The following is a 110,809-nucleotide window of genomic DNA, read 5'->3' on the forward strand; positions in this document are numbered from 1 at the left end:
CGAGGCCCGCCGAATCGCCCGTGAGCGCCGGATCGTAGCCGACCCACACCTCGCGATGACCGAACGGCCGCAGCAGCAGCGGCGAGAAGTCGTCCGCCCATTCTTCCCACGAGTCGACCATGCAGCGTTGCAGGTCCGACAGCTTGAACACCGACAGCGAATCGTCGATGAACTGGCACATCAGCAGATTCGCGAATTCCTCGGCGCTGTACTCGCGGCGCAGCTCGTCAATGTCGAACAGGTCGCAGCCGCCCGCCATCGCGTCGAGCACGGTCACGATCTGCCGCCACTGCGCGTCCTCGCACAACATGCCGCGCACGAGCGCCTCGTGGCTCGTGTCGATCTGGATGCGGTCGCCCGCAGCGCGGCCGCGGTTCGCATGCGCGCCGCTCCAAAATGCGTACGCTTCGTGCGTGACGCTCGACGGCGTGCTGAAGTAGGTCTTGCGCCAGCGCTTGTGCATCGCCATGCCGGACGCGACCTTGTTCAGCTCGCGGAACTTCGGAACCCAAAAGTATTCGTCGAAATAGAAGTTGCCGTGGTACGACTGCGCGGTGCGTGCGTTCGTCCCCAGGAAATACAGCGTCGCGCCGCTCGGCAAGATGATCGGATCGCCCGTGAGCTCCACATCGGCGGCGTCGCGTGCGAACTGCGTGATGTACTGCTTGAAGACATGCGCCTGAGCCTTGCTCGCCGATAGGAAGATCTGATTGCGGTCGGTGTCGAGCGCGTCGACGAGTGCCTCGCGCGCGAAGTACCACGTCGCACCGATCTGCCGCGACTTCAGAATGTTGCGCGTGCGCTGATCGCCGTTCCGATACCAGACCTTCTGATAATCGAACAGCGAATCGCGGAACGCTTCGATGATGCGCTTGTGCTGTTCCTCGCTGATTTCGTTGCGCGGCGCGCGGCGCTTCGGGCCGGCGTTGCGCGTCGCAATCTTCGGGTTCAGGTCCGATTCCTTGCCCGTCTCGTCGTACTTGCGCACGCGCGCGAGCCGCTCGACCTGTCGGCCGAGTAGATCGATTTCCTTGTAGTCGCCGCCGTCCTTCTTGTCCTTCGCAATCAGCACCATCATGCGCACTTCGAGCGACGCCTCGATGCGTTCGACGGGCGTTGCATCCTTCCACTTTTCGCGGCGGCACCACGACGCGACAGTCGCGGGTTTCACGTCGAGATGACGGGCGATCGACGAGAGGCGCCAGCCTTGCCAATAGAGCGTGCGCGCGACCTTGCGCACGTCGTTTTCGAGCTGATGAGGGTCCGTAGTTTCGAGCATGCGGCCAAGCGTAGGCCGCCGCGCACGCGCGAGCACGCGCAGCGCGCTGTACCCGCGTGACCCACAAACGCCGCTCGTTGAGCCGTGGCGCGTGAACGCCGAACATGAGAACCACGCTCACTCAACCCACGTTCGACCCTCTCTATGGCAAGCAAATCGAAATTCTTCCGCGTCGCAGTGGAAGGCGCGACCGTCGACGGTCGCGAGATCAAGCGTGAATGGCTCACGCAGATGGCGAAGCACTACGACCCGAAGCTGTACGGCGCGCGCGTCAACCTCGAACACCTGAAGGGCTGGGCGCCGCTGTCGCCCACCAACCCGTTCGGTTCATACGGCGACGTGATCGCGCTGAACACGGCCGAAATCGAAGACGGTCCGCTGAAGGGAAAGATGGCGCTGCATGCACAGATCGACCCGACCGACGAACTCGTCGCGCTGTCGAAGAAGCGCCAGAAGATTTTCACGTCGATCGAAATCAACCCCGACTTCGCCGATATCGGCGAGGCGTATCTCGTCGGGCTCGCCGCGACCGACGACCCGGCGAGCCTCGGCACCGAAGCACTGCAATTCGCCGCGAAGCGCACGAACAACGTGTACTCGGCCGCGTGCGAAACGTCGATCGAATTCGAAGGCGCGACCGAGACGGCCGGCATCAAGGAATGGGTGAAGGGCCTGTTCGCCCGCAACCGCGAGAACGACGACGAGCGCTTCGCCGACGTGCGCGAGGCGGTCGAACAGGTCGCGACCCACGCACACAACACGGGCCGCGAAGTCGCGACGCTGAGCGCGGCCGTTGCGAGCGCCACGAGCGCGGCGGCCGACGCGAAGAAGCGCGCAGACGAAGCCGTCGCCGCCGTCGAAGCGCTCACCGAGAAGCTATCGAACACCGACAACGGCGCGCCGCAGCGCCCGCCCTCGACCGGCTCGACGGGCGAGCTCGTCACCGACTGCTGACCCATCCCGCACACCACACAGGAGCATTCCCCGATGAGGAAGGAAACGCGCAAGGCGTACGAAAAGTACGCCGCGCAAATCGCCAAGCTGAACGACACGGGCGACGTGTCGACGAAGTTCGCGGTCGAGCCGACCGTGCAACAGAAGCTCGAAACGAAGATGCAGGAATCGAGCGAATTTCTCAACCGCATCAACATCCTCCCCGTGACCGAGCTCGAAGGCGAAAAGCTCGGCCTGTCGGTATCCGGCCCGATCGCTAGCCGCACCGACACGACGAAGGCGGACCGCCAGCCGGTCGACCCGACAAGCCTCGACAGCAACCGCTATCGCTGCGAGAAGACCGACTATGACACGGCGATTCCGTATCGCAAGCTCGACGCATGGGCGAAGTTCCCCGACTTCCAGCAGCGCATCCGCAACGTGATTCTTAATCAGTCCGCAATCGATCGCATCATGGCGGGCTGGCACGGCGTTAGAGCGGCCGCGACGACCGACAGGCAGGCAAACCCGCTGTTGCAGGACGTCAATATCGGCTGGCTGCAACAGTACCGCGAGCGCGCCGCGCAGCGCGTGCTCCACGAGGGCAAACAGGCCGGCAAGGTGCTGGTCGGCAAGGCGGGCGACTACGAGAACCTCGACGCGCTCGTGATGGATATCGTCTCGTCGATGATCGATCCGTGGTTCCAGGAAGACACAGGCCTCGTCGTGATCTGCGGCCGCGAGCTGCTGCACGACAAGTATTTCCCGATCGTCAACGCGAAGCAGGCGCCGACCGAGCAGCTCGCATCCGATCTGATCGTGAGCCAGAAACGCATCGGCAACCTGCCGGCCGTGCGCGTGCCGCACTTCCCGAAACGCGCGCTGATGGTGACGAAGCTCGACAACCTGTCGATCTACTACCAGGAAGGCGCGCGCCGGCGCGCACTGATCGACAACCCGAAGCGCGACCGCATCGAGAACTACGAATCGTCGAACGACGCCTACGTCGTCGAAGACTTCGGCTGCGGCTGCGTGGCCGAAAACATCGAACTGGCGGCGGCATGACGATCAACACGCCCGCCCGCGCGCACTTCGAACGCGTCTCGGCCGCGCGCGCGGCGGCCGCCGTGTCGTCCGGCGAGACGATGAAAGGCGCGACGCCGTATGAGCTGATGCTCGCGAAGCTCGCGGCCGACCGCCGCGCGCTCAAAGGCATTCAGTCGATCGAGCGGAAGATCGAGCTGAAACGCAAGCTGCTGCCGGAGTACGCCGACTACGTGGCGGGCGTGTTGAGCGGCGGCCGCGGCGCGCAGGACGACGTGCTCGTGACGGTGATGGTCTGGCGCATCGACGCCGGCGACTTCGACGGCGCGCTCGCGATCGCGGCCTACGCGCTCGCGCACGGCCTGACGCTGCCCGACCAGTTCGAGCGCTCGCTCGCGTCGCTCGTCGCCGAGCAGTTCGCCGACGCCGCGCTGTCGTCGTTCATGGACGGCGGGACGTTCGACGCGGCGAGTCTCGAGCTCGTCGACGACCTGACGCGCGACGCCGACATGCACGACCAGGTACGCGCGAAGCTATACAAGGCGCTCGGCTACGCGACGCAGGCCGCCGCGCCGGCGCGCGCGCTCGACTATCTGCGCCGCGCGGTCGCGCTGAACGATCGCGTTGGCGTGAAAAAGGACATCGACCGGCTGACGAAGCAGGTCGAAGCCGCGGGCCGTCGGGGCGACGGCGCCGACGGCACGTAAAGAGCCCACCTCGGCATGGCGGCACCGGCGCACAGGCCCCACGCCTGACGGTTACGGACCTGGTGCGCCGGTCCACCGCCACCTCATTTCGAATCGACCATGAACAGTTTTGTCGCTACTGCCGCGCCCACCGTCGCGGCGACGCCGATCGAAGGCACGTTGACGAACGACGGCTTCTTCCCGGCCATCGATCTGTCCGCGCTGCGCGATGCGATGCGCCTGGACGGCACCGTGACGGCCGAGCGGCTGCGGCACGCCGCGCGCGATGCGATGCTGACCGTGAACGACGAGCTCGCCACGTGGCGCACGCGGCAGCGCGCCGCGGGCGCGACGACGCTTGCCGACGTGCCGGCCGCGCGCATCGACGGCGAATCGGCGCACGTTTTGCGCTACCGGCGCGCGGTGTACCACCTGACGCACGCCGACGTGACCGAGAAGTACCGCGGCTACGACACGACGAAGAGCGGCGGCCAGGCGGCGGCCGAGCTCGCGGAAACCGTCGACGAGTCGCGGCGCAATGCGCGGTGGGCGATCAGCGACATCCTCGGCATCGCGCGCTCGACCGTGGAGCTGATCTGATGGCCCGCCCCATGTACCGCATCCGGCAGTTCGCCCGGTCACGCGTCTACCTCGGCCAGCTGTATCAACCGGGCGCGTACCAGGTCCAGCGACGCGTCGCGGTCCTGTTCTGGTGCGAGATCGCCTATTGCTCGCGTCGCTCCGAAGCTGAGGCGGCCATACGGGGGGATGTTCTCGCCCGCCGGGTGGCTCGGATCAAGCCGCGCGTGCGCGGCGTGTTTGGGCGCGACGGGCAGGAGCTGACGAAGTGAAGGTCGCCGCGCTCCAAGGCGAGACGCTCGACGCGCTGTGCTGGCGGCACTACGGCAGCACGGCGGGCACGGTCGAAGCCGTGCTGGAAGCGAATCCCGGCCTCGCCGAGCTCGGCGTCGTGCTCCCCATGGGAACCGTCGTGGAGATGCCGGAGCGCAACGCGATCGAGCCGACCACGCCGCTATTGCAACTGTTTGACTGACCGGAGCCGATTGAATGGCTGAACCGAACACCACCTCGGCCGCGGCGCTGTTCGCCGCGGTCGGCCTCGCCGGCATCGCGCCGGGTGTCGACGGCGACGCGCTGATCGGCGCATTCGCAGGCGCTGCGCTCGTGGTCGTCACGTCGAAAGACCTCGGCCTCGCGAAGCGCGCCGTGTACATGCTCATCTCGCTCGTGATGGGCTACCTGGCCGCGCCCGAGATCGTCCACGCGGTGCCGATCCGCTCGACGGGCGTCGCCGCGTTCTTCGCGGCCGCGCTCGTGATCGCGGTCACGCTGACGCTGATCGAGCGCGTGAAGGGCATGGACCTGTTCGCGCTGTTCCGCAAGGGAGACTGACGTGCATGTCTCGTCTGCACTTGTCGCGCTCGCCGCGCACTTCGCCGTCATCGTGCGCGTGCTGACCTACCGCAAGAACGGCGCGCGGCATCGCTTCCACGTCGCCTGGGCGGCCTGGGTGATCGTCGCGATTTCGGGCGGCTCGGCGATCGAGCTGCTGTTTCATCCGAAGCCGACCGGCTTTTTTCACGCGGCGCTCGCGGTTCTGCTCGCCGTGCTGGTGTACCTCGCGCGCGGCAACGTCGCGCGCCTTCTACGGAGTGACGAAGCGTGAACATCCTTCGATTCAACGATCACGGCGCGGAAGTCGGTTTGCTGCAGCAGCGCCTCGTGCGCGCCGGCTATCCGGTCGACGTGTCGCACCTCTACGACGAGCAGACCGAGCGCGCCGTCCAGACGTTACAGGCAGCCGCGGGCCTTGTCGTCGATGGCATCGCCGGCCCGAAGACGTACCGGGTGCTCGCCAGCGGGCAGCGCGACCCGAAGCACCTGACGGACGCCGACCTCGTGCGCGCGGCCGACACGCTCGGCGTATCCGTCGCGTGCGTGCGCGCCGTCAACGAAGTCGAGTCGCGCGGCGTGGGCTTTCTGGACGACGGCCGACCCAAAATCCTGTTCGAGCGCCACGTCATGTATCAGCGGCTCGGCGTGAATCTCGGCATGAACGCGGCCGTCGCCGGCGCGAAACAGAACCCGAGCGTCGTCAATCCGAAACGCGGCGGCTACCAGGGCGGCGCCGCCGAATACGTGCGGCTCGACACCGCGGCGCGGATCGACGCGGCGTCCGCGTACGAGTCGGCGAGCTGGGGCGCGTTCCAGATCATGGCGTATCACTGGAAGCGCCTCGGCTACGCGAATGTCGATGATTTCGTGTCCCGCATGGAGCTGGGTGAAGCCGAGCACCTCGACGCATTCGTGCGGTACGTCGCGGCCGACAAGAAGCTGCTGGCCGCGCTCCGGGGCCGGAAGTGGGCGGCGTTCGCGGAAGGCTACAACGGCTCGGAATTCGCGATCAACCTGTATGACGTGAAGCTCGACCGCGCCTATACGAAATACGCCGGCGCCGGCAAGGCGGCCGCATGAACCTCGCGCGCCTAACGCCGTGGCTGGCGCTGCTCGCGTTGATTGCGCTGGTCGCGAGCTGCCAACACAGCCGCGCGCTGCGCGAGCAGCTCGACCGGGCGACCGACGATGCGCGCCGTGCGAATCACGACGCGCAAGCGAGCGCCGCCGTCATCGAGCGTCTGCTGGCCGACGCCAAGGCAAAGGATGCGCAACGCGAGCAGCTCGACCGCGCGCGCGCCGGCGTCGACGCGACGCTCGCGACCTATCGTAACGAACTGCGGAGACTGATCGATGAAAACGCCGCCGTGCGCACCTGGGCTGCTGGCGCTCTGCCTGACGACGTTGTGCGCCTGCACGCAAGCCCCGCCCTCACAGGCGCCGACGATTACGCTCAACGAATGCGCGAGCGTGACACGCTGCACGATGCCGGCGATGGCGCCGCGAACCAACGGTGAACTGAGCGACGCGCTGCACGTCGCGCGCGCGGCGTGGGCGCGCTGCGCGTCCGAAGTCGACATGATCGCGACGTGCCAGGCGCGCGCGTGGCGGGCGGGCAGCGATGAATAAGCCGAACAGCCTACGTGCGGCGCTCGTCGCCGCGTTGCCGCAGCTCAGCGCTTCGCCGGATCAACTGCTCGTGTTCGTCAACGACGGCCGGATCGAAGCGACGGGCACGCGCACGGCGTCGTTCGACTATGAATACGAGTGCGAGATCATCATTCGCGATTTCGTCGGCAGTGCGGACGACGTGATGGTCGCCGTCGTTGAGTGGGCGCGCGCGAATCAGCCGGACCTTGTGACGAACCGCGACGAGCGCCGCGACGGCATCACGTTCGTCGCGGACATCCTGTCGAACAACGCCGTCGACCTCGGGCTAAAAGTGAAGCTATCGGAAAGCGTCGTGGTCGGAACCGACGAAGCCGGCAACCGGACGGTCGAGCACATCGACGACGCGGCCGACGAGTGGCTCGCATGACGGACGATCTTCAAGCGCTCGAAAAATGGGCCGGCGCGCTGCTGGCGAAATTGTCGCCGGCGGCCCGCCGTCAACTGCTGCGCGAGCTCGGCCGCGATCTGCGCCGCGCGCAGCAGTCGCGCGTCGCCGCGCAGCGGAATCCGGACGGGTCCGCGTACGCGCCGCGGAAGGTGAAACGCGGCGGCAAGCACTTGCGCGACAAGGCCGGCCGCATCAAGCGCGAAGCGATGTTTCGGAAGCTGCGCGCCGCGCGCTATCTGCGAATCGACGTAGACGACGCCGGGCTCGCGATCGGCTTCGACGAACGGCTCTCGCGCATCGCGCGCGTCCACCAGGAAGGGCAGAAAGCGCCCGTCGAGCCGGGCGGCCCGCTCGCGCAGTATCCGGTTCGCGTCGTGCTTGGTTTCGCTGACGCTGATCGCGAGCTCGTGCGCGATCGGCTGCTACGCTATCTAAACCGCTGAATCGGTTCCGTGACCCCGCGCTGCGCAATCGACACTAGGCGCGCGTGCTCATATTGATGTACGACATCGATATACACGTTGCTTCCATTCAGCGAACGCGCTTGCGATTTCATTTCGACTAACCTACGAAAATCGCTCGACATTCCGTCCCGTATCTGATGCGAGGATTTGTTGAGATTGACCTATAGTAGAACTCTGAGGTACGTTTCCGATAGATGAATGACGTATCCATCGAATCGGTTTTAAAAAAAGTAATTTGGAGGGGGCCATGGCGGATCGTATTTTGAGGATTGTCGTCACTCTGGTCGCTCTCCTCGCATCGTCGCCGACGTACGCCTCTTCCTGCGAAGATGATGATCTGCAAAGCAAGAGTAACGATGGCTCATATCTGTTTATGTTGTCGGGTGCCGTCTACGAGGTGCTTGCGGGGGACGTAATCGATAGCTCGCTGTGGCTTCCTCCATCGGAGGTCGTAATATGCTCAAGGGTCGTTTCGTACCGGGGTGACAAGTACACGATCTACGACATTGTCAACAAAGACGAAAATGAAAAAGTCAGCGCCATCAAGCGCCGATGATTTGATTTTGTGCCCGCTATCCAACAGCCCTCCAAATCATTATCAAAAATAATCTGGGGATTCATGAAATCTCGTGCGTTGATCTCAAGTGCGATTGCATTCGCGACCACGCTTTTCACAGGTTGCATCACGAATCAGGCATTTTCGGAACGCTTGAACACATTGCTTGGGGAACCCATTGACGAAGCCATCTCAAAGCTTGGCTATCCATCAGGTGAGCGACAAGTGGCTGGGCACCACATATACGTTTGGAGTGTTGATCGGAACGGGACAAATTTTGTTCCGCAGCAGTCTTATGCAAATGGATATTCGACAGGACCATTCGGAATGACGACATATCACGCTACGGCTACCACAATGCGGGCAGTGCCCGTGAACTATGCGTGTGAGATCGATTTAGAAGTGGACATGGAGAACAAGGTTAAATCGTTCCAGTTCAGCGGCAACCAAGGCGGATGCCGCCCCTTTTACTATCGCCTAGGTGCAGAGCGGCGAACGTGCGTCACTTACGCTGGCCAGACGTCTTGTCGGTGAGTGAACTAGTACGCAAAATGCAAGACTAGTCAGCGCGTTGCGCTATCTGAACCGCTAATTCACCTACCGCGGCATCGAGCCGGGCTGATGCGATTGCGTGGTAGGCCGCGTTCGTTTCGCACCCAATCCAGTGCAAGCCGGCCTCGCGCGCCGCGGCGAGAAACGTGCCCGAGCCGGCAAACAGGTCGCACACCACGCCCCCGGCCGGCACGAGCCGCATGACCTCACGCGCCACGTCGAGCGGCTTCTCGGTGACGTGGCGCTTCGGCAACGGCAGGCGAGACGGGAACACGCCCGGCAGATACACATCGCTGTCGCGCATCGCGCCGCGGCTCGCCCACACGACGAATTCGGCCTGCTGCGCGAAGCCGCCGCGCCGCGGCCGCGCGCGGCCGGGCGTCTTGTCCCATACCGCGACGCCGCGCAGGATCAAGCCGGCCGCCTGCACGACATCGGTAAGCGTCGGAAGCTGCCGCCAGTCGATGAAGCACACGAGCAGGCCGCCCGACTTCAACGCGCGGCGGCATTCCGTCAGCCACGCGTGGCACCAGAACGCCCACGCGCGCTGGTCCATGTTGTCGCTGTCGAAGTCCTCGTACTCGGCCTTCACGCCGCTGTTGATGTACTTCTCGCTCGGCGGCCGCGTGCGCGCCGACGTGTGCAGTCCGCCGGACGAATACGGCGGATCGGTGAACACCATGTCGATTGAAGCGTCGGGCAGCATGCGCGCCAGCGTGAGCGCGTCCGTCGCGTGAAGTCGGTCGAGTAGCGGGGCAAGATCGGCCGCGGGCGCGGCGTCGGTAGGTTGAATCGTCATCGTGTTGCGAGAGTAAAAAATGCGCGCGCGGCGCACGCTGCGCGCGTCGTTGCGTGTATCGAGCGGCCATTGTCGACGCACGTTTCACTGCGCGGATCACGAGCACGCTGTACCCGGCGGCACGACAAAGGCGAGTGCTCGCGCCCCGCGCGAGCGGCCGGCACCATTGCCGGTATGGATGCGAACGAAATTCAACGGCAAGCACGCAACGTCGTGCGCAAAGGCTCGATTCTCGATGTCGACCACACGGCGGGCCTCTGCCGCGTGTCGGTCGGCGAGTCGGACGACGACGGCCTGCAAACGAACTGGATTCCCTGGCTCGCGCCGGCGGCCGGTAACACGCGCGAGTGGTCGCCGCCGACGAAGGGCGAGCAAGTCGTCGTGCTCGGCGCGATGGGCGACCTTGCGCAAGGCGTCGTGCTGCGCGGCGTCTTCTCCGACGCGTTCCCCGCCCCCGACAACCGGCCGAACACCCACACCCGAATCTATGCGGACGGCGCACGCGTGACCTACGACCACGACGCCCATGCGCTCACTGCCGAGCTGCCCGCCGGCGCGACCGTGCGCGTTGTCGCGCCCGTGTCGATCACGGTCGAGACGGAATCGGCGACCGTGAAGGCCGCATCGGTCACGCTCGACGCCGAGCAGACGACCTGCACGGGCGCATTGCTCGTAAAAGGGCCGCTTGCGTTCGAGTCTGGCATGACGGGCACGGGCAGCGCCGGCGACGGCAACGTGATGCGCATCGACGGTGCGGCCGATTTCACAGGCGAAGTGCGCTCGATGGGCAAGAGCGTGCCGCACCACACGCACCAGGCGCGTGGCGAATCGGCCGAAGTGAGCCAGCCGCTATGAGGGGCATGAACGCCGTCACCGGCCGCGCGATTTCCGGGCTCGACCATCTCGCGCAGTCGATCGGCAAGATCATCACGACGCCGCTCGCGTCGTGCATCCAGCGCCGCGCGTTCGGCTCGGAGCTGCCCGACCTGATCGACGCGCCCGCCAACGGCGCGACGCGCATTCGCCTCTTCGCGGCGATCGCGACCGCACTGATGCGATGGGAACCTCGCCTGACGGTCACGCGCATTCAGATTTCGGCGGCCGCCACCGACGCGTTCGCGGGCCGGCAGTTCGTCGACATCGAAGGATGGACGGACGAGCGCGACGAGCTCGCCTCGCTGCGCGTGCCGCTGTCGAACGGGGGCGCATCGTGAGAAGCACGCCCATCGATCTTTCGCAGCTTCCGGCCCCGGATATCGTCGAGCCGGTCGACTTCGAGACGCTGTTCGCCGAGCGCAAAGCGCGGCTCGTGTCGCTGTATCCGGTCGAGCACCAGGCGGAAATCGCCGCGACGCTCGCGCTCGAATCGGAGCCCGTGACCCGCGTGCTACAGGAGAACGCGTATCGCGAAGTGCTGCTGCGGCAGCTCATCAACGACACGTCGCGCGGCGTGCTGCTCGCGTACGCCCGCGGCACGACGCTCGACCACATCGCGGCGCTGTTCGATGTCGAGCGGCTGGTGATCACGGCGGCCGATCCGGAGCACGACGTCGAGCAGGTCGACGAAGACGACGACAGTCTGCGCGAGCGCGTGCAGCTCGCGCCGCGCGGCTTCTCCGTCGCCGGCCCCGAAGAGGCGTACGTGTTCCACGCGCGCGCGGCGGACGGCCGCGTGCTGTCCGCGTCTGCGCGCAGTCCCGAACCGTGCGTGATGGTTGTCACGGTCCTGTCGCGCGAAGGCGACGGCACGGCGAGCGACGAACTGATCGGCATCGTGCGTGCGGCGCTGGAAGGCGTGCGCCCGCAAACCGACCAGGTGATCGTGCAGAGCGCGAAGGTCGTGCCGTACGCGATCCGCGCGACGCTGCGCTTCTTCTCCGGCCCCGATCGCGCTGTTGCGCTCGCCGAAGCGAACAGGCGCACCGCGAAGTTCGCCGCCGACATGCGCCGCATCGGCATGGAAATCACGGTCGACGGCCTGCATGCGGCGATGCGCGTCGCCGGCGTGCAAAAGGTGCTGCTCGACTCGCCCGCCGGCGGCGTCTCCGTGACGGCCGAGCAGGCGCCGTACTGCACCGGAATCGAACTGATCGACGGCGGGGTCGCGGATGACTAAGTTGGCAACCTCGCTGCTGCCCCCGAACGCGACCGCGCTCGAACGCCGGCTCGCGGAGACGAACGCGCGCATCAGCACGATTCCGGTCGACATCGGCACGCTGATGAATCCCGACACAATCCCGCTGCGGTTCCTGCCGTGGCTCGCGTGGCACCTCGGCGTCGAGACGTGGAAGGACTACTGGCCCGAGCAGGTGAAGCGCGCGCGCGTGAAAGCGGCGATTCGGATCGCACGCAAGAAAGGCACGGCCGCGGCCGTGCGCGACGTGTGCGCGTCGTTCGGCGCGAACGTCGTAATGCGCGAATGGTTCGAGAAGACGCCGAAGGGCCGGCCGGGCACCTTCGAAATCCTGATGACGGTCGGCGCGCGCGACGGCATCCCCGCGACCGTCGAATACGTCGCCGACATCATCGCCGAAGTCGATCGGGCGAAACGCGGCACCGCGCACTACACGTTCACGCAGTGCTTCAACGCGACCGGCACGCAGCGCATCGGCGCCGGCGCGCGCGCGGCGATCTATCGCCGTCTGTCCCTCACGGATATCTGACATGGCTGGAACCCTCATCAACCTCACCGACGCCGGCCGGGCGGCACTCGTCGCCCCCGGCAACACCGGCACCACTGCGCGTCGCGTCGTCGAGATCGGGCTCGGCACCGCGCCGTTCGCGTTCGACCGCGGCATGAAGGCGATGCCGAACGAGCGCAAGCGCGTGACGACGTTCGGCGGCGACAACGTCGCGCCGGACACGGTGCATGTCGTGATCCAGGACGACACGAGCGACCAGTATTCGCTGTATGCGTTCGGCCTGTACCTCGACAGCGGCGTGCTGTTCGCCGTCTACGTGCAGGACACGCCGATTCTCGAAAAATCGCCCGCGGCGATGATGCTGCTCGCGACCGACGTCGTTTTCGCGACGATCGACGCGGCGAAGCTCGAGTTCGGGCCGGCGACGTTCCTGAACCCGCCGGCGACGACCGAGCGCAAGGGCGTCGTCGAGCTCGCCACGCAGGCCGAAGTCGACGCCGGCGACGACGACACGCGCGCCGTCACGCCGAAGACGGCGAAGCGACGCTACGCGGCGCTGTCGGGCGCGACGTTCGACGGCCGCGTGCGCGTCGTCGCCGATGTCGACGACCGCACGGCGCAAGTCGAGGTGTCGCCGAAGACAGCCGGGGCCGGCAAGGAAAGCAAGGGCCGCCTGTTCGCCACGTTCAGCGACGCCTCGCTGCCTGACCTGAGCCCGCGCCTCGTCGCGTCGTATCGCGCCGGCTTCGGTGCGGGCGCATGGGGCAGCGAGTACTTCGACATCTGGTTGAACGACGGCACGAACAACGACGCGCGCAGCGACGCGAAACAGATGCGCGCGGTGCGCCTCACATCCGGCGGCCGCGTGCTGATCGGCGACCGGGAGGACGACGGCAAGACTGCGCTGCAGGTGCGCGGCGGCATTGACGCGTCGGAGGGCGTCACGTCGCGCGCGATCGACGCCGGGGGCGCCGGCGGCCACTTCCGCGCGGTCTGCGACGGCTACGGCGCGCTCGTGCGCAACGATGGTCAGCGCGTCTATCTGCTGTCGACGAAAAAGGGCGATGCGAACGGCACGTACAACGACTATCGGCCGTTTTCGTGGTCACTGTTGACGGGCAAGGTGATCATCGACGGCAACGGATCGGGTGCCGCATTCGGCGGAGCCGTCGATGTCGCTCGCGACCTGAGTGTCGGCCAAGGCGCCTCGGAAGCCCACATTCGGCTCGGCCCGCTCGACGGCTATCACTACGCGAGCAAGAGCGGGGTCGGTTGGTGGTCGCCGACGCTCGGCTCGTTTCATTACGAATTCGCAAGCCGCACGTTCCGCATCGACGGAAGAGTTGCGTGGCACGAAGGCAACCTCGACCCGCTCGACAAGAGCAAGGGCGGCACGGTGGGCGGCGACGTGGCGTTCGCGCCGGGCAAGCGGCTCGTGCTCGCCGAAGGCAGCCCGTCCGCGCCGTCGCTCACGTTCGCCAACGACGGCGCGCCGGATACCGGCCTCTATCACGCGGCGGACGGCGAGTTTGGCGTGACGTGCAACACGCGCGTCGTCGTGCGCTTCTCGCCGACGCTTGCCGTGTTCGAGCAGCCCGTCACAGGGCCGACGCCGCCGGCGACCGATCGCTCGACGCGTCTCGCGACGACCGAATGGGTTCGGTCCGTCCTGTCGACCACGACGATTGGACAGATCGTTTTCGAGCCGCGCACGACGGTACGGCCGGGCTTCCTCAAGGCGAACGGCGTGCTCGTGAACCGCGCCGACTACCCGGAATTGTGGGCGTATGCGCAGGCGAGCGGCGCGCTCGTGTCCGACGACGAGTGGATGAAGGATCGCTGGGGCTGCTTCTCGACCGGCGACGGCGCGGCGACGTTCCGTTTGCCCGAGCTGCGCGGCGAATTCATTCGATGCTGGTCCGATGCACGCGGCGGCGTCGACGCGAGCCGCCAGATTGGCGCGTTCCAGGGCGACCAGAACCACTCGCACGCGCACGGCGCGGGCGCGAGCGAAGTGCCTGACCATGCCCACAGCGCATGGACCGACGTTCAGGGCTGGCACGGCCACCACGGCTGGACGAACGGCGTGGGCGATCACCAGCACGTCGTCCCGTTCGGGCAAAACGATCGGTCATTTACGCCACCGTGGGGAACCAACGGTGAGAACGACCGCTTCGGCGCGCAAACGGAAGACTGGGACAACAAGTGGTTCCTCACCAGCCCCGCGGGCAACCACAACCACGAGTTCAACACGGAAGGAAACGGCAATCACGGCCACACCGTCGGCATCGGCGCCGCGGGCCGGCACGCGCACGTCATCACGGTTCAGCCCGACGGCGGCGACGAGTCCCGCCCCCGCAACGTCGCGCTGCTCGCATTGATTCGCGCCTACTAACCACGAGAGACACGACATGTTGATTCATCACTACAGCCCGTCGACGGGAGAATATATGAGCAGCGGCCAGCCGGACGCCGATCCGCGCAACGACGGCCGCTGGCTGATTCCGGCGTCCGCGACGCTCGACGCACCGCCGGCGCGCACGCCGACCACGTGGCCGTTCCATCGCGACGGCGCGTGGTTCCTGCTGCCCGACTATCGCGGCCGCGTCTGCTATCGGACGGACACGGGCGAGCCGGTCGAGATCGCGATCGCGGGCAAGACGCCGGCCGACCTCGGCCTCACGACCGAGCCGCGGCCGTCCGATCGGCACGCGTGGATCGACGGCGCGTGGGCCGTGCCGCCCGAGCTGATCGCGCGCGAGAAGCGCGACGCCGCGATGGCCGAGTTCGAACGGCGGTTGTCGATCGCGCGCCGGGAGAACCTCGGCAAAGCGGACGCCTACGCGGCGGGCCAGCTCGACGACGAGCAGTCGTACTACTTCAAAGCCTGGTCGGCCTACCAGATGGCGCTCGTCGCGGCGATCCAGAAAGACACGTTCCCGGACGCGATCGCGTGGCCCGACACGCCCACGCCATACGTACCGCCCGCGCCCGAGCCGGTCGCGCCCGAAGGCATGGCGCCCGCCGATGCGGCGGCCGCCGGCGACAGCGCGCAGGCGGACACCGAACACGCCCCGGCCTGACGCCGGCCCGATCACTGGGAACCCTCCCGATTTTCCATGTAACAGGAGTTGCACACCATGCCGCAGGACTACCACCACGGCGTACGCGTCATCGAAATCAACGAAGGCGGCCGACCGATTCGCTCGGTGTCGACGGCCGTGCTCGGCGTCGTCTGCACCGCGGCCGACGCCGACGCGACCGCCTTTCCGCTGAACACGCCCGTGCTGCTGACGAACGTTGTCGCCGCGCTCGGCAAGGCCGGCAAGAAAGGCACGCTGCGCCGCACACTCGATGCGATCGGCAAGCAGACGAAGCCGCTCACGGTCGTCGTGCGCGTCGCCGAAGGCAAGGACGAAGCCGAAACGACCTCGAACGTCATCGGCACCGTGACGCCGGAAGGCAAGTACACGGGCATCAAGGCGCTGCTCGCCGCGCAGGCCGCGCTCGGCGTGAAGCCGCGCATCCTCGCCGCGCCTGGCCTCGATACGCAGCCGGTCGCCGCCGCGCTCGCGTCGACCGCGCAGTCGCTGCGCGCGATGGCGTACGTCGCGGCGTCCGGCTGCAAGACGAAGGAGGAAGCCGCCGCGTACCGCAAGCAGTTCGGCCAGCGCGAAATCATGGTGATCTGGCCGGACTGGCTCGGCTGGGACGACACGACGAATTCGACCGCAGTCATCCCGGCGCCGGCGATCGCCGCCGGCTTGCGCGCGAAGATCGACAACGACACGGGCTGGCACAAAACGCTCTCGAACGTCGTCGTGAACGGCGTCACCGGCATCAGCGCCGACGTGTCGTGGGACTTGCAGGACCCGGCGACCGACGCGGGCTATCTGAACGAGCACGAAGTGACGACGCTCGTGAACCGCAACGGCTTCCGATTCTGGGGCTCGCGCACGTGCTCGGACGATCCGAAGTTCGCGTTCGAGAACTACACGCGCACCGCGCAGGTTGCTGCGGATTCGATCGCCGAAGCGCAGATGCCCGTCGTCGACGGTCCGCTGAACCCGTCGCTCGCGCGGGATGTCGTGGAGAGCATCAACGGCTGGTTCCGGCAGCAGACCTCGAACGGCTATCTGATGGGCGGCGGCGCCTGGATCGATCCCGAGCCGAACACGGCCGACGTGCTTGCGTCCGGCAAGGCGTACATCGATTACGACTTAACGCCTACTCCACCTTTCGAAAACATGGTGCTGCGCCAGCGCATCACCGATCGCTACCTCGCCGATTTCCCGGCGCGCGTGGCGGGCTAACAGGAGTCAAACGCAATGGGTATGCCTCGAAAACTCAAGGGCTTCAACGTCTTTCACAACGGCACGAATTTCGCCGGCGAAGTCGACGAGCTCGTTCTTCCGAAGCTCAAGCGCAAGATGGAAGCGTGGCAGGGCAGCGGCATGACCGGCCCTGTGAAGATCGACTTCGGCAGCGAAGAGCTTCAGCTCGAATGGACGTGCGGCGGCTTCATGGTCGAAGTGCTCGAACAGTACGGCGCCATGCAGCACGACGGCGTGCTGCTGCGCTTCTCCGGCGGCTATCGGCGCGAAGACAGCAAGAAGCACGACCAGATCGAAGTGGTTGTGAAGGGCCGGCACGAAGAAATCGACATGGGCACCGCGAAGGCGAAGGAAGACACGAAATTCAAGATCACGACCAACGCCAGCTACTACAAGCTGACCGTGAACGGGCGCGACCTCATCGAGCTCGACTTCGTCAACGCGGTCGAGAAGATCAACGGCATCGACCTTGCGGCGGACCTTCGCCGCGCGATGGGCCTGTAACAGCTAGCCCGCGACCGTTGCACGCGGGCGAACCACTTCATATCGACACAAGGAATCCACCATGCATCAACACAATGCTTCAACAATCGGCCAACACAATCACGGCGCTATTGCGGACGGCAACAACGGCGCCGTGGACGGCTATCACAACCACTTCGTGCCGCCCTTCGACGGCCGCCACACGCACGGCGCTGACGCGCGCACCACTGCGCCGGCAGCGTCAGACAACACCACGCCGAATACGCACACGCTCGACACGCCGATCGTGCGCGGCGAGCAGACCATTGCGCAGGTCACGCTGCAGAAGCCGGCGGCCGGCGCGCTGCGCGGCACGTCGCTCGCCGCGCTCGTGAACCTCGATGTCGACGCGCTGCGCAAGGTGCTGCCGCGCATCAGCACGCCGACGCTGACCGAGTTCGACGTCGCCAACATGGACCCGGCCGATCTCGTTGCACTGGGGGGCATCTTCGCGGGTTTTTTGATGCCGAAGGCGCTGAAAGCGAGCATGGAATACCCGAACGCGTAGAAGACGCGATGGCGGATATCGCGACGGTGTTCGGCTGGACGCCGCGCGATATGGACGGCTTCGCCCTGGCCGAATTGATGGACTGGCGCGAGCGCGCCCGGATACGTAGCGGAAACGAGTGACGATGGACAACGCCCTCAAACTGCGCGTCATGTTCGACATGATCGACAACTGGACGAAGCCCCTGAAAAATGTGCTGAACAGCAACAAGGGGCTTGCGCAGTCGCTCAAGCAGACGCGAACCGAGCTCGCCGAGCTCGGCAAGCAGCAGAAGGCCGTCGCGTCGTTTCGTGAGATGCGATCCGGGCTCGCTGAAACGTCGACGAAGCTGTCGGCCGCGCAGGGCCATGTGAAGCAGCTCGCCGGCTCGTTGCGCGCGTTCGGCCCGCCGTCTCGGCAGATGATCGCCGACTTGGGGCGTGCTCGCCAGGCGGCGTCGAAGCTGCGCGCCGAGCAGAAGAAGCAGACGATCGCGCTCGAGGAGATGCGCGGCAAGCTCTCGCAGACCGGCATCGACACGCGCAATCTCGCCGCGCACGAACGCACGCTGCGCGCCAACATCGCGCAAACGACGGCGGCGATGCAGGCGCAAACCCGCCAGCTCGACGTGATGAGCGAGCGCGAAAGAAAGCTCGCTGCGGCGCGCGGCAAGATGCAGGCGATGCAGGGCGTCGCCGGCGGGATGGCGATCGGCGGTTACGCGGCGCGCTCGACTGGCGCGCACGCGCTCGGCGATCTGCGCGAGGCGCTCGACGAGACGAAGAAGATCCAGAACGAGCGCGCACGCATCACGGCACTCGGCCTCGGCGACCAAGCGACGAAGGACGCCGAGAAATATGTCCGTTCGATGAAGATGATGGGCGTCAGCACGTCGGACAACATGACGCTGATGCGCGATGCGCTGTCGATCTTCGCGGACGAACACCACGCGCAGATGGTGATGCCGACGCTGGCGAAGATGAAGTTCGCGAACGAAGCGATGTTCGGCGCGGAAGACGCGCACGCGAACGAAGAGAAGTTCATGAACATGCTGAAGGTCATCGAGCTGCGCGGCGGCACGAAGGACGAAGCGACGTTCAGGAACGAAGCGAACATGGTGCAGAAGGTGCTGTCGGCGACGGGCGGCCGCGTTGGCGGCGACGAGTGGCGCAACTTCATCCAGACGGGCGGCGTCGCGGCAAAGCAGATGCGCCAGGACGCGTTCTACTACCAGATGGAGCCGCTCATTCAGGAAATGGGCGGGCACGCGGTCGGCACCGGGCTCATGTCCATGTATAACAACATCTATCAGGGTAAAACGACCGTCAAAGCAGCGCGCGAACTAGTGAACCTCGGGCTCATCAAAAAAGAGGGGATCGAATACAACAAGATGGGGCAGGTCAACCACTTCAAGACGGGCGCACTAAAGGGCAGCGATCTGTTGAAAGCGTCCCCGCTCGAATGGCTGGAGAAGATATTTCTACCGCATCTCGCCGCGAAGGGGATTACCGATCCGGACAGGATCAAGGACGTTATCGCAACCGTATTCACTAATCGCACCGCTGCGAACCTGGCGACGACGATGGTCATGCAGCGGGACCAGATTCACAAGAACGAGAAGCTGAACACGGGCGCGTATGGCATCGACGAGATGCACAAGCTCGCGTCCGAACAGACGCCCGGCAAGGAGCTCGACGCACGCGCGAAGCTGCGTGATCTGCTGAATGAAATCGGCGAGCGCATCGCGCCGATGTACAACGCCGCGCTCGACAAGACGCGCGAGCTCGCCGACAGGCTGCTGACAACGATTCAGGCACACCCGCAGGCAACGAAGGTAGTCGTCGCGCTCGCGGGCGGCTTCGCCGCGCTACTCGCCGTGCTCGGCACATTCACGATCGTCCTCGCCGGCGTGCTCGGTCCGCTCGCGATTGTGCGTTTCAGCATGGCAACGCTCGGCATCCAAGGCGGGATTCTGTCGCGCGCGCTCGGTATCGGCGCGGCCGCATGGCGGATGTTCGGCGCGGCCGCCATGGGAGCGGGGCGCCTGTTGCTCACGACGCCGATCGGCCTGTACGCCGCGGCGTTCGCCGTCGCCGCGCTGCTGATTTACCGCTATTGGGGGCCGATTAAGGCATTCGTCGCGGGCGCGCTCGCGGCGATCGGCAAAGCGCTCGCGCCGATGCGCGGCGCATTTCTCGCGGCGTTGCAGCCGCTTGGCCGTGCGCTCGCGGCGGTGAAACCGATGTGGGACTGGCTGGGCCGTGCGCTGTCGACGGCGGCCGGTTGGCTCGGCAAGCTCTTCGCGCCCGCGCGCGCGAGCGCCGATGGCCTGTCCGCAGCAGCGGCGGCCGGCCGTGGGTTTGGTGCGGTGCTCGGCGTGGTGCTGCGCGCCGCGCTTGCGCCGCTCACATGGCTCGGCCGTGCGATTGGCGGGCTCGCCGGACTATTCGTCGAAGCGATGGGTGACGCGCGCGCGGCACTGAACGGCGGGCTCACGGCGCTCGGCGCGCTGATCCTGAACTGGTCGCCGCTCGGCATGTTCTACCGCGCGTTCGCGGGTGTGCTTTCGCTGTTCGGCGTCGAGCTGCCCTCGAAGTTCACCGAGTTCGGCGGCCACCTCGTCGACGGGCTCGTCGGCGGCATCAGCAGCGGACTCGGCAAGGTGAAGGACGCGATTTCGAATATGGCGAACAGCACCGTGGGCTGGTTCAAAGAGAAGCTCGGCATTCACAGTCCGAGCCGCGTATTCGCCGCGCTCGGCGGCTTCGTGGGCGAGGGTGCGGCGCTCGGCATGCAGGGCGAGCAGCAGCGCGTCGCGAAAGCGGCGCTCGGCCTCGCAACCGCGGCTGTCGCGTCATTTGGCACGCCGGCGCTCGCGATGCCGACGCCGGCGCTCGTGCAGCCGACCGTGCCGATCGATCGCCGCGCACCGCTTGCGGCGGCAACTGCCGCACCTTCGGCGGCCGTGACGGCGTCGCCGATCGTCATCAACATCTACCCGCAGGCCGGGCAGGACCCGCACGCGATCGCGCGCGCGGTCGAAGCCGCGCTCGATCGCCGCGAGCGCGCGAAGCAGTCGCGCATCGGCTCGCGCCTGTCGGACTGACGCACACGGAGTCACGCATGCTCATGTCCCTCGACCAGTTCGTTTTCAGTCTCACGAGCGCGCCGTTCCGCGAATTGCAGCGGCGGCGCACCTGGAAGCATCCGACGAGCTCGCGCGTCGGCGCGCGCGACGGCCGCCAGTTCGCCGGCGTCGGCGACGACACGATCACGCTGAACGGCCTGGTCGCGCCTGAGACGTTCGGCTCGATCGCGTCGATTCGCGAGCTCGCCGCGATGGCGGACACCGGCGAAGCGTACGTGCTCGTCGACGGCGCCGGCAACGTCTACGGCGCGTACGTGATCGCCGAGCTGAACGAGACGCAGAGCTACCACGCGGCGGACGGCACGCCGCGGCGCATCGAGTTTCAGCTCACGATTGAGCGCGTCGACGACGACGTGCTGCGCACGGCGCGCGACAAGAACACGCGGAAGGACAAGCGCTGATGGCCACGTCGACGAACGAACGCACCACGAGGACGGATTCGCACGACGCGTCGCGCGTCGCACGCCTGCATCCGCAGCCGGATTACCGCATTTCGGTCGGCGGCCGCGATCTGTCGCGCCTGTTCGCGCCACGGCTCGTGTCGCTGTCGATTTCGGAGTCGCGCTCCGACGAGGCGGATACGATCGACATCGTGCTCGACGATTCCAAGAACGACCTGGACATCCCGAAGCGCGGCGCCACGATCAAGGCGTCGATCGGATGGGCTGGCGAGCCGCTCGTCGACAAGGGCAGCTTCGTCGTGAACGAAGTCGAGCACAGCGGCAGCCCGGACATCATCACGGTCCGCGCTCGCTCGGCCGCGATGACGAGCGGCATGCAGGAGCGCCGCGAAAAGAGCTGGCATCGGCAGACGATCGGCTCGATCGTGCGCTCGATCGCCGGCCGGTACTCACTCTCGCCGACCGTCGGCGACGCGCTCGCGAAAATCCTGATCGCGCACATCGACCAGACGCACGAATCGGACATGTCGTTTCTCACGCGCCTCGCGAAACGCTACGACGCCGTGATGAACGTGAAAGACCTACGCCTGTTGTTCATGCCGATCGGCACCGGCCAGACGGCGAGCGGCAAGCAGCTCGACGTGCTCGAACTGACGCGCGCGAGCGGCGACAGCCATCGGTATCACGTCTCGGAGCGCGAGAATTACGCGGCCGTGCGCGCGCACTACCATTCGAACGGGCGGGCGAAGCGCAAGTCGGTCATCGTCGGGGGCGAGAACAACAAGAACGTGAAGGTGCTGCCGGAAGACTACGCGACGGAAGCGGAAGCGCGCGCGGCCGCGCAAGCCGAATTCAAGCGGATGCAGCGCAGCCAGACGACGATGAGCTACACGCTCGCGCGCGGCCGCGCCGAGCTGTTCCCGGAGATGCCCGTCGTCGTATCAGGCTTCAAACCGGAAATCGACGAGACGCCGTGGCTCGTGAAGAAGGCGACGCACACAATCGGCGACGTCGGCTTCACGACCGCGCTCGAGCTCGAAATGCGCGACGATCCGACGACGGACCGGCATCGGTCGCATTTTCGGAAGAGTGCTAAGTAGTTGGCGCCGCGGTCCGCCCATACGTCGTAAGCAATCGACATCAAGACAGCCCGCGGCGTTGCGATTTGAATCGCTCGCTCAGTCGGCGAAGTGCGTGAGCACGGCGCGCGCATTCCGCAGTTCCGCCATCGCGGCAAGCGCGCTTTCGAGAACCAGGCCAACTGAGTCGAGCGCGCTGTCGATCGCAGCCTCCGCGTCGGCACGGTTGCCATGGTCATTACGATAACGCCCTGCGATTGCGGCGAGTCCGCGAGCATCAGTTGGCCGTTCTGCGTTCATCGCCACGCCGGCCAGGTTGTTGTCGCGGTTGATGTTGCTTTGCATTTTCTTGGTTCCCCCAACTAACACTTTCACCACAGGGTGCGTCCCGGCGCGATGATGTCGCCTCGGAATGGGTCGCGCCCCAACTTTGCGGAGTCAGGCTGACTCCACGGTCGGGACGTCCCTTCGTCCCGATGCTTCAATTCTTCTCACCGTCCTACTTTCACCACCTTGCCAACGACTATATGGATGGCCTGCTTCATCGCATCGCCTTTCTCGTCAGACCATCCTAGCTCACCATTCCGATAAATATGAAAATATCCCGGATAAAGAAATTCGACTTCGTACGCAACGAATCTCGCTGTGAACTGCGAAACTAAAGGGAGCGGGAGTGCATTTCAGGCTATCGACTTGCACGTCCGCGAACGTCGCTAACGGAAAGGGGATTTCCTGGCGGATCTCACAACACGCCATCGCCAAGCAAATTTCAAGGAAAAGGGGGGCTGCAGGAGACCAGCTCAGCGTTGGTACGCCACGTCTCTAGCTGTTTCGCATTCAAACACGACAGAGTTGGAAAATGCCAGCAAGTCTGCGCTACTGGACTAAGGCGACATGGGGGAGGCTGCGCCCCAGTCGTCGGCCCTCCAGGGGAGCCACAGTTTATTAATGCAGGATCAAATCAGAGCTCTGCGACCGACCTCGACCTCGTGCAAATTGAAACATGCGACCCGCCACCGAGAATAATCCGATGGCGGATTGATGCCGCATCACCAGTGGATGATGCAATAGTAGAGGTTGCCAGTATCGAATTCGGGACCGGACAGTCGTCCTTCAAAATAAAGACCGTTCCCGCTAGGTTTATCATAAACCGCCTTAAGGCCGATCACTCCAGAGACAAGACCCAGAACGCTAACTTCGTTCTTGACTTCAGCGTTTTCGTGATTGATGGTGATATCCAGCTCATCAATTTGGACACCCAAGACGGAGACGCTAACCGCTACCTCATTCCCTTCCCGAAGACTCCAATTGATGACGAGAGGGCCAATCCCCCAACTTCCAGAAGGGAATTTATCCGTGGTTTGAGCCATGTTTTTGATCTCCCGTAATTTGAGAATTGCTTCACGATGCTGCCTACCTGCCCAATCAAGCGCAGGCAAATCCAGCATATGAAATACGCTCAGAATATGAAAGGCATTCCGCCTCAATCACGAGATATCCGATCAAACTACGATCTCACAAAATTAACAATCACCATCATCAACCCGAGAGTGCTGGATTGCGAAACAAATTGTAATTATCCAGCCTCTATCTTCACTTTATAAAATATATTTCGAACTCCTTTCCCAAAAAATTCTCTCAAATCGCAAGCGGCGATGGCTCGAAAACATCTTTTTAATTGCAATTCTCAAATTGCACGCATTGTATTTGTGAATGAGCTCCCCTTTGAAACATTACTCTCAAAACCGGCCCCATTAGAAATGAGAGCGACCCACGCGCGAACGGTTGCATGGAATGCAGACCGCTTCGGGATTATCTGAGCAACCCCTCCGCTCCTTACCCGACCATTGCTGTCAAATCGACTGCCACCGGTTCACTCCTTCTTCGCCTTAGCCGCACGCTCTGCGCGTAGACGTTCAATCTCAGCCATCGCGCGATCGACATTTTCCGCCGTTCGCTGATCCAGTGCGGCGCGGCGGTTCTCTGGCAAACGCTTCGCGCGCCGCGCCGTGGGCGCGTCTACCATCGCGCCGGTTCTGAAGCAACTTTCGACAAACGCAACGAGCGCCGCCTTCCCTGCATCGTTTAGTTGACGGTAGCTTCGGACGAGCTCGAGCTCGTCGGCGTCTTCTTTTGCGACACTGGATTCGGCTGGCGCCTGTTTCGATCCAGTAAGGACATAAAGCAGGTCGACACCCAGTCCTGCTATCGCACTCAGATACTTTGCATCGGGTGACCGTTCGTCAGATTCGTAGTTCGATTGCGCTCTCCGCAACACCCCTCCTATCGCAGCAAATTCATCCTGGCTTAGCCCTAGCCGCAATCGCTCTTCGCGTAGTCGCGAGCCTATTGTGTTCATTTGAGCCTACAAGTTGTTGACGTGCTCATTTGAGCCCATTACACTAGCCTTACCGTAACGCAAGACTAACGACGAAAGTATACAGACCATGACCACCGCCAAAGGCCCGCGCCGCTCGCCGCGCGGCACCCTGTCGGACAAGCCCGTATACGTCGGGCTGACGCCCACCGAACGCGACGAGCTCGAGCAGCTCGCCACGCAGCGCAACCGCTCGATTTCCAGCATGGCGCGCGAGCTGATCCGCATCGGCGCGAGCCACCTTCGCGCACTACCCGCCCCCCGTTCCCGCAACGAACGCCGTTGAATTGAGGAGCATGCATGTACCCCGATCCAAAGCGCGTCCGCAACAACAAGCACACGATCCGATTCGACGACTACGAAGAGGCCGTCCTCACGGCACTCGCGAACTATCAGGGCGAGCAGCTCGCCGTGATGATTCGCGAAATCGTCATGCGCGAAGCGACTGCCGTACTCGCGGAACGCAACAGTTCGATTTTGACCCGCGCAGGCGCCTGATTGAAGGCACCGAAACGCCAACAATGAGTAGCTCCTACGATGCCCGAAACCAGCACGGAGATTTCTTTCTCGGATGCCGAGCGCGACGTGCTGGAACGTGTGCGCCAGCTTTACGGCCTGCCGTCGATCGAGGCAACCGCCGAGTGGCTCGCGAAGCGACGCCTGCGCCGCACGGCAACGCAAATGAACGGACGCGGCCGCGCCCTGTATCTCGTCCGGAGTAAGCCGAAATGCGAATCCTGAACCGCTGCCCACATTGCCGCACGCGCGCCACCGCGCGCAGCAGCCGCGAAATGTCGTGGACCTTCCGCGAAGTCACGTATCAGTGCAACAACCCGGAATGCGGCCACACCTACGTCGTGAACATGGAATTCGCACGCACGCTTTCGCCGTCCGCAACCCCGAACCTGTCGTTGAATCTACCGCTCTCGCCGCACGTGCGCGAGCGCCTCGTGCAGCAGCTCGAGCTACCAGTCTAGCCGCCTAACCCGCTTCCCCGTTTCCCCTCGCATCGTGCCATTGCGGCGCGAGGGGCTTTTTTTACCTGAAGAAAAGGAGTACTGAATGGCCACTCTTGCTTCTGCCCCACTCGTCCTGCCGTTCAACGTCGTCGATCTTCCACTCGAGACGCGCCGCGAATACCTGCGGACGCTCTGGAACGCCGACGTCGACGCCATCGTGTTTCTTGGCGCCGCCCGCAAGCTCGGTTACTCGCTCGGCGGCCGATGGGACGCCGCCGCCGACATGCCCGCGCTTGTTCCGACTATCCGGCTTCTCCACTGATCACGATGCGCGCGCCCCTTTCCGACGTCGAGCTGCGCGCGGCCTGGTCGCACCTACGCATGGTCGGCGACTTCGACACGGCCCCACAGGCAGTTCGGCTTGTCGTGGAATCCGCGGCGCGCGCGATGCAGGACCGCGAACACGCGCGCTTGCTACGCAGCTTCGACGTGAAGCGCTGCGCGGCAAACGACACCGACGACTGATCCATCCGCGCCGGCCGCTGGCGCACACATGAGGAACCACACGATGAAACCCTACGTTTTCGGCGTCGGCGTACTGCTGATGCTCTCTTTTTCGCTCACGGGCATTCACTGCCTGACCGCCGACGTGCTGCGCCTGTTCGATGTACGCCACGCACGCCCCATCGCGTTCGCGATCGGCGTCGCCGCATTGGTCGCCCTGGTCGCGGCGTTGGCCTGGTCCGTTCCGCCGCGGAGGTAAGCCATGACGCTCACGGAATTCTTCGCCGAGATCGGCAACGACCACCTGCGCTTCCAGCTCCTCGAGCAATCCATGACGGATGTCCGCGCCACACGGCGAATAACGCTCGTGTCGTTCACAACAGACGCCATCACGGCGGCCGAAGCAGCACTCGGCGCGGGCCGCGTGGGCCTGATCGTGTGGGCGGATTGCGACGCATATGAACGCGCGACGGCCAAAGCCAACCAGGCCAAGCCCACATAGCGCGGCGTCGGCCGTCGTCGACGAGCTCGAGGCGATCCACTCACGCGCTGTCGCACTGCATCGCTCGATAGCGCATCCACTTTCACGCCGCGCGCACTCCCCGATGCCTCGGGGCGCGGCGTTTTTCCGGGGCGGTCCGCACGACGCCCCGGCTTTTTCGAGGGTGACATGACCCAATTTTCTGAACAACTTCCGGCGGACGACACGAATTCGGAGATCCGTTATCGGAATGCCGTCCGCTACGTGATGTGCCAGCAAATCGCAGAACTCCGAGCGCTGAAACTTCACGGGCACTTCCCGTGGGCGAGTTGTGCACTTCGGATCGATGTCTGTTCGCGCCTAGAAGAGCTCGGCGGCCTCGCCGGGGAGTGGTGAGCATGACGACGACTACTTCGATCCGCTACGAGCTCATGACGACCGCCGGCCTTCGCACCGTAAGCGGCGACCACGTCGTGATTCCGAACGAAGCCGGCGCAACCTTCGGCATTCACATGGAGCGTCACGCGCCAGACGGCCACCCCGAAAAGTGGGCCGTGACGCATCTCGCATCCGGCTTGGCGGCCGGCGTCGGCCCGACGCGCGACGCCGCGATCGCGCACGCGGCCGCGAACCTCGAGCGCAACAAACGCCGGCTGCGCGACATGCTCGACGAAGCCATGACGGCGCGCGCCAATCTGCAAATCGCCGTCCATCGAATCCAACAGAACGAACACGCCATCCTCGGGAGGATTCCCGCATGAAACACGATCCGAACCGCGCGCCGCACGACGTCGCGCTCGCCTCCGCGATCGCCGCGGCCGCCGGCACGCTGCGCTTCGACAACAAGCCGGGCAGCCTTCGGCGGCAATGCATGCTCGGCCTGTTCGTCGCCGCGCTCAGCGACCGCCTCGCCCTCGCCTTCCCCGAGTCCGCCGCCGCACTGAACGCCGTCGTGTTCAGCCCGGCCACGACCGGCAACCCCACCGACCGCACACCGCAGCAACCCAAGTAGCAAACACAGACATGGCCACGATTGACGAACTGAAGCAACACATCGACCTGCGGCATGCCGTTCAACGCTTGCTCCAGAAACATCACGACATCCTCGGAGGTGCCGCAGCATGGCGGACGTAATCACCCCTCAGGACATCGCACTCGCGACCGCCATCGAAGCGGCAGCAGACGGTCTGGATTTCAACAACGACTGTTACAGCTTCGAGCGATTAGAAACGTTCAGCGTGTTTATCGTGCAACTCATCGGCCAGCTATACAAAGAGTTCCCTATCGCCGCCGCCGCGCTCGAACAGATCGACGAGTGCAAAGCAACGCTCGGCAACCCCGTCACCCGCTGGAAACAGACTCCGTAACGATGGCCACGATCGACGAACTGAAACAACGAATCGACCTGCACGACCTCGCCGACCGCCTCGGCCTCAAGCGCGGCCGCGGCGGCGACAAGGCGCTCTATCACTCGCCGCAGCACGAGGATAAGAGCCCGTCCCTGTCGATCTATGTGAATCATCCGAAGCACGGCACCGGCTGGCGCGATCACAGCGCCGACGCCGGCGGCTCGTGCATCGACCTGGTGATCCACGCGCGCGGCGGCACCGTTGCCGACGCGGTGCGCTACCTGCACGACGCCTACGGCATCCCGCTTGATCGGCCGGCACCGGCGGAGCGCCGCGAGAAGTCGACCGTCGAATACATCGCCGATCGCTGCCTCGCCGAGCGCGACCGCGTGCGTGAGTACCTCGGCGGCCGCGGCATTACGGCCGCGGCGATCGACGCCGCGTTCGCCGCGCGCTCGCTCGGCTTCAACACGTGGACGAGTTCGAAAGTCGCCGCCGGCGAAGTCGGGCACGCTGGCCCGGCCGCCGCATTCATCGTGCGCGAGCCGGCCGACGGCCGCGTCGTCGCCGTCGACATGCGCTATGTCGACCCGGCGCTCAATGGCGGCGTCAAGACGCAGACACAGGGCGACAAGGCCGGCTACGGCTGGACCGTCGACGCCCGGCGTCTCGACAAGGCGAAGCGCGTATTCATCGTCGAAAGCGCAATCAACGCGCTGTCGATCGACACCTGCGCGATGCCCGGCGCTGCGGCGCTCGCGCTGCGCGGCCTCGCCAATGTCGACGCGATCGACTTCTCGTCGCTGCGCGGAAAGCAAGTCGTGATCTGCCTCGACAACGACGAGCCGTTCGCGGACGGCCACCCGCGCGCCGGCCGTCGACCAGGGCCGGAAGCCGCGTGGGCGCTTTACGAACGGCTCACGAGCCTCAACATCAGCGCGGTGCTCGTCGACCAAGCCGGCTGGCTCGCCGATCTGGCTGACGGCGAGACGAAACAGCAGCCGATCAACGATGTAAACGACTACCTGCAACTGCGCGGCCCGGCCGAGCTCGCGCGCGCGCTCGAGCAGCTCGAGCCGTGGCTCATTGCCGGCCTGGCGGGCGACGCGTCGCGCCGCGGCCGGCCGCGCATCTATCTGCCGTCGCATGACTTCGCGCAGTACTGGCGCTTCCGCGTGCGGCCCGACTTCACGAGCTACATCACGAAGATGGACCGCAATGACGAGTCAGGCGTAGAAACTCCCGTGATGACGGACCTATGCGGCTTCCGCATCGCTGGCATCAGTCGCGTGTCGGTCGCGAGCGCGACGTCGACGATGACGGGCGACGCCGACCAAGCGCCGACCGTCTACTTCGCCGTGTCCGTGCAGACGCCGCGGCACGGCGCGCAGCTCGTCCGCCGCGTGATGCTCGACGACCAGCTCCACAACGTCGACCAGTGGGGCAAGTTCGGCCCGATCTGGACGCCGGCGCCGTTCAAGCGCATGGTGAACATCCTCGAGCGCGGCGCCGACCTCGGCGCGCGCCACGCCGCAAACTTCGTCGGGCTCGCGTGGCGCGACGGCCGCCTGATCGTCAACGAGGGGCCGGACTGCTACTTCACCGAAGCCGACAAGCAGTGCCCGTATCACAACCTGACGTTCCCGAGCGGCCCGGCCAGCGACGCGCGTCGCGTCATTACGGCCTACCAGACGACGTTCAAGCAGAACGCCGCGACGATACCGCTCGTGTGGGCGCTCGGCGGCCACCTGAAGGCACTGCTCGGTTTCTGGCCGCACATCACGATCCAGGCGAACAAGGGCGCCGGCAAGTCGACGCTCATCAAGCGCCTCGAGCGCTCGCTCGCGTTCACGATGTTCTCCGGGCAGTCGCTGCAAACCGAATTCCGGCTGCTGACGAGCATCAGCCACACGAGCCACCCGGTTGGATGGGAAGAGCTTTCCGCACGTCGACAGGACGTGATCGACAAGGCGGTCGGGCTGTTGCAGGAGAACTACCAGTACACCGTGACGCGCCGCGGCACCGACATGACCGAATACCTGCTGTGCGCGCCCGTGATGCTGGCCGGCGAGGACGTGCCCGTGCGAAGCCTGCTCGGCAAGCTCGTGCGCACAACGCTGACCGGCAAGCGCGGCCCGCTGCTGCCCGACGATCTGCCGCGCTTCCCGGTTCGGCAGTGGCTCGAGTACCTCGCGAGCCTCGACAAGCGCGCCGTGCTCGAGCAGTACGCGACGCTGCGCGACAAGGCGCTCGCGAAGTGCATCGCGAGCGGCGCTGACGACGGCGCGACTCGCATGGCCGCCAACTATGCGGCGGTCGCGCTCGCCTGGCGCTATCTCTGCGAATTCGCCGGCATGGACCCGAGCGAGGGTGGCTTTCCGCATGACCTGATCGCGGAAATGAACGGCCACGTCGCCGAGACGAGCGCCGATCGCGAGCCGTGGGTTTGGATCATGGAAACCGTGCTGTCGGAGATCGACGGCGGCAACTACAAGCACCCGTACACCTTCGATACGGTCGACGGCGAGTTCTGCCTGTTGCTGCGCACGGGCCACGTGATGGACCACCTCGCGCACACGAGCGCGCTGCGCGACAAATGGAACGGGCTGCCTGTGAAGTCCGACCGCGTGTTCAAAGCGCAGCTCAAGCACGCCGGCGTCGTGGTCGGCGAGAAGGAAGTCGAGCGCCGCATTTACACCCGCCGCGTGCCCTACCTCACGCCGGTTTCGCTCGAGCGCCTGGCCGTGTTCGGCCTGCACGTGTCGATCCGCGATGACCTGGCGACCGATGCACTCGAACGGGGGCACGCATGACCCGCTCTCAGCCATCGCGGCCGCCGTGCGGCCGTGCCCCTTCCCTCGTTCATTCCGGCCGCGTAGCGGCCCTGAAATCGGGTTTCCGCTGCGTGCGCCGATGCGCGCAGCAGTCGGCGCACGCCAACCCGCGGCCGCCGCTTGGTTCACTTCCCCCCGTTCCCCCCGCGAGTCGAAACGGCCGGGCAACAGCGCGAGCCGAGAGGAAGCGGGGCCGCGCGGGCGAAATTTTCCACAGCGACCGGGCAGGCAGCGCACGCGAATCGTGGATTTCGACGGCGTCCGCTCGTAAGTCATTGATTCCTGAAGCGAGTGCCGCCGCGAGTCTCCCTCGATTTGCCACGAGTCGAGCCGCTTTTGCCATGAGTCCGGTTTTTGCGCTGGCCGCCGCCGTCCTTCTCTCTCCTCTCTCTATTTCATTGAAAAAGAAAGAGAAAGAAGACAAGGAAGGGCAAGGCATAGGCCGAAACGGACTGCCACGAGTCGCCAGCGTTTTGCCATCAGTTACCGACGCTGCCTATTTTTTAGGCCACGAGTTTTTCGGTATCGCCATGCCTGAATGATGGCAATTGATGGCGAGTAAATTTATTTAAAATCAAATAGTTACATACGAACAGTCACACGCACCATCAATCCATGAATTGCGCTGCGTGTGGTCCCTTTTTGTGACAAGGATTGCGATGCAGAATCTTGAGCGGGCGTCGCCGAGCCCGTGCTACGAAGCGACGATTCCGGTGAACTCGTCACCGCCGTTCCTCACGGACACCGAACTGCGCCGGATTGCCGAACCGCTGCGACAGCCGGCGGCGATCATGCGGTGGTTCAAGCGAGCAGGCTTTGAAGTGAAACAGAAACCGAATGGAATGCCGCTCGTCTCTCGCGTGCATTTCGAACAGGTCATGCGCGGACGGCAACCGTCCTCCGTCAGCGACGAAGCTGACGCCGAGACGGGTTCGCCGAACGCAGCCGCGCTGCTGCGACGATTCGCACGAAGCAATAATAGAAAGGTGTGTTGAATGGGCCGGAAACGGAAAAACAATGATTTGGGGCTGCCTGATCGGGTCTATCCCAAGCATGGGGCTTTTTACTATGTGCATCGGGACGCAAAATGGGAACGTCTCGGCACTGACCTTGCCGAAGCGAAACGTAAGGGCAACCTCTACAACGACCCGGATTCGACGTACGGCACGATGGCGTACTTCCTCGACGAATTCGTAGTGCATTGCGAAAAGCGAGTGCCGCTCGGCTACCTGAAGCCTCGCACGTACGAAGACTACAAACGGGACGTCGAGCCATTGAAGGTGTACTTCGGGCGCATGACGCCCGCGAGCGTCGAGCCCAAGCATGTGGGCGCGTACCTCGACCTCTGCGCGGAAAACGGCCGGCCCGTGCGGGGCAATCGAGAAAAGGCGTGCCTGTCGTCGTGCTTCACATGGCTCATTCGGACCGGCAAAGGTAGCGTGAAAGCCAACCCCTGCTTAGGCGTCAAGCGAAATAAGGAAACCAAGCGCGAACGGTACGTCGAGCACGAGGAGTATCGCGCTGTGTGGACGATCGCCGCGCCTCAAATCCGCGGACTTCTGGACCTGACATATCGAACCCTGCAGCGACCGGAGGACATCATCCTTTGGGGGCCGGCAAACATCGTTCACAAGCGCGAACCGGACGGGTCAGTGCGACGCGTGATCCGCAACGACCAAGGCAAAACCGGCGCAATCGTCGATATCGCCGTGACGCCGGAAATCGACGCGATCCTCGCCGAGCTGAAGGGGCCGGGACCGACACCGGGGCCAGGAAAAACCTGGATTCGTAAACGCAATGGCGACGCCTACACTTACTCCGGCCTGACCTCAATGCTTCACCGTTACATAGGCAAGATCAATCGAAGTCGCGAAGCGAAGGGGCACCGGCCGTTCGAGTCCTTCGGACCGTACGACATGAAGGCTAAGGGCGCGACCGATATGTGGCTCGCCGGCGTTCCGCTTGAACGTATCCAGGTTCTGTGCGGCCATGATTCCGTCACGACGACCGAGATCTATGTGAAGTGTCGCTGGCGGGGAACGGTCGAGCCGAATCGGCAGCAAACCGCCGTCTAATAAAATGCCGAGAACCCCACCGGAGTTGGCACGAATTCGGCCAAACTGGCTGAAAATATTGGACAATGCACGGGCTTAGACCCTTGTGGGATAAGGCTTTGATGGGTCTTCGCGACCAGGACTCTTAATCCGTAGGTCGAGTGTTCGAGTCACTCACGCCCCACCAAGGAATTCGAAGGGTTACAGGCTAGTCGCTTGTAACCCTTTTCTGTTTTGGGCGCTAGCCGAATTGAATGCGGCGAACCGCGCCGTCGTCTTCGGCCGCTAGCGCCGATTGCCTTCCCTCCCACACCGACATCGCGTTCCGAACATCGGCCAAGAGCGCATATGGCCCGTGCCGCCGCTCATGTCCGCGTGCCATCGAGATTCATCCCCCTTCGAGTCACGAGCATTCTCGCCGCGATGGAGGCGAAGCCGCGATTACACAGCGAATATCGCTGGGCGGAACACGCCACGCGCACTCGAAACTTGAGCGATGCATGCAGTCCTCTCGGGAAAGCAACGCGATTCTGTGACTGTCGATATGCGTAATCAGCGGCATCCTGGCTGCTTTCACCAGTGCCCCATGCTAATGGCCCGTCTGCCAGTAGTCGATGGCACTTGAGTGCAGACGCATTTTCCGCGCCGACATGCGCGGCTTTTTTTCGCGTAGCGCATTCGGCAAGTCGCCAGTCATCGCGCGCGCCTTGCGTCATCGAACACGATCCGCGGTCTCTCCACTCAACACCCGATAACACGCCGGCCGCCGATCCCGAAACACGCCCCAGCTTCGCCGTCGATACGCGAGCGCGTCGAGATCGAATTCGGCAGTCACGATCGCCTGGCCTTCGCGATCGCATTCGACGATCTTCTCGCCGTCCGCGCCCGCGATGAACGAACTGCCGTAAAACGTGATCTCGCCCGATTCGCCGCGCTCGACGCCGATCCGGTTGCTCGCGACGAGCGGCATCAGATTCGCAGCCGCATGTCCACATTGCGTGTTCTGCCAATGCGCGCGCGAATCGATCGACGGATCGTGCGGCTCGCTGCCGATCGCCGTCGGATAGAGCAGCATCTCCGCTCCCGCCAGCGCCATCGCACGAGCGCATTCCGGAAACCATTGGTCCCAGCAGATCCCGACGCCAATCCTGCCGTACGCGGTGTCCCATACCTTGAAGCCTGTATCGCCCGGCGTGAAATAGTATTTTTCCGTGTAGCCCGGGCCATCCGGAACGTGCGTCTTCCGATAGACGCCGAGCGCGCGGCCGTCCGCGTCGAAGATCGCGACCGAATTGAATTGCGTCTGGCCGGCACGCTCGAAGAAGCTCACCGGCAGCACGACGCCGAGTTCGCGTGCAAGCGCCGCAAAGCGCGAAAGCCAAGAATGGCCGTCGCACGGCTTCGCGAGCGCGAAGTGGGCAGGGTTCTGGTCGATGCAGAAATACGGCGTCTCGAACAATTCCTGCAGCAGCACGATCTGCGCGCCGCGCGCGGCCGCGTCGCGCACCATGCGTTCGGCGCGCGACAGGTTCGCATCGACGTTCCAGTCGCATGCCATCTGCGTTGCGGCCACGCTCACCCTTCTCATGTCATCCTCCTTACGCTTGACGAAGCGCCGGCCAGTACGGCGCCTGCGCGGCGCGAGCGGCCGTCACCGCATCGCGTTCGCCGTCGCCGAGCGGATGCTGGACGAACCGGTGCGGATCATCGAACGGCGCGCTCCAGCCGACGAACCCTTCGAGCACGCCGAGCGTCGCGATCGGCAGATACGGCAAGCTGTAGCCGCCTTCCTGCAGCATCGCGATGCGTCCGTCGCACACGCTGCCCGCCGCTTGCCGGAGTGCACGCGCCATTTGCCGGAACCCGTCGCGCTGGACGCGCATTCTGCCGAGCGGATCGAATGCGTTCGCGTCCTGCCCCGCCGACACGAGAATCAACTGCGGCGCGAATGCATCGATGAGCGGCAGCACCAGTTCGTCGAATGCGTGCAGGTATCCGGCATCGCCCGTACCGGACGGCAACGGCACGTTCACGTTGTAGCCGGCACCCGCGCCGCCGCCCGTCTCACGCGCCTCGCCGCCGTCGACCGGGAAATTCTCCGCCTCGTGCAACGAAACGAACATGACCGTCGGATCGTCGTAGAACACTTGCTGCGTGCCGTTGCCGTGATGCACGTCCCAGTCGACGATCGCGACGCGTTCGATCCCGTGCGCGGCCTGCGCATGCCGGGCAGCGATCGCGACGTTGTTGTAGTAGCAGTAACCCATCGCAAAATCGGCGCCCGCATGATGGCCCGACGGCCGGATCAGCGCGTATGCCTGCCGCAGCGGCCCCGTCATTACCGTATCGACGGCAGCACACGCAGCCCCTGCCGCGAGCCGCGCGATGCGCTCGGTCGACGCGCTGCCCGCCGCTTCCTCGCCGAGTTGCACCACTTGCTCGCCCGCTACGGCGCAAGCTTCGGCGAGCCGCCTCAGATACTCAGGCCGATGCACACGCAGCAATTGCTCGTCGGTCGCGCTCGCGAACGCGATGCGCGTCAGTCGCTCAGTCATGCCGACCGCATCGAGCAACTGCTTCGTATACGCGAGCCGCAGCGGACTGTCGAAATGCTCGCCGAAATTCAGCGTGCCGTTCGGAACGACGTACACGAGATCGCCTTGCCGATGCGCGAGAAATGCGGGATCGAACAGTAGTCCAGTTGGAATCACTTCGGTCTCCTCGTCAAAATGAAGCCGATCAATGGCCGGTCTTGAACCGGGTCCAGTAGCGTGTCTGCATGCGCATCGCCTGCGGCGGCATCGGCCGTTTTACCCATAGCGTACGCATCGTCGCCGCATCCGGATAGATCGCCGGATTCGACGTGAGTCGCTTGTCGACGAGCGGCGTCGCCGCGCGATTCGGATTCGGATACATCACCTTGTTGCTGATCTTCGCGACGACGTCGGGCCGCAGGATGTAATCGATGAAGCGTAGCGCGTTGTCCACGTGCGCGGCGCCCTTCGGAATCGCCATGCTGTCGAACCAGAACGGCGCACCGCCCGCGGGCAGGCTATAGACGATCTGCAGGCCGTTCTTCGCATCGGCCGCGCGCAGCGCCGCGACGAGCACCGCGCCCGAGTAGCCAGTGACGACGCACACGTCGCCCGTTGCGAGATCGTTCATCACGGGCGTCGCGATGAATTGGCGGATCGTCGGCCGGATCTTCTTCATCATCTGGAGCACCGCTTCGTAGTCGCGCGGATCGGTCGTATTCGGATCGCGGCCGATGTAGCGCAGCGCCAGCGGAAACACTTCGCTGCCCGCATCGTTGAAGGCGATCCCGCAGCCCTCGAGCTTCGTCGCATACGCGGGGTCGAAGATCAGATCGAGCGTGTTCGCGGGCAGCGGGCCGCCGAGCGCCTGCTTCACCTTCGCAACGTTCAGCCCGAGTCCGAACGTGCCCTGCATGTACGGCACGCTGTACTGGTTGCCGGGATCGACTTCGGCCGCGCGCGCGACGATCGCGGGATCGAGATTGTTCAGATTCGGCAGCTTCGATTTGTCGAGCTTTTGATAAAGGCCCGCCTGAATCTGCCGCGCGAGAAAGTCGTTCGACGGAAACACGAGATCGTAGCCGCTGTTGCCCGTCGTCAGCTTCGTTTGCAGTGCTTCGTTGCTGTCGTAGACGTCGAGCCGCACCTTGATGCCCGTCGTCTTCTCGAAGCCGGCGATCGTGTCGGGCGCGAAATACTCGGCCCAGTTGTAGATGTTGAGCACGTTGCCGTCCGTCGCATGCGCGGCGGGACACACGAGCGATACGAGCACGACGACGATCCACGCGATACGCTTCATCGATCTCTCCTTTGACGACGCCGAACGGGATTCCGGCCGCTCGCCGGCCGCGCCGCCGACCGTTCCATTTGTGATCGTAAGTAGAGAAAAAAAACGATTCGTGATCTTATTACGCACATCGCTTGTGCCTTTGAGGAAAGAATGCGGCGAATCGATCTGCTGTCCGCGCTCGAGACCTTCGTCTGCGCAGTCGAGGAAGGCAGTCTCAGCCAAGCGGCGCGCAAGCTCGCGAAAACACCGTCGGCGGTAACGAAAGCGATCGCCGGACTCGAAGCGACACTCGGCGTACAACTGCTCGAGCGCACGACGCGCCGGCTCGTGTTGACGGAAGGCGGGCGGCTCTATCTCGCGACCGCAACCGACGTGCTGCGACGGCTCGCGGACGGCGCGCGGCAGCTGTCCGAGCACGATGACGAGCCGCGCGGCTTGCTGCGCATCACGGCCGCGCACTCGTTCGGCCATGCGATTCTCGCACCGCTCTGCACACCGTTTGCGCAGGCGTTTCCGCGCGTGCGGATCGAACTGTCGCTGTCCGATCATTACGTCGACATCGTCGGCGAAGGCTTCGACCTCGCGCTCAGAATGGGCAATTACGATCTGCCGAGCCAGATCGTCAAAACGATCGGATCGAACCGCAGCTTGTTGTGCGCGAGTCCTAACTATCTCGCGCGACGCGGCCGGCCCGTCGCGCCCGCCGATCTCGCGCAGCACGATTGCGTGATCTACCGCCACCCGACGCTCGCCAACACCTGGACGTTCGATCGCGACGGCACGCGCGAACGCATCAAGCCGAAAGGGCCGCTCGCCACCGACAACTACGCCCTCGCGCTCGCCACGACGCTCGACGGCGCGGGCGTGCTGCCATGTCCGCAGTGGAGCGTCGTCGACGCGCTCGAAGCCGGCCGGCTCGTGCCGCTTCTCACTGCATGGCGCTTCGGGAGCGCGTCGTTCGGCGAGGATCGGATCTGCGCCGCCTATCCGTCGAGCCGGCGCGGCTCGACGAAGCTCCGCCGGCTCATCGAGCGCGTCGAGGCGAAGCTCGCCGACAGCGAAGCGCGCGTCGCGCGCGTGCTGGGCGAAGCGATTTGCACCGATCTCGCGCTCCGTTGACGAGGGTCAACGGTCTTTTTCCCGCGCTCCCTACAGTCGAAGCGCAAAGCGCCCGCACTCGCCCGTTAACGTGCGTCAATCCGCATCTGCAAGCCGCGTGCAGATTGGATACGCTTGTATGCGTCGCATGCCGCGAGCGACGCGCCGAGCGCGTCGACGCAGCAGCGTTTCGGACCCCATACGGCCCGCCGCGCGGCACCGGCTCGCCGCCGCTCGATCGCGAGCGGCCTGTCCGGCACGTGCGGCGAGCCCATTCGTCCCGGAGACATCGTCATGGAAGATGCTTACGCACGGCGCGCGCTGCTGCTGCATCTCGGCAGCGTGCTGCAAATCCTGAGCCGGCTCGAACAGCAGAAGCCCGACAGCCTGTCGATCGAAGCGCTGCTCGCGACGAACGGCATGCTCGCCGACGTGCCGCTCGTCGAGTACGTCGTGCAGGACATGACCGTGCGCGAGTTCGAAGCCCGCGTACTGCGCTCATTCTGCCTGTGGCCGCAACTGCTGCTCGAAGATCCGCTCGACTACGGCGCGCTCGCGCTGCCCGTTCGCAAGCACCTGTTCGCGGGCAACGACACCGGCTGGAAAGCGTACGCGTCGGCGCTGCGCGAAGCCGCGCCTGGCTTCGGCACCGCGAGTTCGTACACCGCCGAGCCGCATGAGGCCGAGCCGGACTTCGCCGACGAACGCGACGCCGACGCCGAGGCCGGCGATATTCCCGTCGAGCCCGGCGCCAACGACGAAGACGACGGCCGCTTGCGCGAGCGTGCGGCGGCCAGCATCGAGAGTGCGGCACCGGGCGCCGCGCGCATACGCCGCGAATCGTACGAATAACGTCGCCATCCGTTCGTCGAAGGCGCAGCCCGACGTGCAATCGATAAGGCTTCCGAACCTGTTTCGATCGCGTCGGCACGCATTTTGCGGCTACATGAGCACGGCCCGCCATTGAAATTGCGCGGTCCGCCACCACATGCAGGCCTGTAAAGCCCATCGGCGCGGACGGGCGTCCGCGGCAAGCCGACGAGCCTGGCTCGACGGACACGCTCCGTCACGACACACCGCGGCCCGATCCGCGTTTGCCATGAAAGTCTCAGAGCGCGACGTGCGCTACGAACAGGGCATCGATCGATTGCTCGAACTTGCCGGCGCCCACGACGACGCGGCATACGCCGATGTGGGCGACGAGCTCAGCGGCGCGTCGTCCGCCGTGCTCGAGCACGACCTCGGCGATCTCGGCCACCTAGACCATCACGCAACCGATGAAAGCGGCGGCCCCGCGTCGTTCGACGACAAGCTGGCGCGGTCCGCGCGCGCCGATGCCGATTGGCACGGCGACGCAGAATCGCATTCGTCCGAACGAAGCGACGACACCGCGATCTCGACGGATCCGCTCGCCCTCTTCGTGCGCCGGATGCACGCGGTGCCGCTGCTGAATCACGCGCAGGAAATCGCGCTCGCATCGGAAATCGAAGCCGGCCGTCAGCACGTGCTGCAGGCGCTCGCCGATACGCTCGATCTTCTCGATCTGGCGTCGCTGCCGGACGAGCCGGCGCTCACCCGTGCGCGCGCCGCGCTGCAGCGTGCGCGCGCCCGCGGTGACGAGGGGGTGCGCGCGTTCGCCCGTGCGCGCAAGCAGGCATACGCCGCCCTCGATGCCTACGGCTGGCCGTCGACCGAGATCGACGCGGTGCGGCGCGCGATGCATCGCACGCCGGCGCCACCACCGAAGGGCAACGCGAGCGCGCTGCGCGCCGCCGCGCACGCGTTTGCCGAAGGCGAGGCGCGCATCTCGGCCGCGACCAGCAAGATGGCCGAAGCGAACCTGCGGCTCGTGCTGTCGATCGCGCGCAAGTACGCGTCGCGCGGTCTCGATCTCGCCGATCTGCTGCAGGAAGGCAATCTCGGCCTGCTGCGCGCAATCCAGAAATTCGAATATCGGCGCGGCTTCAAGTTCTCGACGTATGCGACGTGGTGGGTTCGTCAGGCGATTTCGCGCGCGGTCGCGGACCGCGCACGCACGATCCGCCTGCCGGTTCACGTCGGCGATCAGGCGCGCCGCGTGCGCAAGATCGCCGATCGGATCAAGCAGCGCAGCGGCGCCCGGGCGTCGCTCGCGGAACTCTCGGAGGCGACCGAGCTGTCGACCGAGCGTCTGCGCGCGGTGCTGCAACTGCCGCACGAGCCGCGTTCGCTGAACGCGCCGCTCGGCGACGACGATCAGGCCGAATTCGGCGACCTCGTCGAGGATGCGTCGACGCCGAGCCTGTTCGACGCGCTGGCCGGTGCGCAGATGCGCGACGTCGTCGCGTCGCTGCTGAAAACGATGTCCGCGCAGGAAGCCGACGTCCTGCGCCGGCGCTTCGGCATCGGCGGCGACGAGCCATGGAGCTACGAGCAGATCGCCGCGCAATCGGGGGTATCGCGCGAGCAGATCCGCCGCATCGAGAAGCGCGCGCTGCAGACGCTGCGCGTGACCGCCGAAGCGTGCAACGCGCACGACTTCCTCGACGTGCAGCCGTAACCGCCGCTCGCCTTGCCTTGGGTCAGACGCTGAACCGATTCAACGTATACGCGCGATACGCGGCGACGAACGCGTCGAACGATCCGGCGTTCTTCCCTTCGAGCTCCGTCTGCTCCGCGAGCGAGCGCTCGGCGAGCGCCTGAGCGTCGCGCGTCGCGGTCTCGTCGAGCGGGCGGCTGCGGAAGTACGCCGCATGCGCTTCGCTTTGCGCGCGCGCAAACTCGATGAACGACTGCCCGTTCGCGCGCATCGCACGCAGCACGCGTGCGGACGGCGTGCGCTCCGGATCGTCGAGCTTGGCGCGCTGCGCGGCGATCGCGCGCGCGTGCGCGTCGCCGCCGCGAATTTCGTCGAGCACGCGGCCCGCCGCTTCGATCTGCGCGAAGAGCTCGTCGGCCCATGCGCGCATCGGCACCGCCGCGCCGTCGCGCGTCAGCTCGAGCCCAGGCTTGCGTCCTTCCATCGTCACGCGGCCGAAGTTCGCGTTCGACTCGCGATACGCATCGCACGTGAGCGGCGCGCTATCGTCGAGCGCGCAGACGAGCAGATACGCATCGATGAAGCGCGCGGTGTCGAGCGAGATGCCCGTCGGCTCGAACGGGTCGATGTCGAGGCAGCGCACCTCGATGTACTGGACGCCGCGCGACGCGAGCGCGTGCAGCGGCCGCTCGCCCGAGTACGTGATGCGTTTCGGCCGGATCGTCGAGTAGAACTCGTTCTCGATCTGCAGCACGTTCGTGTTGATCTGAATCCAATCGCCGTCGCGGTGCGTGCCGATCGCTTCGTACGGCGGATACGGCTCGCTGACCGCCTTCGACAGCGCGTCGAGATAGCCCTGCAGCGTGTTGTAGTCGGCCTCGAGCGCCGACTGCGCGGTCGTGTTCGAGTAGCCGAGGTCGCTCATCCGCAGGCTCGTCGCGTGCGGGCGGTAGAGCGTCGCGGCGTCGAACGTGTCGAGCTTGTGCGGGCGGCCGCGCAGGAAACCGAGATCGAGCGCGGGCGACGCGCCGAACAGATACATCAGCAGCCAGCTCGTGCGGCGGAAATTGCGAATCTGCGCGAGATAGCGCTCGGATTGGTAGTCGACCCTGTTCGCGGTCGAGCCTTCCGCCTCGTGCAGCCGCCGCCAGACTTCTTCGCTCAGCGAATAGTTGTAGTGGATGCCCGCGATGCACTGCATCGTGCGGCCGTAGCGATATGCGAGGCCGCGCCGGTAGACGGTCTTCAGGCGCCCGATGTTCGACGTGCCGTAGTCCGCGATCGGGATTTCGTCGTCGGCAGGCAAGAGGCCCGGCATCGAATCCGTCCACAGCATCTCGTCGCCGATCGACGCATAGACGTAGCGATGCAGCTCGTCGAGCCGCTCGAGCGTTATCGCGGCGTCACGCTCCGCGGGCGTGATCAGTTCGACCAGCGCTTCCGAATAGTCGGTCGTGAGCGACGGATGCGTGAGCGCCGATCCGAGTGCGCGCGGATGCGGCGTGAACGCGATCATGCCGTCGCGCGTCACGCGCAGGCTTTCCTTCTCGATGCCGCGCAGGCCGTCAGGCAGTTGCTCGCGCGTCGGGCTCGTGCTCAACACGGCAAGGCGTTGCTGTAGCAAGTCTGTCTGGCGGGAAGTCATGTTGTTCGGCATCGATGCAAGTGCGGGCTCGGCAACCCGCGACGCGCGCGGACCACCTGGCGGGATTTGACAGTAGCGGGCACTTTAACATCTCGCCGAAAGGCTCGCTCGACCTGCCCTCCGGCGTTGCCCGACGATTCGCGCCGGCCGTGCACGGCCCGCCGTCTACCCGCCTCGCGCCGCGCCGGCGCGGTCGGCGATCTCGTTCCACAGATGCATCGCCGCGTACGCACGCCACGGCCGCCACGCGTCGGTCCGGCGGCGCTGGCTCGCCGGACGGTCGAGCGCGGGATCGCGTGCGGCGATCGCCTGCATCAGCACGAGATCGGTCGCCGGCCACGCATCGGCGTCGCGCCACGCACGCATCGCGACGTATTCGACGGTCCACGGACCAATTCCCGGCAGCGCGAGCAATGCGGCGCGCACGCCGGCCGGGTCCGTTGCGTACGCGTCGAGCGGCACGTCGCCCGCAGCGACCGCGCGCGCGACGCCCTGCAGCGCGGCGACGCGTTTGCCCGGCATCCCGATACGCGACAAATCGCACGCGGCGAGCGCGGCGGGTTCGGGGAAACGCCAGCCGACCGGGCGCTGCGCATGGTGGGCGAGTTGCTCGCCTGCGCGCTCGACGAGCCGCCCGACGATCGTCGTCGCCGCTTTCACGCTCACCTGCTGGCCGACGATCGCGCGCACGATCAGTTCGAAGGTCGACCACGCGCCCGGCACGCGCAGGCCCGGCGCGGCGTCGACGAGTGGCGCGAGCCAGGCGTCGCGCGCGAAATGCGCGCCGATCGCCGCGGGATCGGCATCTAGATCGAACATCGTCACGAGCCGCGCGGCGAAACCGTCGTCCAGACGCCGCGCCGCATCGCCCTCGATGAGCGCGACGAGACAGCGCTTGCGCGAATGCTTGCGTACCGTCAGCACACCCGCCGCGCCGCGATGGTCGAACGTGCGCAGATACGCGCCGCCCTCGACCGCCTCGACGCCCGGAATCGCGCGCCCCGCGAAGAAACGCAGCACGCGCGGCCAATCGTATGGCGATTTGAACGGCAGCTCGAGCGCGACGCTGCCGGGCCGCGCGGCGGCCGACTCGGACGCGGCGCTCAAGCTGCGTCGTCCACGGCGAGCGCGACGGGCTCGCCCGCCGCGCGTTGCGCTTCGGCGTCGAGGAGCGCCGCCTTGCGCGGCAATCCCCATCGATAGCCGGCGAGCGAGCCGCCTTTCTGCACGACGCGGTGACACGGAATGGCGAGCGCGACCGGGTTCGACGCGCACGCGCTCGCGACCGCCCGCACTGCGCGCGGCGCGCCGAGTGCCTCGGCGATCTGCGTGTAGCTGCGCGTCTCGCCGTAAGGAATCCGACGCAATGCATCCCACACGCGCTGCTGGAACTCGGTGGCGGCGAGGTCGAGCGGCAGCTCGAAGCGTCGGCGCGTGCCGTTCAGATACGCGTCGACCTGCGCGACGAACGGCGCGATCCGCTCGGGCGACTCGACGAGCTCCGCGTTCGCGAACGCCGCCTTCAGCTCGTCGACGAGCGCCGCCGCAGCGTCGCCGAACGCAATCTTGCAGATGCCCTTGCGCGTCGCCGCGACGAGCACGACGCCGAGCCGCGTGTCTGCGGCCGCGTACTCGATCCTCAGTCCGGCGCCCTTGCGGCGGAACGCGGACGGCGACATGCCAAGCTCGCGCGGCACCGACTCGTAGAGCCGCGACGACGAGTTGAAGCCTGCGTCGACGGCCGCGCGCGTGACGGCGACGCCGCTTTGCAGCGCGTCGCGCAACGCGGCGCCGCGCTGCGCGGCCTGATATTGGCGCGGCGACACGCCGACGACGCGCTTGAAGAGTCGCTGCAGATGGAACGGACTCACGTGGACGGCGTCGCTTAGCTGTGCGAGCGTGAAGCGGTCCTGACGATGGGCGTCGAGCACCGCGCACGCGCGATTGACGATTTCGAGCTCGCGCGGCAGCCCTTCGGGCTGGCAACGCTTGCACGGACGGTAGCCGGCCGCACGCGCGGCGCCCGTGTCGGCAAAGAACGACACGTTTTCGCGCTTCGGCAGCCGCGACGCGCACGACGGCCGGCAGAACACGCCCGTCGTCCTGACCGCGTAGCAGAACGCGCCGTCGGCATCGGCGTCCCGCGCGACGAGCGCGGCCCAACGCGCGTCGTCGGTCGAATAGGCTGGCTTCTTCATCATGACCTCGCAAAGGCGGAACGGATGCCTGTCACTGTAGACGTCGATTCCGACGCCTACGCGCTGATTCTTGCGCTCTCATTCGTACTGCTGACACACGAACGTCACACAATCATCCGATTCATGCCGCAACCGCGCGCGGGCACCGCATCGGCCCTATTTTGTTGCGGTGCGGATGCGACAGATTGCCGTCCTGACGTTTTTTTACACAAAGAATATTGCGTCGCACCATCCGGATGTGTATAGTTGGACCTGTCTCCTCCATGTCTCCTCCTGATATGGATTAAGCCCGTTCGAACACGAACGGGCTTTTTTTCGTCCGTCGATTTTGCACCGTCCGTCCGCGCGTCGCACGGACCGCCTACACTCGGTAAGACTTCCTCCCAAAGGAGACGTCCCCGATGAAATTCCATATCCACGAGATCGATCACGTGGTGCTGCGTGTCGCCGATCTGGCGGCGATGACGCGTTTCTATTGCGACGTGCTTGGCTGCCACGTCGAAAAAGAGCAGCGGGATTTGGGGCTCGTCCAGCTGCGCGCCGGGCGCTCGCTGATCGACCTGCTCACGGTCGGCGCGTCGATCGACCGGCCGGACAGCGGGGCGCCGGGAAAGGGCCGGAACATGGACCACCTGTGCCTGCGCGTCGAACCGTTCGACGCGGCCGCGCTGCACGCGCATCTCGCCGCGCACGGCGCGCGGCCGGGCGACGAAGCGCGGCGCTACGGCGCGGACGGCTACGGGCCGTCGATCTATCTGTTCGATCCAGAAGGAAACATGGTCGAGCTCAAGGGGCCGCCGGAGGCCGTCGCGCCCTGAGCGCGGGGGCACAATCTAGCGAACCGGGGGCCGGAAGCGGAACCGAACACCCTGACTTCGCTCCGGCTGACGCCCGGCCACCCATCCCCGCGCGCCGCGCGCCGCATCGCCGTCCGCTCAGGCGTCTTCGCGCGCTTTCAACACAGTCCACTCGATCGCGACCGGATCGTGCGTCGCGCTCGACAGCCACGCGGCACCATCCTGGATCGTGCACTGCAGACGCATCGTGCGCTCCGCGATGCCGCCCAGCGCGGCCGCGACGCCGTCGGCCAGCGACGCCACCTGCACATTGCGCAGCCGCTCAACCTTGCCGCGCGCACCCTGCCACCAGATGTCCGACGTGCGGCCGCCGTACGCAATCACGTTCACCTGGTCGGCGCGGCCGCTCGCTTTCGCGATGCGGCGCTCGTCGGGCTGGCCGATGTCGATCCAGGTCTCGATCGCGCCTGTCAGGTCCTTTTGCCAGAGATCGGGCTCATCGGTGTCCGACAACCCCTTGCAGAACTCGAGCCGCTCGTGCGCGAACAGCGCGAACGCGGCGATGCGCACCATCATCCGCTCGTCCGTCTCGGACGGATGACGGGCGATGGTGAGCGAGTGATCGGCATAGTAGTGCCGGTCCATGTCGGCGATTTGCAGCTCCGCCTTGTAGATCGTCGATTTGAGCGCCATTCAGCATCGGGCCCCATGCGGGCTGTTGATTCGGGTTGGGGCGTGATGATACCGAATGCGCGATGGCCGCGCGACGCTGCGCGAGCGGCACCGAAGGCGGCGGTAAACGCGGCACGGCCCGACACGCGCCGGGCCGTGAGATCTCGCCACACCCGGGCCGTGCCCGAGCGCGCCATCGGAAGCGAATGCGGCCGCGTTACTGCTTGACGAAGCGCGAGTCGGCCCAGAGACCTTGCTGGTCGCTGTTCTCCGCGCTCACGAACTGCACGTCGCCATTGTCGACGCTGACGATCCGGAAGCGCTGGCCCTCCGGCACCGACAGGCAGCGGTAGTCGTCGAAATACTGCTGCTTCGCCTGCGAGTGGCCGTCGCGCTCATGATTCAGTACGGAATCCAGATTGTCTTTCGACAAGCATCCCCAAGCATTCTTGGTAAGCTGGATTTCCTGTTGCGGCTTGAGCGACGCGTCGCCGCTCGCCTGCGCCACCGAAAATGCAACGATACCGCTCGTCAACATCAGAAAAAGGCCGGTTCGCTTCATCATGTCGTGTCTCCCACTCGCTCGGGTCATGAGCTCGGGTTAGCTATGTATTTAAAGGCTTGCGTCGACCCGTACTTTGTCATACTAGAAGATGCGAAGGCGATCTCAAGCACATTCGTTGTGCGACCGCAATAGCGACGAATTGCCGCACCCGCCGCGCAGCTTCGTTTGTGGAGCGCGCTGTCGCGCCCGGTCGCGGCACGAATGCGCTTTCCGGATGATTCGGATGCCCAAAAGTCTTGCCCTACAAGCCTTTCAGTCGCGCGCGGTTTCCCATGATGAACGAGTTGGATAATTCAAAAGGAGCCGGTTGGCGATTTGATGCATCGCACATAAAGTCGTCGAAAAATATCGCGCCGCCGCATGGCAATTTTTCTGATCTGCGGAATACAAGAAAAATGCCAGGTGCTTTCGCACCTGGCATTCGTTCCGTCGCCACAAGCGCCATACCCTGACGGGCGTGGCGCTACGGTGTACACGCCGGCCGGCGTTATTCGCGGCCGCGCAATTCCGCGCTCGGCTGGGCGACGAAATAATTGGGCTGGAAAATGCACATTCTCAATGCGTTGTGATACTGGCCATTGCCGAAAAATTCTTCGATCAATTCGGCCTCGTGCTGGAAACCGCATTTCTCGTAAACCCGAATCGCCGCGGCATTCGATTTGTCGACGATCAAATACAGCTTGCGCAGGTTCAGTACCTTGAACGCATATTCGACGGCGAGCCGGGTCGCGCGCGTCGCGTACCCGCGTCCCTGCCGGTTCGGCGCGATGATGATCTGGAACTCGCCGCGACGATGGATGTAGTCGAGCTCGATCAGCTCGACGAGACCGACGAGCTCACCGTCCGGATCGACCGCGACGAAGCGGCGCTCGCGCTGGTCGTGCACGTGCTGGTCGTATAGCTGCGACAGCTCCGTGAACGTTTCGTACGGCTCTTCGAACCAGTAACGCATGATCTTCGCGTCGTTGTTCAGTTCGTGGACGAAACGGAGGTCTTGACGCTCGAGCGGTCTCAGCGCGAGCGTATGTTGTTCGTTCTGGATTTGCATGGTGTGGTTGTCCTTGAGTCATTCGGGAGACTGCGTGCGGGCGGTATGGACACCCGGGCAAGCGCGGAGTGCGTCGAGGGATGCATCGACGGAAAATGACTGCGGGCTTTGGTACAGAGCCTAAAATGAATCGAGGGTTCCCGCCCCCGCGATGGAGGCTATCGTGATCGAGCAAGTGATACTGGGCGTTTTTCTCGTACTGCCGCTTCTCATCGTCGCGGTGCTGTACTCCGACGAACTCTGGCAGGAGCACCGCCTGCAGCATCCGCGCGACGAGCACGCGCCGCATATCGACTGGCGCCATCCGTGGCGCATCCTGCGGCGAGGGCATTGACGACGTCGAGTCGTCCGCGCTCCGGCCGCGCGGATTTGCCGCATCGCATGCGAAAGGACATCCGCCGCGCATCGGCACGGCGGTGGCAAAGAACGTACGGCGCGCACGCATGATTCCATTTGATACGCCGAATCCGATGGCAAGCCAGGTTCGGCGTTTGCTTGTGCCGCATCCCACGTCGCGCGCGAACCGACGCGCGACATCCGATTCGAACTGCAGCAGATCGTCCGGCCGTTGCGGCCCGGCACACAAAAAGGCGCCCGAAGGCGCCCTTGGTCCGCGAAATCGCGTACTCAGCAGTTTCCTTTCTTCGCCTGTCCCGGCGGGCAGAAGCCGTTGCCCGGGCCGCCCTGCGGCGCCATGATGACACCGGGTTGATCCGGCGCATAGACCGCGCAGCCGCTCAGGACACCTGCGGAAACCGCCAATGCGATGATGATTTTCTTCATGTTGTTTCCCCGTTGATGGTGGAAGCGGAAGGGGTCGCGCCCCTTCCCTTCGTTTTACCGACGATCAGAACCCGAAATTGACGTTCGAGACCGAGCCCGTGCTGATGTTCACCGGCTGCTGCTGCGTCGCGCCATTCGCCGCATCGGCTTCGATCGTGTACTGGCCTGCAGCGGTCGGCACCGCCCCCATCACGACCGGCAGCGAACCCGAGTACGTGCCGATGATCGGCGCCGCGGTCGGCAGTGTCAGCGCGTAGGCGCCGGTATCGAGATTCGCGTTCGTCGACGCAACCTCATAAGGCAGCGAGTTCACCATCTGCAGTGCACGCAGGATCGCGTCCGCGCTCACAATCGCGTTACTGTGCGACGTGAAAGACGCGTGTGCACAACTCGGTGCGAAATTCGTGCTCGCGGGGGCGACCGCGCGTGACATCCTCATGTGGCATCTGCACGATATCAGAGCCCCCGTCGCCACGCGCGACGTGGACGTCGCTGTGTGCGCCGTTAGTTGGGAGTCCCACGACGCGCTAATCGAACTGTTGGTGCAAACGCAGCGCTTCAGGCGTCATTCCAAGCAGCAGAAGCTGCTGTTCAAGCGCAGCGCGGACGACTACGAAAGTGAGCTCGACATTGTGCCCTTCAGTCAGATCGAGGGCCCGCCGGGCGAGATCCACTGGCCCCCAGATGGCGACATCGTGATGACGGTTCTTGGGTTCCAAGAGGCGGTCGATACCGCGCAACCGGTGAGCATCGGTGAAGGTCTTGTCGTGCCCATCGTAACGCTGCCGGCGTTCGTCCTGCTCAAGCTCATCGCGTGGAAGGACAGGCGACTGACGAAAAATACGGACTCCGTGGACCTGCTGTTCGTCCTGCGCAACTACGTCGATGCCGGAAATATCGAGCGAACCTACGAACAGGCGACGGACCTGCTCACGGCCGCGAACTTTGATGTGAGCCTACTCGTACATTCGCTTGAGGACATTCCGTGTGGCGAGCGCCATTTTCGGCGCGCCGCGCTTCTTGATTCGATCGCAGATCGCGAGCACATCACCGGGCGTCACATCTGAAACGGACTTGCCGCCGATCGCGGGGTAGATGTCCTTCTCAAGCGCCCGCTTTGTCGTCCGCAGGTACTCCTCGGACTGCCGGCTATCTGCTGCTCGATCCAGTACGCGCCGAACTCTCGCACCGTGTCGAGGCTCTTCACCGCGCCTCGGTCCTTTCGAGCGTCTGCGACCGGCGACACGCCGCTCGCCACAATCTCCGCGTAACGCCGCGCCCGTTCCCGCGCGATGGTCAAGCTCACCGCCGGATACTCGCCGATCGTGACCACGGGCTGTTGCTTTCCATGCAGGGAATACCGATAGCGCCAGAACTTCGAGCCGGAGGCCATCACTTCGAGCACTAGGCCGCCACCGTCCGACACGGTGTAGCGGGCCGTCTTCGGCTTGAGACTCTTGATACGCGTGTCGTTCAGGGGAATTGAGATTTTCGGCATGACGTTAGTACTCAGCGGAAAGTACACAGTCGATTTGTGTACTGAAATGTGTACTAATAAAGCGTGGCTATCAATTGTGAAAGCTTGGCGAACTTTGGAGGAACGCCCAAACCAGACAATGGATTTCGGCGTTTTTCTTGCGAACCTTTGCCGTCGCTCGGCAACTGATTATTTGCCGATGCAAAACCGACTAAAGATCACCCCCAACAAATCATCAGAAGTAAACTCCCCGGTAATCGAATTGAGCTGCTCCTGCGCGAGCCTCAGTTCCTCGGCGAAGAGATCCAGCGCCTGAGCATTCTGATCCGCATGCTCGGTCGCCCGCGCGAGATGCGCCTGCGCCGCGCGCAGCGCGATCAGATGGCGCTCGCGCGCGAGGTACACGCTTTCCGCGCCCGCCTGCCACCCGGCGATCCGCAGCAACTCGCCGCGCAGCAAATCGATCCCGTCGCCGCGCTTCGCAGACAGCCGCACTTCGCACACCTCCGCGCCGTCTTCTGCGCCGCCCACCCGCACCACCGACGCCGGCGTGCCCGTCAGATCCGCCTTGTTCAGCACGCGCACGACCGGCACCCCGGCCGGAAAACGCGCGGCAATCGCTCGGTCGTCGGCGCTGAGCCCACTGCGCGCATCGAGCAAATGCAGCACGACGTCCGCCCGCTCGATTTCGCCCCACGTACGCGCGATGCCGATCTTCTCGACCTCGTCCTCCGTCTCGCGCAGCCCCGCCGTGTCGATGATGTGCAGAGGAATGCCCTCGACCTGGATCGTCTGCGCGACTTTGTCGCGCGTCGTGCCGGCGATCGGCGTGACGATCGCGAGCTCCGCGCCCGCAAGCGCGTTCAATAGCGACGACTTGCCGACGTTCGGCTGCCCCGCGAGCACGACCGACAGCCCCTCGCGCAGCAGCGCCCCCTGCCGCGCATCGCCGAGCACGTACGCGAGCCGCTCTCGGATGTGCGCGAGCTTGCCGCGCGCATCCGCAGCCTCCAGAAAGTCGATCTCCTCCTCCGGAAAATCGAGCGTCGCCTCGACGAGCATCCGGAGTGCGATCACGTCGTCGACGAGCGCGTGGATGTCGCGCGAGAACGCGCCGTCGAGCGACCGGCCGGCCGAGCGCGCAGCGGCCTCGGTGCTCGCCTCGATCAGATCGGCGACGGCCTCGGCCTGCGCGAGGTCGAGCTTGTCGTTCAAGAACGCGCGGCGCGTGAATTCGCCCGGCTCGGCGAGCCGCAAGCCGTACGCGCGCCCCGCGTCGAGGCAGCGCTGCAGCACGAGCTGCAGCACGATCGGGCCGCCGTGGCCTTGCAACTCGAGCACATGCTCGCCGGTATACGAGTGCGGCGCCGGGAAATAGAGCGCGATGCCGCGATCGAGCGGCTCGCCGGCGTCGTCGAGAAACGGCACGTAGGCCGCATGACGCGGCGCGAGCCGCGAGCCGCACAGCGCGTCGCTCAGCGCGAGCGCCGCCGCTTCTCCGGCGCGCCCGAGCGAAATGCGCACGACGCCGATTCCGCCCCGGCCTGACGCGGTGGCAATGGCGACGATCGGATCGGAATCAGTGGCGAGCATGGCGATAAATCTGAAATAAATGAAATGGAAATCAAAAAACGGAGATATCTTTGAATGCCGAATTGTAGCCCGGCTGCGCAATACTATTGCGCAGACTACGTTCCACCCCGCCATTTTCCGCAATTTTCTATTTATCTTAGTTGCGCTAATCAATTCATGTGATGAATATCCGGCGCGTCGCCGACGAAACGACCTCGACCGCCAATCAGCAAGCATGAGCGCACTCACACGCGGCCGCAACCTCTGGCATCCACCAGTTAAACAGTCACTCAGTTGGGCTAAACATAACCTAATTGGTTGTCTTCCTGACGGCAGTCGAACTGCACAATCTGGCCATGCCGACACTCGAAGAAAAAGCGGCGTTCACCGAACGTCTCAAATTCGCCTTGTTGCGCAGCCCAGAAAAAGTGACCGGCGCGACGGAACTCGCTTTGCATTTCAATTTGCGTCATCACGGCGAGCATCCGGTTTCTCCGCAAACTGCGCACAAATGGCTGACGGGCCGCACGATTCCAACACCTGACAAGCTTCGCACGCTTGCCGAGTGGCTGCGGGTCGACCTGCATTGGCTGCACTACGGTCCGCCGCCGAGCGCGGCGCGCACGACGCCGCAGCCGCTGCCGCGCGACGAAAAATATCCGCCGACGCCGGAGACGATCGAGCTCGCGTCGAAGATCGAGGCGCTATCGCCGCATCACCGCTATCTGGTGCAGGAGTTGATCGAACAGTTCTACGGCGATACCTCAAAGCGCTGATCGCGCGCCGCCGGCCTCAATGAAAAAGCCGCCTGATCAACAGGCGGCTTTTTCGCATCCTCGATCGAAACGATGCACGACCCCACGACCACTCGGCGCGGCTCGATGAACCCAAAAAAGGGGCGAACTGCGTCGCCCCTTTTTCAATCAGCCGAGCGTCAACTCGCCTTTTTCTTCGCCGCGGCGCCGCCGAGCGTGCGCGTGATGTAGTACTGCTGCGCGATCGACAGCACGTTGTTCACCACGTAGTACAGCACGAGGCCGGCCGGGAAGAAGAAGAACATCACCGAGAACGCGATCGGCATGAACATCATCATCTTCGCCTGGACCGGGTCCGGCGGGGTCGGATTCAGCTTCGTCTGCACGAACATCGAGACGGCCATCAGCACCGGCAGGATGAAGTACGGATCGCGCTGCGACAGATCGTGAATCCACAGAACCCACGGCGCGCCGCGCATTTCCACCGATGCGAGCAGCACCCAGTACAGCGAGATGAACACCGGGATCTGGATCACCACCGGCAGGCAGCCGCCGAACGGATTCACCTTCTCGGTCTTGTAGAGCTCCATCAGCGCCGCGTTCATCTTCTGCGGATCGCTCTTGAAGCGCTCGCGCAGCGCCTGCATCCGCGGCGTGATTTCCTTCATCCGCGCCATCGACTTGTAGCTCGCCGCCGACAGCGGGAAGAACACCGCCTTGATCAGCAGCGTGAGCAGAACGATCGCCCAGCCCCAGTTGCCGACGAAGCCGTGGATCTTCTCGAGCAGCCAGAACAGCGGCTTCGCGATGATCGTCACCCAGCCGTAGTCCTTCACGAGCTCGAGGCCCGGCGCGATGCCTTCGAGCATCCGCTCTTCTTCCGGACCGGCGAAGAGGCGCGCGGACACGTCGGCCGACTGGCCAGGCACGATCGCCGCGACCGGCTGCTTCACGCCGACGCGGTAGAGCGTCGGATCGATCTTCTCGACGTAGATGTCGCGCTTCGCGCCTTGCTGCGGAATCCACGCGGACGCGAAGTAGTGCTGCACCATCGCGATCCAGCCGTTGTCGGCGGACGTGACGTAATCGGCCTTGTTCTTGTCGACGTCGCTGAAGTTGATCTTCTGGAAGTGCTTCTGGTCGGTGTAGACCGCCGGCCCAAGGAACGTGTGCGAGAAGAGCGGCGTCTCGACGGGCGTGTTGTCGCGCACGAGCTCCATGTAGACGGTCGGCGTCACGGGCGCCGTGCCGACGTTGTCGATCTTCGTGTCGACGCCGATCACGTAGCTGCCGCGCGTGAACGTGTACGTCTTCACCACCTTCACGCCACCCTTCACCGGCGATTCGAACGACAGCTTCAGCGTGTTCTGGTCGCCCGACAGCGACGTCGGACCCGCGACCTGCGCGTAGACGTCGTTGTGATTCGGGAAATCGCCGCCGAGGAGGCCCGTGCGCGCGAGGTACGTGTGGTTCGCGGCGTGGTCGAACAGCGTGACGAACAGGTCGGGCTGCTTGCCGTCGCCCTCTTTCTTCAGCGTCAGCTTCGCGAGCGTGCCGCCGCGCGTGTCGATCTCGCCGTCGTAGACGTCGGTCGAGAAGCGCACGAGCTGCGCCTGCGCCGCGGGCGCGGTCGTCGCGGGAGCTGCGCCCGTCGCGGCCGCCGGCAGCGCGTTCGCCGCCGCCGCGCTTGCGCCCGACGCGCCGTTAGTCGCGTTCGACGCGGTGTTCGTCTGCGTGACGTTCGGGAAGAACATCGACGGGCGTCCGTGGGACCGCTGCCAGTTGTCGAACAGCATGACCGCTGACATGAAGAAGATCACCCATAGGACGGTGCGTTTGATATCCATGCGTTGTCTCAGAGTCGATGGGACGACGCCTCAGCTTTGTGAGGAGCGTTGCGTGCGTCGGAGTTGGGCGGCGGGACGAGGTCGATGCCGCCCGCGGAGAACGGATGGCATCGGCACAGGCGCCTGGCGGCAAGGTAAGTGCCGCGCGCGGCGCCATGATACTGGATTGCCTCGCGCGCGTAATCCGAACAGGAGGGATAAAAACGGCAACGGCTGCCGAGCAGCGGGCTCACGGCAACCTTGTAGAAGCGCAGCAACGCGATCAAAACCGTTTGCATAGCATTGGCGGCGCCGATGCGCCGCGTTCGAGCCAATCGGGCGGACGGCTGGCCCGCCGTCCGCGACGAGCGTCGGCGCGTCATTCGGACGCGGGCTTCGCCCCGTTGCGACGGACGATCTCCCGGGCTGCCCGGTCGAGCAGCTCGCGAATCTCGCCCGCGCATAGCGCCGCGAGCGGCGCGGATGCCGCGCTCGGCATCGCCTTCTTGTCGAAGCGCGCATGCAGGCGCAGCAAGATGTCCCAGCCCGCGAACTCGGCGCGCCGCGTGCGAAACGCTTCGCGGGCGAGCCGCTTGACCAGATTCCGCGTCACAGCACGCGGAGCGTACTTCTTGCCGATGACGAGCCCAAGACGCGCATCGCGCCCCGTCGGCTTGCCGTAGATCACGAAGTGCGCGGTGCGCCGCCACGGGCGCAAACGAAAAACGGATGAAAATTCATCCGTTTTCAGAAGTCGCGCAGCTTTGGGAAAGGCGGCGGACGCTTGCAACGGAATCGAACCCGGGACAGCGGCTGCCTCGCCCGCATCGCTGCGGACGGCGGACACGGCGCGCGGCCCGCCCTTAGATGGCGAGACGCTTGCGGCCCTTCGCACGGCGGGCGTTGATGACCTTGCGGCCGCCAGCCGTCTTCATGCGCACGCGGAAGCCATGGGTGCGCTTGCGGCGCGTCACGGAAGGTTGGTAGGTACGTTTCATGTCGCTCTCACTTGTTCGAGAATATCGGGAATCAGGGACCGCGTGCCCCCTCTTTCGAGGCAACCGGGCGAACGCAATCGCCGAAAAATAACAGGATTGGTTTTCGCGGAACCCGCTATTTAAACCGTTTTTCTCTTGGCGGTCAATACGTTAGAGGCATGCCGGGGCCGCATCGGCGGCGTCGAACCCCGGCTCCGCGCCCCGTGGCGATCGCTCCGCACCGACGACCCGTCCCTGTGGATAACTCCCGCGCGCACCGCGTTTGGCGGTAGAATCTCGCCTTATCTCCAAGAATCCCGCACGCCGCCTCGGCCCGCGCTCGCGCTCAAACCTTTGTCGCGCAAGCGTCCGAGGCACGTCCGCACGGCCGCACCGGGCCTTGTTGCGCATCCGCGACAAGGGCGGCCGCGTGCCGTACGTGCAACCGAAACAACGACAGCTCTTCGATGAACGATTTCTGGCAACACTGTTCCGCGCTATTGGAGCGTGAATTGACGCCCCAACAGTACGTGACGTGGATCAAACCCTTGGCCCCGGTCGCCTTCGATGCCGCTGCGAACACGCTGTCGATCGCCGCACCGAACCGCTTCAAGCTCGACTGGGTCAAGAGCCAGTTCTCGGGCCGGATCTCCGATCTGGCCCGCGATTTCTGGAACGCGCCGATCGAAGTGCAATTCGTGCTCGATCCGAAGGCAGGCCAGCGCACCGCCGCAGGCGCACCGCCGCCCGCGCCCCGCGCGCCGCTGCCGTCCGCGGGCCCCGCGTCCGCCGCGGCCGCCGCCGCGACGGCAGGCGCCGCCAACACCGGCGCCACGGCCGCCCCCGCCCCCGGCATCCATGCCGCAGTCGCCGCGGCGCAGGCCGCACAGGCGAACGCCGCCGCGCTGAACGCCGACGAGGCCGCTGACCTCGACCTGCCGAGCCTCACCGCCCACGAAGCGGCGGCCGGCCGCCGCACGTGGCGCCCGGGCGCGGCGAACGCGAACGGCGAAACCGATTCGATGTACGAGCGCTCGAAGCTCAATCCCGTGCTCACGTTCGACAACTTCGTGACCGGCAAGGCGAACCAGCTCGCTCGTGCGGCGGCGATCCAGGTCGCCGACAACCCGGGCATCTCGTACAACCCGCTGTTCCTATACGGCGGCGTCGGCCTCGGCAAGACTCACCTGATCCACGCGATCGGCAACCAGCTCCTGCTCGACAAGCCCGGCGCGCGCATCCGCTACATCCACGCGGAGCAGTACGTGTCCGACGTCGTGAAGGCGTACCAGCGCAAGGCGTTCGACGACTTCAAGCGCTACTATCATTCGCTCGACCTGCTCCTCATCGACGATATCCAGTTCTTCTCGGGCAAGTCGCGCACGCAGGAAGAGTTCTTCTACGCGTTCGAGGCGCTCGTCGCGAACAAGGCGCAGGTGATCATCACGAGCGACACGTATCCGAAGGAGATCTCCGGCATCGACGATCGCCTGATCTCGCGCTTCGACTCGGGCTTGACCGTCGCGATCGAGCCGCCCGAGCTCGAGATGCGCGTCGCGATCCTGATGCGCAAGGCGCAGTCGGAGGGCGTGAGCCTGTCGGAGGACGTCGCGTTCTTCGTCGCGAAGCATCTGCGCTCGAACGTGCGCGAGCTCGAGGGCGCGCTGCGCAAGATCCTCGCTTACTCGAAGTTCCACGGCCGCGAGATCACGATCGAGCTGACGAAGGAGGCGCTGAAGGATCTGCTCACCGTGCAGAACCGGCAGATCTCGGTCGAGAACATCCAGAAAACGGTCGCCGACTTCTACAACATCAAGGTCGCCGACATGTACTCGAAGAAGCGCCCCGCGAACATTGCGCGGCCGCGGCAGATTGCGATGTACCTCGCGAAGGAGCTCACGCAGAAAAGCCTGCCCGAAATCGGCGAGCTGTTCGGCGGCCGCGACCACACGACCGTGCTGCACGCGGTGCGCAAGATCGCCGATGAGCGGGGCAAGGACGCGCAGCTCAACCACGAGTTGCACGTGCTCGAGCAGACGCTCAAGGGCTGATGCGCGCGAGCGCTTGTGAATGGCGGAAGCGCCCCAATTTAAAAGGGGCGGTTCGGTTTTGAGGCACAATACAGGTTTGACCGCCTCGCCGGCGGCGGGCCGACGGCCCCCCGGCGTGGCGCTGCGAGGCTTGCAGGCCGTTATTTGAACGAAGGAACTCTATGCAACTGGTCAAGACCGAACGAGACACCCTCCTTAGGCCGCTGCAAACCGTGAGCGGTATCGTCGAACGCCGCCACACGTTGCCGATCCTCGCCAATCTGTTGATCACGAAGAACGGCCCGGACGTGTCGTTCCTGTCGACCGACCTCGAGCTCCAGATCACGACGCGCGCCGACTTCGGCGTCGGCGGCGACCAGATCGCGACGACCGTCGCGGCCCGCAAGCTGCTCGACATCCTGCGCGCGATGCCGGACGGCCAGGTCACGCTGACGCTCGCCGACAAGCGCCTGACGGTCCAATCCGGCAAGAGCCGCTTCGCACTGCAAACGCTCGCGGCCGACGAGTTCCCGACCGTCGCGCAGGCAAAGGATTTCGGCGCGAGCCTCTCCGTCCCGCAGAAAGCGTTCCGCCAGCTCCTCGGCATGGTGTACTTCGCGATGGCGCAGCAGGACATCCGCTACTACCTGAACGGGATGCTGCTCGTCGTCGACGGCGACCGCCTGATGGCCGTCGCGACGGACGGCCACCGCCTCGCGTTCTCGTCGATGAAGATCGAGGGCTCGTTCGGCCGCCAGGAAGTGATCGTCCCGCGCAAGACGATTCTCGAGCTGCAGCGCCTGCTCGAGGACATCGACGACACGGTCAAGATCGACATCGCGCAGACCCAGGCAAAGTTCACGTTCGGTCAGGTCGAGCTGGTGTCAAAACTCGTCGAGGGCAAGTTCCCCGACTTCCAGCGCGTGATCCCGAAGGCGCACAAGAACTCGTTCGAAATCGGCCGCGAAGAACTGCAGCGCTCGCTGCAGCGCGCAGCAATCCTCACGTCCGACAAGTTCAAGGGCGTGCGCTGCATCATCGCGCCCGGCCAGTTGAAGATCATGTCGACCAACGCCGACCAGGAAGAGGCGCAGGAAGAACTGGAAATCGCCTACCAGGGCGACACCGTCGACATCGGCTTCAACGTCACGTATCTGCTCGACGTGCTCGCGAACCTGAAGGTCGACACCGTTCAGGTGAGCCTCGGCGACGCCAGCTCGAGCGCCCTCATCACCGTGCCCGAGAACGACGAATTCAAGTACGTGGTGATGCCGATGCGCATCTGACGCGCCCGACTCGCCGGACACACCAAGGGGCGCCACGCCCCTTTGGCGTTTTTATGGCGATTCGGACGCTCGAGCGCCGACGCACGACGCCGGGCCCCGGAAGGGGCGAGAAAACCCGAGGCGGCCCGGGTTTTCTCGGCAGAAGCACCCCGCCGCCAACTGAGCAGCCCAGCAGAACCGGAAGAAATCCATGACTGAACAGCACAATTCGCAGCCCGAAAACAGCTACGGCGCGTCGTCGATCCAGATCCTCGAGGGGCTGGAAGCGGTGCGCAAGCGTCCCGGGATGTACATCGGCGACACGTCGGACGGCACCGGTCTGCATCACCTCGTGTTCGAGGTGCTCGACAACTCCATCGACGAAGCGCTCGCCGGCTACTGCAACGATATCCACGTGACCATTCACGCGGACAACTCGATCTCCGTGACCGACAACGGCCGCGGCATCCCGACCGACGTCAAGCTCAACGACAAGCACGAGCCGAAGCGCAGCGCCGCCGAAATCGTGATGACCGAGCTGCACGCGGGCGGCAAGTTCGACCAGAACAGCTACAAGGTGTCGGGCGGCCTGCACGGCGTCGGCGTGTCGTGCGTGAACGCGCTGTCGAGCTGGCTGCGCCTCACCGTGCGCCGCGACGGCAAGAAGCACTTCATGGAGTTCCATCGCGGCATCGCGCAGAATCGCGCGATCGAAACGCGCGACGGCGTCGACGTCTCGCCGATGCAGGTCGTCGGCGACACCGAGAACCGCGGCACCGAAGTGCATTTCATGGCCGATCCGACGATCTTCGGCACCGTCGAATACCACTACGACATCCTCGCGAAGCGCATTCGCGAGCTGTCGTTCCTGAACAACGGCGTGCGCATCCGCCTCACCGATCTGCGCTCGGGCAAGGAAGACGATTTCGCGTTCGGCGGCGGCGTGAAGGGCTTCGTCGAATACATCAACAAGACGAAGAGCGTGCTGCACCCGACGATCTTCCACATCAACGGCGAGAAGGACAACGTCGGCGTCGAAGTGGCGATGCAGTGGAACGACAGCTACAACGAAAACGTGCTGTGCTTCACGAACAACATCCCGCAGCGCGACGGCGGCACGCACTTGACGGGCCTGCGCGCGGCGATGACGCGCGTGATCAACAAGTACATCGTCGACAACGAGATCGCGAAGAAGGCGAAGGTCGAAACCTCCGGCGACGACATGCGCGAAGGCCTGTCGTGCGTGCTGTCGGTGAAGGTGCCCGAGCCGAAGTTCAGCTCGCAGACGAAGGACAAGCTGGTGTCGTCGGAAGTGCGCGCGCCGGTCGAGGAAGTGGTCGCGAAGGCGCTCGAGGAGTTCCTGCTCGAAACGCCGGGCGACGCGAAGATCATCTGCGGCAAGATCGTCGAAGCGGCGCGCGCGCGCGACGCCGCGCGCAAGGCGCGCGAGATGACGCGCCGCAAGGGCGTGCTCGACGGCGTCGGCCTGCCGGGCAAGCTTGCGGACTGCCAGGAGAAGGATCCGGCGAAGTCGGAAATCTACATCGTCGAGGGCGACTCGGCGGGCGGCTCGGCCAAGCAGGGGCGCGACCGCAAGTTCCAGGCGATCCTGCCGCTGCGCGGCAAGGTGCTGAACGTCGAGAAGGCGCGCTACGACAAGCTGCTGTCGTCCGAGCAGATCGTCACGCTCGTGACCGCGCTCGGCTGCGGGATCGGCAAGGACGACTACAACCTCGACAAGCTCCGCTACCACCGCATCATCATCATGACCGACGCGGACGTCGACGGCGCGCACATCCGCACGCTGCTGCTCACGTTCTTCTACCGGCAGATGCCGGAGATGATCGAGCGCGGCTACGTGTACATCGCGCAGCCGCCGCTCTACAAGGTGAAGGCGGGCCGCGACGAGCGCTACCTGAAGGACGACACCGAGCTGGACGCGCACATGCTGCGCCTCGCGCTGCAAGGTTCGGAGCTCGTGCCGACCGAGAACGGCACGCCGATCTCGGGCGACGCGCTCGGTGAGCTCGCGCGCTCGTATCTGCTCGCGCAGGGCGTCGTCAAGCGGCTGAGCCGCCTGTACGATCCGGCCGCGCTCGAAGCGATCATGGACGGCGTCGCGATCGACCTGTCGAACGAGGCGTCGACGGAGGCGTCGGCGAAGGCCCTGGCCGCGGCGCTCAGCGATGATGCGACGAAGACGGAAGTGCGCGTCGTACCGACCTACGATCCGGTGCGCGAGGTGCGTTCGCTGCGTATCGAGCGCACGCATCACGGCAACGTGCGCGTGTCGGTCCTCGACGAGGAGTTCCAGCTCACGGCCGATTATCAGCAGCTCGTGAACACCGCGCATACGTTCAAGGGGCTGATCGGTGCGGGCGCGATGATCAAGCGCGGTGAGCGCAGCTCGAGCGTGTCCGACTTCAAGAACGCGATGAAGTGGCTGATGACCGATGCCGAGCGGAATATGTCGAAGCAGCGGTATAAGGGCTTGGGTGAGATGAATCCCGAGCAGCTGTGGGAAACGACGATGGATCCGGCGGTGCGGCGGTTGCTGCGCGTGCAGATCGAGGATGCGATTGCGGCGGATGGGATCTTTACCACGCTGATGGGGGATGAGGTCGAACCGCGTCGGGCGTTTATCGAGAATAATGCGTTACGGGCGGGGAATATTGATGTTTGAGGTGGGTGTAGCGGGAACCATAAGGTGAGATTTTGGGAGGCATCCATTGAGACTTTTATTGAATAATGTGTCCCGATAGCTCAAGCTGATGACGTCCCGCTAAGCGCTATTCCGAAAGGAAAAACGGCCACCTTTATGAGGTGGCCGTTGTGTTTTTAGTGAGAAGTCCCGGAGTGGAGTTCGCGATAGTCGCCGGCAGTCTCGCCTTCGAAAAACGCTGCCGCCGGCTATCTAGTCGTAGCGATGGCCTAATGTCAGATGAAGCGAGGTGGCTTTTTTCTTAATAGCTTGGGTTTGTCGACGACGAAAAATAGCGACGTCTTCCAATCCGATGTCGACAAACCGCGGAATGTGGCGAAGTCGGTGACGGTGGAGTGAGTGAGACGATGGGGGCTGCTGCTGTTGCTGAGTTGCATTAGTTTCGGTTACGGGCCCCTCGATTGGATTTCGGTTACGGGGGCTGGCTAACCGCTGAGCCTTTTGTCGCAAGGCGTAACCAGAGCTATCGTCAAAGGGCCGCGGGAGGCATTTCCAGCGGCCCTTTTTTGCGATTGCCCTAGAAAGCTTGTAAATTGCACCGCGCGAACATGCGCGACTCAGGTCTCGCAACGACCTGAGGCATCAAGACATCCGGGGGTACACCTCCAAGTCAATGGCCAACGCCGTTTTGCTTCGATTGCGCTCGTGCCGCCCACTTCTCATAAGATGGACAATAGATTTCGTAGAGGTGCGCCGGTAGCGGCGCTGCGGGATGCAGACCGCTTTTGGCATGGCTTAGCCATCTCTGCGAAGTGGTCTTTCATCTCTAGGCGGAGCATCGGGTCTCTCTCCGGACGCCAGTTTCCCCTGAAAACCGGAAACTGAAGCACGGACGTCATCTGCACCAAGTCGCCGGCGTCGCCGAGCAGGTCTGCACTCGAGCCCCACCCCAACCACTGATGCACGCCAATGTGGTCGAAAAGCGAAATGACGCGTTGACGTGCCACCCCAGCGAACGCATCCGCGAGATTCGCGCGGCGAAGCACCTCGGTCACAGGAGCGCCTTCGTGCAGCGCGCGGTTCGCCTCGGTCAACGCAACGTCGGCTTGTGCCTTCCAAGGAGTGGTGTCCACGAGCACGAGCTTCGCCGCGGGATTCACACCAACTCGAGCGGCGCGTAATAAACCGCCAGGTCGCCGTTTCGGTGCATACGGAGAGCGGTAGATTGTGGGTCGCCTTGCGGGCTTCGGTAGTCCCGGACGACAGAGTCATACTTCTCGAAAAGCTCGAAATACACTTTTTGGTCCGTATACATTGTTCTATGGTGTGCGGTTATGCGCAATGCATTTCGACGCTCGTATCCGATAGATGGACGCGTCAAATCCGTCGAGTTCGCGAGATATTCGGTACCGGACGGGAAGTGAAACGGAGATGTCGAAGCGGAATGGCGGCCAAGTCGAATATGCTTTGGTCTCGTGTCGACTGTGTTTCGGCCTGCCCGACAGTCGAATATCACATAGATACAATACTGTCGACAACATGCATGGATAGGCGCCGAGGCGATGCCGACGATAGTTTCGGCCCTCCGCACCGGCTTGCACTCCATGATTTTGAAGGTATATCAGGCCACAAAAACATTAGCCGCATAGGACACTATGGCACTCGATTCCTACGACTGGTTGAAAATCGCGGCATCATCGGCTGTTATTGGTTCAGCGACGGGCGCGATAATCAACGGGCTTTTCGCGCGAGGCAAAGACGGGCGTGAGCACGACCGCGAATCGTTCCTGGCTGCCCTGTTAGCAGTTGAAGAGCTCGAGGGCTACGTGCGCAGCTGCGTACAGATGATTTACACCGACAGTGAGGCGCAGCAGGAGGCCGGACGCCGCCATAGCTACGACCCGTTGGAGCCGGTCCGACTCCCCCCGTTCTCCTACTCAACAGAAATCCAGTGGAAGTGGTTGCCGAAAGACGTAGCGGCGCAGCTTCGTGAGTTTCCCAATGCACACCAGGAAACCGTGCACTACATCCGGAACAGTGCCGAATTCGATGACCCCTTCGGCACGTGCGACGCCATAACTCTCGGCTGCGCGCGGCTTGGCGAGCAGGCATGGAAGCTCGCGGCCACAGTCCGACAGTGTTGTGGACTGCCGCCCGCGCAGATGCATCAGCATGGGGAAACTGCACTTCAAACTTTGAGGGAACGCGTTCTGAAGCATGAGAAGCGAGTTCGAGACCTTCAGTCAGCGCCGTCGCTCTGGCCCGTGCCTCCGGGAACAAGCACACAGCAGGCGGAAACAGGCAGTCCGACAAACTGACCCAGGTGCGTTTAATGTTGGCGCCGAGTACCGCAGTGAGCACGCGGCACGCTTGCCATTGTTGCGGGCGCGCGAATACCACTGAAGCAAACTGCACTAACAGGTAGATTTTTCGATTAAGCGCACACATAATCGCCTGAAAGGTCAGACCTGCCTGCGCCAGTGTGCGGCGAATGAACAGAATCGGGGTTCTCCAAGAACGTCTCAATAAGCCCGGTTCCACGGTCAAGGAGACCGCACGAGAACAGTCGTATCTGGACGATACATGTAGATTGGGGGCTTCGTGATACAAACCGATTTCGGAACTTTCGATGGCACAAGCTGGGAGCGCTTGTGCCAGTCGGCGTTCAAATTGAAATACGGACCGTCATATCAGCACATGCCAGCTTCGCCTGGCGACTTTGGAATCGAAGGTTGGACGACGGACGGTCTCGCGTTCCAATGTTACTGTCCGGAACGGCACTACACACAGGAAGAGCTCTACGACAACATCCGCGACAAGATTACGCGCGACGTTGGCAAGCTCAAATCTTATGCGCAACAGATAGCCGAGCGCATCGGCTCCACGAGGATTCGCAACTGGCTGTTTGTGACGCCGACGATAAACGACAACGAGCTCCACAAACACGCCCGGAAGAAGGAAAAGGATGCCCGCAAATGGGAGCTCACCATCCTCACCGAAGACTTCAACATCTCGCTTCTGGACGCCGGCTACTACTCCAGCGAGTTCGAGCAATGTAGGCGCAACGCGGGGACTGCTTTGCAGCTTGGCCCGGCGGTAGACAAGTCGATTGCCTTGCCGGAAGCTCCCGAGGAGTACGACAAGCTCATCGCTCGAAAGAACCGCATGCGCCTCAAATCGAGGCAGGCCAGCCCGACGTTTGAAGCCGAGCTGTCGGAATTCAACAAGCTTGTCCAAGGCAAATTCTTACGCTGCGACCACCACCTCGCCACGATTGAGCGGACGTCACCTCAGGCCTTTGCACAAGTCATTCGTGTCATTGGCCTCTACGCTGACGAGATGCAGGAACTGAAGTATTTCTGGACCGGCGAGCCCAACGAGCTGGTGGAATCGGTCAGAGCTGAACTTGGCACCCGGCTGGAGAAAGAGCTCGGAGGTGTTGTCGGTTTCAGCGAAACGCGCACTCTTGCAGACCTCGTCGTCGCGCGCTGGCTTGCCGTATGTCAGCTTGACTTCTCGGAGCCGGTCCAATAATGGCATACCTCGAGTTCAACGTCCGCCCCTCATCCGTACTTCCTGACCATCGACCGCTCTTCAAGATTACGCAGCTTCTGCTTGTCCTGTTGCTCGCGTCGCGCGGGCGAAAGTCCAGCCTCGTCAGGCTGCAGCTATTCAATTGGGTATTGAAAGACGACGCACGAAGGGAGAAGCTCATTCGTGCCGCCAGGAGCCAGGAAATCGATTTTCCGGCTTGGGGCCTCGACCCGACTGTACAGAAGGCGATGACTCTGGCCGCGGCAGATGGGCTCATCGACGCGACCGCCAAGACGGTGGTGCTGACAGACAAGGGCAATTCATTCTGCCAGCGAGCTTTGGACGAACAGCTGTACGACGAAGACGCCGCCTTCCTGCGCGGACTCAAGACGTCTATAACCGAGAAAATGGTCGACAGTATCGTGGAGAAGTGGGTCTAGTATGCTCATTCGTGGAATTGAAATTCGAATCATCAGCGACGGTGAGACCTTCGGTTTCCGTACACCGTTCAAGGCCGGACTCAACATCATCAAAGGTCGCAACTCATCGGGTAAAAGTACCCTGGTGAACACCTTGATGTACGGTCTCGGGTTTGAAGAACTGGTTGGCGTTAAGGGTGAGCGCGCCCTGACATCGGCCGTGCGGGACAGCTTCCAGTTCGACGGCAAGACGAGAATCATCAGCCAGTCCGCAGTCCTGGTGGAAGTCGAAAACGACTCAGGGAAGGTCATCACGTTCCGGCGCCCTATCCGGAACGAAAGCAAACAGACCAGACTCGTTGAAGCATTTGACGGCGCCTTGGTCACGAAGCCCGACGATGCTGCCGGCGAGCCCACGCCGCTCTTCCTGCACGACCCGGGCGCCGCGCAGTACGAGCGCGGGTTTCTGCGCTACCTCGAAACCTTTCTCGGCATGCAGTTGCCTCGCGTGCAATCCTCGGTGGGCGGGCTCACCCGGCTTTATCCGCAAGTGGTCGCCGCCGCATTGTTCATCGAACAGAAGCGGGGCTGGACCGACTACATAGCGAACATCCCGTTCTACCAAATCCTGGGTGCGCCGACTCGAGTTGTTCAGTACCTATTGGGCCTCGACAATTTCAAGCTCGAGGAGGAGCGAGCGCTCAACGAACAGCTCATCAACCAACTGCAAGCTCGATGGACGGACAATCTCTCCGAGCTGCAGGCTGCTCTGCGCATGGTGGGCGTATCGGCGCAAGGTATTCCCAAAACCCTCCACAGCTCGTTCGAGCCCGGCCACGCGACTCTCTGGGTGAGAATCGAATCGGAAAACGTTGCTGTATCGCAAGCTGTGTCGAATAAGACGGAGCAGTGGCACGCAATTGAGCGCCGCCGCAAAATCGGCCCGGCGTCGGCGACCCAGGACGTTATCGACCTGTTGAATGAGCAAACCGCCAAGCTGGACATGCTCATGGCGCGCTATGAGACGCTGTCGAGTGAAGCCCGACTGCGACAGAACACCCTGGTCGAGTTTCGGCAGCTCCTCCAACAGGCGGAGTCCGACCTTCGCAAGAACAAGACGACTCGGAAGCTGCACGACCTGGGCGCCAGTCTCCAGCTTCAATCTGCCGAAGGAAGGTGCCCAACTTGCGGCGCAAACATCGAGAACACTCTGCTCCCTCACACGGACGGCGTGACACCGATGGATTTGCAGCACAACATCGATTACCTCGAAGCGCAGCTGCGTATGCTCAAGGGGCAGATTGCTGGTTTGGAGAATATAGGCGAGCAATCCGCCGGCCACATCGCAGCGTTGGAGAGCGAGATAGCGCAGCAGCGAACCTATGTCGTAAATCTCAGGAAAAACATCTCGCAGTCGGATGCAACACTCGAAGCCGACGTCAGAAAGCAGATAACTCTCGAGCAAGACATCCGCTCGATGCAGAGTGCGGAGTCCCGGCTGTCGACCTTCCTCGAGCGTGCGGAAGACCTCGTAGACAAGCTTGTCGGCGCTGAGGAGGAGCGTGCGAAATTCCCGAGCGACCTGTACAGCAAGAGAGACCGCATCAAGATTTCGGTTCTCGAAAAGAACTTTCGAGCAAACGCATCGGCGTTCAACTACACGAGCGCCGACATCCCGGAGGTCCAAATCAATGCGGGGACCTTGCTTCCGGCATTGGGTGACATCACGCTGCGTGAAGTTCTGAAGCGCAACGTAAAATCTGAATCATCAGCGAGCGACTTCGTCCGGCTTATCTGGGCATTCTTGCTCGCGGTATATCAAACTTCGGCAACACGGGACTACGCGGGCAATCACCCAAGCGTGTTGATGTTCGACGAGCCGGGTCAGCATTCGATGAGCGAGACGAGCCAGAAGGCGCTTGTGAACCTCATGAGCGGACTGAAGCAGCTGCAGAGCATTCTCGCCGCCTCGTTCGATGAAAGCGTCGCAGTTTTCGACCGCGTGACTGAAGGCAGCCACTTTCACCTTATCGAGTTGCCCGAGAAGTTCATTAGCCCGATGCGGCACAGCGGTGCAATGTAGCCGTACCGAGTGGCGGTGCCGGTGCCAGGGTGGCCTCCGCCGCGCCAGACATCCTCAGCGAGGTGCCGAGGAGCGATGACGCAAACTTGCGCCGGCGTGGCGCCGAAGCGCGATAGTGGGAGCCAATTTAGATGCCTATCGACCTCTTCGCCGACCTGGGGAAGCCTGATAGCGAACTGCATCCGCAGTTCATAACATTGCGAGATGCGCCCGGGTACGCTCCGGCACGCCAACTCATCAGACAGCTTCAGCAAGAGTTCTCCGACCCAGACGGCAATTTCGTCGAGCAGTTTCAGACGTTCGGCCTTGACGCGCGCACCTTCGAGTTCTTCCTTTCGGTGATGCTGAAGGACGCTGGCCACGAGTTGGACAGGAGCTTCGACCGCCCCGATTTCCTCATCACCAAGGATGGCGTGACCGCAGCCGTCGAGGCTGTGACAGCCAACCCGCAGGGGAACGGCGCAATCCAGCCCTATGACGCGGTCCCCGATTTCAGGAAGCTTCAGGAAGCCGCGGAGGAGCTGGAACACACGATTCCCATCCGACTGGGAAGCCCGCTCTTCTCGAAGCTCAAGAAGAAATATTGGGAGCTTCCTCAGGTTGCGGACAAGCCACTGATTTTGGCGATTCAGGATTTCCACACGGCCGGCGCGCTGGCGACCTCCGACGTACCTTTGGTGCGATACCTGTACGGCCTCGGTCAAACTTGGCGGCACGACGAAGAAGGAAATCTTGTCATCGAAGGCCACCAACTCGAAGAGCACCAGCACGGCGACAAGCGCATACCGTCTGGCTTTTTCCGGCAGCCCGATGCGGAGCACATATCGGCCGTTTTGTTTTGCAACACGGGAACCATCCCCAAGTTCAACCGCATGGGTCATCAAGGCGCGTTCATGGCGAAGGGCGTTCGGATGCTTCGATGGGGCTCCTGCTACCGGCACGACCCCAACGCAGCAGCTCCGCGTCCATTCGTCTACGAGGTGGGCGATAAAGATTTGGCTCTTGAAACCTGGCGGCAGGGGACCGTCCTGATTCGCAACCCTGATGCTCTCCATCCTCTACCCGAGAACTGGTTCGGCGCGGCGCTCGAGCACAGGCTGGTAGATGGTGAAGTGAGGACCATGCCTTCTGAGCCTTTCTTACCGTTCTTTTCGACCACGAACATACTGATGAACAAATCGCGCGGTGACGTGAGAAAAATGGCGGAAGGAATTTATCGTTCGCTCACCGCTGTGCTACCGCCGTGAGCATCTGCCGAAAGGTCATGACGTGCGCGTCCAACACGGTGGCAATTGCAATGGGGATGGACCCTGCTATCCGTGCGAGTCGACCCAAGCGCGCGCCCACGACAGACCGGCATCCTGCGCTTCTTCCTCGCTATCGAAAACGCCAAGAATTCCCGAGGCTTCTACGAATTTCCGCTCGCGAGTAATGGTTCCGCTCGCCGCATACCGCTCGGGCGCCAGAACCTCCTCTTGCTGCTCGATGGCGTGGCCCCATAGCACGTAACCTTTATAGGTAGCCTGCTGCATCGTCGTCGTGTTCCTATCGAGGTGTTTCGACCGGTTTAGCGCGAAACATGGTCGAAATGAATCGTTTCGCTTCTTCGCGGCTCACGTGCTCGAACGGCGCGGCATGGTGAGCGTATAGAAATTGTGTGCCTTCGCGGTCGGTCAGCTTCACCGTCAGCCGGAACAGCGAGCCGGCCGGATACTGTCTCCGCATGGACCGGCTGCACTCGACTTTGAGCTTTGGGTCGACCCCTTGCCCAGGAAGCGGCCTCACGCGCAAGCCGGCGGACGAAGGCTCGCCAGTGGGCACATACGTCTCAACGATGATTTCCATTCAATGGCTCCATCAGGTAAGCGCCTCTCGGCGCGCGGCCGGCGCGATGTTCGACGGGAACGCAACTCCGGATTCCATGCAATGACCGATGTCCTCGCTGCCTTGGCGGCTGCTATTTTTGCAGAAACAATGCATGCTTTTGCGAAGGCCTCGATTGAGGCGATGAGCAAGTGCGAAACCAGGAGGCATCTTTCATGGTCGATTCGAGCATCAAGCTCCCGGCAGTTTCCTTCGAGACGGTAAGGACGCTGATTCCAGCTGTTCTGCACGAAGTCAAATCGTACAACCTTCCACACGTGTGCACGCAGCTGGGTATTCAGACGTCCGTTGGACCCGGCGACGAAACAGAGGCGCACGCCAGCAAAAGGTCATACGTCAGCACGAGAATCGCCGATTTGAGCGAAGACGCGCTTGTCGAGCTCGCGCGCAAGGTGCTCCTCAAATATCCGGATGAGAGCTTGATGGAAGCGCTCGTCGAGTTGACGCTGCATAGTCAGCACCGCGTGAGCAAGCTTGTTCGCGGCGACGTCCTCAAAGTTCTGAATCGGTTTGATACGCTGTTCGGGGATGCTCCGGTCTTGGAAAGCCTGGCGGAAGTTTTTGGCGCTGCGGCGCTACGCGATGGTGGGTCGTTGTGGCTGGATAACTCAAGCTTGGAGGCTCAGATAGACCAGCACTATCTTCGCAACCCTGATTGGACCAGTGAGGAGATGCTCATTGAATGCGGCGCGTTGACGTGCTCTCAGTTTCGCTTCTTCGCTTTACTCGAAAAACTTGTCCATCCGATGACCCGGCGCGATGCCGAACAGGCTGAGCTCGCCAGCGCCATCAGCGACGCGTTGAAACGAGATGGTTTCACTCTGAAGCAAACTGCCGTGGAGTCGGGATATGCGATTTACGGCGTCGTCCGCATTCAGGCTGGCGTCGCCGGGACGATGAAGAATCTGATTTTCGCGTCGACAGGTGAGAAGCCGGAGCTCGTGTTTCGCGACGCTCTGAACAATGACGTCGAAATCACGAAGCATGCGGACAAGGTGCTCGTCTACGACCAGCCGCTTCCCAGCTCGGGGATGCTCTTATGGAGCGACCTTCGCGACTGGTACGCTGAGATTCATGGTGTAGATGAAACCGAAGGCTCGAGGATTTTGTACACGCGTTTGCGCGATTCCGTCATCGGCACCAACTCGGCCGGCGAGTACGCAATTTTTCACGGCTACTACAAACGCTTCAACAAACTTCTCGACGAGCGACTGCCGGCTCTTATTCCGCAGGTCTATCTCCACTACGACCCGTACACGCGCCGTCAGCGGGGCGATGAGAAATTCTTGGCGCGGCAGCGCATGGACTTCCTTCTCATGCTTGAGCAAGGCGTCCGCATTGTTATTGAGATAGATGGGCGCCATCACTACGCGGTGAAAGACCAGCGCGCTCCCGAGCGCTACATCGCGAACGCAGAACTCTACGCCGAGATGGCAATGGAAGACCGGCGGCTTCGATTGATGGGCTACGAGGTATATCGCTTCGGCGGATACGAATTCCGTGACGTGGCCCTTGGAGAGAAACTGCAGGTCGGTTCTGAGGCGCAGCGCCGCGTTGCCGAGTTTTTCGACCGACTGCTCGCCCGGCACGGAATCCGATAAGTGGCGTGCATGGAACGGCTACCGATGCTACTGGCGCTCGCGAGGCGAGCCCGAGCGAACCTTCCAGCAGCGGATAAATCTAGTCCCGGGTCAGGATTCGTAATCTGGGCCAACCTCTCCGAAGTCAACCTCGATTGTCTTCGGGACGACTTCGATTTGGACGAGTTCCGGCTCGTCGACAGCCGATTGACGCGATTGTTGTACGTGTAGCTCTCGTCGTCCGTTGCGACCAGACAGGCGGCGGCACTGAACTGAAGGTCCTGCATTGCGATCAGCCTCAGATGCCCGTCGAGCAGCACGTGGTTGCCGGACGCCTGGTCGACTGGCGTTACCGACAGCGGTTCGATCAGGCCGACTTCTTCAATGGAACTCCGGATCTGCTTGAACTTGCGCGATGCAATCATGCCGGCGGGTGTGCGCCGCGATGGCAAGATGCTCGCAATCGGAACGGTCAGGGGTTCAGGAATGAATCCGAGTGCGACGCCTGTCATGCTGTACCCCTGCTTGGCCAGACCCGTTCCGCCAAATATTTCGGCAACGTCGCGAGCCCTTCAGCGCGCAGGAGGTTGACGAAATTCTCGTCGGCAAATAGCTGCCTGAGTGCGCCGACAACGAACAGCAAACGCTGCTGCGTGAACTCGGCCTTTCTCACCATGGCCTTCTGTCGCTCGACTTCGTGCTGATACGTTCGAACTAGGCTGGACGTGGTCACATCGGACACTTTGCGTGTCATGTTTCGATTCGCGGTGCGCCCAAGTGTCTTTCGCCGCTCGATGAGCCGCCGAGCGTCCATTAACTGCCGGCCGCGCAGTTTGCCCGACTCATAGGCCTCCTGGAGGGCTGCCTGAACGGCTTCATCATTGTCACCAGCGCCGACGATCGAGAGCGCAGCATTCAACGGGATTCGGCCTTTCTCCACTGCGATAACGAGCCGCTCTTCCCCTTGATGCAACAGCGTTAGGATCCCCTGAACGTACTGCTGCGTCAGCCCCGTCTTCTCAGCGATCGCCTTCGGCGCGTAGCCGCGCTCCTGCAGTTCGCGGATGCCGGCGAGTAACTCGAGCGGCCGGCACTGCCGGCGCGCGATGTTCTCCGTCAAACTCATGATGAACGCATCTTCGTCGCTTACGCTCACCACCAGTGCCGGTATTGTCGTTTCACCGAGGGATCGGAAGGCCTTCAGCCGTCCCTCACCACACACGAGGAGGAACTTCTCGATGCCACTAGCGGTGGCCCGTGGCGTGACCAGAATCGGCTTCTTCAGGCCAATCGTCTTGATGTTGCTGACGATCTCCTCGAACACGCGGCCGTTGCGTTCGCCCGGGTTGATCACTTCGATCTGGTCGATGGGGATCATCCGAACCTCACCAGCCTGCTCTCGCTGAGTCATGCTGCTCTCCTCAGCCGCGCACGCTGCGCCATACCGTATAGGTAGTCCAGCGTGTCGAAGCGATAGCTCTCGAACTCGATCGGATTTTGATCTGCGAGCTGGATGCGGGGTTAACCGAAATCGAGCCTCGGCAAAAGGTAGTAGTCGAGCGCTGTCGTGTTGCTCCGATCCAGTCTGACCGCCACGGTGATGTCCGGCAGCAGACTCGTGTCGAACCGCACCTTCCAGTGGTTATGACCACTGTCGTGCGCCTGGCACCGCGACAGCACGATGCAGGCGGTGAACTCCCGATTCACGGTCAGCAGATCTGTCGCGGGATCGCGCGATACGCTACCGCCGAGATCCGCGATTTTCTTCTCCGTCTCGGTAACGATCTCGGGATGCAGTTGCCGGAGGAAGCGATTCGTTTCGATATAACGGTAGTCGCGCCCGGGCGTAAAACCAACCGTCTGGTACGCACGGATCAAACTGCCGAAGCGATATACATGAACCGAGGTGGACGGCATGCCTTCCGTTTCGTCGATCACGACGCCCGACAAGAAGCCTCGGCTTCGATACAGGTTGCGCAGGCGTTCGATGAGCTCCTCATCCGAATAGCGCCGGGCACGCGCCCGCATGATGCCCTGCGCCGTATAGAACGTCTCGCTCGGTACGATGGATTCGAACGCACCCTCCTTGCGTATCCACATCTCCGGCGGATTGGTGACCCGCGATTTCTTCAGCTTGAACGACACGCGGTTGTAGACGTTGTTGCCGATGTACTTCTCGTTGGTCAGCACCTCCCGAATCGTTGCTCGAGTCCAGGGTCGTCCGAGGTCCGTCTGAACGTTCATGCCGTTCAAGCGAGCGGCGATCTCGTACTCGTTCAGTGATTCGTCGATGAACCAGTTGTAGATGAGGTTGACGGTCCGAACCTCACTGTCCGGGCCGAGCATCAGGATGACGCGATCCGTCTGCAGGCATTTGTGTTCGCCGCGTTGCAGTTCCCCCTTCATGAGGCCATGCTGGTCGACCAGGATTCGGCGCAATCCGTAACCCGCTGGCCCGCCTTGCCGGAAACCCAGCTCAATCAACCGGCACTGGCCAGCGAAGACCTTCGCCGACAGTTCGCGGCTGTACTCGCCGGCCATCGCCCGCTTGACGCCTTTGACGATCGTCGAAACCGGCGAGCCATCGTTCTCGAACTGCTCAGCGCAGTAGGCAACGTGAATGCCGGCGCGCCGGCAGATGTACTCGTAGTAGGCGCTCTCGTCCGCATCCTGGAATCGTCCCCAACGGCTCACGTCGTAGACGAGAATCACCTGGAAATCGGCCTTGCCGCTTTCCACGTCCTGGATCAGCTGCTGCAGCGCTTGGCGCCCATCGATGCGCAAGCCGCTCTTACCCTCGTCGGCGTAGGTCCGCACGATCTCGAGACCGCGACGCGCTGCGTAGTCGCGAATGCGATCACGCTGGTTCTCCGTCGAGTACTGCTGGTGCTCGGTCGACATCCGGACGTATTCGGCGGCCCGCATCCTGCAAGCCTGCTCGACAACGGATTCGCATGTGCAATCGACGTCCACGATCCAACTCCCGCCAGCAACGCTCCTCGCTGCGTGCAACGACGGCTAAAGCGAGCGAGTACACAGGCAAGGTAGCAGGCGATAGACCATTGTCGTACACGTCATCTCTTTGCAATCACGCCGGCACGGGCTTCGGCTCAGACAGCACGGCGATGTGCACCGTCCACGCGTTCATTTTTGCAACGCTGGCTTCAACCGCGTCGCGCAGGATGTAGAACCCGGATGCGAGCGGCCGGCAGGCCGGCCACACATCCATGTTTGCAACGGGACTAGCGATGCGCCGCGCATTTCGTCGCCTCTGCATCGCGCAATTGCGATCGCGATAGGCCGGGTGCGTCTCGCGGTACTGTCGCCAGTAGCCGGGGTGCCGGGCCCGCCAACTGGCCTGCGCGCGAATCTGGTTCTCGCGGTAGTCGGGATCGGCTCGCAGACGCTCGTGCTGCCATGCACGCCTGCGGGCGAGCTGGCACGCCTTGGCCGAGCAGAAGCGTTGATGCGGGACGTGTAAGAGCGGAGTGAAGAGAGCGCCGCACGCAGCGCAGATCCGATCCGATTTCATGGCCATGCTCCACAGGGAAATCGCAGTGGGGTCGGCCGTGTTCGGGGCCGGGGTCAATCGAAGCCTGCTCACGGGACGCGGCGTCCCACCCTCGCTGATTTTCCGGCTCCTGGAGCCGCTGCTGAGATTTTTCTAGGCCTGGACCTTCCGACGGTCGTACGAGCCGCTCAGTGAACTCATGGATGATTAGGGTCGCACCCAAACGCTACTACTTTGGCGCCAAAGTAGGCCAATCGCATCAACTCCGTCACACCCGACAAGACACTTGTGGCGCGGCTTCACGTAAGTCTTTGATTTTTTGTATGCAGCGTCTCATCAACTAAGGCGCCCTACGGTAGCCGTCGCGCTGTCTGTTAGCGCCGACGCGTTGCTGTTTGACGAGGACGAATATGGACCGGACGAGGATTTTCGCTTGCTGTTCAACGGACTACGCATCTTGACGGATCAAGAAAAAAACGTCGTCAAATCGGTCCTTGAAGCAATACTTCTCAAGCATCGAACATCGGCGTGCAAACCGGTTATCACGGTGACCGAGAAAATCGCGTCGATCGATATAACAGCACCAGGAAAGGGTGGGGAAGGGTAACCAGTAATAGCGCGGGCCGCATGGGCTGCCACCCACACGACCCGCTGACCACAACCAACTCAGTACAGGAGTTGATCATGGCTGACGCCAATCATAAAGCACCCAAGCTTGTCACGGAAAGATTCGTCACGATTCAGCAATCGATACGTCATCAACCATTCCGGCCTCAAACGACGTACCGACTCAAGGAGCCTACGTTTTATCCGTGGCTCAAGTTAGCCGGACGATGGATCGAAGAAGCTGGATTCCGGCCTGGTCAACGTGTGCGAATTGCTGTTGGACAACGAAGGCTTGTTATTTCAGCAGAGTGAGGGGACTTACGTGTGTAGCGATGATCACGCCATGGCTTTCGTGTCCGTCCCGACTATCGGCCAGTGAACGCCTTCGGCAATCGTAAAACTTGATCGCAGAGCGGGCCTCGTCATTGCGACCCGCCTCCCCCTCGCTCGATTGCTAAGGCGTTGCCGGAAACGAGGTTCGCGCTGTCAATCGAGATCGCCGCATCCCGTCACACTCACCTCCCCGCCATCGCCCTCAACACCCCATCCCGCCGAATCACCCCGTGATAAAGCGCAGCGGCGAAATGCACGAGAAAGGTCGCGAAGAACAGATAAGCCAACCACCGATGCGCATGCCGCAGCCACGCAAACCAAACCGGATCGGCAGGCGCGATCGGCGGCAATTGCGCGCCGCCGCCGAGCGTCACCGGATACCCGCCCGCGGACAGCATCGCCCACCCGACCAACGGCATCGCGATCATCAGCGCATAAAGCACGAGATGCGATCCATGTGCCGCGAATTTCTGCCACCCCGGCATATCCGAAGGCAACGCCGGCGGCCGCGAGCTCAACCGCACCACAACCCGCACGCAAGCCAACACCAGCACCGCCACCCCAAGCGGCTTATGAATCGCAATCAGCACCGCATGCCGCTCCGACACCAACGCGACCATCCCCGCGCCGATAAAAAACATCGAGACGATTATCGCCGCCATCACCCAATGCAGCAGCCGCGCGAGGGGACTGAACGTGGTCTTCATCATCGTTTCTCCGAAAGCGGATGCGCGGCGCCGGGAATGCCCGCCTCTTCGCTCGTGCGGCGCAGATACGAATCCGCATACGCCGCCGAGCGCGCGGCGAGCAGCGGGTCGCCCGACGGGCGGATGCCGTCGGGCAGGATCGTCGGATCGTAATTGACGTCGCGGCACGGTCCGCTGTCCTGCGGCTCCACGCGGTCGAGCACGAGCAGTGTCGGCGAAGCGGCCGTCGCGCATGCGCTCGACGAGCAGATCTGACTGGCGGTGCACGAAGAACGAGCGGGTTTCGTTCGAGCCCGAACGCGAATATGCGGCGCGCTTGTTCGTCACCGCTTTGTCGGCCGGCGAATCCGGTCGGCGCGTCGGAAGGAAAGGAGGAAATCGCGCGCCATGAAGGCCGCTTACGAAACAACCGCAACCGCATCGGCACGGCGCGACGCGCATCGAGCGCAAAAAAGCCCCACGCGCGCCGCCCGCCGCCGCGCATCACGCAACGATCATTCGCACATCAGCTTCAGCGTCTTCTGCCCGTCGATCCGGTAATCGCAGCGATTCACCCGGTCGGCGAGCTTGACGTCCGTCGTCCGGCCATCCGCGTATTTGCAGCGGACCGTCACGTAACGACCGGCGTCGTACACATACCCGAGCTGCCAGTTGCCTTTGCGCTCGCCGCCCTCGTCGGGAACCAGCGTCGCCATCTCGCTCGGCGCGCCGTCGAATACGTCGACGTAACGCAGCGGGCTTTCCGCCCGCGCCGGGCACACTTCCGCCGCCGTGCCGGATGCGCTCGCGCAACCATAGAACGACATCGCCAGCAACACGCCGGCCGCTTTACTCCACGACATGGAAATTGTCCCCATTGTTCGACCGGCCGTGCGCGCCCCAGCGCAACAGCCGTTGCTTGACCGGTTGCGGGCTGGGCGGCGTCACGAACTGGTCGTAGACCAGGATGCCCGCCACCGACTGGCTCACGTAAATCGCCGCGTGGCCTTCGTATTTGCCAGCGGCATTGAACGTCGCGATCACGGTCCCCGGCACGATCGACGCGCTGTCCTTGACTTGCGCTCCCTTGCGCCATTGCACGGTCATCGGCAGCGTCGGGCATACGCGCTTCACGTACGACACGCACTGGCCGCACAGGTCGCGGCCCGACGTGTTGCGCCCGGACGGCGCGGTGTCGAACGGCCCCAGGTTGGACGTCGGCGCGCATGTCCATTTGCCGACGGGCGCGTTCGGGTTGTTCAGGTAGTGGGTCGAGACATAAGGCATGGTTTCCTCGGAGTGGAATGGAATTCGAATTATTACAACCAGCCAAGCGGACCGGATTGTCAGGCAGATGCCGAAAACTATCAACTGCCGCGACAATTGGACAAACTTCTTGCATCGCTGTGCAATTCGCACCGTGCGTCGGTCGATCATGACAGCGCGCATCGCGTGAGGCACGCGCCGCGCCGTCGGTTTGGAGATCGCGGAATCGACGCGATCGACTCGATCGACTCGACCGCACGCACGCCGCCGATCGCTCGCCGGGCGCGCTTGCCCGCATCGTGGAATAGACCGACACGCCGATTCGTTTACCTGTCGACCATCCCCTTGCGCGGAGCGACGCTTCGCGAAATGCGCTCGCAAACATCGATAACGACAGGCAGGACGACGCCGGCCGACACGCCTGGCGCCGAATTTCCGGGGTGTCCATTCAGAGCCCTATCATGAACAAGCTGATCCGTTGCGGAGCTGCGCTGATTTGCGCAGGTTTATCCGCGTCCGCATGCGCGCAAACCTATGACGGCTCGACCGCGCCGATCGACACGTCCGACTGCCTGGCAGTCACCGGGCAGGCGGACATCGACGGCGCGATGCAGCAGGTCGTCGGACGCGCGTGCCTGCAAAGCGACGGAACATGGCGGCTCGTCCAGAACGAGGACGGCAGCGTGCTGTGGTATCCCGTCGCCGCGTACCCGTATCCCGATCCGTGGTACTGGGGCACGCCGTTCTTCGTCGGCGCGGACACGACCTTCTTCTTCGTCGACCGCTTCCACCACTTCCACCACTTCCATCGGTTCCATCACTTTCATCCGATGACGCCAAGCCACATCGGCCCGCCGATGGGCGGCGGCTTTCATCATGGGACGTCGCACGGCGGCGGCATGAGCAGATCCGGCGCAATGCTGCGGCACTAGCGCGCCAAACGAACGAAACTACGCGCGTGCAATCTCCCGCCGCGGGCATCGTCCAGCGAGGCGAAACGATCGCGTTTCGTTTCCCGCGCCGGAACGTGACGAGCGCACGTGACATCTATGTCCTCACGGCGCGCGGAAGCGATCGTCGCATCCGGTTTCGTTTCCGCGAGCCGCCTGTCCGTCATTTGGGAGAACTCGTATGAAGATCATCACGAGAGGATGGCTCGCCGCGCTGGCGCTCGCGAGCGGCGCCGTCTGGGCGCAGGGCGCGGGACCGACCGATCCGCAGATCGCGGCGATCGTCGCGACGGCCAATCAGGTCGACATCGATGCCGGCAAGCTCGCCGAATCGCGATCCATGTCGAAAGACGTGAAGGCGTTCGCGCAACGCATGGTCGCCGACCACGGCAGCGTCAATCAGGCCGCCGCCGATCTGCTGCACAAACTGAACGTCGCGCCGGAAGACAACGCGACGAGCCGCAGCCTCAAGCAAGGCGGCGAAGAGAACCTCGCGAATCTGAAGAAGCTGCACGGCGCGGCGTTCGACAGCGCGTACATCGCCCATGAAGTGGCCTACCATGAAACGGTACTCGACGCGCTCGACAAGACACTGATCCCGAACGCGAAGAACGACGAGCTGAAGGCGCTGCTCGTCAAGGCGCGGCCGGTGTTCGTCGCGCATCTGGATCACGCGAAGCACTTGCAGGCGTCGCTGGGAAAGCGCGGTGGCTGACTGTCGGCGTGCCGGATCGGCACCTCCCAGCCGCAGCGCGCCCGCGAGGCGGTTCGTGCTCGCATGCGCGCTGCTGGCGGGCGCGGGCTTCGCGGCGACGGCAAGCGTCGCCGCCTCGGCCGGCACGCACGTCGTCGTCATCGAGGGCATGCGCTTCATTCCGCAGACGTTGACCGTGCATCGCGGAGATCACGTCGAATGGGTGAACCAGGACCTCGTTCCACATACCGCGAGCGCGACGTCGGACGCGTTCGATTCGGGCAGCATCGCGCCGGGCGCGCGATGGCGCTATGTCGCCGGCAGGCGCGGCGATTATCCGTATCAGTGCCAGCTTCATCCGACGATGCGGGCCACGCTGATCGTCCGGTGAGGCGGCTCGACAACATGAGGCGTTCACGATGACGAAACCCGCCACGGCGCTCGCGCCATACGATGCGGACGACGAACGATCGGTCGCCCGCCGCCTCGCCGCGGGCGACCGGTCCGCATTCGAGCCTCTGATGCGTCGCTACAACCGGCGTCTTTTTCGCGTCGCGCGCGCGACGCTGCGCTCCAGCGCGGATGCGGAAGATGCGCTGCAGGAAGCTTATTTGTCGGCGTATCGCTCGATCGGCCAGTTTCGCGGCGACGCCACGCTCCTCACGTGGCTCTCGCGGCTCGTGCTCAACGAATGCTTCGCGCGTCTGCGCCGGCAGGCGCGCCGCCAACGCGTCGTCCCGATAGTCGATATGAATACCGAATCCGAAATCGATGCGATGAGCACGCACGATCCCGATCCGTCGTATCAGGCCGCGGCGCGCGCCGAGTTGCGCGGCTTGCTCGAACAGAAGCTCGATCAGTTGCCGTACGCGTTTCGGATCGTGTTCGTGCTGCGTTCGGTCGAGGAGCTGAGCGTCGACGAAACCGCGAGCTGCCTCGGCATTCCCGAGGCGACGGTGCGCAGCCGTCATTTCCGCGCGAAGCGCCTGCTGCGCGAAGCGCTCGCCCGCGAAGTCGATCTGGCCGAGCGCGACGTGTTTGAATTCGGCGGCGGCGATTGCGATCGTCTCGTCGCGGCGGTCATGCGACGGCTGACGAGCGAATCAGGACGATAGCCTCGGCTACCGGCTGAGGCGACGCGGCGCCGGCGAATTCGCGCGAGGCGACGACGATCGCACGCACGCCGTGCGATCGTGGATACGGGCGCGCGTCACCCGCGTACCGCATGTCGATCGACGAACGCGATGCGCGCGGCCGCTCACACCTTCGCGACGAGCGCCGCGATCTCGTCTTGCCCGAATCCCGCTTCAAGCAAGATGTCAGCGCTGTGCGCGCCGCGCCGCGGCACCGCGCCGGGCTGCGCGTTCGGCGAACCGGAAAACCGCGGCGCAGGCGCCGCCTGCAGCACGCCGTCGCGCTCCGCGTAGACGCCGCGCGCCGCGAGATGCGGATGCGACTTCGCTTCGACCGGGCTCAGCACCTGCGCGAAACACACGTCGGTGCCTTCCATCAGCGCGATCCAATGCGCGCGCGGCCGGCTCGCGAACACCGCCGCGAGCCGCTCGCGCAGCCGCGGCCAGCAACTCGCGTCGTATTGATTCCGGAACTCGTCGTCGCCGGTCAGATCGAGCTTGTCGAGAAGCAGCGCGTAGAACTGCGGCTCGAGCGCGCCGACGCTGACATACCCGCCGCACGCGCAGCGATAGCTGCCGTACCAGTGCGGACCGTCGAGCAAGCCCTTGCCGCGCTCCATCGGCTGAAAACCCGCCGCATGGATCGACAGCAGCAGGTTCATCAGATTCGCGCTGCCGTCTACGATCGCCGCGTCGACGACCTGCCCCGTCCCGCGCGAGCGCGCCTCCAGGATGCCCGCGAGCACGCCCATCGCGAGATACAGCGCACCGCCGCCGAGATCGCCGATGAGCGTCGGCGGCGCGAGCGGCGCGTCGCCCGGCTGCCCCGCGTACCACAACGCGCCGGACAGGCCGATGTAGTTGATGTCGTGTCCCGCCGCATCGGCGAGCGGCCCGTCCTGGCCCCAGCCCGTCATCCGTCCGTACACGAGCTTCGGATTGCGCGCGAAGCATGCGCCGGGCCCGAGGCCGAGCCGCTCCATCACGCCCGGGCGCATGCCTTCGATCAGCGCGTCGGCAGTCTCGGCGAGCCGCAGCACCGCATCGACCGCCGCGGGCTGCTTGAGATCGAGCGCGAGCGAGCGCTTGCCGCGATTGAAGATCGCGCGACGGCCGAGGTCGAGCGGATCGCCGTCGCGGCCGGCCGTGCGCTCGACGAGGATCACGTCGGCGCCCATGTCGGCGAGCAGCATGCCGCAGAACGGCGCCGGGCCCAGTCCGGCGATTTCGACGATTCGGATTCCGTGCAAAGGGCCCATGCCCGCTCCCGTGAGGTTCGATATTGTCGGTGCGATACGGCGTCGCATCGCGATGCGTCGGTCGCGCCGACCGTGGTTCGGCGACGCGACGCAACCTCACGCGTCACGCGTCACACGTCACGCGGTATGCGGTATGCGGTATGCGGTATGCGGTACGCGACGCGATTCCGCTCGCCGTATGACGCCCGGCGCACCACGCGCACCGAAACGTCCGGCTCAGTAGAAGGTCCGCCGCTCGGCGGCCATCTTGCGCAGCAACTCCGGCGCGGCGAAGCGCGCACCGTGCTGCGCCGCGAGACGATCGCACGTCGCGACGAACGCGTCCACCCCAACGCCGTGAATGTGCGAAATCGGCCCGCCGCGGAACGCCGGGAAGCCCCAGCCGAGGATCGCGCCGACGTCCGCGTCGCGGGCCGTCGTGAGCACGCGCTCCTCGAGACAGCGCGCGGTCTCGACCGCCTGCACCGTCACCAGCCGGTCGATCAGCGTCGTCACGTCCGGCTGCTCGGCCGCGACCGGGAACGCGTCCGCGAGCCCCGGCCACAGCGCCTTCTTGCCGCCGTTCGCAGGATAGTCGTAATAGCCTTGCCCCGCTTTCCGGCCGAGCCGCCCGAGCTCGACCATCCGCGCGGCCGCTTCCTCGCCGGGCCGCACGACGTACGCGTCGCCGAGATCGGCGCGCGTCTGCTTCGTAATCTTGTGGATCAGCTCGCTCGACACTTCGTCGGTCAGCGCGAGCGGCCCGACCGGCATCCCGGCGAGCAGCCCGGCGCTCTCGATCAGCGCGGGCGCGACGCCCTCGGCGAGCATCGCGAGGCCTTCGAGCACGTACGTCGAGAACACGCGGCTCGTGTAGAAGCCGCGCGAGTCGTTGACGACGATCGGCGTCATGCCGACCGTCTTCACATAGTCGAGCGCGCGCGCGAGCGTCGCATCGCTCGTGTCGCGGCCGACGATCACTTCGACGAGCGGCATCTTGTCGACGGGCGAGAAGAAATGCAGGCCGATGAAGTTCGCCGGCCGCGCGCTCGCTTCCGCCAAGCCCGTGATCGGCAGCGTCGACGTGTTCGACGCGAAGAGCGCGTCCGGCGCGAGCACCGCTTCGCTCCTGCGCGTGACGTCGGCCTTGATCGCGCGATCCTCGAACACCGCTTCGATCACGAGCTCCGCGCCGTCGAGGCGCGCGAAGTCGGTCGTCGCCGTGATCTTCGCGAGGAGCGCGTCGGCCTTATCCTGCGCGAGCCGGCCGCGCTGGACCTGCTTGTCGACGAGCTTGCGCGAATAGTCCTTGCCGCGCGCGGCCGCTTCGTCGCTCGTATCGATCAGCACGACGTCGAGCCCCGCCTTCGCGCTCACGTACGCGATGCCCGCGCCCATCATCCCCGCGCCAAGCACGCCGATCTTCCGGTAGCGCTGCGTCGGCACGCCGGCCGGCCGCGCGGCGAGCTTGTTCGCCTCGTTCATCCCGAAGAACAGCGTGCGGATCATCGCCTTCGCTTCCGGCGACAGCACCGCCTTCACGAAGTAGCGCGCTTCCGTCTTCAGGCCCGTGTCGAGGTCCGTCAGCAGGCCTTCGTACACGCACGACAGGATGCTCGCGACGGCCGGATAGTTGCCGTACGTCTTCTGCCGCGCGAGCGCGTTCGCCGCCATGAACACCTGCTGGACGGCCGGGTGCGTCACCGCGCCGCCCGGAATCTTGAAGCCCTTCGCGTCCCACGGCTGCGTCGCGGTGCGGCGGCTCGCGTCGAGCAGCCACGCGCGCGCGACGGCGATCTCCTCGCCCGCCGGCACGACCGCGTGCACGATGCCCGCCTTCAGCGCGTCGGCCGCCTTCAGCCGCTTGCCTTCGAGCAAGAGCGGCAGCGACGCCTGAATGCCGATCAGCCGCGGCAGGCGCTGCGTGCCGCCGCCGCCCGGCAGCAGGCCGAGCGTCACTTCGGGCAGCCCGAAACGCGCCTTCGGGTTGTCGGCCGCGACGCGATAATGGCCCGCGAGCGCGATCTCCAATCCGCCGCCGAGCGCCGAGCCCGGCATCGCGATCGCAACCGGCTTGCCGCCCGTTTCGAGCGCGCGCAGCGCGCGGTGCAATTCGCACGTGCGGTCGAAGAGCGTCGCGGCGTCGCTGCTCGCCTGCAGCCATTCGAGGTCGCCGCCCGCGATGAAGTCGGGCTTCGCCGACGTGACGAGAATCCCCTTCACCGCCACATCCTGAAGCGCGCGCGCCGCCGCCGCGAAAAACGCCTCGCAGCTTGCGCCGTTCAGCACGTTCTGGCTGCGGTCCGGCAGGTTCCAGGTGAGGGTCGCGATGCCGTCGTCATCGAGCGTGTAATCGATCATGGTGGTCCCCCGTCAAATCCGTTCGATGATGGTCGCCGTGCCCATGCCGGCGCCGACGCACAGCGTCGCGAGGCCCGTCCCCGCGCCGCGCCGCTCGAGCTCGTCGAGCAGCGTGCCGAGAATCATCGCGCCCGTCGCGCCGAGCGGATGGCCCAACGCGATCGCGCCGCCGTTCACGTTGATCCGGTCGTGCGAAATCGACATCACGTCGATGAAGCGCAGCACGACCGACGCGAACGCTTCGTTCAGCTCGTAGAGATCGATGTCGGCCGCGCGCATGCCGGCGCGCTTCAGCGCCTTCTCGGCCGCGTAGCTCGGCCCCGTCAGCATGATCGAAGGCTCCGAGCCGATGCTCGCGAACGAGCGAATCCGCGCGCGCGGCGTGAGGCCCGCACGCTTGCCCGCTTCCAGCGTGCCGATCAGCACGGCCGCCGCGCCGTCGACGATCCCCGAACTGTTGCCCGCGTGATGCACGTGCTCGATCCGTTCGAGCTCCGGATAGCGCTGGCGGATCACCGCGTCGAAGCCATACAGCTCGCCCAGCTCGGCGAACGACGGCTTGAGCGTCGCGAGCGTGTCGAGCGTCGTCTGCGGGCGGATCGTTTCGTCGCGATCGAGGATCGTGAGGCCGTTCGCGTCACGCACCGGCACGATCGAGCGCGCGAACCGGCCGGCCTGCGTCGCCGCGTGTGCGCGCCGGTGGCTCTCGACCGCGTACGCGTCGACATCGGTGCGGCTGTAGCCCCACTTCGTCGCGATCGTATCGGCCGACACGCCCTGCGGCACGAAGTAGCTCGGAATCGCGATCGCCGGATCGACCGGCCATGCGCCGCCGCTCGAGCCCATCGGCACGCGCGACATGCTTTCGACGCCGCCGCCGATCGCCATGTCCGACTGGCCGGACATCACCTGCGCGGCGGCCATGTTGCACGCTTCGAGGCCCGACGCGCAGAAGCGGTTGATCTGCACGCCCGCGGCCGTCTCCGCGTAGCCGGCCGCGAGCACCGCGACGCGGCCGATGCACGCGCCCTGCTCGCCGACGGGCTCGACGCAGCCGAGCACGACATCGTCGACGAGACGCGTGTCAAGGTCGTTGCGGTCGCGGATCGCGCGCAGCGCGGTTTCGGCAAGCCGCAGCGGCGTGACGCCGTGCAGGCTGCCGTCCTTCTTGCCTTTGCCGCGCGGCGTGCGCACGGCGTCGAAGATGTAGGCTTCCATGGATCGTTCCTTGGGTCGATGGGGACAGCCGGCTGGGACGGCGGTCGAGTCGGCCGGGTCGCACTGCCGGCCGGGGCGTTCTTGTCGGGTCTTGCTGGTCGGTGCTTGCTCGTCGGGTCCTGCTCGTCGGCGCCTTTCCGTCGGGACGTTCAGCCGGTCGGCCGACCAGCGGCCTCGTCGACGAACCCGTCGGCAGCCCCGTCGGCGAACCAGCCACGGACCGATCGGCGGGCCGATTCGCGCGCCGCGCGAACGGCCGACTGAACGGGAACGGCAGTCCGCCGCAGCGCCGAACCGGCATCGACCGCGCAGCCGATACGCTCGCGTCGAGCAGCATGACGAAGCGCGGATCGCCGATCGAGCCGTGACGCGCGGCTGCACCGGCCCGTGAGCCCGCGCATCACGGCCGCGCCGTCACAGCGTGCGCGCGATCAGCTCCTTCATGATTTCGTTCGTGCCGCCGTAGATCTGCTGCACGCGGGAATCGGCCCACGCGCGCGCGATCCGGTACTCCCACATGTAGCCATAGCCGCCGTGCAGTTGCACGCAGCGGTCGATCACCTTGAACTGCAACTCGGTCGTCCAGTACTTCGCCATCGACGCGGTGGCCGCGTCGAGCTTGCCCGCGAGCTGCAGCTCGATGCACTTGTCGACGAACACGCGGCCGACCTGAATCTCGCTCTTCAGCTCGGCGAGCGCATGACGGCTCGTCTGGAAGTCGATCACCGCGCGGCCGAACGCGCGGCGGTCGCGCGTGTAGTCGAGCGTCCACGCGAGCGCCGCCTCGGCCGACGCAATCGCGCTGATCGCGATCTGCAGCCGCTCCCACGGCAGCTCCTGCATCAGATAGACGAAGCCGCGGTTCTCTTCGCCGAGCAGGTTCCCGGCGGGCACGCGCACGCCGTCGAAGAACAGCTCGGACGTATCCTGCGCCTTCATGCCGACCTTCTTCAGCCGCTTGCCCTTGCTGAAGCCCGCCATCTCCGTATCGACGACGAACAGGCTCGTGCCCTTCGAGCCGCCTTCGGGCGTCGTGCGCGCGACGACGATCACGACATCCGCGTGCCAGCCGTTCGTGATGAAGATCTTCGAGCCGTTGAGCACGTAGTGGTCGCCGTCGCGCACGGCGGTGGTCCGCACGCCTTGCAGGTCGGAGCCCGCGCCCGGCTCGGTCATCGCGATCGCGCCGATCATCTCGGCGCTCGCGAGCTTCGGCAGGTAGCGCTCCTTGAGCGCGTCGCTGCCGTAATGGAGGATGTACGGCGCGACGATCTCCGAATGCAGCCCGAAGCCGAGCCCCGACGCGCCCGCGCGCGCGATTTCCTCGAACAGCACGACGCTGTAGCGGATGTCGGCGCCCGCGCCGCCGTACGCCTCGGGCATGCTCGCGCAGTGGTAGCCGGCCTCGCCGGCCTTGCGCCACACGTCGCGGTCCACGTAGCCCTGGTCTTCCCAGCGCTCGTGGTGCGGCATCACTTCGGACTCGATGAAACGGCGGACGGACTCGCGGAACTGCTCGTGCTCTTCGTCGAAGATGGTGCGGGGAATCATGGCGTCTCCAGTGAGTGATCGCATGGCGGCCGGCGTCGGCGACCTGCTGTTTGCGGTATTTGAGCAAGTCCGGGACAATCTGCGTTGATCCGAAACGCCATTTTCTTGATATGAAAAAGCAGCCACGCGGCGCCGGCCGGCCGGGAGTCGCGATCCTTCTGCCGCCGCGGCTCCTGGGCGGCTACGTGTTCCTCACGCAGGAAATGCTGCTGCTCGCCGGCACGATGAAGGCGCGCAGCCGCGACGTCGTGAACAGCCGGCTGTTCGACATCGCGATCCTGTCGCACGACGGCCGGCCGGTGCAGACGATCGGCGGAATCGACGTGCCGGCGACGGCCGCGCTTCGTGACGCCGATGCGCACGAAGTCGTGATCGTCCCCGCGCAGTTCATGCCCGACGAGCAGATCGACGCGGTCGAGCGCGTCTTCATCGACTGGCTGCGCCGGCGCTACGCGGCGGGCGCGCTCGTCGTCGGGCTCAACGCCGCGCCGCTCCTCGCGAAGGCCGGGCTCCTCGACGGCCGCGGCGCGACCGGGCTGCCGAGCGAGCGCACGCTGTTCGCGCGGCATTTTCCGGCGGTGCGCTACACGCCGTCGAAGCCGCTCGTCGTCGACGGGCGGCTCATCACGGTGAGCGGGATCAATCCGGCCGTCGACGCGTGCGCATACGTAATCGACTACTGCTTCGGCGCGGGTGTGTCGCAGCAGTTGCTCAAGGTCGCGCTCACGCAGGCGCTGCCGTCGTACGAGCACATGGCCGTGTGGGCCGCGCAGTACAAGCGGCACGGCGACGGGCCGGTGCTCGCGATCCAGGACATCGTCGAGCGCGCGCTCGCGCATCCGCCGACACTCGCCGAGCTCGCCGCACGCGCGGCGATGAGCGAGCGCACGCTATCGCGCCGCTTCGCCGCCGCCACGGGGCTCACGTTGCGGCGCTACGTCGCCGTGCTGCGCGTCGAGCTCGCCGCGTTCCTGCTGCGCACGAGCCAGATGACGCTCGATCACATCGCCGACGAATGCGGCTTCGCGAGCACGAGCGCGTTGAGCCATGCGTTTCTCGCGGGGCAAGGATGCAGCCCGATTCAGTATCGGAATCGGCATCGGCCGGATGCGCGGCGGGACGCGGCGGACGGAGACGCTGCGGGCAGTGCGGGGACGGTCTCGGGCGGCGGGGCGGATTCCGTTTGACGCCGGTGGGCGGTGGGCGGTGGGCAGTGGGCGGTGGGCAGTGGGCAGTGGGCAGTGGGCAGTGGGCAGTGGGCAGTGGGCGTTGAGGGGCGGGTGGCGGGTGGCGAGTGGCGCCGAATCGCGTGTCGCCTTGCCGCGGCAACGCATGACGAGCATCGACGCGCTCGCCCGCCGCTCAGGGCCTTCTCCCGGATCAGCTTCGCCTCTCGGCCGGGAACGCCGCCGCCGACCATGGCGCGCTTGGGTTTACGGCCAATTCAGGGCCTTTCCTCGACCGCGCCGCCGCCGCCGACGCGCGCCGGCCGACGCCGTTCTCACCGTTTCCGCCGATCACCTCACCGTTCGCGGCAGCCGTGCGGCGCGCAAACCCTTCGTCGCCACGCCCCTCCCGCACCGCACCATGAGCGCTCTGCCCCGCCCCATAAGGCTGGCACCGTTCCACCCGCTGTTTCCGGAACACTCGCGGCCATCGGCCCGACCGCCTTCATCGCCCGCCATCCATCGCTCGACCGGGTTGAAATATTACAAAAAAGGCAATATAAATAAATCCCATGTAATCACCTTTCGTTTTCAGCCGTGAGACGCTCCCCATGACGCAACCTGCCGCGAAACATCTGATCCTCGATTTGCTGGTCGCGAAGGACGGCGAGCCGCTTCAGGTGCGCGAAGCGATCATCGCGTGCCGGCTGTTCGGCCTCACCGAAAACAGCGTGCGCGTTGCGCTCGCGCGGCTCGCGGCCGAGTCGCTCGTCGAGGGCGCGGAGCGCGGCAGCTACCGGCTCGGGCCGTCGGCCGTCGAGCTGTCCGAGGAGTTGACCGCGTGGCGCACCGTCGAGACGCGGCTGCGCCGCTGGAGTGGCGCGTATCTGATGGTGTCGTGCATCTCGCTCGGCCGCGTCGACCGCACCGCCCTCGCGCGCCGCGAGCGCGCGCTCGAGATGCTCGGCTTCCGCGAATGGGACAAGAGCCTGTACGTGCGCCCGGACAACGTCGAAGGCAACGTCGATACCGTGCGCCGGCGGCTGACGAAGCTCGGCGTCGAGCCGGCGGCGGCCGTGTTCGTCGCGATGGGCTTCGACGCCGCGCAGGAAGCGCGCATCCGCGCGCTGTGGGACGGCGAAGCGCTGTCGAACGCGTACCGCACGCTCGGCGCGCAGCTCGAAGATTGGCTCGCGCGCGCACCGGAGCTCGATCTCGACGTCGCCGCGCGCGAGGCGTTCCTGCTCGGCGGCAAGGCGATCCGGCAAGTCGTGTTCGATCCGCTGCTGCCGGAGCCGTTCGTCGATGCGGCCGCGCGCGCCGCATTCATCGAATGCGCGCGACGCTACGTCGGCGTGGGCCACCGGATCTGGCGCGCGTTGTTCGACAGCGAGCGCCCGGCCGCGGCGGCCGCGCCGAGCGCCGCCGCCGTCAGTCGATTGCACTAGCGGGACACGCTGGAGGAGACATCGACATGACAGAGAGAATCCGCATCCGCGATCTCTTCACTCGCGACGAGATCCGCTCACTGACCGCGCGCTCGAACTGGCGCGGCGCATGGGCGGTCGGCTCGACATGGGCGGTGATCGGGCTCGCGTTCGCGGGCCTTGCGTATGCGCGTGCGCATTTCCCGCTTTGGGCCTTCGCGCTCGCGCTTGTGGCCGGCATGACGATACTGGCCGGACGCCAGCTCTGTCTCGGCATCCTCCAGCACGACGCCGCGCACGGCACGCTGTTCCGCACGCGCTGGGCGAACGACGTGCTCGTCGACTGGCTGTGCGCGCGCCCGGTGTGGAACGAGCTGCACAAGTACCGCCCGTACCACCTGATGCACCACGCGACGACGTCGTCGAGCGCTGATCCCGACCTGTCGCTCGTCGCCGGTCTGCCGACGACGCGCGCGTCGCTCGCACGCAAGTGCCTGCGCGACATCTCCGGCGCGACGGGCGTCAAGTTCGTGATCGGCCGCGTGCTGATGGACGCGGGCGTGCTGAAGTGGTCGGTGACGAACGACATCGAACGCCTGCCGCAGACGGGCCGGCGCTGGTGGGATTATCCGCTCGCATTCTTCCGCACCGCGGCCGGCATGCTGATCACGAACGGCATCCTGCTCGGCGTGCTGTGGGCGAGCGGCCATCCGTGGCTGTACGGCGTGTGGGTATTGTCGTACGTCACGCCGTTTCCGCTTTTCATCCGCATCCGCTCGATGGCCGAGCACGCATGCCTCGAAGCGAGCGACTATCCGCTGCGCAACACGCGCACGACGCACGCCGGCTGGCTCGCGCGCGCCACCGTCGCGCCGATTCGCGTGAACTACCACGTCGAACATCACTTGATGGCGTCGGTGCCGTACTTCCGCCTGCCGCGGATGCACCGGATGCTGCGCGAGCGCAGCTGCGTCGCGCGGCCGCCGTCTTACTGGCAGGTGCTGAAGACCGTCAGCGGGAAGGCGCCGGCGGTTTGAGCGCGGCTGCGGGCCATCGGCATCGGCATCGAGCCGATCGCCGATCGCCGATCGCCGCCGCTCGGAATGCGCATCCGCCGCGCGAACTTCGCGCCTGTGCCGCACTTTGCCCCGATTCGATTTGCGCGCATTTGGGCAGCATAAAAATCCCATTATTTGAATTTCAAACGCCCCCGATTTCCCGATTCGACGCCGATCGAGCCCGTCTTATTTACCAGGATAGCCGCTTGCGGTCCGAATAATGCGGCGATTCCGCGACGCGCAATGCCGCTCCCATCAACTGTTTCGCCGTTGTCCAATATGTCGTCCGGAATCAACGTATTGCAATTGTTGACAGTCATACATTAAAGATCGACATATCGTACGCACGTCAGAAAAACAATGCGTCACAATGAATAACAAAATCCATCAGCGCTTCAAATGACGATTTCGATGCCCGGCACATCGATGCCGATGCGTACGTCCGCGCGCCGTCGAGCTATCCGATGGTGCGCGCGACGATCGAACTGCCGCGCAACCGGCGCGTATCGCGATGATACGAAACCAGCCGTCGAACCCTCGAACGGTTCGACGGCTGATCTATTTGTGCGGCACAGACACCCGCTCACATCCAGTGGATAATTTGAGGATAATCCACAGAATGCACTGTGCATCCCAAAGTTATTCCTCACAGCCCGCGACAGTTCATTTTCTATGCAAAGGGTTGCCCGTTCGATACGCCCTTGATGCGAAAGGCATCTTGGTGCTTATCCACAGAAAACCACAGCCTTTATTGACTATTACTACGTTTGTATACAAGCAAAATACCAAAACACGGACCGTAGCTTGCACGTGTCGTCGCACTGAAGAAGACGCCCAGCCGCGGAAGAACCGTGCGAAGTTCTGACCGCCACCCGAGACCCTCGAACGCTCCGCCGCCGCACAGCCGGCAAGCACGCAGGCATGCCGCACTTCTTCACAGCCGCCCGACGCCTCGAAGCACCGCTTCCCCCGCAAAACAAAAAGGCGTCCGAATCGAACGCCCTTCTCCACAGCCCGGGTCTTTCGACCTCACCCCACCGGCTCCCGCTCGAGCTTCGCCGACACCGCATCGATGCGTCGCCGCACATACCGCACAAGCGCGCGCCACGTGACCCGCGTCAGCCAGATGCACACGAGCAGCCCGACGATCCCGATCGGCAGCATCGCGAGCCCGTAGCCGAACGCGATGCCGCCGAGCGCGAAGCCTGTCGGCGCGGCGACGCTGACGTGCTGCTTGCCGTTGTCGACGGTAATCCGGCCGCCGACGATCGACACCGAGTTCTCGCCGTTCGTCACCGACAAATGCACGCCGCCGTGGCCGTCCGGCGTCATCTGCACGTTGCCGCCCGCGATGCCGGGAACGTTCAGCCCCGGCGCCGACGCGCCCGTGTTCGCAACCGTCATCTGATCGCCGCTCACGCTCTTCAGATCGAGTGCGATCACGTCGGCGCGCGCAATGCTGAGCGTGTCGTCCTTGCCCGTCGTGAGCAGCTCGCGCGCGCCGTCGCCCGTCGCGTCGACCGAGAGCTTGCCGTCCTGCTTGCGCGCATCGATCACGCCCTTGCGCGTGACGATCGACACGCGGCTGCCGTCGTGCAGGTCGAGCACGTAGCGCTCGCCGTCGACGCGCAGTTCCTTCGCGTCGTTCCGCGCGTCGGCAGCCGCGGCGCTCGCGTTTTTCGCATCCTTCGCGCTCTTGCCGCCTTGCGCCTGCTTACCTTCCGGTGCGCCCTTGCCAGCCGTCGCGCCCGCGACGTCGACCTGCCCTGTGCCCACGCCGAACGGCAGCACGCCCGGCACGGGCGTGCCGAACACGTAATGGCTGCCGAACGCGACGAGCGTGACGAGCCCCGCGACCGTCAGCGCGCCGAAGAACACATAGCCCGTCGTCAGCACAAGCATGTACAGCAGGAACGGCACGAGCAGGATCACGTGCAGCAACCCCAGCCCGGCGATCGAGCCGACGACGCGCATCAGATTGCCGAACGAGCGCCGCTCTTCCCATTGCCGGAAGTTCGCCTGCGCCTTCAGCTCACGCGCGAGCTTTGCCGGATCGCCGAGTGCGGCGATCACGTCTTCCTCCGCGCGCCCGGCGGCGAGCGCGTCGCCGATATATTCGCGGTAGTCGGCGACGATCTCGTCGACTTCGCGCTTCGGCAGGCTGTCGAGTTCCTGCCGCAACCGCTGGATGAATGCGTCCTGCTTCATTGCCGTTCCTCTCCGTCCGCTCGCGTGCCGTGCAGCGCCAGCACGCCGTTGACTTCATCGACGAAACTTCGCCACTCGTCCTCCATCTGCCGCAGGCTCGCGCGCCCGGCGTCGGTAATCGAGTAGTACTTGCGCGGCGGCCCCGACGTCGATTCGACGAGGTAAGTCGTGACCCACGCCTCGGCCTGCAGGCGTCGCATCAACGGGTAGATCGTGCCCTCGCTGATCTCCATCGTTTCGGCGAGCGTCGACACGAGTTCGTACGCGTAGCTGTCTCGCCGCGCCAGCACGGCGAGCACGCACATGTCGAGCGTGCCTTTCTTCAACTGGGTCTTCATTCCGTTCTGCCGGCGTAATGTGCGTTGCAAGGTACTGTGCTATGTTCTGCGGCGGCCCGTCGTATAGGCCGCTGCGAACATGGGCGGACTATAGCAGTCAGTATCGTCCAATGCAAGGTACTGTTTTATGCACGATGTATATCACAAAGCGCGATGTGACACCCAAGGCGGGTTCAACGCCGGAACTCCAGAAAAGTGCGTCGTTCCACATGGTGAACATCAATCAGCTTGTTGCTTGACGTGACGAGCAGCCAAGCGTTTGCTGCGTCTGTTTGGCCTCCGACCCGTCGCCTTATACACAAGTCTGCCATCCGCAACCCGTAGGCCGGAACAAACCGTCGTCGGACAATGAGATAAACCGGGGCTTGTGAACTTTCGGCACGCTGCGTTTACTCCCGCTTGTTGCGTGAATGGCTTGGCCCTGAAAGCATCGTGCTGGACGGAAACCAAATTTGCTGACCTCGCTCCTGGTGAAGCGCGCCTGAGCAAGCGAGCGAGGACATTGACGGAACGATTGGTGGCCAAGCCGACGGCTGGCGTGCCTCAGGCGTGTCGGGCCGGGGCAAGACGATGGTGGGCGTACCGCTTCTTCGATGACGGCGAGGCCGAGTAGGGTGCAATTCTGGAGCCGCACTGGCCGGCAAACCGCGGGTCTTTGGCCACTGTCTTACGCGATATAGCGCGTAATGTATTTGCATCCGATCCATGTGGCGACTCAATAGGGAAGCCCTTGGTACGGAAACGTCCAAATCTCGAGCCCCCAAAGGAACCTCCGCATAAATCGGAAATTTCTTAGTGAAGTTTGCGTAAAGCATTGATTTCAATGAGCCGCGACGCCGGGGAAGCGATTTATGCAGTGCATACCGAAATCACTGCACCCGAACATCGTCCACTTTGTTGAAGCAGGCATGTTGCGATTGATTTCTGGAGGGAACGCCCGTGCACATGATTAGACCCGGAATGGGTACCGAGAACAGCGCCAGTCTGATCTCGGCGCTTATCCGCATGACCCGCCCCGCAACGGTGGTCGAGATAGGTGCCGGCGACAGCACGATTTTCATCGCGAAGGCGCTCCAGCAGACGCGGCAGGATTGGCACCCGATACACCGAATCGGAGATATCCAAAATCTGTCAGTTGCTCACAATCGATTACGCCCGGCTGAGGCGATATCTTGTCGATCGAGGTGTGCTGCAACGCCAAGATAACGTATATCGACGAGTTCTATCGCAATAAGGCGGACGGCATTCAACTGATTGCTAGTTTTTTGAGTTACCCGAATCGGTTTGCGAGTCGCACTGGGACTGGCTTTCCGGCCATGCCTCATTGCGCCCCCTCAGGTGGCCCGATTACGCCGCCCCCGAATTGGCTCTATAACGACGCCCGCTGACACCAGCGCCTTCGCCAGTTCAATGCCGAGTGCGTCCTGCAGAATGCGCAGGCTCGAGCACCACGAGCAGGAAGCGCAGCAGCATTGGCCTACCGGACTTTGAGCCTCGATAGCTTCGCATTCAGGCCTGTCAAGGCAAAACAACAACAAAATCGACCTGGACGCCCTCGTAGAGGGGCTGGAATTGATGGAAATTTCTGGGGTTCCGGCGTAGAACCCCAAAAGGGACGGACCGCGCCTGCGATTTGTGCGCAAGGCCGCGCAACGCGCGCGTCGCCAGCGTCTTCCGCTCAGAACGCAGTTTGAATTGACCGACAGCGCACACGGCGCACACGTCGGCCGATTTAGCCGATAGTGGCAGCCTGTCCATCCATTCGACCAAGCGAGAAGCGACACATGTCGGCGGCAAACCACAACGGCTCGACGGAATTCGACTACATCGTGATCGGCGGCGGCTCGGCCGGCTGCGTCGTCACGCACCGGCTCGTCAAGGCCGGGCATCGTGTGCTGCTGCTCGAAGCCGGCCCGCCCGACAATTCGTTCTTCGTCCACACGCCCGCAACCTTCGTACGCGTGATCGGCACGAAGCGAACCTGGGTCTACGAGACGGAACCGCAAACGCACGCGGCCGGCCGCCGGATGCACGTGCCGCAGGGCCGCACGCTCGGCGGCGGCAGCTCGGTGAACGCGATGGTCTACATCCGCGGCACGTCCGCCGATTACGACGGCTGGCGCGACGCCGGCTGCGACGGCTGGGGCTGGGACGACGTGCTGCCGTTCTTTCGGCGCGCCGAGCACAACCAGCGGCTCGCGGGGCCGCTGCACGGCGTCGACGGGCCGCTTCACGTGAGCGACACGCGCTTTCGCCATCCGCTGAGCCAGGCGTTCATCAAGGGCGCGCAGGAATTCGGGCTGCCGTACAACGACGACTTCAACGGGGCGTCGCAGGCGGGCGTCGGTTTCTATCAGACGACGACGTTCGAGGGTCGCCGCGGCAGCACCGCCGCGACGTATCTCGCCGCGGTCAAGCGCGATCCGTTGCTGACGATCGAGACCGACGCGTTCGTCACGCGCATCGTGTTCGAGAACGGCGCCGCGGTCGGCGTGCGTTATCAGGTGCGCGACGGCGAAGAACGGCTCGTTCGCGCGCGCGCCGAGATCGTGCTCACCGCGGGCGCGCTCGCGAGCCCGAAGCTGCTGATGCTGTCGGGCGTCGGCCCGGCGGATCAACTGCTGCAGCATGGCATCCCGGTCGTGCACGACGCGCCCGACGTCGGGCTCAACTTCCAGGATCACCTCGAAGTGTCGCTGTACGGCCGCGCGCGCGAACCGATCAGCCTCGCCGGCCAGGATCGCGGGCTCAACGCGCTGCGTCACGGGCTCCAGTACACGCTGTTCCATACAGGGCTCCTCACGTCGAACGTCGTCGAAAGCGGCGGCTTCGTCGACACCGCGAACGGCGGCCGTCCCGACGTGCAGTTCCACGTGCTGCCCGTGCTCGTCGGCGACGTCGGCCGCGAGCCGCTCACCGGACACGGAATCTCGATCAATCCGTGCTTCCTGCGGCCGAAGTCGCGCGGCACGGTGCGATTGCGCAGCGCCGATCCGCACGCGCCGATCCTGTTCGACGGCAATTTCCTCAGTCATCCGGACGATTTCGCGACGCTCGTGCGCGGCCTCTCGCTCGCACGCGAGATCATGCGGATGCCGTCGATGTCGAAGGTGATCTCAGGCGAGATGCTGCCGACCGACGGCGGCCGCGTCAATCTCGACGCATACGTGCGCTCGCACGCGAAGACCGTGTATCACCCGTCGGGCACGTGCCGGATGGGCGGCGATCCCGCTTCGGTCGTCGATTCGCGGCTGCGCGTGCGCGGCGTCAGCGGACTGCGGATCTGCGATGCGTCGGTGATGCCGTCGCTCGTGTCCGGCAATACGAACGCGCCGACGATCATGATCGCCGAGCGCTGCGCGGACTTCATGCTGTCGCCGGCCGGCGCGTCGAATGCGCGCGCGACGGCAAGCGTGCGGCAAGCCGCGCCGCTGCATGCGGACGACACGCCCTGAACGTCGCGCGTTCGCATGCGTCACGTCATCGCGTCATCACGTATTCACGTATTCACGATCAATTCAAGGAGACCTCAGCAATGCATACGTTCAACGACAAGGTTGCGTTGATCACGGGCGGCGGCACCGGCATCGGCGCGGCCGTCGCGCGCAGGTTCGCCGAAGCGGGCGGCAAGGTCGTGCTGCTCGGCCGCCGCCGCGAGCCGCTCGAAGCGGTGGCAAAACCGCTCGGCGGCGCCGCGATCGCCGTCGCGGCCGACGCGGCCGACGCGCGCGACGTGCAGCGCGCGCTCGCCGAAGCACGCGCGGCGTTCGGACGCGTCGACGTGCTCGTCGCGAACGCGGGCGGCCACGGCGTCGGCAGCGCGCTCGACACCGACGACGCGTCGTGGGCGCAGTCGACGCGCGTGAATCTCGACACCGCGTTCGTCTGCGCACGCGAGTTGCTGCCCGAGCTGATCGAGCGGCGCGGCAACATCGTGATCCTGTCGTCGCTCGCCGGACATTTCGCAGGCCCGAACGTCGTCGGCTACGTGACGACGAAGCATGCGCTGATCGGACTCACGCGCTCGCTCGCTCGCGACTATGGCCGCGCCGGCGTGCGCGTGAACGCGGTGTGCCCCGGCTGGGTGCGCACCGCGATGGCCGACGAGCAGATGGATGCGCTGCGCGATGCGCACGGGCTCGCGACGCGCGAGGACGCCTATAAGCTCGTCACGCGCGACGTGCCGCTCGGGCGCCCGGCGGAGCCCGACGAAGTCGCCGACACGGTGCTGTATCTGGCCTCGCGGTATGCGTCGATGATCACGGGCACGTCGCTCCTGGTCGACGGCGGCGCATCGGCCGTCGATCTGCCGACGATCGAATTCGCGCGCTAAGCGCGCGGCCACTTGAAAAACACGTCTTTCCGAGGACCTCCCCGATGAACGACAAACCGCAGGACTGGAAAAACTACGAAGACTTCGCGGCCGGCATCGACACGAACCGGCTGCCCGCGACGCAAGCGCTCGTCGGCCGCACATTGACGTTCGAGCTGCCGAACGGCGTGCTCGCCGCGAATTTCGTCGACGGTCATACGCTCGCATGGCGCCGCGGCGACGCGAGCGACACCGACTGGTACGAAGCGATCGAAGTCGCGCCCGACACGTTCTTCGTCGACGTCACGTTCAAGAGCCGGCCGGCCGAAGCGCTGACGCTCGTGTTCGACACTGCGACGCGGCGCGCGCTCGGCATCTTGTCGCGCATCCGCAGCCGCGAGGAGGCGGGCGCCGCGCCGCGCGTCGCGCAGGATTTCCTGGTCGGCACGCTCGCGGGCGACGAATTCGACGCGGGGGCATCCGGCGCCGCGCCCGCCGAGACGCGCGACCTGATCGGCACGCGCACGCTGAACGTCTACAGCCCGAACCACACGTACGAGCACACGTATCTCAGCTCGACGCGCTACTGCTGGCAATGCCTCGTCGGCGAGCAGCGCGGCCATGGCGACGTCGATCTCGCGACGACCTACAAGTTCGCCGACGACCTCTACGTGTTCACCTTCCGCGAATTCCTGATTCCGGTCGCGTCGGTGTTCGTCTTCAACTTCGCGGCCGGCCGCTCGACGGGCAAGTTCCTCGGCGAAACGGGCGAAGGTGCGATCGCGAACCGGCCGGCCGGCTCGTTCATCCGCAAACTGTCGCAGACCGTCTATCCGGACGATGCGCAACCTGTCTGAGGAATACACGATGCGTACCCCTTACCAAATCGTCGCCGAACATTACGCGGCATCAGACCGGCACGACCCGGCCGCGATGATGGCCGACATCGCACCGACGATCGAATGGACCGAGATGGCGGGCTTCCCGTGCGCGGGCACGTACCGCAGCGCGGACGAGATCGTCCGCAACGTGTTCCAGCGCCTCGGCCAAGCGTGGGACGGCTACACGTTCAAGCTCGACGCGCTGCACGACGCGGGCGACACCGTAATCGGCGTCGGCCGCTACTCGGGCACCTACAAGCGGACCGGCAAGTCGTTCGAGTGCCGCGTCGCGCACGTATGGCGCGTCGAAGCGGGCAAGATCGTGCGCTTCGAGCAGTTCACCGACACGCTGCTCGTCGCGGAGGCCATGCAGCCGTGAGCGCGCGTTCGCCCCTTCAACCCATCGTTCCGTTTCGCACGAGACTGACATGAACCTGGCCGATCTCTCGACACAGCATCAACGCCAATCCGGCTTTCTCGCCCGCCGCGCGTTCGGCAACTGGATCGACGGACGCGCGGCCGAGCCGCGCTCGGGCCGCTATCTGCCCGTCGTCGATCCCGCGACCGAGATGACGATCGCCGAAGTCGCCGCGAGCGACGCGCGCGACGTCGACGCGGCGGTCGCCGCCGCGCGACGCGCATTCGATTCGGGCGACTGGCCGCGGATGCGCCCCGCGGCCCGCGAGAAGCTGCTTTATCAGTTCGCCGAACTGATCGAGCGTCATGCGGACGAACTCGCCGCGCTCGAAACGCTCGAAACCGGCAAGCTCGTCGGCATCGCGCGCGCGATCGACGTGCTGGGCGGCGCCGAATACGTCCGCTACATGGCCGGCTGGGCGACGAAGATCGAAGGCTCGACGCTCGACACGTCGATCGCCGTGCCCGCCGACACCGAGTATTTCGCATACACGCGCCGCGAGGCAGCGGGCGTCGTCGGCGCAATCGTGCCGTGGAATTTTCCGCTCGCGATCGCATTGTGGAAGGTCGCGACCGCGCTCGCGTGCGGCTGCACGGTCGTGCTGAAGCCGTCGGAGGAAACGCCGCTCACCGCGCTGCGTCTCGGCGAGCTCGCGCAGCAGGCGGGCCTGCCCGACGGCGTGCTGAACATCGTGACGGGCACCGGCGGCGAGGCGGGCGCCGCGCTCGTCGCGCATCCGGGTGTCGACAAGATCACGTTCACGGGCTCGGTCGGCGTCGGCAAGGCGATCGGCCGCGCGGCCGTTGACCGCATGGCGCGCTTCACGCTCGAACTCGGCGGCAAGTCGCCGCTGATCGTTTTCGACGACGCCGATCCCGACATCGCCGCGCGCGGCGCCGCGCAGGGCATCTTCTTCAATCAAGGGCAGGTCTGCACCGCGGGCTCGCGCGTGTACGTGCAGAAGCGCCACTTCGAGCGCGTCGTCGCCGGCATCGCGGCCGCCGCCGAATCGATGAAGATCGGCTCGGGCTTCGATCCGCGCACGCAGATCGGCCCGCTCGTGTCGAAGCGGCACTTCGAGCGCGTGCTCGGCCATATCGACGCCGCGAAGGAGGAGGGCGCGACACTCGTCACGGGCGGCGCACGCGCATTCGACGGCGGCTATTTCGTGAAGCCGACGGTGTTCGTCGATACGACGCCGTCGATGCGGATCGTGCGCGAAGAAGTGTTCGGCCCGGTCGTCACGGTCACGCCGTTCGACACCGTCGACGACGCGGTGCGGCTCGCCAACGACACCGACTTCGGGCTCGCGGCGAGCGTGTGGTCGCAGAACCTGTCGCTCGTGCATCGCGTCGTGCCGCGCCTGAAGGCGGGCATCGTCTGGGTCAACACGCACAACATGCTCGACAACAATTTGCCGTTCGGCGGCTTCAAGCAATCGGGCTACGGCCGCGAGCTCGGCCGCGCGGCGCTCGAGCAATTCACCGAGCTCAAGTCCGTCTGCATCGCGCACTGACGCGCGACGCACGGCGACCAAGCAGCATCGAAGCAGTACCGAAGCAACACCCGAGCAACACCGAAGCGTCAAGGCAGTACCCGAGGGCGCGGCCCACACGCGGAGCCGCGCCCCACGACAACACCAGGAGACACGATGAAGCCGCTTTCCCCCAACATGAAGCGCACGCTCGCCGGCGCATGCATTGGCGCCGCGGGACTCTTCGCGCAGCATGCCGCGTTCGCGCAGAGCTGCGGGCTCGCCAACGGCAAGCCCGCGACCGGCGCGCCGATTCCGATCGGCGCGATCGTCGGCAAGACCGGTCCCGACGACTTCAGCTCGTCGGCCCGCGCGGCCGCCGCGTATTTCAAATGCGTGAACGCGAACGGCGGCATCAACGGCCGGCCGGTCCAGTACCTCGTCGAAGACGATCAGTGGAATCCGGAGACGGCGTCGCAGGTCGCGTCGAAGCTCGTGCGCGACCGCAAGGTGCTCGCCCTTGCGGGCAACGCGAGCTTCGTCGAATGCGGCGCGAACGCGAAGTTCTACGAACAGGAAAACGTGATCGCGATCGCGGGCGTCGGCGTGCCGCGCGAATGCTATTTCGCGCGCAACTACGTGCCGCTCAACATGGGGCCGCGGCTGTCGATGACGGAAGCGGCGCTGTACGCGAAGCAGCAGTACAAGGCGACGCGGATGGTCTGCATCGCACCGAACATCCCGAGCCTCGGCGCGTGGTCGTGCGAAGGGCCGGCGCTGTGGGGCAAGCAGAACGGCGTGACCGTCGACACGATCGTGATGGACCCCGATTCCGCCGATCCGACGTCGGTCGTGCTGCAGGCCGCGTCGAAGAATCCGCAGGCGATCCTGCTCGGGCTGCCGAAGGGGCTGATGGTGCCGATCCTGTCGGCCGCCGAGCAGCAGAACCTCGGCCGGCGGATTCATTTCGTGTCGGCGGCGTCCGGCTACGACCTCGGCGTGCCGAAGGCGATCGGGCCGTACTGGAAAGGCAACTTCGACGTGAATCTCGAATTCCAGCCGCTCGACGCGTCGACGCCCGACAACCAGAACTGGCTCGCGGTGATGAACAAGTACGGCGACAAGAAGGACCCGCGCGACACGTTCTCGCAGGCGGGCTACCTCGCCGCGCGGCTCGTGGCCGACACGTTGCTGAAGCTCCCCGCGAGCCAGCTCGACCGCACGCACGTGACGGCCGCGCTGCGCCAGGTGAAGGACTTCCGCAGCGACATCCTGTGCGGCCCGTTCTACGTCGGCGCGGGCGACCGGCACAACGCGAACAACGCGGGCCGGATGGCGCAATCGACGGGCGCGGGCTGGAAAACGGTGTCGACGTGCCAGGCGGTGGACGATCCGCAACTCGCCGACATCCGCGCGGCCGAAAAGAAGATGCACTGACGCCATGAACGCGATCGACTTCGTTCCATATCTGATCTCCGGGCTCGGCGTCGGCGCGGTCTATGCGCTGTCGGGCGTCGGCCTCGTCGTGCTGTATCGCGCATCGGGCGTGCTGAACTTCGCGTTCGGCGCGACGGGCGCGCTGGGCGCATACGTCGCGGCCGCGTGTCTCGACGCCGACTATCCGCAGACGCTCGCATGGGCCGCGGCGATCGCCGCGTCGACCGCGGCGTCGCTCGTCTACGGCCTCGTGCTCGCGCCGCGTCTCGCCGCGCGCGATCGCGTCGTGCGCAGCGTCGCGACGCTCGGCTTCGCGCTGATCCTGCTCGGCTTCTGCGAGTGGTATTGGGGCGACACGCCGCGTCGCCTCGTGCTGCCGACCGACAGCGAGGCGCTCGACTTCGGCGACGTCCGCTTCACGTACACGCGAATCGTCGGCCTCGGCCTCGCGTTCGCGATGATGGCGGCGATCGGCGTCGTGCTCGCACGCACGCGGCTGGGGCTCCAGATGCGCGCGCTATCGAACAACCGGCACTTGAGCGGGCTGCTCGGCATTCGCGTGCTGCGCGTCGACGTCGCCGCGTGGGTGATCTCCGGCGTGTTCGCGGGCATCACGGGCCTGTTGCTCGCGAATCTCGTGCGCCTGCAGGCAGCGGTGCTCACGTTCCTCGTGATCCCGGCGTTCGCCGCGGCGATCGTCGGCCGCCTCGCGTCGCTGCCCGCGACGGTCGCGGCCGGCATCGCGATCGGCCTCGCCGAGGCGCTTGCGATCACCGTGCCCGGCTTCGCGCAGTACCGCAGCGCGACGCCGTTCCTGATCGCGCTCGTCGCGATGCTCTTCATCGGCTCCAGATCGATCGGCCACGCCGCGAACGAATCATGAAAACGCCACTCGCCTTTGCTGCGCCGTCGCGCGATGCGGCCGCGCGCGTTCGTCCGTTCGGCGCGCGCCTGCCGCTCGTCGCGACGCTCGGCACGCTCGCCGCGATCGCGCTCGTCGTGCCCGCCTTCGCCGACGCCTACTGGATCAAGACGCTGACGTCCGCGCTGACGGTCAGCATCGCCGCCGCGGGCGTCGCGCTGCTGTATCGGCAGCTCGGGCTCGTGTGTCTGTCGCAATACGCGCTGCTCGGCGTCGGCGGCTGGATCGCGCTGCGGCTCGCGCATCTCGGCGTGCCGTTCGAGCTGTGCATGATCGCGGGCGCGGTCGGCGGCAGCGCGATCGGGATGATCGCCGGGCTGCCCGCGCTGCGCCTGCGCGGCCTCTATCTCGCGCTCGTCACGCTGATGATGGCGGGCGGGTTTCAGGTCGTCGTGTCCGCGATCGGCTTTCCGGACGGCGGCGGCGGCTTCGCCGGCCATCTGTCGTTCGGCGCGCGGCAGATGATGGCGAGGCCGCTCCTCGGCCAGAGCGACGCCGCGTACTTCCGCTACGTCGCCGCATGGGCCGCGCTCGCGTTCGCGTTGATCGAGCTGCATCGCCGCTCGAAGGCGGGACGCTCGTGGGCGCTGATCCGGCGCGGCGAAACAACGGCGCTCGCGGCCGGCGTGAACGTCGTCCTCTATCAGACCTGGGCATTCGGGCTCGCGGGACTGCTCGCCGGGCTGTCCGGCGGCCTGCTCGCGGGCACCGTCGGCCAGCTCGACGGGCGCGCGTTCGCCGCATCGGAATCGGTGCTGCTGTTCGCGCTGTCGGTCGTCGGCGGCGTCTACCACTGGTTCGGCGCACTGATCACCGGGCTCCTGCTGCGCGCGGTGCCGGGGCTCCTGACCGACTTCGGCGTGAACGGCTATCTCGCGATGATCTTCTTCGGCGCCGCGCTCCTGCACGCGCTGATCACGGCGCCCGCCGGCATCGCCGGACAGCTTGCCGGACTCGCATCGCGCATCGCGCGTGCGTTCGGCGCGCGCGACGGAGGCACGCGATGATCGAGATCTCGAACCTGATCGTGCAGTTCGGCGGCACGCGCGTGCTCGATTCGCTCGACGCGACACTCGCCGCGCCCGTGTGCGGACTGATCGGCCCGAACGGCGCGGGCAAGACGACGCTGCTCAACGTGCTGAGCGGCTTTCTGCGGCCGCGCGCGGGCAGCGTCGCGCTCGACGGCCGCGCGCTGCTCGGGCTGTCCGTCACCGAGCGCGTGCGCGCAGGCGTGCGGCGTACGTTCCAGACCGAACAGATCGTCGAGGATCTGACCGTTTACGACAACGTGCTCGCGCTCGCCGAGCACGTGATGCCGGCGCTCGCGGCGCGCGACGACACCGTGCGCGCACTCGAACTCGTCGGCCTCGCCGACGTCGCGCCCGTGCCGGGGGCGGCGCTCAACCTGTATCAGCGGCGGATGCTCGAGCTCGGCAAGGCGCTCGTCGGCGAGCCGCGTCTGCTGCTGCTCGACGAGCCGGGCGCCGGCTTGAACGAATCGGAAGCGGATCGGCTGCGCGACGTGATCGTTCGCATTCCAGAACTCACCGGCGCGCAAGTGCTGCTGATCGATCACGACGTCGATCTGATCGACGCCGTGTGCGCCGAGACGCTCGTGCTCGACTTCGGCAAGCGGCTCGCGCTTGGGCCGACGCGCGCGGTGCTCGACGATCCGCTCGTGCGCAGCGCGTATCTCGGCAAGGAGGCCGACGATCATGCAGCTTGAAGTGAAAGACCTCGTCGTCCATCGCGCGAACAAGCCCGTGCTGCACGGCGTGTCGCTCGCGGTCGCGCCCGGCCGGGTGACGGCGCTCGTCGGCGCGAACGGCGCCGGCAAGTCGACGCTCGTGATGAGCATTGCCGGCGTGCAGCCCGCCACGTCGGGCGACGTGCTGCTCGACGGCGCGCCGCTCGGCGCGCTGCGGCCGGAAGCGGTGCGTCGTCGCGGGATCGCGGTCGTGCCGGAAGGACATCGCGTGCTCGGCGATCTGTCGGTGCGCGACAACCTGCGCGCCGCGGGCGCGTTTCTGCCGACGCGACGGCTGAACGATGCGATCGAACGCATGCTCGCGATCTTCCCGGAGCTGAAGCCCAAGCTCGATGCGCGCAGCAACGATCTATCGGGCGGACAGAAGCAGATGGTGTGCGTGTCGCAAGCGCTGATCGGCGAGCCGCACACGCTGCTGATCGACGAGCTGTCGCTCGGCCTCGCGCCGACCGTGACGAAGCGTCTCGCGCAGACCGTCGCGCAGATCGCGAAGCAGGGCGTCGCGGTGCTGCTGATCGAGCAGTTCACGACGATCGCGCTCGCGCTCGCGACCGACGCATATGTGCTCGAACGCGGACGCGTCGCGTTCGCCGGCAGCGCGCAGACGCTGCGCGAGCGGCCGGAGATTCTGCACGGCAGCTATCTGGCGTCGAAGGGAAGCGGCGCGAGCGCGGCTTGATGCTTCCGAAGGAAGCGGCGCCCGGCGCGACGCAACAGCGCCGGGCGCCGCCCGATACCGAGACGCGGGCGCCGGCGCGGACTCGCGTTCAGGACAACGTGCGTTGCCGCACGAACTCGCGCGGCGTCATTCCATAGCGCTGCTTGAAGCTGCGGCAGAAATGCGCGCTGCTGCTGAAGCCCCAACTGAACGCGATCTCGGAAATGGCCGGCTTCGCCGCGCGCGCGTTATCGAGCGCCTCCTTGCAGCGCTCGAGCCGGTTCGACCAGATGTAGCGGTCGATCGTCACGCCTTCCTCTTCGAAGATCCGGTGCAGGTAGCGTTTCGAGCAGCGCAACTCGCGCGCGATCCGGTCGATCGACAGATCGGCATCGGCGAGATGGCCCTGGATGTATTGCTTGACGCGCATCCTCAACACGGTGGGCAGTGTCATGTGCGTACCTTGCACGTCGTGCTGCGCGGTCAGCGTCGACACGATGAGGCCGAGAATCGTCTCCGACAGCGCGGTGCCCGTCGTGCCGGGCAGCGACGGCAATTGTTCGGACAACGACACGAGAAACGACGACAGCAGCGAGAACAATCCCTTGAGCTCGAACTCGCGCGCGTCGGACGTATGCAGGTCGGGCACCGCAAAGCCGCCGAGCTGCTTGCGCGGGATCTGGATCGCGAGCTGCTCGACGTGCGTCAGGTTCGCGATGCTGTACGGCACGCGCGGATCGTACAGGCTCCAGTCGCCCGTGCGCAGCCGGAACACCTTGCTGCGCTGTTCGATCTCGCTCTCGCCGCTCAATTGCAGGATCAGCTTGAAGTAATCGGAGCCGTGATCGTGCAGCGCCGCGACGGGGCGCACGATCCGGTGCGCGGGCGCGGCGATCGTGAACACCCGCATCGGGCCGATCTCGTACTGGCTGAGCTGCGCGTCGAACGCGTCGCCGTCGTCGCAGCACGCATCGAGTCCGCCGAAATACTGCGTGACGACGCGGCCCCAAGCGCGGCCGCGGAACGCGGGCGATTCACCCGCCGTCGTGAAAAATCTGCCGTTCACCATGCGCTCCTTGCGAGTACACGTCTAGCCGGACCAAAGCTGAGCATCCAGTCACCCGGATATACTTAGCATATTAAATATTGTGGGCGGACTGAATCCGGTTTACTCCGGAACGTGAGCTCGACTGCCCGAGCGTCGATTGTGAGGCGATGACATCGGCGTTATGTGCGCTGGCCCACATAAGACTTCGGCGCGGCGCAACCGTCGATGGAGTCGGCGATCGTCGGAAGAATGCGCGCGATCGCGCCGCGCGTGCGGCCGGCGCCCGGCGCGTGCGGCGCGCCCGGCGCTTGCGCCGGGCGGCTTCGCGCCGCGGCCGCCGGGCTCAGAAGCGGGTCAGCATCCCGATGCGCGCGAGAAACTGCGAGCGCGAGCTCGATTGCGCATCGGGCCCCATCACGCCGTTGATCCACGCGTGCGCGCCGGCGCTGCCGCCCGCGTACTGATACACCGTCTCGACGTACGCGGACGTGCGCTTCGACAGCGCGTACTGAACGGCCGCCGTGACCTGGTGCGCATAGTTGTGGTCGAGCTGGGCGTTGCCCTTCATGTATTCGTAATTTGCGCCGATCGTCCACGGCGCGCCGACGTAGCGCGCGCCCGCCTGGATCACGTCGATCCCCGCGCCCGTCAGCGTGTTCTTCGTGTTCGTGTATAGCAGGTTCAGGTCGAACGCCGACAGCGCGTAGCGCGCGCCGAGCCCCCAGTTGCGCAGGCCGTCGTGGCCGTTGTTCATCTGCGGATATTTGACCTCGACGTATGCGGCGCCGAGCGCGAAGTTGCCCGTCTCGTACTTGAGGCCCGCGCTCACCGTGCTGTTCGTCGACAATCCGCCGCCCGCCTGATTGCCGAAACCGTACAGCAAGCCGAACACGAGACCGTTCAGGTTCGCGCTCGTGTACTTGACCGAGTTCGACACGCGGCTCGAGCCCGCCATCCGGTCGAAGTCGAATGAGCCGGTTGGATTGTCGGGAATCCCGAGCTTCGAGAACGGCCCCTGGCGGAAGTTGTAAAGGCCGCCGTAGCGGAACGCGCCGTCGAACGAGCCGAACGTCAGCGAATCGGTCATGAAATCGTATTGCTGGCCGAACGTCACGCTGCCGAGGCGCTCGCTCCACAAGCCGACGAGCGCGGTGCGCGAGAACATCGAGCCTGGCGTCGGCAGCGCGGCGCCATTGCCGAGCGCATATTGCGACGTCAGCTCGAAGATCGCCTTCGCACCGCCGCCGAGATCCTCCGTCCCCTTGAGCCCCCACAGGTTCGGCACCGCGATGCCGTCGTCGAAATGCAGGCTGTGCTTGCCGCCTTCGTTCGACACGTAGGACACGCCGGCATCGATCAGGCCGAACAGCGCCACACTGCCGTCGGACGCATGCGCGCCCGTCGCGACGGCCAGGCCCGCCGCCGCTACCGCAAACTTCTTCATCGTCGTCTCCGTTGGGGTTGTCGTTATGCGCGGCGACGCTCGAGGCGTCGTCGTCGTTCTCCGGCTCGGAGTGTGGAGCAGCGTGCGGCGCGCATCTTTCCCGACGGCGCACAAACACTAGCTCGACGATGCACACCGGCATCGTCCGACGTTACGGATGACGAAATGAAGGGCGCGACATGCCGCGATGCAGCGCGCCCCTCGGGAAATCCGGTGCGCGCGGCGAAACGCAGCAGGGAAGGGGATCGCGCGTACGGATGCAGCGGGAAGCCGCTGCGCGCCACGCGCCGGAAACGAACGGCGATGCGGCGGCGCAGCGAAGCAACGCGGCGACGAAGCTCAGGCCGCGTCGTGCGCGTTTGCGGCGGTCGTCGGCAGATCATCGACGGTGCGCGCGCGCACGTAGCGCGCCGGGTCGTCGACAGCCGCTTCCAGCGCGCGGAAATGCGCGGCGCCGCACTGGATCTTGCGCCGCTCGTAGGCGCGCAGATCGCCTTCGGCGAGGCCGCTCTTCGTCTCGACGACGAAATAGAGCCGCGGCCCGTCGTCTTCGGCGATCATCACCGCCCAGTCCGGGCTGTAGTTGCCGAGCGGCGTCGGAATCCTGAACCAGCCGGGCAGCTTCGCGTACAGCCTGACCGCGTCGTCTTGCTCGAGCGCGTCGGCGAATGCGAGCTCGGCCGTCGTATCGCACGGCACGTCCTCGTGGATCGATTTCGTCGCGTCGCGCCGCATGCTCGACAGATAGCCGGTGAGCGGCTCGTCCTCGAACAGCGACAGCGCATGGACGTGCTGCTCGCCGAGCAGCTTGTATTCGATCCCGTCGACGAGCGCATCGCGCTTGCAGCGCTCGAGCGTCGCGGCGACGAGCGCGATGAAGCGCTGCGGATTGCGTGGGAATTCGTCGAGCCGTCCGCTTTCGATCAGCACCGTTGCGATCGTGCGCCGCGTGAGCTGCGTGCGGTCCTGCAACTCGGTCAGCAGATCCGGCAGATCGACTTCGCCTTCGTCGATCGCGATCATGCCGGCATCCGCGGTCTCGGTCGCCTCGACGCCCGCCGCGTCGATCGCGATATCGGCCTTGCGCCACTGCAGCCGCGCGTGCGCGACCTCGGGCGCCGCCTTCAGCGCGGCGACGCAGCGCTCGATCAGGCGTGCGTTGTTGAAATTCACGCGATACGTAGTCCGATATTTGATGCGGTCCCACAGCGCGCGGAACGCGTCGCCGAGATACACCGCCTTGCCTTGCGCATCGCGGCGCAGCGCGATGTGCCGACGCTCGTCCGCGTTGCGCACGTCGAGCCGGCCCGCGAGCTTGCGCAGCATGTCGACGATCAGCGCGCGCTGCGCGTCGAATTCGGCGGGCAGCGGCAGCGCACGCAGCTTCAGCGCCGCGCGCAGCGTGTCCTGCACGCGGCCGCGCGCGTCGAGATAGCCGGCTTCCCTCAGGAATGTCCAAAGCGCCGTCGACAGCTCGACGCCGAGCGGCTGCACGCTACCGTCCGCGGCCGGCACGGGCAGCGCCGCGAACTGATGCGTTTCGACGACGCCGAAGCGGATCCCCGTATCGGCTTCGATTTCCTTCTGCAGATTGTCGGCGAACTGCTCATAGCGCTCGCCGGCGATCACCGTCAGCGTGTTGACGTCGAAGCCGCGCACGCGCTCGCCGCGCTGATCGACGGCGAGACGCAGCCCGCGGCCGATCGTCTGGCGACGCTCGCGCTCGCTATGGATGTCGCGCAGCGTGCAGATCTGGAACACGTTCGGGTTGTCCCAGCCTTCCTTCAGCGCCGAGTGCGAGAAGATGAACTTGAGCGGCGTGTCGAACGACAGCAGCCGCTCCTTGTCTTTCATGATGAGGCTGTACGCGCGCTCCGCATTCTCGCGGCTGCCCGCGCTCTTGTCGCTCGTGTCGGTCCAACCGCCTTTCTTGTCGATCGAGAAGTAGCCGTCGTGCACGGCCTCGGCCGCGCCCGCGGGATCGACGCCGTCGAACAGCGCGCGATATGCGGGCAGCTTCGCCGCGCGACGGTATTCCTCCTCGAACAGCAATGCGTAGTCGCCCTTGAACGGATGGCCGTGCCGGTCGTACTTGCGGTACTTGTCGACCGCGTCGACGAAGAAGAGCGACAGCACTTTCACGCCGAGCGGCTTCAAGCGCAGCTCCTTGTCGAGATGCTCGCGGATCGTGCGGCGGATCATCTCGCGCTGGATCGCGGGCACATCGACATCGCCGTACGCGTCGCCGATCGACAGGAACGCGTCGCCGCCCGGATAGCGCAGTTCGAGGTACTCGGCGCCGCGCGCCGCGTGAATCGCACCGATCCGGAAATTCGCGTAGACCGCGCGTTTCGTGACCCGCTCGAGATCGTCGCCGTCCGCGACGGCGAGCGTCTGCCGCTCGACGTCGCCGGCGGGCGTCGCGACGTCGAGCTCGACGCGCGCCGTGATCGCGCCACGCCGGCTGCCGATCGACATCACGCGCATGAACGGCTTGTTGTGCGCGTCCTCGACGGTCGCCGACGCGATCTCGATCTGCTTGACGAGCTTGCGCTCGTACGCGTCGATCGCATCGAGCCGGTACAGCATCTGGTACTTGTCGGCGTGGGTCGCCGAGTAGCGCAGCGTGCACAGCGGCCGCATCGCGTCGAGCGCTTCCTTGCCGCGCCCTTCCAGCCCGCCGTCGACGCTTTGCGGCTCGTCGACGATCACGATCGGATGCGTCGCGCGGATCAGATCGATCGGCTTCTCGCCGCCCGTCTTTTCGCTATCCTTATAGAGATTGTTGACGTCCTTCTTGTTGATCGCCGCGACCGTGACGATCATGATCTGCACGGTCGATTTCGACGCGAAGCTGCGCACCTCGCCGAGCTTCGCCGAATCGTAGACGAAGTAGTCGAACGGCACGCCCGCGTACAGGCGCTTGAAATGCTGCTCAGTGATCTGCAGCGTCTTGTACACGCCTTCCTTGATCGCGACCGACGGCACGACGATCACGAACTTCGTGAAGTCGAAGCGGCGGTGCAACTCGAAGATCGTGCGCAGGTAGACGTAGGTCTTGCCCGTGCCCGTTTCCATCTCGACGGTGAAATCGTTCGAGCTCGGCGCGCCGCACGGCGGCAGGCCGTTGCGCACCTGCACGCGCGCGAGATTCTCCGCGAACGTGTGGGCGTCGAGCGTCAGGCGATTGCCGACGCCGAGCCCCGACTCGGCCATCCCGAGCGACATCTGCGGCGTCGCGCGCCGCCGCGCGGCTTGCGCGGTCACGCTGAATTCGGCGCGGCACGCCTCCTGGCCGCGAAACAGATCGCATACCGCCTCGATCGCTTCGAGCTGATAGTCGAGATCCGACTCGAAATGCAACTGCATGCTCAATCTTCCTTGTCTGCGTGTGGCTCGCGTGCGCGCATCAGAGGCTCCGGATGCGCTTCACGCCGTGCTGCTCGAGGATCGCCGACAGGTTCACCTTCGCGACGTCGTCGGTGAAGCCGCTGTCGCGGAACACGCAGGTCACGTCGCGCGCGTCTGCGGCGCCCGCCGCCGCCGATGCCGCGATCAGCTCGACGATGCCTTCGCCCAGCGCGTCGGTCGCCGCGCGATCGATGTGCGCGTCGAAGCACGCGACGATCGCGCCGTCGATCACGTAGACCGCCTTGCCGGCAATCGTCCGCGCTTCGATCGGTGCGCACAGGTCGAGGCCAAGCTTCAGCATCAGTTCGTACAGCAGATCTTCGTCGGAACGGCTCGGCTTGATGTGCTCGACGGCCGCGAGCAGCGACTGCTGAATGTCGTCGCCGCGCGGGTCCCATTCGGAGACGTTCGTCGAATCGAGCTTGAACACACGAAAGCCGAGGTCGGCGCGCACGCCCGGATGCTCGGCCGCGATCCTCGCCGCCGAGCGCCGCAGCCGCTCCTTCGTCAGTTCGGCGAGATTGAGCGGCTTGCGCCGCGCCGCGCAGAAATCGGCGGCGGCCTTCTGGTCCTTGCTGTCGGCGTCGAGCGGCTCGGGCAGTTGCACGAGCGCGTAGCGGCGGTTGCCGCCGTCGGCCGCGTTGAGCGCCATCACCGCATGCGCGGTCGTGCCCGAGCCGCCGAAGAAATCGACGATCAGGTCATCGCCGTCCGTGCACCAGCCGATGATCGACGCGGCGAATTCGACGGGCTTCGGCTGATCGAACGGAATCTCGAGCGATTTCAGGAGCGCGTCGTCCGAGCCGCCGAACGGCAACACCGACGGCACGTTCTCGTACATGTTCTCGTCGAGGAAGTAGATCCGCTGCGGCTGCGTCGTCTCGTCCGCGCCGAATTCGACAAGCCCCTTGTCGAGCAGCGCCTGCATCGTCGCGGGCGGATTGCGCCAGCCGCGCTCGGGCACCGGGCACGGCTGGCCCGTGACCGGATGCACGAGCGGCACGAAGTAGTCGTCGGGCGCCTTCTTCTTGTTCGGCCACGCCATCGACACGAGCCGGTAGACGCGGCCGTCGGCCGAGATCCGGTCGTACATCGCCTCGCCGCCCGACAGCGTCGTCTG

Annotated in this window: 117 protein-coding genes, 1 tRNA gene and 8 pseudogenes (1 of these 126 cut by a window edge); 81 read left to right on the forward strand and 45 right to left on the reverse strand. The window is 64.8% G+C overall.

The window, feature by feature from the left end; all coding sequences use genetic code 11:
• On the reverse strand, positions 1-1,279 hold a 1,279-nt coding region (locus tag WS62_RS10610), incomplete at its 3' end, for a terminase large subunit domain-containing protein (protein ID WP_066570810.1).
• 144 nt (positions 1,280-1,423) lie between these two features.
• Between WS62_RS10610 and WS62_RS10615 the strand changes: the two genes are divergently transcribed.
• The 14 genes and pseudogenes from WS62_RS10615 (at position 1,424) to WS62_RS10680 (ending at position 8,437) form a co-directional block, all read left to right on the forward strand.
• Positions 1,424-2,233 carry a GPO family capsid scaffolding protein gene (locus WS62_RS10615; RefSeq protein ID WP_066570811.1) on the forward strand — a complete coding sequence of 270 codons (810 nt, stop codon included), beginning with the start codon at positions 1,424-1,426 and terminating at the stop codon, positions 2,231-2,233.
• 33 nt (positions 2,234-2,266) lie between these two features.
• Positions 2,267-3,277 carry a phage major capsid protein, P2 family gene (locus tag WS62_RS10620; RefSeq protein ID WP_066570812.1) on the forward strand — a complete coding sequence of 337 codons (1,011 nt, stop codon included), beginning with the start codon at positions 2,267-2,269 and terminating at the stop codon, positions 3,275-3,277.
• Entirely contained in the window at positions 3,274-3,963 is a 690-nt protein-coding gene (locus WS62_RS10625) for a phage terminase small subunit (RefSeq protein ID WP_066570813.1), read from the forward strand. Before WS62_RS10620 ends, WS62_RS10625 begins: the two co-directional genes overlap by 4 nt.
• Before the next feature lie 99 nt (positions 3,964-4,062).
• On the forward strand, positions 4,063-4,542 hold the full coding sequence (locus WS62_RS10630; protein WP_066570814.1) for a head completion/stabilization protein: 480 nt from the start codon (positions 4,063-4,065) through the stop codon (positions 4,540-4,542).
• On the forward strand, positions 4,542-4,793 hold the full coding sequence (locus tag WS62_RS10635; RefSeq protein ID WP_044368026.1) for a hypothetical protein: 252 nt from the start codon (positions 4,542-4,544) through the stop codon (positions 4,791-4,793). Before WS62_RS10630 ends, WS62_RS10635 begins: the two co-directional genes overlap by 1 nt.
• Positions 4,790-4,996 (forward strand): tail protein X, encoded by a 207-nt coding sequence (locus WS62_RS10640; RefSeq protein ID WP_066570815.1) that lies wholly within the window; start codon positions 4,790-4,792, stop codon positions 4,994-4,996. The genes WS62_RS10635 and WS62_RS10640 overlap by 4 nt, the downstream gene beginning before the upstream one ends.
• A 14-nt stretch (positions 4,997-5,010) precedes the next feature.
• On the forward strand, positions 5,011-5,355 hold the full coding sequence (locus tag WS62_RS10645; RefSeq protein WP_066570816.1) for a putative holin: 345 nt from the start codon (positions 5,011-5,013) through the stop codon (positions 5,353-5,355).
• 1 nt (position 5,356) lies between these two features.
• Positions 5,357-5,629, forward strand: coding sequence for a phage holin family protein (locus WS62_RS10650; RefSeq protein WP_066488505.1), 273 nt, complete (start codon positions 5,357-5,359; stop codon positions 5,627-5,629).
• On the forward strand, positions 5,626-6,438 hold the full coding sequence (locus WS62_RS10655; RefSeq protein ID WP_066570817.1) for an N-acetylmuramidase domain-containing protein: 813 nt from the start codon (positions 5,626-5,628) through the stop codon (positions 6,436-6,438). Before WS62_RS10650 ends, WS62_RS10655 begins: the two co-directional genes overlap by 4 nt.
• Positions 6,435-6,791 (forward strand): annotated as a pseudogene (lysB, locus tag WS62_RS10660) (Rz-like lysis system protein LysB); the annotation flags it as partial. The gene WS62_RS10655 and the pseudogene lysB, both read left to right, overlap by 4 nt.
• Positions 6,712-6,987 carry an Rz1-like lysis system protein LysC gene (gene lysC, locus WS62_RS38045; RefSeq protein ID WP_231748260.1) on the forward strand — a complete coding sequence of 92 codons (276 nt, stop codon included), beginning with the start codon at positions 6,712-6,714 and terminating at the stop codon, positions 6,985-6,987. The pseudogene lysB and the gene lysC, both read left to right, overlap by 80 nt.
• Positions 6,980-7,396, forward strand: a complete 417-nt coding sequence (locus WS62_RS10670; RefSeq protein WP_066570820.1) for a phage tail protein — start codon at positions 6,980-6,982, stop codon at positions 7,394-7,396. Before lysC ends, WS62_RS10670 begins: the two co-directional genes overlap by 8 nt.
• Entirely contained in the window at positions 7,393-7,860 is a 468-nt protein-coding gene (locus WS62_RS10675; RefSeq protein WP_082720859.1) for a phage virion morphogenesis protein, read from the forward strand. Before WS62_RS10670 ends, WS62_RS10675 begins: the two co-directional genes overlap by 4 nt.
• Positions 7,861-8,128: 268 nt before the next feature.
• Positions 8,129-8,437, forward strand: a complete 309-nt coding sequence (locus tag WS62_RS10680) for a hypothetical protein (RefSeq protein ID WP_066488515.1) — start codon at positions 8,129-8,131, stop codon at positions 8,435-8,437.
• Positions 8,438-8,996: 559 nt separating this feature from the next.
• Here WS62_RS10680 and WS62_RS10685 read toward each other — a convergent pair.
• Positions 8,997-9,788 (reverse strand): DNA-methyltransferase, encoded by a 792-nt coding sequence (locus WS62_RS10685; RefSeq protein WP_066570951.1) that lies wholly within the window; start codon positions 9,786-9,788, stop codon positions 8,997-8,999.
• Between the two features lie 19 nt (positions 9,789-9,807).
• Between WS62_RS10685 and WS62_RS38790 the strand changes: the two are divergent.
• From WS62_RS38790 to WS62_RS10745, 14 genes and pseudogenes are all read left to right on the forward strand, one after another.
• Positions 9,808-10,041, forward strand: a pseudogene (locus WS62_RS38790) (hypothetical protein); the annotation flags it as partial.
• On the forward strand, positions 9,963-10,643 hold the full coding sequence (locus WS62_RS10690; protein WP_066570821.1) for a phage baseplate assembly protein V: 681 nt from the start codon (positions 9,963-9,965) through the stop codon (positions 10,641-10,643). The pseudogene WS62_RS38790 and the gene WS62_RS10690, both read left to right, overlap by 79 nt.
• Positions 10,640-11,002, forward strand: coding sequence for a GPW/gp25 family protein (locus WS62_RS10695; protein WP_066570822.1), 363 nt, complete (start codon positions 10,640-10,642; stop codon positions 11,000-11,002). The genes WS62_RS10690 and WS62_RS10695 overlap by 4 nt, the downstream gene beginning before the upstream one ends.
• Positions 10,999-11,904 carry a baseplate J/gp47 family protein gene (locus tag WS62_RS10700; RefSeq protein ID WP_066570823.1) on the forward strand — a complete coding sequence of 302 codons (906 nt, stop codon included), beginning with the start codon at positions 10,999-11,001 and terminating at the stop codon, positions 11,902-11,904. The genes WS62_RS10695 and WS62_RS10700 overlap by 4 nt, the downstream gene beginning before the upstream one ends.
• Positions 11,897-12,451 (forward strand): phage tail protein I, encoded by a 555-nt coding sequence (locus WS62_RS10705; protein ID WP_066570824.1) that lies wholly within the window; start codon positions 11,897-11,899, stop codon positions 12,449-12,451. Before WS62_RS10700 ends, WS62_RS10705 begins: the two co-directional genes overlap by 8 nt.
• Before the next feature lies 1 nt (position 12,452).
• Positions 12,453-14,825 (forward strand): phage tail fiber protein, encoded by a 2,373-nt coding sequence (locus tag WS62_RS10710; protein ID WP_066570825.1) that lies wholly within the window; start codon positions 12,453-12,455, stop codon positions 14,823-14,825.
• Positions 14,826-14,841: 16 nt separating this feature from the next.
• Positions 14,842-15,513 (forward strand): tail fiber assembly protein, encoded by a 672-nt coding sequence (locus WS62_RS10715; protein WP_066570826.1) that lies wholly within the window; start codon positions 14,842-14,844, stop codon positions 15,511-15,513.
• Between the two features lie 57 nt (positions 15,514-15,570).
• Positions 15,571-16,743, forward strand: coding sequence for a phage tail sheath protein (locus WS62_RS10720; RefSeq protein ID WP_066570827.1), 1,173 nt, complete (start codon positions 15,571-15,573; stop codon positions 16,741-16,743).
• 15 nt (positions 16,744-16,758) lie between these two features.
• Positions 16,759-17,268: a phage major tail tube protein gene (locus tag WS62_RS10725; protein ID WP_066570828.1), complete on the forward strand. Its 510-nt coding sequence runs from the start codon at positions 16,759-16,761 to the stop codon at positions 17,266-17,268.
• Between the two features lie 157 nt (positions 17,269-17,425).
• A complete protein-coding gene (locus WS62_RS10730; RefSeq protein WP_044368119.1) occupies positions 17,426-17,794 on the forward strand; it encodes a phage tail assembly protein in 369 nt (122 codons plus the stop codon).
• Between the two features lie 8 nt (positions 17,795-17,802).
• Positions 17,803-17,916, forward strand: coding sequence for a GpE family phage tail protein (locus WS62_RS33240; RefSeq protein ID WP_044368053.1), 114 nt, complete (start codon positions 17,803-17,805; stop codon positions 17,914-17,916).
• A gap of 2 nt (positions 17,917-17,918) precedes the next feature.
• Positions 17,919-20,879 (forward strand): hypothetical protein, encoded by a 2,961-nt coding sequence (locus WS62_RS10735; protein ID WP_066570829.1) that lies wholly within the window; start codon positions 17,919-17,921, stop codon positions 20,877-20,879.
• A gap of 17 nt (positions 20,880-20,896) precedes the next feature.
• Positions 20,897-21,322, forward strand: coding sequence for a phage tail protein (locus WS62_RS10740; protein WP_066570830.1), 426 nt, complete (start codon positions 20,897-20,899; stop codon positions 21,320-21,322).
• Positions 21,322-22,422, forward strand: a complete 1,101-nt coding sequence (locus WS62_RS10745; protein WP_066570831.1) for a phage late control D family protein — start codon at positions 21,322-21,324, stop codon at positions 22,420-22,422. The genes WS62_RS10740 and WS62_RS10745 overlap by 1 nt, the downstream gene beginning before the upstream one ends.
• A 78-nt stretch (positions 22,423-22,500) precedes the next feature.
• On the opposite strand, the gene WS62_RS10750 is transcribed toward WS62_RS10745, so the two are convergent.
• The 3 genes from WS62_RS10750 to WS62_RS33245 all read right to left on the reverse strand — a co-directional run bounded on the left by WS62_RS10750 (position 22,501) and on the right by WS62_RS33245 (position 24,760).
• A complete protein-coding gene (locus tag WS62_RS10750) occupies positions 22,501-22,746 on the reverse strand; it encodes a hypothetical protein (protein WP_066570832.1) in 246 nt (81 codons plus the stop codon).
• 704 nt (positions 22,747-23,450) lie between these two features.
• Positions 23,451-23,771, reverse strand: a complete 321-nt coding sequence (locus tag WS62_RS36240; protein ID WP_156440948.1) for a hypothetical protein — start codon at positions 23,769-23,771, stop codon at positions 23,451-23,453.
• A gap of 503 nt (positions 23,772-24,274) precedes the next feature.
• Positions 24,275-24,760: a helix-turn-helix domain-containing protein gene (locus WS62_RS33245; RefSeq protein ID WP_082720862.1), complete on the reverse strand. Its 486-nt coding sequence runs from the start codon at positions 24,758-24,760 to the stop codon at positions 24,275-24,277.
• Between the two features lie 88 nt (positions 24,761-24,848).
• Between WS62_RS33245 and WS62_RS10760 the strand changes: the two genes are divergently transcribed.
• The 17 genes from WS62_RS10760 (at position 24,849) to WS62_RS36245 (ending at position 33,146) form a co-directional block, all read left to right on the forward strand.
• Positions 24,849-25,064: a hypothetical protein gene (locus tag WS62_RS10760; RefSeq protein WP_010100777.1), complete on the forward strand. Its 216-nt coding sequence runs from the start codon at positions 24,849-24,851 to the stop codon at positions 25,062-25,064.
• Between the two features lie 14 nt (positions 25,065-25,078).
• Positions 25,079-25,276, forward strand: a complete 198-nt coding sequence (locus WS62_RS10765; protein ID WP_010100775.1) for a hypothetical protein — start codon at positions 25,079-25,081, stop codon at positions 25,274-25,276.
• A 39-nt stretch (positions 25,277-25,315) separates the two neighbouring features.
• Complete coding sequence (locus tag WS62_RS10770) at positions 25,316-25,519, forward strand: hypothetical protein (protein ID WP_010100773.1); 204 nt, start codon at positions 25,316-25,318, stop codon at positions 25,517-25,519.
• Entirely contained in the window at positions 25,507-25,755 is a 249-nt protein-coding gene (locus WS62_RS10775) for an ogr/Delta-like zinc finger family protein (protein WP_066488561.1), read from the forward strand. The genes WS62_RS10770 and WS62_RS10775 overlap by 13 nt, the downstream gene beginning before the upstream one ends.
• 85 nt (positions 25,756-25,840) lie before the next feature.
• Positions 25,841-26,059 (forward strand): hypothetical protein, encoded by a 219-nt coding sequence (locus WS62_RS10780; RefSeq protein ID WP_066570834.1) that lies wholly within the window; start codon positions 25,841-25,843, stop codon positions 26,057-26,059.
• A gap of 5 nt (positions 26,060-26,064) precedes the next feature.
• Positions 26,065-26,262, forward strand: a complete 198-nt coding sequence (locus WS62_RS10785; RefSeq protein WP_066570835.1) for a hypothetical protein — start codon at positions 26,065-26,067, stop codon at positions 26,260-26,262.
• A gap of 43 nt (positions 26,263-26,305) precedes the next feature.
• Entirely contained in the window at positions 26,306-26,500 is a 195-nt protein-coding gene (locus WS62_RS10790; protein ID WP_066570952.1) for a hypothetical protein, read from the forward strand.
• 3 nt (positions 26,501-26,503) lie between these two features.
• Positions 26,504-26,743, forward strand: coding sequence for a hypothetical protein (locus WS62_RS10795; protein WP_066570836.1), 240 nt, complete (start codon positions 26,504-26,506; stop codon positions 26,741-26,743).
• Positions 26,744-26,911: 168 nt separating this feature from the next.
• Complete coding sequence (locus WS62_RS10800; protein WP_066570837.1) at positions 26,912-27,118, forward strand: hypothetical protein; 207 nt, start codon at positions 26,912-26,914, stop codon at positions 27,116-27,118.
• A 2-nt stretch (positions 27,119-27,120) separates the two neighbouring features.
• Complete coding sequence (locus WS62_RS10805) at positions 27,121-27,483, forward strand: hypothetical protein (RefSeq protein ID WP_066570953.1); 363 nt, start codon at positions 27,121-27,123, stop codon at positions 27,481-27,483.
• Positions 27,480-27,734, forward strand: a complete 255-nt coding sequence (locus WS62_RS10810; protein WP_066570838.1) for a hypothetical protein — start codon at positions 27,480-27,482, stop codon at positions 27,732-27,734. The genes WS62_RS10805 and WS62_RS10810 overlap by 4 nt, the downstream gene beginning before the upstream one ends.
• 109 nt (positions 27,735-27,843) lie before the next feature.
• On the forward strand, positions 27,844-28,089 hold the full coding sequence (locus WS62_RS10815) for a hypothetical protein (RefSeq protein ID WP_066570839.1): 246 nt from the start codon (positions 27,844-27,846) through the stop codon (positions 28,087-28,089).
• Positions 28,090-28,091: 2 nt separating this feature from the next.
• Complete coding sequence (locus WS62_RS10820; protein WP_066570840.1) at positions 28,092-30,884, forward strand: toprim domain-containing protein; 2,793 nt, start codon at positions 28,092-28,094, stop codon at positions 30,882-30,884.
• Positions 30,885-31,246: 362 nt separating this feature from the next.
• Entirely contained in the window at positions 31,247-31,447 is a 201-nt protein-coding gene (locus WS62_RS38050) for a hypothetical protein (RefSeq protein WP_231748261.1), read from the forward strand.
• 117 nt (positions 31,448-31,564) lie between these two features.
• Positions 31,565-31,900: a DUF4224 domain-containing protein gene (locus WS62_RS10825; RefSeq protein ID WP_066488578.1), complete on the forward strand. Its 336-nt coding sequence runs from the start codon at positions 31,565-31,567 to the stop codon at positions 31,898-31,900.
• Positions 31,901-32,980: a tyrosine-type recombinase/integrase gene (locus WS62_RS10830; RefSeq protein ID WP_082720866.1), complete on the forward strand. Its 1,080-nt coding sequence runs from the start codon at positions 31,901-31,903 to the stop codon at positions 32,978-32,980.
• 71 nt (positions 32,981-33,051) lie between these two features.
• Positions 33,052-33,146: transfer RNA gene (locus tag WS62_RS36245), tRNA-Lys, on the forward strand.
• Between the two features lie 525 nt (positions 33,147-33,671).
• Here WS62_RS36245 and aguB read toward each other — a convergent pair.
• Genes aguB through WS62_RS10845 form a run of 3 tightly spaced genes read right to left on the reverse strand, consistent with a single transcriptional unit; the run spans position 33,672 to position 36,793 of the window.
• Positions 33,672-34,547: an N-carbamoylputrescine amidase gene (gene aguB / locus WS62_RS10835; RefSeq protein ID WP_066570841.1), complete on the reverse strand. Its 876-nt coding sequence runs from the start codon at positions 34,545-34,547 to the stop codon at positions 33,672-33,674.
• 10 nt (positions 34,548-34,557) lie between these two features.
• Positions 34,558-35,670 carry a class II histone deacetylase gene (locus WS62_RS10840; protein ID WP_066570842.1) on the reverse strand — a complete coding sequence of 371 codons (1,113 nt, stop codon included), beginning with the start codon at positions 35,668-35,670 and terminating at the stop codon, positions 34,558-34,560.
• A 28-nt stretch (positions 35,671-35,698) separates the two neighbouring features.
• A complete protein-coding gene (locus WS62_RS10845) occupies positions 35,699-36,793 on the reverse strand; it encodes a polyamine ABC transporter substrate-binding protein (protein WP_066570843.1) in 1,095 nt (364 codons plus the stop codon).
• Positions 36,794-36,934: 141 nt separating this feature from the next.
• Here WS62_RS10845 and WS62_RS10850 point away from each other — a divergent pair, with 141 nt between their 5' ends.
• The 3 genes from WS62_RS10850 (at position 36,935) to WS62_RS10865 (ending at position 40,421) form a co-directional block, all read left to right on the forward strand.
• Positions 36,935-37,903 carry a LysR family transcriptional regulator gene (locus WS62_RS10850; RefSeq protein ID WP_066570844.1) on the forward strand — a complete coding sequence of 323 codons (969 nt, stop codon included), beginning with the start codon at positions 36,935-36,937 and terminating at the stop codon, positions 37,901-37,903.
• Between the two features lie 273 nt (positions 37,904-38,176).
• Positions 38,177-38,734, forward strand: a complete 558-nt coding sequence (locus WS62_RS10860) for a hypothetical protein (protein WP_066570846.1) — start codon at positions 38,177-38,179, stop codon at positions 38,732-38,734.
• A gap of 247 nt (positions 38,735-38,981) precedes the next feature.
• On the forward strand, positions 38,982-40,421 hold the full coding sequence (locus WS62_RS10865; protein WP_066570847.1) for an RNA polymerase sigma factor RpoD/SigA: 1,440 nt from the start codon (positions 38,982-38,984) through the stop codon (positions 40,419-40,421).
• A 22-nt stretch (positions 40,422-40,443) separates the two neighbouring features.
• Here the strand turns inward: WS62_RS10865 and gshA are convergent, their stop codons facing one another.
• From gshA to ada, 3 genes are all read right to left on the reverse strand, one after another.
• Complete coding sequence (gene gshA / locus WS62_RS10870; protein WP_066570848.1) at positions 40,444-42,057, reverse strand: glutamate--cysteine ligase; 1,614 nt, start codon at positions 42,055-42,057, stop codon at positions 40,444-40,446.
• A gap of 153 nt (positions 42,058-42,210) precedes the next feature.
• The gene (locus WS62_RS10875) at positions 42,211-43,152 is read right to left on the reverse strand and encodes a DNA-3-methyladenine glycosylase family protein (RefSeq protein ID WP_066570849.1); all 942 of its coding nucleotides are present in this window, start codon (positions 43,150-43,152) and stop codon (positions 42,211-42,213) included.
• Positions 43,149-44,243 carry a bifunctional DNA-binding transcriptional regulator/O6-methylguanine-DNA methyltransferase Ada gene (gene ada / locus WS62_RS10880; protein ID WP_066570955.1) on the reverse strand — a complete coding sequence of 365 codons (1,095 nt, stop codon included), beginning with the start codon at positions 44,241-44,243 and terminating at the stop codon, positions 43,149-43,151. The genes WS62_RS10875 and ada overlap by 4 nt, the downstream gene beginning before the upstream one ends.
• 401 nt (positions 44,244-44,644) lie before the next feature.
• Between ada and WS62_RS10885 the strand changes: the two genes are divergently transcribed.
• Complete coding sequence (locus WS62_RS10885) at positions 44,645-45,061, forward strand: VOC family protein (protein WP_066570850.1); 417 nt, start codon at positions 44,645-44,647, stop codon at positions 45,059-45,061.
• 117 nt (positions 45,062-45,178) lie between these two features.
• Here WS62_RS10885 and WS62_RS10890 read toward each other — a convergent pair whose 3' ends face one another.
• The 3 genes from WS62_RS10890 to speG form a co-directional block, all read right to left on the reverse strand.
• Positions 45,179-45,733, reverse strand: coding sequence for a YaeQ family protein (locus tag WS62_RS10890; protein ID WP_066570851.1), 555 nt, complete (start codon positions 45,731-45,733; stop codon positions 45,179-45,181).
• A 196-nt stretch (positions 45,734-45,929) separates the two neighbouring features.
• Entirely contained in the window at positions 45,930-46,277 is a 348-nt protein-coding gene (sap1, locus tag WS62_RS10895; RefSeq protein ID WP_066488598.1) for a surface attachment protein Sap1, read from the reverse strand.
• A gap of 487 nt (positions 46,278-46,764) precedes the next feature.
• On the reverse strand, positions 46,765-47,325 hold the full coding sequence (gene speG, locus WS62_RS10900; RefSeq protein WP_066570852.1) for a spermidine N1-acetyltransferase: 561 nt from the start codon (positions 47,323-47,325) through the stop codon (positions 46,765-46,767).
• A gap of 163 nt (positions 47,326-47,488) precedes the next feature.
• On the opposite strand from speG, the gene WS62_RS37375 reads away from it, so the two are divergent.
• Complete coding sequence (locus WS62_RS37375) at positions 47,489-47,659, forward strand: hypothetical protein (RefSeq protein ID WP_010113186.1); 171 nt, start codon at positions 47,489-47,491, stop codon at positions 47,657-47,659.
• Positions 47,660-47,952: 293 nt separating this feature from the next.
• Here WS62_RS37375 and WS62_RS33265 read toward each other — a convergent pair whose 3' ends face one another.
• Both WS62_RS33265 and WS62_RS10910 read right to left on the reverse strand, forming a co-directional pair.
• Positions 47,953-48,108 (reverse strand): hypothetical protein, encoded by a 156-nt coding sequence (locus WS62_RS33265; RefSeq protein WP_082720868.1) that lies wholly within the window; start codon positions 48,106-48,108, stop codon positions 47,953-47,955.
• Positions 48,109-48,172: 64 nt separating this feature from the next.
• Positions 48,173-48,463: pseudogene (locus tag WS62_RS10910) on the reverse strand (DUF4382 domain-containing protein); the annotation flags it as partial.
• Here WS62_RS10910 and WS62_RS10915 point away from each other — a divergent pair.
• Positions 48,423-49,082, forward strand: a pseudogene (locus WS62_RS10915) (nucleotidyl transferase AbiEii/AbiGii toxin family protein); the annotation flags it as partial. The pseudogenes WS62_RS10910 and WS62_RS10915 overlap by 41 nt on opposite strands.
• On the opposite strand, the pseudogene WS62_RS10920 reads toward WS62_RS10915, so the two are convergent.
• Positions 49,068-49,606 (reverse strand): annotated as a pseudogene (locus WS62_RS10920) (tyrosine-type recombinase/integrase); the annotation flags it as partial. The pseudogenes WS62_RS10915 and WS62_RS10920 overlap by 15 nt on opposite strands.
• Positions 49,607-49,774: 168 nt before the next feature.
• On the reverse strand, positions 49,775-51,178 hold the full coding sequence (gene mnmE / locus WS62_RS10925; protein ID WP_066570854.1) for a tRNA uridine-5-carboxymethylaminomethyl(34) synthesis GTPase MnmE: 1,404 nt from the start codon (positions 51,176-51,178) through the stop codon (positions 49,775-49,777).
• Between the two features lie 335 nt (positions 51,179-51,513).
• On the opposite strand from mnmE, the gene WS62_RS10930 reads away from it, so the two are divergent.
• On the forward strand, positions 51,514-51,933 hold the full coding sequence (locus WS62_RS10930; RefSeq protein WP_059473590.1) for a transcriptional regulator: 420 nt from the start codon (positions 51,514-51,516) through the stop codon (positions 51,931-51,933).
• A gap of 158 nt (positions 51,934-52,091) precedes the next feature.
• Here the strand turns inward: WS62_RS10930 and yidC are convergent, their stop codons facing one another.
• The 4 genes from yidC to rpmH all read right to left on the reverse strand — a co-directional run bounded on the left by yidC (position 52,092) and on the right by rpmH (position 54,736).
• The gene (yidC, locus tag WS62_RS10935; RefSeq protein WP_066570855.1) at positions 52,092-53,759 is read right to left on the reverse strand and encodes a membrane protein insertase YidC; all 1,668 of its coding nucleotides are present in this window, start codon (positions 53,757-53,759) and stop codon (positions 52,092-52,094) included.
• Between the two features lie 8 nt (positions 53,760-53,767).
• Positions 53,768-54,037 (reverse strand): membrane protein insertion efficiency factor YidD, encoded by a 270-nt coding sequence (yidD, locus tag WS62_RS33270; RefSeq protein WP_082716496.1) that lies wholly within the window; start codon positions 54,035-54,037, stop codon positions 53,768-53,770.
• A gap of 80 nt (positions 54,038-54,117) precedes the next feature.
• Positions 54,118-54,585, reverse strand: coding sequence for a ribonuclease P protein component (rnpA, locus tag WS62_RS10940; RefSeq protein ID WP_066570856.1), 468 nt, complete (start codon positions 54,583-54,585; stop codon positions 54,118-54,120).
• A gap of 16 nt (positions 54,586-54,601) precedes the next feature.
• Positions 54,602-54,736 carry a 50S ribosomal protein L34 gene (gene rpmH / locus WS62_RS10945; protein ID WP_004198824.1) on the reverse strand — a complete coding sequence of 45 codons (135 nt, stop codon included), beginning with the start codon at positions 54,734-54,736 and terminating at the stop codon, positions 54,602-54,604.
• A gap of 446 nt (positions 54,737-55,182) precedes the next feature.
• On the opposite strand from rpmH, the gene dnaA reads away from it, so the two are divergent.
• From dnaA to gyrB, 3 genes are all read left to right on the forward strand, one after another.
• A complete protein-coding gene (gene dnaA / locus WS62_RS10950; RefSeq protein ID WP_066570857.1) occupies positions 55,183-56,766 on the forward strand; it encodes a chromosomal replication initiator protein DnaA in 1,584 nt (527 codons plus the stop codon).
• A 161-nt stretch (positions 56,767-56,927) separates the two neighbouring features.
• The gene (gene dnaN / locus WS62_RS10955) at positions 56,928-58,031 is read left to right on the forward strand and encodes a DNA polymerase III subunit beta (protein WP_066488614.1); all 1,104 of its coding nucleotides are present in this window, start codon (positions 56,928-56,930) and stop codon (positions 58,029-58,031) included.
• A gap of 190 nt (positions 58,032-58,221) precedes the next feature.
• Entirely contained in the window at positions 58,222-60,693 is a 2,472-nt protein-coding gene (gyrB, locus tag WS62_RS10960) for a DNA topoisomerase (ATP-hydrolyzing) subunit B (RefSeq protein WP_066570858.1), read from the forward strand.
• Between the two features lie 698 nt (positions 60,694-61,391).
• Here gyrB and WS62_RS10965 read toward each other — a convergent pair.
• Positions 61,392-61,832: a hypothetical protein gene (locus WS62_RS10965; protein WP_066570859.1), complete on the reverse strand. Its 441-nt coding sequence runs from the start codon at positions 61,830-61,832 to the stop codon at positions 61,392-61,394.
• Positions 61,833-62,327: 495 nt separating this feature from the next.
• Between WS62_RS10965 and WS62_RS10970 the strand changes: the two genes are divergently transcribed.
• The 5 genes from WS62_RS10970 to WS62_RS10990 all read left to right on the forward strand — a co-directional run bounded on the left by WS62_RS10970 (position 62,328) and on the right by WS62_RS10990 (position 67,955).
• On the forward strand, positions 62,328-62,990 hold the full coding sequence (locus tag WS62_RS10970; RefSeq protein ID WP_066570860.1) for a hypothetical protein: 663 nt from the start codon (positions 62,328-62,330) through the stop codon (positions 62,988-62,990).
• 283 nt (positions 62,991-63,273) lie between these two features.
• Positions 63,274-64,206 (forward strand): hypothetical protein, encoded by a 933-nt coding sequence (locus WS62_RS10975; protein ID WP_156440949.1) that lies wholly within the window; start codon positions 63,274-63,276, stop codon positions 64,204-64,206.
• Positions 64,206-64,646 (forward strand): hypothetical protein, encoded by a 441-nt coding sequence (locus WS62_RS10980; RefSeq protein ID WP_066570862.1) that lies wholly within the window; start codon positions 64,206-64,208, stop codon positions 64,644-64,646. The genes WS62_RS10975 and WS62_RS10980 overlap by 1 nt, the downstream gene beginning before the upstream one ends.
• A gap of 1 nt (position 64,647) precedes the next feature.
• The gene (locus tag WS62_RS10985; RefSeq protein WP_066570863.1) at positions 64,648-66,708 is read left to right on the forward strand and encodes an ATP-binding protein; all 2,061 of its coding nucleotides are present in this window, start codon (positions 64,648-64,650) and stop codon (positions 66,706-66,708) included.
• 131 nt (positions 66,709-66,839) lie between these two features.
• Entirely contained in the window at positions 66,840-67,955 is a 1,116-nt protein-coding gene (locus tag WS62_RS10990) for a hypothetical protein (protein WP_066570864.1), read from the forward strand.
• A 66-nt stretch (positions 67,956-68,021) separates the two neighbouring features.
• Here the strand turns inward: WS62_RS10990 and WS62_RS10995 are convergent, their stop codons facing one another.
• The gene (locus WS62_RS10995) at positions 68,022-68,240 is read right to left on the reverse strand and encodes a hypothetical protein (RefSeq protein WP_066570865.1); all 219 of its coding nucleotides are present in this window, start codon (positions 68,238-68,240) and stop codon (positions 68,022-68,024) included.
• A gap of 13 nt (positions 68,241-68,253) precedes the next feature.
• The gene (locus tag WS62_RS36255; protein ID WP_156440950.1) at positions 68,254-68,553 is read right to left on the reverse strand and encodes a hypothetical protein; all 300 of its coding nucleotides are present in this window, start codon (positions 68,551-68,553) and stop codon (positions 68,254-68,256) included.
• 194 nt (positions 68,554-68,747) lie between these two features.
• On the opposite strand from WS62_RS36255, the gene WS62_RS11000 reads away from it, so the two are divergent.
• Positions 68,748-70,193, forward strand: a complete 1,446-nt coding sequence (locus WS62_RS11000; protein ID WP_156440951.1) for a hypothetical protein — start codon at positions 68,748-68,750, stop codon at positions 70,191-70,193.
• Between the two features lie 169 nt (positions 70,194-70,362).
• Here the strand turns inward: WS62_RS11000 and WS62_RS33280 are convergent.
• The 4 genes and pseudogenes from WS62_RS33280 to WS62_RS11020 all read right to left on the reverse strand — a co-directional run.
• Positions 70,363-70,684: pseudogene (locus tag WS62_RS33280) on the reverse strand (plasmid partitioning protein RepB C-terminal domain-containing protein); the annotation flags it as partial.
• A complete protein-coding gene (locus WS62_RS11010; RefSeq protein ID WP_066570868.1) occupies positions 70,681-71,583 on the reverse strand; it encodes a plasmid partitioning protein RepB C-terminal domain-containing protein in 903 nt (300 codons plus the stop codon). The gene WS62_RS11010 and the pseudogene WS62_RS33280, both read right to left, overlap by 4 nt.
• Positions 71,580-73,097: pseudogene (locus tag WS62_RS11015) on the reverse strand (recombinase family protein). The gene WS62_RS11010 and the pseudogene WS62_RS11015 overlap by 4 nt, the downstream one beginning before the upstream one ends.
• Positions 73,098-73,260: 163 nt before the next feature.
• Positions 73,261-73,704, reverse strand: a complete 444-nt coding sequence (locus WS62_RS11020) for a hypothetical protein (protein ID WP_066570956.1) — start codon at positions 73,702-73,704, stop codon at positions 73,261-73,263.
• A gap of 663 nt (positions 73,705-74,367) precedes the next feature.
• Between WS62_RS11020 and WS62_RS33290 the strand changes: the two genes are divergently transcribed.
• On the forward strand, positions 74,368-74,601 hold the full coding sequence (locus WS62_RS33290; protein WP_082720872.1) for a SymE family type I addiction module toxin: 234 nt from the start codon (positions 74,368-74,370) through the stop codon (positions 74,599-74,601).
• Between the two features lie 203 nt (positions 74,602-74,804).
• Here WS62_RS33290 and WS62_RS11025 read toward each other — a convergent pair whose 3' ends face one another.
• The 4 genes and pseudogenes from WS62_RS11025 to WS62_RS11040 form a co-directional block, all read right to left on the reverse strand.
• On the reverse strand, positions 74,805-75,332 hold the full coding sequence (locus WS62_RS11025) for a cytochrome b (RefSeq protein ID WP_066570869.1): 528 nt from the start codon (positions 75,330-75,332) through the stop codon (positions 74,805-74,807).
• Positions 75,329-75,535 (reverse strand): annotated as a pseudogene (locus tag WS62_RS11030) (catalase); the annotation flags it as partial. The gene WS62_RS11025 and the pseudogene WS62_RS11030, both read right to left, overlap by 4 nt.
• A gap of 288 nt (positions 75,536-75,823) precedes the next feature.
• Entirely contained in the window at positions 75,824-76,171 is a 348-nt protein-coding gene (locus WS62_RS11035; RefSeq protein WP_066570871.1) for an STY0301 family protein, read from the reverse strand.
• Positions 76,158-76,595 carry a BPSL0067 family protein gene (locus WS62_RS11040; RefSeq protein WP_066570872.1) on the reverse strand — a complete coding sequence of 146 codons (438 nt, stop codon included), beginning with the start codon at positions 76,593-76,595 and terminating at the stop codon, positions 76,158-76,160. The genes WS62_RS11035 and WS62_RS11040 overlap by 14 nt, the downstream gene beginning before the upstream one ends.
• A gap of 440 nt (positions 76,596-77,035) precedes the next feature.
• On the opposite strand from WS62_RS11040, the gene WS62_RS11045 reads away from it, so the two are divergent.
• The 4 genes from WS62_RS11045 (at position 77,036) to WS62_RS11060 (ending at position 79,333) form a co-directional block, all read left to right on the forward strand.
• Positions 77,036-77,506: a hypothetical protein gene (locus WS62_RS11045; RefSeq protein WP_066570873.1), complete on the forward strand. Its 471-nt coding sequence runs from the start codon at positions 77,036-77,038 to the stop codon at positions 77,504-77,506.
• Between the two features lie 199 nt (positions 77,507-77,705).
• On the forward strand, positions 77,706-78,239 hold the full coding sequence (locus tag WS62_RS11050; RefSeq protein WP_066570874.1) for a DUF4142 domain-containing protein: 534 nt from the start codon (positions 77,706-77,708) through the stop codon (positions 78,237-78,239).
• 55 nt (positions 78,240-78,294) lie between these two features.
• Complete coding sequence (locus tag WS62_RS11055) at positions 78,295-78,609, forward strand: cupredoxin domain-containing protein (protein ID WP_066570875.1); 315 nt, start codon at positions 78,295-78,297, stop codon at positions 78,607-78,609.
• A gap of 28 nt (positions 78,610-78,637) precedes the next feature.
• Complete coding sequence (locus tag WS62_RS11060) at positions 78,638-79,333, forward strand: RNA polymerase sigma factor (RefSeq protein ID WP_066570876.1); 696 nt, start codon at positions 78,638-78,640, stop codon at positions 79,331-79,333.
• Positions 79,334-79,476: 143 nt separating this feature from the next.
• On the opposite strand, the gene WS62_RS11065 is transcribed toward WS62_RS11060, so the two are convergent.
• The 4 genes from WS62_RS11065 to WS62_RS11085 all read right to left on the reverse strand — a co-directional run bounded on the left by WS62_RS11065 (position 79,477) and on the right by WS62_RS11085 (position 85,719).
• Entirely contained in the window at positions 79,477-80,610 is a 1,134-nt protein-coding gene (locus WS62_RS11065; protein WP_066570877.1) for a CaiB/BaiF CoA transferase family protein, read from the reverse strand.
• A gap of 216 nt (positions 80,611-80,826) precedes the next feature.
• Entirely contained in the window at positions 80,827-82,950 is a 2,124-nt protein-coding gene (locus tag WS62_RS11070) for a 3-hydroxyacyl-CoA dehydrogenase NAD-binding domain-containing protein (protein WP_066570878.1), read from the reverse strand.
• Positions 82,951-82,962: 12 nt separating this feature from the next.
• Complete coding sequence (locus WS62_RS11075; protein WP_066570879.1) at positions 82,963-84,168, reverse strand: acetyl-CoA C-acetyltransferase; 1,206 nt, start codon at positions 84,166-84,168, stop codon at positions 82,963-82,965.
• Between the two features lie 414 nt (positions 84,169-84,582).
• Positions 84,583-85,719: an acyl-CoA dehydrogenase family protein gene (locus WS62_RS11085; protein ID WP_066570881.1), complete on the reverse strand. Its 1,137-nt coding sequence runs from the start codon at positions 85,717-85,719 to the stop codon at positions 84,583-84,585.
• 110 nt (positions 85,720-85,829) lie between these two features.
• Here WS62_RS11085 and WS62_RS11090 point away from each other — a divergent pair, with 110 nt between their 5' ends.
• From WS62_RS11090 to WS62_RS11100, 3 genes are all read left to right on the forward strand, one after another.
• The gene (locus tag WS62_RS11090; RefSeq protein ID WP_066570882.1) at positions 85,830-86,906 is read left to right on the forward strand and encodes a GlxA family transcriptional regulator; all 1,077 of its coding nucleotides are present in this window, start codon (positions 85,830-85,832) and stop codon (positions 86,904-86,906) included.
• 590 nt (positions 86,907-87,496) lie between these two features.
• On the forward strand, positions 87,497-88,333 hold the full coding sequence (locus WS62_RS11095; RefSeq protein WP_066570883.1) for a PaaX family transcriptional regulator C-terminal domain-containing protein: 837 nt from the start codon (positions 87,497-87,499) through the stop codon (positions 88,331-88,333).
• Between the two features lie 26 nt (positions 88,334-88,359).
• Positions 88,360-89,349, forward strand: coding sequence for a fatty acid desaturase family protein (locus WS62_RS11100; protein ID WP_066570884.1), 990 nt, complete (start codon positions 88,360-88,362; stop codon positions 89,347-89,349).
• A gap of 152 nt (positions 89,350-89,501) precedes the next feature.
• Here WS62_RS11100 and WS62_RS36260 read toward each other — a convergent pair whose 3' ends face one another.
• The 3 genes from WS62_RS36260 to WS62_RS11110 all read right to left on the reverse strand — a co-directional run bounded on the left by WS62_RS36260 (position 89,502) and on the right by WS62_RS11110 (position 91,916).
• Positions 89,502-89,690, reverse strand: a complete 189-nt coding sequence (locus tag WS62_RS36260; RefSeq protein WP_156440952.1) for a hypothetical protein — start codon at positions 89,688-89,690, stop codon at positions 89,502-89,504.
• Positions 89,691-90,399: 709 nt separating this feature from the next.
• Complete coding sequence (locus WS62_RS11105) at positions 90,400-91,578, reverse strand: DUF1700 domain-containing protein (RefSeq protein ID WP_066570885.1); 1,179 nt, start codon at positions 91,576-91,578, stop codon at positions 90,400-90,402.
• Complete coding sequence (locus WS62_RS11110) at positions 91,575-91,916, reverse strand: PadR family transcriptional regulator (RefSeq protein WP_004541887.1); 342 nt, start codon at positions 91,914-91,916, stop codon at positions 91,575-91,577. Before WS62_RS11110 ends, WS62_RS11105 begins: the two co-directional genes overlap by 4 nt.
• 406 nt (positions 91,917-92,322) lie before the next feature.
• On the opposite strand from WS62_RS11110, the gene WS62_RS39025 reads away from it, so the two are divergent.
• Positions 92,323-92,529, forward strand: coding sequence for an IS4/Tn5 family transposase DNA-binding protein (locus WS62_RS39025; protein ID WP_442855073.1), 207 nt, complete (start codon positions 92,323-92,325; stop codon positions 92,527-92,529).
• 256 nt (positions 92,530-92,785) lie between these two features.
• Here WS62_RS39025 and WS62_RS37380 read toward each other — a convergent pair whose 3' ends face one another.
• Positions 92,786-92,977, reverse strand: a complete 192-nt coding sequence (locus WS62_RS37380; RefSeq protein WP_197422813.1) for a hypothetical protein — start codon at positions 92,975-92,977, stop codon at positions 92,786-92,788.
• On the opposite strand from WS62_RS37380, the gene WS62_RS33310 reads away from it, so the two are divergent.
• From WS62_RS33310 to WS62_RS11160, 11 genes are all read left to right on the forward strand, one after another.
• Complete coding sequence (locus WS62_RS33310) at positions 92,953-93,150, forward strand: DUF2087 domain-containing protein (RefSeq protein ID WP_231748262.1); 198 nt, start codon at positions 92,953-92,955, stop codon at positions 93,148-93,150. The two genes, WS62_RS37380 and WS62_RS33310, sit on opposite strands and share 25 nt — an antisense overlap.
• 550 nt (positions 93,151-93,700) lie before the next feature.
• A complete protein-coding gene (locus tag WS62_RS11115; protein WP_066570886.1) occupies positions 93,701-95,371 on the forward strand; it encodes a GMC family oxidoreductase in 1,671 nt (556 codons plus the stop codon).
• 80 nt (positions 95,372-95,451) lie between these two features.
• A complete protein-coding gene (locus tag WS62_RS11120; protein ID WP_066570887.1) occupies positions 95,452-96,249 on the forward strand; it encodes an SDR family NAD(P)-dependent oxidoreductase in 798 nt (265 codons plus the stop codon).
• 44 nt (positions 96,250-96,293) lie between these two features.
• Complete coding sequence (locus WS62_RS11125; protein WP_066570888.1) at positions 96,294-97,085, forward strand: molybdenum cofactor biosynthesis F family protein; 792 nt, start codon at positions 96,294-96,296, stop codon at positions 97,083-97,085.
• 10 nt (positions 97,086-97,095) lie between these two features.
• Complete coding sequence (locus WS62_RS11130; protein WP_066570957.1) at positions 97,096-97,488, forward strand: nuclear transport factor 2 family protein; 393 nt, start codon at positions 97,096-97,098, stop codon at positions 97,486-97,488.
• A gap of 49 nt (positions 97,489-97,537) precedes the next feature.
• The gene (locus tag WS62_RS11135; RefSeq protein ID WP_066570889.1) at positions 97,538-99,043 is read left to right on the forward strand and encodes an aldehyde dehydrogenase family protein; all 1,506 of its coding nucleotides are present in this window, start codon (positions 97,538-97,540) and stop codon (positions 99,041-99,043) included.
• 135 nt (positions 99,044-99,178) lie between these two features.
• Positions 99,179-100,438: an ABC transporter substrate-binding protein gene (locus tag WS62_RS11140; RefSeq protein WP_082720875.1), complete on the forward strand. Its 1,260-nt coding sequence runs from the start codon at positions 99,179-99,181 to the stop codon at positions 100,436-100,438.
• Between the two features lie 4 nt (positions 100,439-100,442).
• Entirely contained in the window at positions 100,443-101,321 is an 879-nt protein-coding gene (locus WS62_RS11145; RefSeq protein WP_066570891.1) for a branched-chain amino acid ABC transporter permease, read from the forward strand.
• On the forward strand, positions 101,318-102,367 hold the full coding sequence (locus WS62_RS11150; RefSeq protein ID WP_066570892.1) for a branched-chain amino acid ABC transporter permease: 1,050 nt from the start codon (positions 101,318-101,320) through the stop codon (positions 102,365-102,367). Before WS62_RS11145 ends, WS62_RS11150 begins: the two co-directional genes overlap by 4 nt.
• Positions 102,364-103,086, forward strand: a complete 723-nt coding sequence (locus tag WS62_RS11155) for an ABC transporter ATP-binding protein (RefSeq protein ID WP_066570893.1) — start codon at positions 102,364-102,366, stop codon at positions 103,084-103,086. The genes WS62_RS11150 and WS62_RS11155 overlap by 4 nt, the downstream gene beginning before the upstream one ends.
• On the forward strand, positions 103,076-103,807 hold the full coding sequence (locus WS62_RS11160; protein WP_066570894.1) for an ABC transporter ATP-binding protein: 732 nt from the start codon (positions 103,076-103,078) through the stop codon (positions 103,805-103,807). Before WS62_RS11155 ends, WS62_RS11160 begins: the two co-directional genes overlap by 11 nt.
• Positions 103,808-103,895: 88 nt before the next feature.
• Here WS62_RS11160 and WS62_RS11165 read toward each other — a convergent pair whose 3' ends face one another.
• The 4 genes from WS62_RS11165 to WS62_RS11180 form a co-directional block, all read right to left on the reverse strand.
• Positions 103,896-104,855 (reverse strand): AraC family transcriptional regulator, encoded by a 960-nt coding sequence (locus tag WS62_RS11165; protein WP_066488729.1) that lies wholly within the window; start codon positions 104,853-104,855, stop codon positions 103,896-103,898.
• A gap of 322 nt (positions 104,856-105,177) precedes the next feature.
• Complete coding sequence (locus tag WS62_RS11170) at positions 105,178-106,278, reverse strand: porin (protein WP_066570895.1); 1,101 nt, start codon at positions 106,276-106,278, stop codon at positions 105,178-105,180.
• Positions 106,279-106,617: 339 nt separating this feature from the next.
• The gene (locus WS62_RS11175) at positions 106,618-109,647 is read right to left on the reverse strand and encodes a type III restriction-modification system endonuclease (RefSeq protein ID WP_066570896.1); all 3,030 of its coding nucleotides are present in this window, start codon (positions 109,645-109,647) and stop codon (positions 106,618-106,620) included.
• Between the two features lie 40 nt (positions 109,648-109,687).
• Positions 109,688-110,809, reverse strand: the 3' portion of a protein-coding gene (locus tag WS62_RS11180; RefSeq protein WP_066570897.1) for a site-specific DNA-methyltransferase. The gene runs 903 nt beyond the window's last position; only the last 1,122 of its 2,025 coding nucleotides appear in the window; its start codon lies beyond the right edge, outside the window; it ends in the stop codon at positions 109,688-109,690.

This window comes from Burkholderia sp. ABCPW 14 (genome assembly GCF_001523835.1).
In the GTDB taxonomy this organism is placed as follows: Bacteria; Pseudomonadota; Gammaproteobacteria; order Burkholderiales; family Burkholderiaceae; genus Burkholderia; species Burkholderia mayonis.

What these genes read in the sequence shown, in the direction of transcription:
- lysC (WP_231748260.1), top strand. Translation starts at nt 6,712, where the DNA reads ATGAAAACGCCGCCGTGCGCACCTGGGCTGCTGGCGCTCTGCCTGACG.
- WS62_RS10990 (WP_066570864.1), top strand. Translation starts at nt 66,840, where the DNA reads ATGCCTATCGACCTCTTCGCCGACCTGGGGAAGCCTGATAGCGAACTG.
- WS62_RS33245 (WP_082720862.1), bottom strand. Translation starts at nt 24,760, where the DNA reads ATGAACACAATAGGCTCGCGACTACGCGAAGAGCGATTGCGGCTAGGG.
- WS62_RS10970 (WP_066570860.1), top strand. Translation starts at nt 62,328, where the DNA reads ATGGCACTCGATTCCTACGACTGGTTGAAAATCGCGGCATCATCGGCT.
- sap1 (WP_066488598.1), bottom strand. Translation starts at nt 46,277, where the DNA reads ATGATGAAGCGAACCGGCCTTTTTCTGATGTTGACGAGCGGTATCGTT.
- WS62_RS10795 (WP_066570836.1), top strand. Translation starts at nt 26,504, where the DNA reads ATGACGCTCACGGAATTCTTCGCCGAGATCGGCAACGACCACCTGCGC.
- WS62_RS10815 (WP_066570839.1), top strand. Translation starts at nt 27,844, where the DNA reads ATGGCGGACGTAATCACCCCTCAGGACATCGCACTCGCGACCGCCATC.
- WS62_RS11035 (WP_066570871.1), bottom strand. Translation starts at nt 76,171, where the DNA reads ATGTCGTGGAGTAAAGCGGCCGGCGTGTTGCTGGCGATGTCGTTCTAT.
- WS62_RS10790 (WP_066570952.1), top strand. Translation starts at nt 26,306, where the DNA reads ATGAAACCCTACGTTTTCGGCGTCGGCGTACTGCTGATGCTCTCTTTT.
- WS62_RS33240 (WP_044368053.1), top strand. Translation starts at nt 17,803, where the DNA reads ATGGCGGATATCGCGACGGTGTTCGGCTGGACGCCGCGCGATATGGAC.
- WS62_RS10890 (WP_066570851.1), bottom strand. Translation starts at nt 45,733, where the DNA reads ATGGCGCTCAAATCGACGATCTACAAGGCGGAGCTGCAAATCGCCGAC.
- WS62_RS10765 (WP_010100775.1), top strand. Translation starts at nt 25,079, where the DNA reads ATGTACCCCGATCCAAAGCGCGTCCGCAACAACAAGCACACGATCCGA.
- WS62_RS10780 (WP_066570834.1), top strand. Translation starts at nt 25,841, where the DNA reads ATGGCCACTCTTGCTTCTGCCCCACTCGTCCTGCCGTTCAACGTCGTC.
- WS62_RS11150 (WP_066570892.1), top strand. Translation starts at nt 101,318, where the DNA reads ATGAAAACGCCACTCGCCTTTGCTGCGCCGTCGCGCGATGCGGCCGCG.
- WS62_RS11010 (WP_066570868.1), bottom strand. Translation starts at nt 71,583, where the DNA reads ATGACTCAGCGAGAGCAGGCTGGTGAGGTTCGGATGATCCCCATCGAC.
- WS62_RS10825 (WP_066488578.1), top strand. Translation starts at nt 31,565, where the DNA reads ATGCAGAATCTTGAGCGGGCGTCGCCGAGCCCGTGCTACGAAGCGACG.
- speG (WP_066570852.1), bottom strand. Translation starts at nt 47,325, where the DNA reads ATGCAAATCCAGAACGAACAACATACGCTCGCGCTGAGACCGCTCGAG.
- WS62_RS10845 (WP_066570843.1), bottom strand. Translation starts at nt 36,793, where the DNA reads ATGAAGCGTATCGCGTGGATCGTCGTCGTGCTCGTATCGCTCGTGTGT.
- WS62_RS33290 (WP_082720872.1), top strand. Translation starts at nt 74,368, where the DNA reads ATGGCTGACGCCAATCATAAAGCACCCAAGCTTGTCACGGAAAGATTC.
- WS62_RS10995 (WP_066570865.1), bottom strand. Translation starts at nt 68,240, where the DNA reads ATGCAGCAGGCTACCTATAAAGGTTACGTGCTATGGGGCCACGCCATC.
- WS62_RS10735 (WP_066570829.1), top strand. Translation starts at nt 17,919, where the DNA reads ATGGACAACGCCCTCAAACTGCGCGTCATGTTCGACATGATCGACAAC.
- WS62_RS10865 (WP_066570847.1), top strand. Translation starts at nt 38,982, where the DNA reads ATGAAAGTCTCAGAGCGCGACGTGCGCTACGAACAGGGCATCGATCGA.
- WS62_RS36240 (WP_156440948.1), bottom strand. Translation starts at nt 23,771, where the DNA reads ATGGCTCAAACCACGGATAAATTCCCTTCTGGAAGTTGGGGGATTGGC.
- WS62_RS10760 (WP_010100777.1), top strand. Translation starts at nt 24,849, where the DNA reads ATGACCACCGCCAAAGGCCCGCGCCGCTCGCCGCGCGGCACCCTGTCG.
- WS62_RS11165 (WP_066488729.1), bottom strand. Translation starts at nt 104,855, where the DNA reads ATGGTGAACGGCAGATTTTTCACGACGGCGGGTGAATCGCCCGCGTTC.
- WS62_RS10810 (WP_066570838.1), top strand. Translation starts at nt 27,480, where the DNA reads ATGAAACACGATCCGAACCGCGCGCCGCACGACGTCGCGCTCGCCTCC.
- WS62_RS33265 (WP_082720868.1), bottom strand. Translation starts at nt 48,108, where the DNA reads ATGAAGAAAATCATCATCGCATTGGCGGTTTCCGCAGGTGTCCTGAGC.
- WS62_RS11000 (WP_156440951.1), top strand. Translation starts at nt 68,748, where the DNA reads ATGGTCGATTCGAGCATCAAGCTCCCGGCAGTTTCCTTCGAGACGGTA.
- WS62_RS11140 (WP_082720875.1), top strand. Translation starts at nt 99,179, where the DNA reads ATGAAGCCGCTTTCCCCCAACATGAAGCGCACGCTCGCCGGCGCATGC.
- WS62_RS10620 (WP_066570812.1), top strand. Translation starts at nt 2,267, where the DNA reads ATGAGGAAGGAAACGCGCAAGGCGTACGAAAAGTACGCCGCGCAAATC.
- WS62_RS10800 (WP_066570837.1), top strand. Translation starts at nt 26,912, where the DNA reads ATGACCCAATTTTCTGAACAACTTCCGGCGGACGACACGAATTCGGAG.
- WS62_RS10630 (WP_066570814.1), top strand. Translation starts at nt 4,063, where the DNA reads ATGAACAGTTTTGTCGCTACTGCCGCGCCCACCGTCGCGGCGACGCCG.
- WS62_RS10985 (WP_066570863.1), top strand. Translation starts at nt 64,648, where the DNA reads ATGCTCATTCGTGGAATTGAAATTCGAATCATCAGCGACGGTGAGACC.
- WS62_RS10930 (WP_059473590.1), top strand. Translation starts at nt 51,514, where the DNA reads ATGCCGACACTCGAAGAAAAAGCGGCGTTCACCGAACGTCTCAAATTC.
- WS62_RS11110 (WP_004541887.1), bottom strand. Translation starts at nt 91,916, where the DNA reads ATGAAGACCCAGTTGAAGAAAGGCACGCTCGACATGTGCGTGCTCGCC.
- WS62_RS10625 (WP_066570813.1), top strand. Translation starts at nt 3,274, where the DNA reads ATGACGATCAACACGCCCGCCCGCGCGCACTTCGAACGCGTCTCGGCC.
- WS62_RS11105 (WP_066570885.1), bottom strand. Translation starts at nt 91,578, where the DNA reads ATGAAGCAGGACGCATTCATCCAGCGGTTGCGGCAGGAACTCGACAGC.
- WS62_RS11100 (WP_066570884.1), top strand. Translation starts at nt 88,360, where the DNA reads ATGACAGAGAGAATCCGCATCCGCGATCTCTTCACTCGCGACGAGATC.
- yidC (WP_066570855.1), bottom strand. Translation starts at nt 53,759, where the DNA reads ATGGATATCAAACGCACCGTCCTATGGGTGATCTTCTTCATGTCAGCG.
- WS62_RS10635 (WP_044368026.1), top strand. Translation starts at nt 4,542, where the DNA reads ATGGCCCGCCCCATGTACCGCATCCGGCAGTTCGCCCGGTCACGCGTC.
- WS62_RS10710 (WP_066570825.1), top strand. Translation starts at nt 12,453, where the DNA reads ATGGCTGGAACCCTCATCAACCTCACCGACGCCGGCCGGGCGGCACTC.
- WS62_RS11090 (WP_066570882.1), top strand. Translation starts at nt 85,830, where the DNA reads ATGAAAAAGCAGCCACGCGGCGCCGGCCGGCCGGGAGTCGCGATCCTT.
- WS62_RS10725 (WP_066570828.1), top strand. Translation starts at nt 16,759, where the DNA reads ATGGGTATGCCTCGAAAACTCAAGGGCTTCAACGTCTTTCACAACGGC.
- WS62_RS10690 (WP_066570821.1), top strand. Translation starts at nt 9,963, where the DNA reads ATGGATGCGAACGAAATTCAACGGCAAGCACGCAACGTCGTGCGCAAA.
- WS62_RS10860 (WP_066570846.1), top strand. Translation starts at nt 38,177, where the DNA reads ATGGAAGATGCTTACGCACGGCGCGCGCTGCTGCTGCATCTCGGCAGC.
- WS62_RS11155 (WP_066570893.1), top strand. Translation starts at nt 102,364, where the DNA reads ATGATCGAGATCTCGAACCTGATCGTGCAGTTCGGCGGCACGCGCGTG.
- WS62_RS11025 (WP_066570869.1), bottom strand. Translation starts at nt 75,332, where the DNA reads ATGATGAAGACCACGTTCAGTCCCCTCGCGCGGCTGCTGCATTGGGTG.
- mnmE (WP_066570854.1), bottom strand. Translation starts at nt 51,178, where the DNA reads ATGCTCGCCACTGATTCCGATCCGATCGTCGCCATTGCCACCGCGTCA.
- WS62_RS11145 (WP_066570891.1), top strand. Translation starts at nt 100,443, where the DNA reads ATGAACGCGATCGACTTCGTTCCATATCTGATCTCCGGGCTCGGCGTC.
- WS62_RS10745 (WP_066570831.1), top strand. Translation starts at nt 21,322, where the DNA reads ATGGCCACGTCGACGAACGAACGCACCACGAGGACGGATTCGCACGAC.
- WS62_RS10750 (WP_066570832.1), bottom strand. Translation starts at nt 22,746, where the DNA reads ATGCAAAGCAACATCAACCGCGACAACAACCTGGCCGGCGTGGCGATG.
- WS62_RS38050 (WP_231748261.1), top strand. Translation starts at nt 31,247, where the DNA reads ATGAGTCCGGTTTTTGCGCTGGCCGCCGCCGTCCTTCTCTCTCCTCTC.
- gshA (WP_066570848.1), bottom strand. Translation starts at nt 42,057, where the DNA reads ATGCCGAACAACATGACTTCCCGCCAGACAGACTTGCTACAGCAACGC.
- WS62_RS10980 (WP_066570862.1), top strand. Translation starts at nt 64,206, where the DNA reads ATGGCATACCTCGAGTTCAACGTCCGCCCCTCATCCGTACTTCCTGAC.
- WS62_RS11085 (WP_066570881.1), bottom strand. Translation starts at nt 85,719, where the DNA reads ATGATTCCCCGCACCATCTTCGACGAAGAGCACGAGCAGTTCCGCGAG.
- WS62_RS11115 (WP_066570886.1), top strand. Translation starts at nt 93,701, where the DNA reads ATGTCGGCGGCAAACCACAACGGCTCGACGGAATTCGACTACATCGTG.
- WS62_RS36260 (WP_156440952.1), bottom strand. Translation starts at nt 89,690, where the DNA reads ATGACTGTCAACAATTGCAATACGTTGATTCCGGACGACATATTGGAC.
- ada (WP_066570955.1), bottom strand. Translation starts at nt 44,243, where the DNA reads ATGAAGAAGCCAGCCTATTCGACCGACGACGCGCGTTGGGCCGCGCTC.
- WS62_RS11095 (WP_066570883.1), top strand. Translation starts at nt 87,497, where the DNA reads ATGACGCAACCTGCCGCGAAACATCTGATCCTCGATTTGCTGGTCGCG.
- WS62_RS10740 (WP_066570830.1), top strand. Translation starts at nt 20,897, where the DNA reads ATGCTCATGTCCCTCGACCAGTTCGTTTTCAGTCTCACGAGCGCGCCG.
- dnaA (WP_066570857.1), top strand. Translation starts at nt 55,183, where the DNA reads ATGAACGATTTCTGGCAACACTGTTCCGCGCTATTGGAGCGTGAATTG.
- WS62_RS10615 (WP_066570811.1), top strand. Translation starts at nt 1,424, where the DNA reads ATGGCAAGCAAATCGAAATTCTTCCGCGTCGCAGTGGAAGGCGCGACC.
- WS62_RS10705 (WP_066570824.1), top strand. Translation starts at nt 11,897, where the DNA reads ATGACTAAGTTGGCAACCTCGCTGCTGCCCCCGAACGCGACCGCGCTC.
- WS62_RS11160 (WP_066570894.1), top strand. Translation starts at nt 103,076, where the DNA reads ATGCAGCTTGAAGTGAAAGACCTCGTCGTCCATCGCGCGAACAAGCCC.
- WS62_RS10805 (WP_066570953.1), top strand. Translation starts at nt 27,121, where the DNA reads ATGACGACGACTACTTCGATCCGCTACGAGCTCATGACGACCGCCGGC.
- WS62_RS10820 (WP_066570840.1), top strand. Translation starts at nt 28,092, where the DNA reads ATGGCCACGATCGACGAACTGAAACAACGAATCGACCTGCACGACCTC.
- WS62_RS10770 (WP_010100773.1), top strand. Translation starts at nt 25,316, where the DNA reads ATGCCCGAAACCAGCACGGAGATTTCTTTCTCGGATGCCGAGCGCGAC.
- WS62_RS11120 (WP_066570887.1), top strand. Translation starts at nt 95,452, where the DNA reads ATGCATACGTTCAACGACAAGGTTGCGTTGATCACGGGCGGCGGCACC.
- WS62_RS10685 (WP_066570951.1), bottom strand. Translation starts at nt 9,788, where the DNA reads ATGACGATTCAACCTACCGACGCCGCGCCCGCGGCCGATCTTGCCCCG.
- WS62_RS11175 (WP_066570896.1), bottom strand. Translation starts at nt 109,647, where the DNA reads ATGCAGTTGCATTTCGAGTCGGATCTCGACTATCAGCTCGAAGCGATC.
- WS62_RS10830 (WP_082720866.1), top strand. Translation starts at nt 31,901, where the DNA reads ATGGGCCGGAAACGGAAAAACAATGATTTGGGGCTGCCTGATCGGGTC.
- WS62_RS10645 (WP_066570816.1), top strand. Translation starts at nt 5,011, where the DNA reads ATGGCTGAACCGAACACCACCTCGGCCGCGGCGCTGTTCGCCGCGGTC.
- WS62_RS10720 (WP_066570827.1), top strand. Translation starts at nt 15,571, where the DNA reads ATGCCGCAGGACTACCACCACGGCGTACGCGTCATCGAAATCAACGAA.
- WS62_RS11020 (WP_066570956.1), bottom strand. Translation starts at nt 73,704, where the DNA reads ATGAAATCGGATCGGATCTGCGCTGCGTGCGGCGCTCTCTTCACTCCG.
- WS62_RS11040 (WP_066570872.1), bottom strand. Translation starts at nt 76,595, where the DNA reads ATGCCTTATGTCTCGACCCACTACCTGAACAACCCGAACGCGCCCGTC.
- gyrB (WP_066570858.1), top strand. Translation starts at nt 58,222, where the DNA reads ATGACTGAACAGCACAATTCGCAGCCCGAAAACAGCTACGGCGCGTCG.
- WS62_RS10885 (WP_066570850.1), top strand. Translation starts at nt 44,645, where the DNA reads ATGAAATTCCATATCCACGAGATCGATCACGTGGTGCTGCGTGTCGCC.
- WS62_RS10675 (WP_082720859.1), top strand. Translation starts at nt 7,393, where the DNA reads ATGACGGACGATCTTCAAGCGCTCGAAAAATGGGCCGGCGCGCTGCTG.
- WS62_RS10695 (WP_066570822.1), top strand. Translation starts at nt 10,640, where the DNA reads ATGAGGGGCATGAACGCCGTCACCGGCCGCGCGATTTCCGGGCTCGAC.
- WS62_RS11125 (WP_066570888.1), top strand. Translation starts at nt 96,294, where the DNA reads ATGAACGACAAACCGCAGGACTGGAAAAACTACGAAGACTTCGCGGCC.
- aguB (WP_066570841.1), bottom strand. Translation starts at nt 34,547, where the DNA reads ATGAGAAGGGTGAGCGTGGCCGCAACGCAGATGGCATGCGACTGGAAC.
- WS62_RS11135 (WP_066570889.1), top strand. Translation starts at nt 97,538, where the DNA reads ATGAACCTGGCCGATCTCTCGACACAGCATCAACGCCAATCCGGCTTT.
- yidD (WP_082716496.1), bottom strand. Translation starts at nt 54,037, where the DNA reads ATGCAAACGGTTTTGATCGCGTTGCTGCGCTTCTACAAGGTTGCCGTG.
- rpmH (WP_004198824.1), bottom strand. Translation starts at nt 54,736, where the DNA reads ATGAAACGTACCTACCAACCTTCCGTGACGCGCCGCAAGCGCACCCAT.
- WS62_RS10680 (WP_066488515.1), top strand. Translation starts at nt 8,129, where the DNA reads ATGGCGGATCGTATTTTGAGGATTGTCGTCACTCTGGTCGCTCTCCTC.
- WS62_RS10670 (WP_066570820.1), top strand. Translation starts at nt 6,980, where the DNA reads ATGAATAAGCCGAACAGCCTACGTGCGGCGCTCGTCGCCGCGTTGCCG.
- dnaN (WP_066488614.1), top strand. Translation starts at nt 56,928, where the DNA reads ATGCAACTGGTCAAGACCGAACGAGACACCCTCCTTAGGCCGCTGCAA.
- WS62_RS11045 (WP_066570873.1), top strand. Translation starts at nt 77,036, where the DNA reads ATGAACAAGCTGATCCGTTGCGGAGCTGCGCTGATTTGCGCAGGTTTA.
- WS62_RS37380 (WP_197422813.1), bottom strand. Translation starts at nt 92,977, where the DNA reads ATGAAAATCGTGCTGTCGCCGGCACCTATCTCGACCACCGTTGCGGGG.
- WS62_RS11070 (WP_066570878.1), bottom strand. Translation starts at nt 82,950, where the DNA reads ATGATCGATTACACGCTCGATGACGACGGCATCGCGACCCTCACCTGG.
- WS62_RS11050 (WP_066570874.1), top strand. Translation starts at nt 77,706, where the DNA reads ATGAAGATCATCACGAGAGGATGGCTCGCCGCGCTGGCGCTCGCGAGC.
- WS62_RS10715 (WP_066570826.1), top strand. Translation starts at nt 14,842, where the DNA reads ATGTTGATTCATCACTACAGCCCGTCGACGGGAGAATATATGAGCAGC.
- WS62_RS10785 (WP_066570835.1), top strand. Translation starts at nt 26,065, where the DNA reads ATGCGCGCGCCCCTTTCCGACGTCGAGCTGCGCGCGGCCTGGTCGCAC.
- WS62_RS11130 (WP_066570957.1), top strand. Translation starts at nt 97,096, where the DNA reads ATGCGTACCCCTTACCAAATCGTCGCCGAACATTACGCGGCATCAGAC.
- WS62_RS11075 (WP_066570879.1), bottom strand. Translation starts at nt 84,168, where the DNA reads ATGGAAGCCTACATCTTCGACGCCGTGCGCACGCCGCGCGGCAAAGGC.
- WS62_RS10775 (WP_066488561.1), top strand. Translation starts at nt 25,507, where the DNA reads ATGCGAATCCTGAACCGCTGCCCACATTGCCGCACGCGCGCCACCGCG.
- WS62_RS10850 (WP_066570844.1), top strand. Translation starts at nt 36,935, where the DNA reads ATGCGGCGAATCGATCTGCTGTCCGCGCTCGAGACCTTCGTCTGCGCA.
- WS62_RS11065 (WP_066570877.1), bottom strand. Translation starts at nt 80,610, where the DNA reads ATGGGCCCTTTGCACGGAATCCGAATCGTCGAAATCGCCGGACTGGGC.
- WS62_RS36255 (WP_156440950.1), bottom strand. Translation starts at nt 68,553, where the DNA reads ATGGAAATCATCGTTGAGACGTATGTGCCCACTGGCGAGCCTTCGTCC.
- WS62_RS11170 (WP_066570895.1), bottom strand. Translation starts at nt 106,278, where the DNA reads ATGAAGAAGTTTGCGGTAGCGGCGGCGGGCCTGGCCGTCGCGACGGGC.
- WS62_RS11060 (WP_066570876.1), top strand. Translation starts at nt 78,638, where the DNA reads ATGACGAAACCCGCCACGGCGCTCGCGCCATACGATGCGGACGACGAA.